We start from the raw sequence: 111764 nt of genomic DNA, 5'->3' as shown, positions 1-111764 counted from the left end.
GGCGTTGTCGGACGGCAGTGGCAGTACCAACATCTCAGCAGGGCGCGCGTTTAGCGCCAACAGCGGCGAAGTCCTCGCAAGTATGGCTGCCGACGGGGCGGGTGTCGCCATGCTGCCGAAGTTCCACGTAGCCGAGCAACTGCGCACCGGAAGGCTAGTCCACGTCCTGCAGAACTGGTCGCCGCCGGATTTGTGGCTGACGCTCTATTATCCGCCCTATCAAGCGCTGCCCCCGCGCATTGCATCGTTTTCGAAATTCTTCGAACAACAAGTACCGGCGTTTATGACGGCAATGGAATGACCTTCGCCGTGATGAAGTGGACTGCGCTGCTATTACAAAAGCCGTTTAAGACAATATTACAGCATCCTAGGCGCCAGGTTTTTGGATAGAGGTTTTAACCGCATCCGATCACGGGCCGTCAGTTCGATCCCTTTCAAGGCGAAGGACTGCCGCGGCCGATAGCTGCTGTCCACCGTCTCCGGAGCACCGGCGGCAAACCTGATGCAAACTCAGCCGCAGCTCGCGCTATGCCGAAGAGATCCTTAGCGTTTGATCTGCTCTTACCTTATCTACGACGAGTTTCTTCGCAATTCCCTCGACACGCGACTACGCCTCACAAGCAGCTGAAGAGCTCATCAACATCCGGCACTCTCTATTGCAAATACACAACGCGAGTGGAATGGGGGCCCTTCTAGAAAAAAGCATAACGAAGCTAAAGACCACTCGAGAGCGGGCGGTCGAAGTCCAAGCTCGAGCGCCCAGCAGGCATTCGAAAACATCACAAAGTTCGCGCGCGACACCATGGATGAGGAACGTCGCAGGCGTGCCAAGGAGACGGAGCGGTTACGGCAAGCTCGGCTGGCCCTGGAGAACAAGGAGACCCGATCTTGAACGCCAGCCGGATCCGGAACATGTCCGCGGCCGAGCGGCGCGGCGCCCTCGACGACCTGGCGTCCAACCTCGAACGATACGCCGGCTATGCTTGGGTAGAGGGGAACGAGGCTCTCGAGATGGTCATGAGATCGATAGGAACCGCGATAAGGTCTGCATCTTCGGACATTGCAGCGACAGACGTGTCCCTCGCGGAGGAGGTAGCGGCCAAGGCGGTCAGTCTCCTGGTCACATTCCACTGCTTTTATCCGGACGTTCGGAAGCAGACCGTCCACTAGGCGAGCGATTATCAAGCAAAAGAGTTGAGGTGTTTAACCCTGCAGACCGAGGATCTGGGAGGACATGATGGAATATCGAGAGGCGGCCCCTGAAAACGACGACGACATCGTAGCTCCACTACATGGCAATCTTGGATAGCTATGGAACCGACCCGGAGCACGATTCGCAGTTTCCTTCAAAAGGGGCGGCGAAGTAGGCAACTCGCGACCTTCATCGCCTTCGACGGAACCTTCCCGGCAGGATCTGTGTCCTGCCAGCTCCACTTGATCCCATATCCGGCAGTGCTGAAGCCCGAGCACATGTCGCAGGGCTACATCTGGAGCGTTTGGGTCGCTCCCACCTACCAGGAAACGCGGCATCTCGACGGAGCTCGCTCGATGGCTGTCGACTACCTGCGGGAAGCCGGCTGCACGGGCGTCGTGTTGCACGCATCGGAGGCGGGAGAGGGTGTCGATGAGATTTCAAGATGGCCCATGAGATGCACCTGAAGTTCTGACGGAGCCGGTCGAAGATCGGTTGCAGGTTGATATGCGCAAGACACTCCGACTAGCGTCTTGTGAGATACTCCTACGACGACGTAACGGGTGACAGAACGTCGGCGAGACCCCCAGCCTGGCCCACATTTCGCTGCACGCCGAACTACAGACTGATGTCCTTCGTGATCGCGGCAATCGAAGGCACTCTTTGTTTCGCGGCCATCAGCAGATCGAGTTCTATAGATGACGGACCGAAGCGCTGGAAAAGGTCTTCGGCAGTGTCCGGCGCGAGATGGTATTTGCTCTGGAATTCCTCAAGCGAGTAGGGCGCGCCCCGCGAACCGGCCGACGTCGCTCGAGCTTGATTTGGGTTGCCATTGTGAAAGCTCCTTTCTCGATGAGCGGCACAATGAGCAACTGAGAAATTGGTTCCTTTCCAATGCCGGGTCACCAGTACATGTCGATGCCGCACGCCTGGATCATCAAACTCTTCGAGCCGCAGGAATGCGCGAATTACTTCGCTGCTGCCGGATATGACCCCGATTAAAGTGGATGCACTCTAGATCACCAATCTTGCGGCCCACCCCCCACTTACGCTCCGCATCATTGTGCGGGTCGTTGAGCGATCACCACGGGCTGCGTTCGTGAATTTTGTTTGTGTAGAGAATGACTCACGTCAGCGGTAATCGCGTCGGTCAAATGGAACATAACCCAACGCTAAACGTTGAGTGACGTCGGAGTGTAGTTACGAGTAAATGCACCGTGCTAGGCACTCCTAGGAGACGTTATATGGATATCACCACGCTTCTCATCATAATTCTGATCGTTGTTCTGCTTGGCGGCGGCTGGTACGGCCGAGGACGCTGGTATTAAGCGACGCCGCGGAGACTTGTCCACGCAGGTACTCCCGAGATATTACTGGCAACTGTGGCCATCGGTAACGCCACTCCGCGCCGTCGTGAAAAAACACGCGGCAACGGCCCTATTCCGGAGTCACCGCCAGTAATGGCGCTTATCCTGGGGCTTTTTTGGACCCGAGTGCCGGAGTCGGGAGTGGGTGAACTGCTGTCCTCTGGTCCCTCACGGAAGAGGCCGTAGGCGACCGCATAATTCGCCCAAGAAAGGTCCATTGAAGTCAAAGGCGATGACGCCGCCAAGGAGCCGAAGAGGGCAGATGGTGGTCTTGCCGAGGACGTAGGGTCTGATGCTGCTGACGAGGAGCAAGCCCGACGCGGTACGAAGATATTCCACCAAACGGCTCGCAGGATTAAGAAAACCATAGCGCCCCTGGCCCACTTTAGACCATGCCGTCAATTCAAAAGTGATCATTGTCCGGCAACGGACCGACTGAAATCAATTGGATTTGACGCAGGGATTAAAAACGGACGGCATCCATCGCGCCTGGCCTGATCGAACGTTCTTCAACAAAATGTCGGGGTGTTGGGACTCGATAGAACAAGCTCGCAGCCACAATTCTGCTAGAATTCTCGGAAGCACCGGCCCAAAATCGCTCCTAGTCCAGCTTAGCTAGATCGACTTCGCTGCATTTACTGGGATGGGTCAGGCATGATCCTGGCGACGAAGTGGCTCGAGGCGGGCAAGTTTGGTCATCGCGCGCTTGAAGCAGGAGAGACATTGGGGCGCGTCGTATTACAAGTATAGGTCTGCAAAGGGAAAACATGCTGGAACAAGGGAGAGACGGTTCGATTCGGATCAAGGTGATGCAAATCGCCGGCCCGGACCGGATCGCTGTCGCGGATGGCTCAGGCAGAACGACCACTTCTTTCCGTGATTACCGGTATGTTGCTGCCGTCGAGGATTGTCCCCGTCGAAGTTCGATTGCCGCTCCTAGACCGGAAGATTCATCAACCCCAGCGAATGCGATAAACAGCGCATTGGTTGAGGCGCAGCGCGGCAGCTCAAGAATCTGAATGAGCCGTATACATGTCGCGCCCGAAATGAGGGGCCCGCGATTACTACGTGTTAGCTGATATTATCGGACAGACTTGAACGCTGCGCGCAACTCTTCCGCAAAGAGCCGGGGCTGTTCCCACGCAGCAAAGTGTCCACCTTTCGCTACCTGATTATAGTAGTACAAAGTCGGATACGCTTGCCTGCTCCAGCTCTCAGGTGCCTTGTAGATTTCCTTAGGGAAATACGGAAATGGCCACCGGTATTCTGATTTCTTTGGTCTTTTGCGCATCGGCGCTGAAGTTGTTGTTGTTGTTTTCCCAATAGAAACGAGAGGATGACGCTCCGGTGTTCGTGAGCCAGTACAAAGTGATGTCATCGAGCATCTCGTCCTTGGACAGGACACGCTCAGGGACGCCATCACTGTCGCTCCACTGGGCAAATTTTTCGTACATCCATGCGGCAAGACCCGCGGGCGAGTCTGACAGCGAGTAGCCAATGGTCTGCGGGCGGGTCACCATCATCGCACCGTACGCGGCATTGCGTCCAAAAAATGTGCTGAGCGACTGGAAGGCTTCGCGTTCTGGTGTCTTCAGGTCAGACGGAGCGGGGTCGCCGCTATTGATCGCTCTAATCAGTTCGCCTGGAACCGTCGCAGGCATATTGAGATGTATCGCACGCAAACCCTTTGGTCCCTGGCGAGCCAGCGCATCGGATACTACCGAGCCATGATCCCCACCCTGGGAAACGTAATGCTCATATCCGAGCCTTTTCATGAGGGTGTCCCAAGCCCGTGCAGTGCGATCAGGACCCCAGCCCAAATCCGTCGGCTTCCCAGAAAAGCCGTAGCCGGGGATGGAAGGGATGACAACATCAAATGCATCCTCGGCGCGGCCGCCGTAAGCTGTGGGATCGGTAAGAGGGCCGATGGACTTAATGAACTCGAATGTTGAACCCGGCCAGCCGTGAGTGAGAACCACGGGCAGGGCGTTGGGGTGACGGGAGCGAACATGGATGAACTGGATCTCGACCCCATCGATCGTTGTGATGAATTCCGGCAATGAATTGAGCTGCGCCTCGGCTTTACGCCAGTTGTAATCAGTGCCCCAATAGCGAACCAGTTCCTGAACTTGCGCCAGTTGAATACCTTGCGAGGAATCATCGACGGTTTCCTTGTCGGGCCAGCGTGTCTCGGAAATGCGCTTGCGTAAATCATCGAGTTGGGATTGTGGGACGTTAATATGGAACGGACGGATACTCTCATCCGAGCTTTTTGCCGACGTGGCCGAAATGGCATCGGCGGCGATCGCCGGCAGGACGTATCCCGCAGGAACGAGCATGAGGGAGCCAACCGCAACTGCGATCAGGCGGCCAGCGAAATGCACCCGAATAGAGGCGATTTCAGTTCTAGTCATAAGATACTCTCCGTTGTTTTGCCTGTTGGTGACGGAGAGCAGGCTAGAGGGCGGACGTATCCAGCATGTTTTGAAACGTGCCGGAAGTGTATCAGAGCGTAGCATCGCGATCGTGAGCCCGCTCCACGCATCGGTCGCAAAAGCCTTTTTGTATCAGGTTCTTGACAGTACGGTGAACACTGCGGCTCTCCCGGGGATCCGGATCACGCAACTGTAGGGCTAGGGATCGACTTGTTTGCTTGATCGAATGTGCTCGCGAAGCGGGTTAAGAGCGATACGGCATCGCTGAGGCAAATCTTGCCCTGTCGACCCAGACGTAATTTTTGGCGAAATGTGTTCTGGCAATGCCGAGCGGCGATAGCTGTCGTGTCTTGGACAGTGCCGACATGCGCAGGCAGCGCCACCGCTCCCTGCGCATGTTGACGGATTAGTCGTTATTTTGACGGTACGACCAGGGTCTGGCCTTTCTGGACGATATAGGTGGCAACCTCCGAGGCTTTGACAGTGCCTACATTTTGCGCCGAATGAGCAACGCCGGTCGGAATGAAGAGTGATTGACCTGCGGAAAGGGTGACCGGCTCGCGTCCGTCCAATTTATACTCGAGCGCCCCTTCGATCACATAGGCTATCTCTTCACCGGGGTGAGAATGCCTGGCGGCCAGAACACCGGGAGAAAATCGACACGGACTTGCACAACCTCCTGGGCGGGCACGTCGATATCGCTCTTGATGAGATCCGTGCGTAGCAGGGGTTCATCAGCGAACGCCTGCAACGGCGTCATTCCGCTGCTGAGAAACAGGAGGGCTGCGACAAATGCGTTGATCGGTTTCATGACTGTGTCCTTTCGGGATACTTGTGGAGTAGATCGTTGGTGCGGCACTAGGGGATGCGCCTACTTGCTCTTTGCACCAACTTGCCGCGCCGCTGTTTCGATGACGTCGGCAACGTTCTCGGCTTGCGACGCGAACACGGCGTGGCTTGCCTTGATCTCGGTCACCACGCTGCCCGCGCGCTTAGCCATTTCGCGTTCCAGTTCAGGATTGATTGAGCGGTCTTCGGAAGCAACAATTGACCAGCTCTGCTTTATCTTCCAAGCGGGATCCCCAACCTTGGCGGAAAAAGCTTCCTTCGAGGCGTAGACCTGCGATCTCGCCAGAAACGCTGCGTCGTCTTTCGGCAGGTCCGCGGCGAAGTCGTTCGCGAACGCGGCGGGGTCGAGATAGAGATATTTGCCATCCTTCGTTTCGCGAATATTCATGCCGCCGGCCGGCTTGGAGCTTGCGAGGCTGAGGAGGCTTTCGCCACGGTCCGGCTGAAAGGCTGCGACATACACGAGACCAGCGACAATGGGACTGTGGCCAGCTTCGGTGATCACCATGCCGCCATAGCTGTGACCGACGAGAAGCGTTGGGCCGTCCTGCAGGTCGAGCACCCGATTGGTTGCGGCGATATCGTCGGCAAGCGACGTGATCGGCTCCTGTACAATCGTGACATTGAAGCCTCGCTCGACGAGGATATCAGATGCCTTGCGCCAGCCCGAACCATCGGCGAGCGCACCATGGACGATAACGATGTTTTTCACGTCGGCGGCCTGTGCCGCGAAGGCAATCACGCTCGTGGCGAAGGCGAGTGCTAGGGTCGAGATGTAGTGGCGGTTCATAGGTTTGACTCCTGTCTGTTGTGGGTGGTTTTGGTAAGGGAGATGAAGTTTCAGCCGAAGGTGAAGGCGTAGGCTTCGACGCCTGGTTCGAGGAAACGGATTTCGAACGTCCGTTCCTCCACGTCGCCGGACTGGCGGACGAGTTGGTAGAGCTTGGTGGACATCACCGTGCCCTGGCCGTTGGCGTTAGTATCTGCGCCATGGTTGGGTCCGGGAGCCTTGCCGTCGATCGTCACCTGGAAGCGGACTGGCTTGCCGGCAGCACCGGGTCCGAGAACCAGATGCAGGTCGCGGGCGCTGAATCGGTAGACGATGCTACCATCCGGCCGGTTCAGGACGGCCTGCTCAGCGCCAACCGTCCAGGTTCCGGAGAGGCCCCATTCATTCAGGCCCGGTTCGTCGATAGAATACGCGTTGGCGCCGTCGGCACGGAGGTTTTCCGGAGAGGCGAAGCTGGTGGCGCGGTTGTATCCGAGATAGGTTTCGCCCGAACGGACGTTCTTGAGGTCCGGGCTGGCCTCGGCTCCTTTGGCGTCCGGCGTCACTGGCGCAGTCGAGGGCATCTGGCTGCCGGCTTCGCGCAGAAGGTCCTGGATCGCCTGCTCGGTCTGACGGTAGTTGCCTTCGCCGAAGTGGTGGTAGCGGATATTGCCCTTTGCATCGATCAGATAATGCGCCGGCCAGTAGCTGTTCTCGAAGGCGCGCCAGATCTTGTAGTCGTTGTCGATCGCAACCGGATAGCCGATTTTAAGATCCTCGACTGCCTTTTTGACGTTGTCGATCTTTTTCTCGAAAGCGAATTCGGGGGCGTGCACGCCGATCACGACCAGGCCCTGATCCTTATATTTTTCGGCCCAGGCGCGGACGTAAGGCACGGTGCGAATGCAGTTGATGCACGAGTAGGTCCAGAAATCGACGAGGACGACCTTGCCGCGCAGCTGTTCAGTCGTCAGCGGCGGCGAGTTCAGCCACTCGACGGCGCCATTTAAAGACGGCGAACCACCTTCGATAGGCAGGCTGCTGCGAAACGGTTGATTCCTATCAGCGAGGGCAGCCGTCGCGCCACGATCGGCAGCTTCTGAGGACGAGTTCGCCGCAGGCCTCTCGTGCAGTTGGTCAAGCACGGTCTGTTCGAAGGCGGCTGTGCTGGCATAGGAAAGCCGTGCCAGGAGGCCGGTATCGAGACCGAGCGCAATGACGGCAACGCCGGCCAGAATTGCGGCACCCAGCACCTGGCGAATACGCTCGCTTACGCCGAGCGACCGCTTCATGCCGGCAAAGATCTTGCCCCCGACAAGAAGGGCAATGGCAAGCGATGTCGCGGCACCAGCGGCATAGGCGACGAGCAGGAAAGTCGTCTGGAGATTGGCGCCTTGCAATGCCGCACCCGTCAGCAGGAGGCCAAGGATCGGCCCGGCGCAGGGCGCCCAGAGCAGACCGGTCGCAATGCCGAGGATGAAGGAGCTTGCGGCAGTCGGTACGGAGCCGGATTTGCCCGACGCATTCAGCAGCCTGTTGCCGAAGTCGACGACCGGCTGGGTGATGACGCTTGCAACGCGTGGCGAAAGAAGGCTTACCCCGAAGACCGCAAGCAACAGGATTGCGGCGAAACGCCCGTATTCATTGGCATGGATCGCCCAACTTCCGCCGACCGCTGCAAGCGTCGCGACAAGTGCGAAAGTACCACTCATGCCGATCAGCATGGGCAGCGTGCTTCGGATAAAGGGCTGTCCTGCGCGGGCAAAGACGAAGGGGAGAATGGGAAGGATGCACGGGCTGAGTATGGTCAGCGCTCCTCCGAGATAGGCAATGATGAGAAGTGTCATCGTCGTTTCCTTGAAACCGGTTGGTCGGGTTCTGGACGGCGATGGGGCACGACCAGCAACGGGGCCAATCTGGTCGGCGCGACGTATCCCGGATGTGTCCGGCTTCCATAAGAAATGTACCGCAGTGTAGGGAACCGCCGGGTGCACTATAGAGTGACACAAATCGTCGGCGGCCCGGGCTCGAAACGCAGGGCAGATTGTATCAGAACGTATCAAGGCGGCCGGATGCTACATCTGCATTCAATTGCGGGCTTGGCGGGACACATTGGGGATACATCCGGCCGGCTCTCTTCAGGTCACGATCAATCGAGATGGAGAGAACGATGTCCCCTGAATTCAACCACCAGCGCCGCCGCTTCTTGGGTGTCGCCGCCATGACCGTGGTCGCCGCCGAATTCGGCATGACCGCGATCGCAAACGCTCAGTCGTCCGCGGTATCCTTAGCAGCGGTCAAGGCGGGAGGGCATACTTCGTTCGGAGCGCTGAAGCAGATCAAGGCAGGTGTGCTCGATGTCGGATATGCAGAAGCCGGTCCGGCAGATGGTCCCGTCGTCCTGCTCGTTCACGGCTGGCCCTACGACATCTACAGCTATGTCGATGTCGCACCGATCCTGGCCGATGCAGGCTACCGCGTCATCATTCCCTATCTGCGCGGTTATGGCACGACGCGCTTCCTTTCGCAGGAGACACCGCGAAACGGCCAGCAGGCGGCACTGGCAACCGACATGATCGCCTTGATGGACGCACTCGGCATCGAAAAGGCGATCCTCGGCGGATATGACTGGGGTGCGCGCACCGTCAACATCATGGCGGCTCTCTGGCCGGAACGCTGCGAGGCAATGGTTTCCGTCAGTGGCTATCTCATCGGCAGCCAGGAAATCAACAAGAAGCCTTTGCCGCCGAAGGCGGAGCTGTCCTGGTGGTACCAGTTCTACTTCGCCACCGAGCGCGGCCGGCTGGGCTACGCCGCCAACACGCATGAGTTTGCACGGCTTATCTGGCAGACGGCCTCGCCCACCTGGGCCTTCGACGACGAGACCTTCAACCGTTCGGCAGGCGCGTTCGACAATCCAGACCATGTGGAAATTACCGTCCATAACTATCGCTGGCGGCTCGGTCTCGTAGAAGGCGAGGCGAAATACGATGCCTACGAGAAGCAGCTGGCGATGGGGCCGATGATCACGATCCCGACGATCACCATGGAAGGCGATGTCAACGCCGCGCCGCATCCGGAACCATCCTCCTATGCGAAGAGGTTCTCCGGAAAATACGAACATCGAAATGTAACGGGCGGTATCGGGCATAATCTGCCGCAGGAAGCGCCGCAGGCTTTTGCCCAGGCCATCCTTGATGTCGCCAAACCCTGACTGGTCAGGCTGCCGCGAAAAAACTCCTTTACTCGCGGCTGCCGACACGGACAAATAACGGCTGCAGAGCAGCCAACCGATATTGTTTGAAAGACAAAAGATGGAGCATGTCGACCACATCCTGATTGTCGATGATGATCGTGAAATTCGCGAACTGGTATCGAGCTACCTGAAAAAGAACGGCCTTCGGACCACGGTTGCCGCCGACGGCCGGCAGATGCGCAGTTTCCTCGAGACCAGCACGGTCGATCTGATCGTGCTGGATGTGATGATGCCGGGCGATGACGGGCTGGTCCTCTGCCGCGAGCTTCGCGCCGGCAAGCACAAGGCGACGCCGGTCGTCATGTTGACGGCACGCGACGACGAGATGGACCGCATCATCGGGCTCGAAATGGGCGCTGACGACTATCTTCCGAAGCCTTTCGCGGCGCGCGAGCTTCTTGCCCGCATCAAGGCGGTGCTGCGGCGCACGCGAATGTTGCCGCCCAACCTTCAGATCAGCGAGGCAGGACAGCTGCTGACTTTTGGCGAGTGGCGGCTCGACACGGTTGGCCGGCATCTTCTTGACAGGGACGGCACGGAGATCGCGCTAAGTGGTGCCGAATACCGGTTATTGCGGGTCTTCATCGATCATCCCCAACGCGTGCTCAACCGAGATCAGATCCTGAACCTGACGCAGGGCCGCGATGCCGAGCTCTTCGACCGATCGATCGACCTTCTGGTCAGCCGTCTGCGCCAGCGGCTCGGCGACGACGCACGCGAGCCGACCTACATCAAGACGGTGCGGGCTGAAGGCTATGTGTTCTCCGTACCGGTCGAGATTTCGGTGCCCAGGACATGAGTGAGGGCGGCAAGTCCCGTTTCGGCTGGTGGCCAAGCACGCTACGCTCGCGCCTCTTCCTGATCCTATTTGCCGGACTGGCGATCGCCTATAGCCTCTCGTTCAGCATCCTTTTTGCCGAGCGCTACATGTCGGCCAAGGCCGTCATGCTTGGTACGCTGGAAAGCGATCTAGCGACGTCGATCGCCGTGATCGACCGACTGCCCGCCAACGAGCGGGCCGAATGGCTGGACCGCCTGAGCCGTGGCAACTATCGCCTTGTTCTTGGGCCGGGTCTTCCCGGTGTGCCGGACATGTCGGGCCGCGGAGCGGAGATTGCAAAACGGATAGAGGAGGCGGCAGGCAACAGGTTTCCGCTCCGCGTCGAAGCCATTCCAGGTGACGGCAAGCGGCTCCAGGGACATCTGACGCTTTCAGACGGTGCACCGCTCACCATTGACGTGACGCCGCGCGGCGTCATGCCGTTGGCCGAATGGCTGCCATATGTCTTTGCCGCACAGATGGTGCTGCTGATCCTCTGCACCTGGTTTGCGGTGCGCCAGGCAGTTCGCCCGCTTGGCGATCTCGCGGCCGCCGCCGATGCACTCGATCCCAACAAGAAGGGGTCCCCATTGAGCGAGAGCGGGCCGAGCGAGGTCGCCAATGCGGCGCGCGCCTTCAACGCCATGCGCGACCGTATCGCCCATTACCTGGAAGAACGCGTGCAGATTCTCGCGGCGATCTCGCATGACCTGCAGACGCCGATCACGCGCATGCGCCTGCGCGCCGACTTGGCGGACGATACCCCGGAAAAGGACAAGCTGGTCAGCGACCTGCGGGAGATCGAGCGGTTGGTTCAGGACGGAATTGCCTATGCGCGCAGCTCTCACGGCAACGGCGAAACGACATCTCGCATTGATCTGTCTTCCTTTATCGACAGCATCGCCTACGACTACCAGGATACTGGAAAGGCGGTCACCGTTGCCGGCATCGTTCACGGCACGGCCGTGACGAAACCGCACGCGTTGCGGCGTATCCTGACCAACTTCATCGACAACGCCCTCAAGTTTGCGGGTGCTGCCGAGATCAGCGTCGAACGGAAGGGCGATGGAAATACCATCATTACGGTCACCGACCGTGGGCCAGGTATTCCGGACGACAAGCTGGAGGCCGCCATGCAACCGTTCTACCGGCTTGAGACTTCGCGCAACCGCGCCACCGGGGGTACAGGGCTTGGATTGGCCATCGCTCAGCAGCTTGCCGTCTCGGTTGGCGGCGCAGTGAGGATCTACAACCGCCTCGGCGGAGGCCTCGCCGCAGAGATATCGCTGCCCTGAAGAATGCCCGGTTTTGTTGTGCATTTTGTATGAAAAGTAGCCCCGCACGCGGCTTCTACGCTCTGATACATTTCCGCCTGTTCCAGAAACATGCCCGATACTTCGAGGCGGCAAAACGCTCCTGTCAACAATGTCGCCCTATGCGACAGAACGAAGGAGTGTTCCATGACGAAGATCGAGAAAGTTCTCTATACCGGTAAGACCCACGCTACCGGTGGGCGCGACGGCGCGGCAGACACGATATGACGATCCGATCGACATTTCCGGAAAACGTGTCGATGAAATGGAAAAATGGCGACATATCACCCTCAGCACTCATCAGTGCATGCCCTGTGAGCTTCCCTGCGCTGGCCGGGAAAATGGATGTGAGCGTTTCGGAATTTGCTACTGGCGCCCATGATGCTCCCGCTATCTCTCAAGCCAGTTTTCCAGATTGAGACCGCGAATGCGCTGAAACTCGCGGGTATTGTCCGTCACTAGTGTCAGGTCCAGCGCACAGGCCTGCGCCGCGATCAGTAGATCGTTGAGGCCAATGGTTTGTCCTGCCGCTTCCAGCTCCGCACGAATGCCGCCGTACTTAATGTCGGTGGGGATATCAAACGGCAAAATGGGGACCGTTTCGAGCACGCTTTCGACCTTGGCCAGTAGCTTGGCTGATCCCTTTTTTGCGCAGCCATACCGCAATTCGGCTGCGACGATGATGCTGGTGCAAATCTCTTTGGGATTGATCTCTCCGATGCGGCGCGCAGCCGGTCCGAGGGGATTGCGTATGATGTCGCTGATGATGTTGGTATCAAGCAGATAGCCGTTCAAAAAATGTTCTCCGGCTTGGCAGGCATATCCTCAATATCCGGGAACTGGTCTTCAGGCCCGAGCGGAGCTTCCTTCTTCCACTCGGCGATAAGCTCCACGATATTGACCGGCCTGGTTACAGGTTCGATGATGAGCTTATTCCCTTCGCGATGGATCAATACGCGATCCCCTGGCAACTCAAATTCCGCAGGGATGCGCACCGCCTGACTACGGTTGTTGCGGAACAGCTTCACTTCTTTCGGTCTTGATGAGCGCAATGAAATAGGCATCGTGAGCCTCCTTTGTATATGCCACAATGTATATGCCTTGTTGCGCCGATTCAAGTCCGACTGCTCGTTCAGGCGCATGAGGTCGCTCGGCACGCCCTTGTGGTAGGCCCAGATGAGGTGCTCCGGATTGCCGAATCAGCCATCGTGCTTTTGTCGCTTGATTTTTAGCAACAAACCGTCGTGATTGAGTTTGGCGATCTGCTTTCGCTTGGAGTCCGCTATCTCGTTTGGACTTCCGCCCTTGAGCTTCGCCATGACCCCGGCGACATCGCTTTTCACCGCGTCGAAATGGACGGGCGAAATCATATCCATTCTTCTAAGGTCGATAATCTTCCATATCAACGCCTCGGACAGGAAGTCGCTCATGGTCCGCCGAGCTCGGAGGCCTATGCACCGATTTTCTCCTTTGTCATGAGCATTCTGGAAACCAGACCAGACCGCCTTGTGATCGACCTCACCGGGTTGCAGTTTCTCAATTCGTCCGGGATCAATCTGCTCGCGAAGCTGACGACCCAAATCCGCAACAGGCCGAATGTCCAATTAACGGCGCGCGGAAGCTCGGAATATCCCTGGCAGTCGAAATCCCTTCCGAACCTGAAGAAGCTACATCCGGGCGTCGATCTCCGGCTCAGCTGAGAAACGGCCCTCAGCAAGCGGCATGCCGGATCAACCCATCAGGGCCAGCCAATCCCCGAACGTTTTTCCGTAACGCCGCGTGGAGCGGATGGCCGGAGCCGGCCGCTGTTGGGTTGCCACCGTCCTTCGGATTTCACGCGGGCTCAACCTGAATTCGTGGATGAAGGCGCGCGTAAAATTGGCGGCGACCTCGAAACCGGCGGCTTCTGCGATTTCTGAAATCGGCCTGTGGTCGGCCGAATTGCTGAGATCCGCATAGGCCTGCAGCAATCGCCGCTTGCGAATATAATTGAGCACGCCTCCGTTCGCCTCGAACAGCTGGTAAAGCCGCGTACGCGAAATCCCCAACGCGCGGCACATCATGTCCGGTGTCAAGTTTTCCGAATGGAGATTGACGTGAATGTAGCGGTGCGCCCGCTCCATCAGTCCCATGTTTGTCTGGTTTTGACCGGGATCCGTCCTTGTGGACGATGCGGCGCCCGCAACGACCATATCGCCGATGGTTTGGATGATCCGGGGCACTTCCTCTATCGTCAGATTGCCGAGGTTCGTTTCGAGGCCCGTGAGATAGCCCGTGAACAACTCGGCGAGGCTGCCCGAGAGAACCGTGTTGCCGGCGCTCTGGAGAAGGCTCGCATCGCGAGCCAGCAGCTCATACGGCAGGAACACGAGCAAAGCTTCGGTATCGGTCATCCGTCCGCGATAGGGGCTGCCGAGAGACATGAAAAATATCTCGCCGGAGCCGGTCTCGGTAACACGACGGTTGACCTCGGTCCAGGCTTGGCCGCTGCGCAGCAGGCCGACGTTCCAATGGTCGATGGGGCTCGATCGAAGCATGGCCTGATCGCGAATATATCTGTGGGCCTGCGCGCGCTGCTGGACGATGAGGATATCGCCGAGATGCCAGCCGATCTGCTCCCCGAGGAAGCCGTCTTCCGGTGATTTTCCCTCCGGCAGATGAACATCCACGAGCGGCGCCATATGTGCCCGCCAGGCCGGGAATTGTTCTTCCGGTGGCACGTCCTGCGTCGAGAATCGCAGCGGCACGAGGGCAGGGGAGGCATGGGGCGGGCGTTCCTTGCGCATGGCCGGTTCACGCGGCCAGCGCCGCCGCTCCATATGGGCCGGCCGTTCCTGTTCCGCAGCAGGATCATCGTCGGATTCAGACCCAGTAGCCATCCAATTCCTCCAGCGCATAACCCGACCCGAGCCATGGAATTGTGAAAAACAATTGTTTTTGCGGCTGAAATCTCCGCAGAACCCCATCTGGAAAGCGGAAGCGCCCGAAGAGCCACCTCCATAAGTTGTCTATCATATTCCTTTTCGCTCAGAAATGTACAGAGCGATAATTTTCAGGATGTGAGGATAACGACAATTGCCTCCCTTGGCTGTATCTAACTAAACAACGGTTATTCCAAAAGAAAAAACCGGATCGAATAAAATATTCGCCTGATAGAACGACGTAGTTCTGCGGGATGGCGAAGTAAAAATCGAAAATCTCATAGAAAAATCTGAAACCACGGGAGGTAGTCGTGAACTATCTTGGTAAAATTCCTGCGCACTCTGCGGAAACTTCGGCTCATGACGCAAGTTATTCATCGGGAAAATCTCGTACGCCCAAGAGAATTCTTGTCACCGGCGGTGCAGGTTTCCTCGGATCACATCTGTGCGAGACGCTTTTGGCCGCCGGACACCAGGTGATCTGCCTCGACAACTTTTACACCGGCATGAGGCGCAATATCGCCCATCTGAAGCGCGTCGATCGCTTCAATGTCGTCGCCCACGATATCATCCACCCGCTCGATCTGGAAGTCGACGAGATCTATAACCTCGCCTGCCCGGCATCGCCCCCGCATTATCAGGCCGATCCGGTCCATACGACAAAGACCTGCGTGCTGGGCTCCCTCAACCTTCTGGAGCTGGCCGCGCGCACCGGCGCACGCATCCTCCAGGCATCCACCTCCGAAGTCTACGGCGACCCGAGCGTCCACCCGCAAGTCGAAAGCTACTGGGGCAACGTCAATTCGTTCGGGCCGCGCTCCTGCTATGACGAGGGCAAGCGGTGCGCCGAGACGCTGTTCTTCGACTTCCACAACACGCACGGCGTCGAGATCAAGATCATCCGCATCTTCAACACCTACGGCCCGCGGATGCGTCCGGACGACGGCCGCGTCGTCTCGAATTTCATCGTTCAGGCCCTGACGGGGCAAGACATCACGATCTATGGCGACGGTTCGCAGACCCGCTCGTTCTGTTTCGTCGATGATCTCATCGGCGGCATCGTCCGCATGATGGCCTCGCCGTCGTCGCTGACGGGGCCTGTCAATCTCGGCAATCCGGGCGAGTTCACGATCCGGGAGCTGGCTGAGCAGGTGATCGGATTGACCGGCTCCCGGTCGCAAATCATCCATCGCCCTCTGCCGGTTGACGATCCCCATCAGCGTCGCCCCGATATTTCGCTTGCCATGCAGGAACTCGACTGGCGGCCAAAGATAGACTTGTCGAGCGGCCTGCGTCAGACGATCGACTATTTCGATGGCCTTCTCACCCGTCCGGCACGCGAACTGGAGGCGGTCTGATGGATGCGCCCCGGGTCCTTGTCACGGGCGGTGCCGGCTATATCGGCAGCCACACCGCGAAGCTCCTCCGCTCGGAGGGGATTGAGCCTGTCGTCTACGACAATCTCACGACCGGAAACCGTTCGTCCGTACGCTGGGGCCCCTTCGTCGAAGGTGACGTCCTCGACTCGCCATGCGTGATCGAGGTCATCGAGAAATATGCTCCTGATGCTGTCATCCACTTTGCCGCCTCGGCCTACGTGGGCGAGTCCGTGCAGAACCCGGCGAAATATTACAACAACAATGTCTGCGGTGCATTGTCGCTTATCGATGCCTGCCGGCAGACGGGGCTTCAGAACGTCATCTTCTCATCGAGTTGTGCCGTCTACGGTGTCCCCTTCGTGCAGCCGATCGATGAGACGATGCCGAAGGCTCCGATCAATCCCTACGGGACGACCAAGCTAATCGGCGAGTATATGCTCGCCGATTATGCGGCGGCCTTCGGCCTGCGTTATGTTGCCCTGCGTTACTTCAATGCCTGTGGAGCCGATCCGGACGGCGAGCTTGGCGAATGGCACGTTCCGGAAACCCATCTCATTCCGCGGGCGCTGCTGGCCGCGGCCGGCCGGATTCCGCACCTGGAGATATTCGGCGATGATTACGACACCCCTGACGGGACCTGCATAAGGGACTATATTCACGTCGCAGATCTCGCGCGCGCCCATGTTCAGGCCTTCACCCATCTCGCCAAAGGCGGAGCAAACCTTACTGTCAACCTCGGCACCGGGCGGGGTTTTTCCATCAAGGAAGTCCTGCGCGTGATCGAGGAAACGACCGGGTGCGAAGTCCCGGTCTTCATCCATCCACGCCGGCCGGGCGATCCGCCCAGCCTCTACGCCGACGCCAGCCTGGCCCGCGAGACGCTCTGCTTCCAGCCTCGATATTCCGACCTGGAAACCATCGTGCGGACGGCGGCTCCGTTCTTCGGACTGGAGGTGCGCGCGTGACCGAACTTGCGATCACCCAAGCGACGCATGCTCCGGAACCCTCCCAGGAGCCGCTTCTTGTCCCGGTTCTGACCGGATATCGGCGGACCGAATATCTGTTCTCGGCGGCCGTATGGGCCTGCGCCTTCGCCTATTTCTGGATCTGGTGGCTGGAGCCGCGCCATCACGTCGATGCTTTCGGCACAATTACGGTGAGCCTCGTTCTTGCCTGGGTTACCGCTCTGCCGGCCTATTTTATCGTCGTCTTCTATCGGGCGGCAAGACCGAACGGTCCCTTGCGCCTGCCGGCGGGCAGCCGAGTGGCCATGGTCGTGACCAAGGCGCCGCCGGAACCCTTTTCGGTCGTCAGTGAAACCCTGCTGGCAATGCTTGCCCAAGATGTGGAACACGACACCTGGCTTGCCGACGAAGACCCTTCCCCCGAGACTCTCGACTGGTGCTCCGGGCACGGGGTCTTCGTCTCGAGCCGCAAGGGGCGATCCGATTACCATCGGACGTCGTGGCCCAGACGCACGCGGTGCAAGGAAGGCAACCTCGCCTTCTTCTACGACCACTACGGCTACAGCCGCTACGATTTCGTGGCGCAACTCGATGCGGATCATGTTCCCGCGCCCGACTATCTCTTCCACATGCTGCGTCCGTTCGCCGATCCAAAGGTCGGCTATGTCTCGGCCCCCAGCATTTGCGACAAGAACGCTTCCGAAAGCTGGTCGGCACGTGGAAGGCTCTATGCCGAGGCCAGCATGCATGGCTCGCTCCAAGCCGGTTACAATGGCGGCCTGGCACCGCTGTGCATAGGGTCGCATTACGCGGTACGTACCGTCGCCCTCAAACAGATCGGCGGCCTCGGCCCGGAGTTGGCTGAAGATCATTCGACGACATTGGCGATGAATGCCGGCGGCTGGCGGGGTGTGCACGCGCTGGATGCCATCGCCCATGGTGACGGCCCCAGAACCTTCAGCGATCTCGTGACGCAGGAATTCCAGTGGTCGCGCAGCCTGGTCATGCTGCTGTTGCGGTACTCGCCGAGCCTCGTCGGGCGGCTGCCGCCCCGGCTCAAGTTCCAGTTCCTCTTTTCGCAACTCTGGTATCCGCTTTTTGCGTTCTTCATGTTGCTCATGTTTGCGATGCCGATCATCGCGCTCGTGCGCGGCCAGAACTTCGTGACGGTGACCTATCTCGATTTCCTGGCGCATTTCGCGCCGCTTTCGATCGCTCTCGTGGTGATGGCTTATCGCTGGCGCGCCAGCGGCTCGTTTCGCCCCTACGACGCCAAGATCCTGAGCTGGGAATGCATGCTCTTTCTCTTCGCGCGCTGGCCCTGGGCGCTCGCCGGCACCCTGGCTGCGGTGCACGATTTTCTGACCGGCTCCTTCGTCGATTTCCGCGTAACGCCGAAAGGGCGGTCCGAAGTCGATCTGCTGCCGGTGCGTGTCCTGATGCCCTATGCTGTGCTTGCGATCATGGCGGTATTGCCCGCCCTGGCGATCGGCCATGCCGGCGCCTCCAAGGGTGGCTACTTCTTTACCGTCCTGAACGCGGCAATCTACTGCGCGCTGCTGCTGGTCATCGTCGGGCGCCATTCAAAGGAAAATACGATTGCGGCGGTTCCGCGTTTCTACCGTCCGGCGATGGCGACCGTGCTTCTTGCGCTCGTCGCGCTGCCGGGGGTTGCAACCATCATGCGCGGAAAGGATGCGACCGAGGCACTCGCCTGGGGCAGCGGCCGCCTTCAGGTGTTCGAAGAGCGCTACGCCGTCTCCGGTGCAGGCCGGGGCGGAACCGCCCTGCGCACGATCTTCTTCAAACCACGATGGATTTCCCATCCGGAGGAAATCCAATTGAGAACCGATGCCGCTCACCCGGATTTGCGGCCGAGCCTGGAGGAAGTACATAATGTATAGCCCATCCAAAATAGCCCTGTTGTCGTTAACCGGCCTGTTGCTGTCGGGAGTCGCGGTCTTGCCGACCGCTCTGGGCAGCTTTGCCGAAGGGCAGCCGCCTGCAATGACGACATCGTCCATCGCGCCGCCGACCAAAATGCCGGTCGTCACGAAGGAGTCGATCACGTTCGGCGCCTATGATCCGCACGGAGATTTCGGCGCCTCGCCCGATTCGGAGATCGAACACCTCTTCCTGCCCTGGGAAGACGTCGATCTGCGCACGATCGCCCTCGCCGACGATTATGCGCAAGCGCGTGGCCGCACCCTGCTGATCTCGGTCGAGCCCTGGACCTGGTCACCCGATTTGCGCCAAACCTCGCAGGAACTGCTGCACAGCATCCTGGACGGTTCGCGCGATGCGAACATGGCCGCCGTCTGCTCGACTGCTGCCAAGCTGAAAAGTCCGGTCATCATTCGCTGGGGACAGGAAATGGACGAAACCGACAACCAGTTCTCCTGGTCGCATTGGCAGGGCGCCGTTTATGCCAAGGCCTATCGCCGGATGGTGGAGGTCTGCAAGGTCCACCTGAAGACGGCCAAATACATGTGGTCACCGAAGGGCAATGAGGGGCTTCAAGCCTTTTATCCCGGCAACGATGTCGTCGATCTCATCGGGCTCTCGGTCTTTGGCCTGCAGCAATACGACAGGGACAAGACCGGCCATGCCCAGACGTTTGCAGAGCACCTTGCGCCCGGATACGCCCGTGTCGCTGGTTACGGCAAGCCCATCATGGTTGCCGAACTCGGCTACGAAGGCGACGATTCATACGTGCGAAACTGGGCTGAGAGCGTAACGAAACGCTATCCGCAGTTCCCGGCCCTGAGCGCCGTTATCTACTTCAACGACCGTGAAGTCTATCCGTGGCCGGACGGCTATGGCCGCCCCGACTGGCGGGTCGTCCGCGAAAGCATCAATTGAACAAGAAGGAACCTGAACATGTCCATGCTTCAAAAAATGCTCCTGGCAGTGGCCCTGACCGGCGGTATCGCCACGGCCGCGTCCGCTGCGGGAACCAATGAGCCTGCGGGGATCGAGACCGCAAAGCCCATGAGCAGCGCGGAAATCTATCAGCTCTACAACCAGAATTCCTGGATGTGGAAAGCCGGCGCCGGCTACTTCTCCACAAAGGCGCGCCGCTTTACCGCCTGGTCGCGGGAAGCCGGCTCGCCGTCCTTCGGCATGGGCCGCTGGTTCATCACGAAGCCGGGTAAACTCTGCTTCAACGCCGACTGGCACGCCAAGACCGGAACGGCGACGGCAATCACCTGCTTCAGCCACCGCAAGAAGGGCGGCCTGATCTATCAGAAACGCGAACCGGACGGTCAATGGTACGTTTTCAAGAGCGCACCGACACGAGCCACCGACGAATTCGCAAAGCTTCGCCACGGCGACTACGTGAGCTCTCAATTGGGGAGAATTGAGGCGAGCGTCAGTAAGACCAAATAAAGGCGAAGCAAGGGTTGCGCCCGGCCGAGGCGCCATCTGTGTCCTTGCGTAGGAGCCGATGCCTGCGCGCAACCCTTTCATAAAAGATCGCGAAGCGCTTCGAAATCAAAGAGGCGGCGAACGGAGGGTCGGCGTCTCTTTTGTCGTGGCCGGACAATCGGGTGTCCCGTCGACTGTTCCGATTGATATCGCGACAGTGTTCAATTAAGAGAGCCATGGCACCGCAGGCAGAGTCTGGAAGGGCGCAACAGGTGCTCTGGAGCCTACATCTCTATTGACGGCTGCGCCGGCTGCTGGACCGGGTCGGGTATTTCGGTCATGGTCACCTCTGTCAGCAGCAATTTGCTGGCGACGGAGACGGCATTCTCCAGACGGAGCGCGCCATTTCTTTTCGATGAGGACGGAATTGGAACGCGGCCCAAGCGTAATGCGCACAGCCTGCTCGCGCCCTGGAGAACTTTGCCCCTGGCTTCCGCATGGAAGAGAACTTGCTTGTGCGGCATTCCCGCCTCCCGAAATAGTCATGAGATAGCCTGCCGATCGGCTATCACTGACATAAATCGCTCGCGGCGAATCTGACCGGTGTCAACAAACGCCGAATAGGAAAGCAGCGGGCAGGAAGGGGTTTAATCCTCCGCAATGTTGCGCGCATCGAGGGCGGCGGCTGGACCATCATCGCGCTCACGACGCGCTCGGTCCTTTGGGTCCACGGCAGTTTCGCCGATTGCCTGTCCGACCAAGACGGCATCATCAAGACCGATCTTTTGGGCGCCAATGCGTTGATGGGCAGGGCGCGTTGCGCCGGCTTGCTAAGACGAGTGGACTTTTCGGCAGAGAGACTTGAGTTGGAGATCACCGAGACATCGCTGCTGGAAGATCGCGGCGACGTCGCGCGCTCCACGACAATCTCCAGATTGTTTAGATGAGATGAAGGTAAATGCCACCTGCTGCCACCAGCACAACGACTATCCATGGCGGAGCTTTCCAGACCACCAGCAGGATGAAGCCTGTCAGCGCTAGCGCGAAATCGTAGGGGTTCACGATCGCGCTGGTCCAGACCGGGCTTAAAAGGGTGGCGCCGAGAATACCGACGACGGCGGCATTCGCGCCGCGCATCGCCGCCTGGGCAAGAGGCCGTTTCCGAAAGCTATTCCAGAAGGGCAGAGCGCCGACCAGGAGCAGGAAGCCGGGCAGAAAGATGGCGACAAGACAGATGGCTTACAGTCCCTGTGTGTCCCGAAACGACGTGGAAAAATATTCATCCAAACGGTTGACTAATGTTCGCCGATGATTATATTCAACCATACGGGTGAATAAATGAACGAAGACGCTCTGTCACATATTCTCAAGGCCGCTGGCGACACCACGCGGCGCAAGATTCTCACGCTCCTCGTTCAGGAGGGCGCGTTGAGGGTGACGACGCTTGCTGCTCATTTTGACATGTCCCTGAACTCCGTTTCCAAGCACATCAAGGTTCTGGAGGAGGCGGGGCTGGTCACTCGCCGGACTTTGGGCCGCGAGCATCTCATTGCTGCGGAACTTGAACCCCTGCGGTTGACGGAGGCCTGGTTCGGGGAACTGAAGTCCATCTGGGAGCTGCGCCTACAGGCGCTCGAAGACGTGCTAAATGCAAAGGATGAAGGACATGAGTGAGCTTGAATTGACTATCAACCGCAAGATCGCCGCGCCTCGCGAGAAGGTGTTCGCCGCATGGCTTTCGGCGGAAATGCTTGCCAAATTCATGCATACCCCGACGGGCAGCAATGGCCCGTCGAGGGTCAGCGCGGACGCCGTCAAGGGCGGTCGGTTTTCGATTGTCATGCTAACAAATGATCGCGAAATACCGCATGCAGGTACCTATCTAGAAATCGATCCCTATTCGCGCCTGTCCTTTACGTGGGAATCTCCTTATTCCCTTGACGACAGTGTCGTCACGATTGATCTCGCCGCCATCGACGCGAACACGACCGAGATTACCTTGAAGCAGGTCAAGTTCCGAAGCGAGGAAACGCGTCTCGCTCACATCGGCGGATGGAACGCGATCCTGAACAATCTCGAAGAAGCCATCGCTTGACGTTTCGCTGAAATGCCAATGCCCGCCCAGTTGCGCCGGCGGGCTCGCGGCTCCGTCGCTCAATGACCTCACTATAGTTTTGTTTGGCCGATGCGGCGCTTTGAGCAGCGTCGAACGGGCAGGAGGAGAGCTATGTCTTCAATCAAAGAAGCAAATACACGTAGAAATATAGGTAAAGCAATTGTTGTGGCCCTCGAACGCGCAGGCGACATCTTTATGGGAGCCACAAAACGACTGCTGGCCGTTGCCATCGCGCTCGGCATCAGCATCGCTCTACCGGGCAGGAGTCAGGCAAACGACACGGCCCTCGACAAAATGGCATCCGACCTCGAAATCCGGTACGCTCTCAGCGCGCTTCCCCCCGCTTTACGGGGCAAGGCTGCAGTCTACATTCTCGATCCCGCCAAGGGATACGCGCTGGCCAGAACGGGAAGCAACGGATTGGCCTGCCTGGTCGAGAGGACGGCGTGGGAACTTGCCGACTTTCGAAACGATATCTACATTCCGCTCTGCTACGATGCGGCCGGCACAAATGCTCACTTTAAGGTCATCATGGACGTGGCCGAACTCCGCGCTCAAGGAATGTCCCCGATGGCCCTGAAATCCGAAATCGAAAAGCGCTATGCGGACAAGACCTACGGCGTTCCCAAGAGACCGGGCCTCTCTTACATGGTATCCCCGATCATGCGCACCGTTGGGCCGCCGGACATGGAGGTTCATACCATGACAATGCCGCACTTCATGTTCTATGCCCCCAATGTCACGAATGAAGATATCGGTGCTCTGCCTGCCCTTGCGAACCCCGAAAGCCTCTTGAACCCGTTCATCGACAGACAGGGCAATGATCAGCAGAGCTACATCATCCAGCTCGTAGGCGAGGCGGAGAAGGCTAAAATCCTCGCCACCGAAAGGACGCTGATTAATGAGCTGTGCGCGTATCGCGAAATTCTATGCCTTGCGCACGCGAAACACTGAAACGACTTGGCTGTGTATGGCGGCAGCTGTCGTCAACGATCCTCGAAGACTTTATCGTCGCGTTGCGCGGCGACAATCACGCACCCTGGTGGCGATGCTGGCGAAGGCTCACAGCGACGGCTCGCCAGCAACTGCAGCATATCGGCCCAGCATTGCAATGGCTTGCTCAAGGCGAGTTGGTCACGACATTGCCGGCGACTTCGGTTACGAGAGCGTCGGTGCGTTCATCTCGATGTTCAGGCGGATGCTTGGCACAACGCCTACGGGCTACCTTGGTGGGGGATCGAGCGGCTTGGAGCGTAGCGATCGGAAGATGCTCGCGCGCGATCGGAATGAAGCGACAGAAGCCGATAACGGCGCCGCGAATGTCCGCGTAGGCGGTCGAGGATCAGCGTCGGGAGGTCGAAGTTCTGACGAGACGTCTGCAATTGGACAGGAGGGGTGTAGGCGCGAAGTGGCGCGCGATCTTGCGACTGACTTGCAGACGCTTTCGGTCAGTTCCTCGGCGAGCCCCGGCCTGTGCTGATTGCGCATGATTGCTGGCTATCGCGGCACATCAGCCGAGGCGGCTGGAGGGGAGGAAGTTCGATCAGTTCCTCGAGTTGGTTCACGTCGAAGCCTCCGAGGTAGTCGTCGCCGTTGATGTAGCCGGGGGGCGGCCCTGTCGAAACGCGTGGCCTGGCTGATCCCGCCTTCCGCCAGGACGATGGCGCTAAAGCTTAAGTTGGCGAAAGTCCGAGGCTCAAACCGGCCGCAACGTCTTGCCCGATCCCGCATCGAATAGATGGAGCTTTCCGGTACGAGGGGCTATCGTCACGACCTGCCCTGGCTCAAAATCGTGGCGTTCCGAAAATACCGCGACAAGCTCGCCCGGCCCGTAACGCAGGAACACCATCGTTTCATGGCCGGTGGGTTCGGTGACGTTGACAGTCGCCGTGAGGCCGCTTTCTGCCAGCGACAGATGTTCAGGCCGCACGCCCAGGAGGACAGACTGCCCGTCGGACGCTTCCGGGGTGAAGCCGAGCGCGATCTCGTCGCCGTTCTCCGTGACGAAGATTGCACCATCGGCCTGGTACCGGCCTTTGAGAAGATTCATCGACGGCGAGCCGATGAAGGTTGCCACGAATGTGTTGCTGGGACGGTCGTAAAGTTCCAGAGGCGTGCCGATCTGTTCGACCTTGCCGGTCTGCATCACCACGATCTTGTCGGCCATGGTCATCGCTTCGACCTGGTCATGAGTGACGTAGATGGTCGTGGTTTTCAGCCGCTGGTGCAGTTCCTTGATCTCCTTGCGCATCTGCACGCGCAGCTTGGCATCCAGGTTCGACAAAGGCTCGTCGAACAGGAATACTTGCGGCGACCTGACGATGGCTCGACCCATCGCCACACGCTGCCGCTGGCCGCCCGAAAGCTGGCGCGGATAACGGTCCAGATAGGGCACGAGATCGAGCGTTTCGGCCGCCGCCTGCAGGCGCTGTTTGATGACGTCCGCTGGCTGCTTCTGTAGGCGCAGCGCAAAGACCATGTTTTCGGCAACGGTTTTGTGCGGATAGAGCGCATAGCTCTGGAAGACCATCGCAATATCGCGGTCCTTGGGCGGCAGATTGTTGACGACCTTTCCGCCGATTGAGATGGTGCCGCCCGTGATGCTTTCGAGCCCTGCGACCATCCGCAACAGAGTCGACTTCCCGCAACCGGACGGGCCGACGAGCACCACAAACTCGCCGTCGCGGATTTCTATATCTACATTATGCAGGACATTTACGGCGCCGTAGGCCTTCTGCGCCCCCGAAATATTGACCTCAGCCATGTGCCTCCCACTCGCTTTCCGGCGACCCCCCGGGCAGCCCCAAGGGTTATGCATCTCTTGACAGGTACTCCAGGCATCCGGGCGCGCGAAACCGCCCTCTGCCCTACCCAAAAGTACCCGCCAGACCTCCTTCATGAAACGTTTCATTTTTCATTGACTTTTTCCGCCTGCCGTCTAATGCTCGTTGGCGAGACCGGGAGGAGCGGTTTCAAGCAAGATATGAAACGTTTCATATTCTTGTTTACCAGATAGTTCTGCACGAGGCCAGTCTTAAATGGGACTGGAGCCGGCCCGGCAACACCGGTTGGCGGCAGCACAACGAAACGTGGAGGAGGAAGACATGAAAATCGAAATATACGATGCATTAATGCGCCGTCAGGCAAGTCGCCGCGACGTTTTGCGCGGAACGGCAAGTGCCGCGGCTCTGCTCGGCTTGTCGGGCGCGATGGGCGGGATTGCCGGCACCGCGTTTGCCGCCGATGATTTGCGCGCTCAAATCCTGCAAATTCCGGGTGTCGGCAAGGGCTCGCCAACGGACGCAGACTGGCAGAAGGTGGGCGAGCTCTGCCTCGGTCCGACCAAGGCGAATGTCAAGCAGGGCGAGTTCGCCGGTGTCGAGCTGACCTTCATGGGGCTCAACAATCAGAATCTCCACAACTTCCTGTTCCGCGGTTTCCTGAAGCCGTGGGAAGCTTATACGGGAGCAAAGATCAACTGGATCGACCTTGCCCAAGCCGACTACAACGCCCGCCTTCAACAGTCGATCGCAACGGGCACGGTCGACTTCGACATCCTTGAAATGGGCGCACCCTTCGAAGGCGACACCGCCGGGCGCGGGCTTCTAGACGAGATGCCCGACTGGGTTGGAAAGCAGATCGAGGCCGACGACCTGGTGACCTACCTGAAGCCCCCGGTCGGCACCTGGGACGGCAAGACCTATCGCGTGACGATTGACGGCGACTGCCACACCTTCGCCTATCGCAAGGACTACTTCGGCGAAGGATCGATCAGCGGCATGGTCGAGCCGCCGAAGACCTGGCAGGAAGTGAACGAAGCTTCCAAGGCGCTGATCGGCAAGACCGATCCGCTGACCGGCCAGCCCGCCTACGGTTATCTCGACCCGCTCAAGGGCTGGGGCGGTTTCGGCTTCTATTTCATCGAGAACCGCGCGACGGCCTATGCCAAATATCCGGGCGATCCGGCTTGGCTGTTCGATCCTGAAAACATGAAGCCGCTGGTCAATAACCCCGCGTGGGTTCAGGCGATCCAGGACGTCTTGGATCTGATCGCGGCTAAGGCCTATCCGGCCGACCAGATCAATGCTGATCCTGGCACCACAGCCTTCTCGCAGTTCCTGGCAGGCACCGGCGCAATGCTGATGTGGTGGGGCGATGTCGGCTCCGGCGCGCGCACCTCGGACACCTCAGTTGTGGGCGACGTGGTCGGCTTCGGCATCAACCGCGGCTCCAACCGTGTCTTCAACCGCAAGACCGGGCAATGGGAAGACAAGTATAACGAAGCGCCGAACATGGCCTATATCGGCTGGGGCATCTACGTCACCAAACAAGTCTCCAGCGACGAGAAGAAGCGCAAGGCGGCTTGGTCTGCTGCTGCCCATCTCGGCGGCAAGGATCTGTCCCTATGGACGTCGGCCTATCCCTCCGGCTTCCAGCCCTACCGTCAATCCAACTTCAACTATGATGAATGGGAAAAGGCTGGTTACGACCGCGCCTATATCGAGGACTATCTGGGTTCGAACGCCGACAGCTACAACCACCCGAACGCGGCCATCGAACCGCGCATCCCCGGCATCTTCCAATATTACTCTGTCGCCGAGGACGAACTGGCGAAGGGTTTTGCCGGACAGTACAAGTCGGCACAGGAAACCGCGGATGCGATTGCAGGCGCCTGGGAGAAGATCACCGACCAGATCGGCCGCGATAGCCAGCTGAAACTCTATCGGTCGAGCCTCGGGCTCTGACCGCTTGACTAAACGCGCTGGCGGCGATTTCGCCAGCGCCCATTCTGTCCGGGCGAGGAATATCATGTCGACAGTCGAAGGCGACCTGCTCCACACGGTCGAAGCCGGCTCCATCTCCGCGAGCCGTCGTTTCTGGGGCCGCACAGTTCTGTGGCTGAGCGCTATATGGTTCGTAGCATCGTTTGTATTACAGGGTGCCCATGAGCTGGGCTGGACCGATTGGGGATTCGCGAACTGGCGCCCGGTTCTCTACGCCTATTTTCTCTGGGCCGCCGTTCTCTGCGTCACTCGCGTCGTCATTTACGGCGAAACAGGCAAGAAAGCGCTTTTTGTTCTGCCGGCAGCGCTTTTCGTTGTGTCGATGGTGGTATTCCCGCTGATCTTTGCGCTCTGGATCGGCTTTTCTGATTGGAACCTCGCCTCTTCAACCGGGCGCCGCTTCAACGGGCTCGACAATGTGCGCCGGATGATCGCGGATCCGTTCTATACCAACGCCTTGCTCAATATGATCCTTTATTGCCTGGCGATTGCGGTCGAATATGCAATCGCGTTCGGCCTGGCCTTGCTCCTCAACCAGGAAATCATCGCACGCAAGTTCTGGCGCGTAACCTTCCTGGTGCCCTTGATGCTGTCGCCGGTCGCGGTGAGTTGGATGGTCGGCAAGTCGATGCTGGAGACCCGTTTCGGCCCGGTCGCGCGGTTTGCCCGCTGGCTCGGCTTAGAAAATCCATCCTTCTTCGGCGACCCGGTGACAGCGCGGCTTTGGATCATGATCATGGACGCCTGGACCTTCATTCCCTTCATGATGATCATGCTGCTCGCCGGATTGCAGGCCTTGTCGCGGGAGGTGCTGGAGGCGGCCGAAGTCGATGGTGCCACCAAGTGGCAACGCTTTTGGAAGGTCATTTTCCCGCTCATGCTGCCGGTTTCGGTAACGGCGGTGATGATCCGCATCATCTTCAAGCTCAAGCTCGCCGACATCATCATCACGGTGACATCAGGAGGTCCCGGCGGGGCGACCGATTCCGTCACCAGTTTCATTTATCGCGAATACCGCGACCGTTCGAATGTCGGATACGGCACCCTTCTCGCACTCGTCTATCTGGTGATCATCGTCTTCGGTATGACGGTGCTGATGAAGTTTTCCGACCGCATTGTGAAGCGTATGACAGGAAGGCTCTGATGGTTCGGATCGATTTCGAAAAATACGCGCGTGGCCAGCGCATTCGCTGGTGGGCCATGCGTTTGGCCGTCTACGGCCTGCTCGTCATATGGGCATTTGTATGTGTCTTCCCGCTGTTCTGGACGGTCTCGACCTCGTTCAAGACTGCCGCCGATGTCATGCGGGGCAATCTGATCCCCTGGTTCAACTTTTCGCCCAGCTGGCTGGGCTGGCGCTCGCTCGGGCTTTCCCCGGATACGATTTTCCAGATATCGACGGTGCGCGACGAGTTCATGCGCAGGCTCTGGAACAGCGTCATCATCTCGGTCACGGCCTCTGCCCTTGCGGTCGTGCTCGGATCGCTCGCAGCCTATGGCCTCAGCCGCTTTTCCTATAAGTTCGGCCATATGCGCAACTCAGACATTTCCTTCTTCTTCTTGTCGCAGCTCATTATGCCGCCCGTCGTCCTCGCCCTGCCGTTCCTGGTTCTCTACAAGGAGTTGGCGCTGCTGGACACTTATGTGGGCATGATCGCCGTCTACACGCTGATGGTCCTGCCGATCGTCGTCTGGATCATGCGCGACCAGTTCGCCACGGTGCCAGTAGAGCTCGAGGAGGCCGCGCTCGTCGATGGGCTGTCGATCTGGGGTGCGTTTGCCCGCATCATCGTGCCGCTCGTGCTGCCGGGCATGGTTGCCGCCTTCCTCCTGGCGCTGATCCTGTGCTGGAACGAATATTTCTTCGCCGCACTGCTGACCTCCACCAATACCAACACCCTGCCGGTAATGATTGCCAGCCAGACGGGCAGCCAGGGCATCAACTGGTGGTCGATGGCCGCCCTTTCCACCGCCGGTATCCTTCCGCTGGTCATCGTTGGCGTCGTGCTGGAAAAGCACATCATCGCCGGGATGACCGCAGGAGCAGTAAAGTAGCTGCGGGACGTTCGAAAATGTCAAAGATGCCCACAGTCAAGGATGTCGCCGAACATGCGGGCGTATCCGTGGGCACCGTTTCGCGCGTGCTGTCGGGCGAAGCCGCGGTCAAGCCTATGCTGCGCGAAAAGGTCAACGGCGCGATTTCTGCGCTCGGTTACCGTCCGAACGTGACCGCGAGAGCGCTGCGCACCAGCAGGACCGATGTCATCGGCCTCGTCGTTCCCGACATCACCAATCCTTTCTTCGCGCAGCTTGCCGCAAGCGTCGAGCGTGCGGCACTCGAATGCGGGCATAGCCTCATGCTGGCGAGCTCGCATAACGATCGCGCGGCGGAGCAGAGCCACGTTTCTGCGTTTCTTGACCGGTCGGTGCGCGGCATCATCGTGGTGGCTTCGAGCGACGGTTCGGGGCTCCACCTCGAGGCAGCGGTTCCGATCATATCGCTGGACCGGCGCTTCGGCACCTTTCCCCTGGTGTCGACCAACCATGCGCAAGCGGCCGCGCTGATTGCGGACCATCTCTATGGGCTGGGGCACCGCCACATCGCCTATATCGCCGGGCCGCCCGACACGGAGGCGGGGCGCATGCGCGAGGAGGGCTTCGTCAGCCAAATCGACCGGTTCGGCAAGACCGGCGAACCTGTTGAACTCGAAATTGCCTACGGCAGATTCGACTACGAGTCCGGTGAAAGAATTGCCCGCGACCTGCTTTCGCGTCTGCCGCAGGACCGGCCAACGGCGGTTGCAGCTGCCAGCGACCAGCAGGCCATCGGCGCGCTGCGCGCTGCCCGCGACCTCAAGATCGACGTGCCGCGCAAGCTGTCAGTGACGGGTTTCGACGACATTTCGCTCGCCAATCTCGTCGTGCCGCGGCTGACAACCATACGCCAGCCGGCCGACACGCTGGCACGGCGCGCGGTCGGCCTTCTCCTTGAGGAGCACCCGGGCAGGGGAGACGAGATGGTTGACGGGTCGCTGATCGTGCGTGGTTCGAGCGGCCCGCCCGCGCAACCTAAGGCGGATATCGCTGGGCATAAAAATTGAAGCAAGGCCGGCACTGCGGCCATTAGAAAGGGATGGAAAGATCAATGCTCAAGGGAATCAGGGCCGAACTCAACGGCGACATTCTTCAAGCACTTTGCAACATGGGACACGGCGACTATCTCGTCATTTCCGACATGAACTTTCCGTCGGACTCGATAGCCCGCCAGACGCGTCTGGGTAAGCTTTTGACTATGGAAAACATCCCCGCGCCGCAGGCGATAGACGCGGTCCTTTCCGTCTTCCCGCTGGACACACCGATCCAGCCTTCAGTGGGCCGCATGGAAGTGATCGGCAAGCCCGATGAATTTCCGCCGATTCAACAGGAAGTCCAGGCCATTGTCGATCGCGCCGAAGGCAAGCCATCGCCGATGTATCCCGTCGAACGGATGGCGTTCTATGACATCGCCAGCAAGGCCTATTGTGTGATCGCAACCGGGGAACTGCGGTTCTACGGATGTTTCCTTCTGACCAAGGGTGTCATTCCGGCGGCGGAGGCCGTCAGATGAGCGAAAAAAGTGGGATCGTCATTCTGGGCATTTTTGCCGCCGACACCGCCTACAAGGCCAAGCGCCTGCCCCATCTTGCCGAGACGTTGATGGGGTCGGGCTTTACGCTTGGGCCGGGAGGCAAGGGCTCCAACCAGGCAATTGCCGCGGCAAAAGCCGGCGGTAAGGTGACCTTTATCTCCCGGGTCGGCAACGACCCGTTCGGCGAGATGGCGCTTGCGGCCTATGCGGCGGCGGGCATCAAAGCCAATGTGATGAAGATGGAAGGCGTATCCACAGGCGCGGCCTTCATCTTCGTCGACGAAGTGAGCGGCGACAATGCCATCATCGTCGCACCGGGTGCCGCAGGCCTCATCGGCATCGACGATGTCGACGCGAACCGGACGGAGATCGAAAACGCTGCCATTTTCATGACCCAACTCGAACAGCCGCTCGAAGCGGCCATACATGGCCTGTCGATGGCGAAAAGGGCAGGAGCGACGACGATCTTCAACCCCGCGCCTGCCCGCGCCATCCCGGACAGCATCTACGGCTTGTGCGATTTCATCGTCCCGAATGAAGTCGAGGCAGCGGAAATGGTGGGCCACCCGATCGAAACCGATGAACAGGCACGTGCGGCGGCCTGCAGCTTGCTTGATCGAGGGGCGCGAGCGGTGATCATCACGCTCGGCGCACGCGGCGCGTTTTATCACAGCACCGGGCAGAGCGAATTCGTACCCGCGTTCTCGGCAGGCAATGTCATCGACACAACCGGAGCCGGGGATGCCTTCCTTGGCGCCTTCGCGACGGCGATTTCCGAAGGATGTGCGCCGGTCGAGGCCGTCCGATTCGGTTGCGCGACCGCGGCAATCGCCGTGACGCGGCCGGGCACGGCCCCCGCCATGCCTTCGCGCGCCGAGATCAACGCCTTGCTGCGCTCATCATGATTGAACAGCGCAAGGGAAATCTAGATCACCCGGCTGTTGGATGCGCGGAGCGAGAGAAGGGCCGGTTTCTCATCGGCGTGACCTGGGAACGGCAACGTGCCGCTCGTTAGGCAACTCTCGCCGGCGAGTGCGACACGGAAAGTCTTAGCCGGGACGAGGGGCGTCGGCTCACGCCACGGTTTTTGGCCCGAACAGGTCGGCGCTCAGCTCGCCCGGGAAAGCCGGTCGAACAGCTTCTGGAGCGCGCGTTTACCCGAAGGTTGCGATCACTTTGCCCATCGAACAGAACTCTCTACGCGCCTCTAAGGAGAACTTGGCCTCAGCCGTCGTCGCCAAGATGGCGAAACACCCGGACCCAGAAGGCGAAGTCGCCTCTCCGCCCGTCACTGCGCGCGTGAATGGCGCACCAGGCGACAGCCGTTTTCGCGCAGGCGCCGTAGAGTGAGGCGGCGGCGGCCGCCGCCGCTTCGATTGTAGTACCAGCGCCCAGCGCCGCTTCAAAACAATGTTGTTGTTCCAAACCTTTGTCACGCATCCACTCGTCCCGTCACCGTCCGGCGCGGGTTGATCGAAAGACGATTGCCGGACGTCAATCCCTACGGGCCACGATCACGTGCCGTCCTTGGCAATCAGCCACGAGTGCTGGCGTTCAATTAATGCAGCTCACATTATGTTGTAACAAAAATAGAAGGTCAAGCCTTCATGAATCACGTAAAACGTGTTTAATATACGGAATTCTCGTGTTTACGCCTATTGGAGGTGGTTTTGCCGCTATCGTCCTTGTATGATGTAACATCAAATGTGGCTTTTCATCGCAGGACGCCCGCGAGGTACCAAATGACACCCCGTATCGCAATCCTATCAATGGATGCGGACTACTACCTGATGCTGTCCCACGTTCTCTTGGCCGCAGGCTATTCGACAGTTCTGGCCGATGGATCCGAGGCAGCACTGGCATTGATCGCCGAGAAAAAGATCGAAGTGCTGCTGATCGACTGCCAGCCGGCATCCTCCATCCTTTCAGATCTTTCCGACCGGCTGAAGGCATCAGGCCATTCAACAGACGTGCTGGTCGTCGCGCTCGTTGCCGAGGGAGTTCCCTATATCGACATTCTCAAGGCTGAGGTCGATGAGAGTTTCATCCGCCCGATGAAGCCCGAATGGCTGCTGTCTTACCTTCATGGCCGTCTTAAAGGAGGCACCGATGTCGCTGCCGGTCGCTCCGCCCCTTCCGGTCCAGACGATCTTCGGCTCGATGCCGGCGCAAGGCGGGCGCTTGCAAACGACAAGCCCGTAGGCCTCAGCCCGATCGAATTCCGGATACTCAGCACTTTGATGAGCACACCCGGGCGGGTGTTTGGCCGGGCCGAATTGATCGAGGCAGTCTGGCCAAAGGCGAATTTCGTAGACCCGCGAACCGTGGACGTGCATGTGGCGCGATTGCGCCGCTCCTTGCACGATGCTCTCGGGCGCGAGGTCATCCGGACCGTTCGCGGTGAGGGATATGCTGTCGATATGAAGGAATGAACGTCACGCAAGCCTTTCGGACCGTCACAGAATCTTAAGGAAAAATTCGGGCTGGCTTCGTTGTATGAAGGTGGGGCTCCTCCTTACGCTTAATGGATCAGAAGCGGGCGGGGAGGGTTCCATGCAGAACGAACAACAGCACAATGCGCCGATGCCTACGCGGCATCGCAACACCGCAAGTCTCATCCATACCTCGACGCCGCATTTTGCCGCGGCACATTCGAAGGGCCTTATGGCGCTCTATGCGAGGCCGCTCGCAGGGCGAAAGGCCGAGATACGATCGGCAAAAGGCAAGACGAGAATCGTCACCGATTTCGTGCGGTGTTCCTATCTCGGGCTCGACAACCATCCGGTGATCGCGGCCGGTGCGATGGCAGCAGTCCTGGACTACGGGACCCTTCACTGGTCCTGCGCGCGAACGCGCCTGAATTTTGCCGCTCTCGGTACCCTCGAGGAAGTCCTGTCGGACCTCTTCGGTGCGCGTGTCATTACATACACGACGGTGCTTGCCGCCAACATGAGTGCATTGCCGCTGATCGCCTCGGGCGCGCTGACAGAGGGTGTGAAGCCCGTCATGGTTTTCGATCGTCTGGCCCATGCAACGCTCGCCTTTAACAAACCGGTTATCGCCGAAGAGACAGACGTCCGCACGATTGCTCATAACGATCTTGCGGCGCTCGAAGAGCTCTGCGAGGCACATCCATGCGTCGCCTATATCTGCGACGGCGTCTATTCGATGGGTGGCAATGCGCCTATCGCCGAGCTTCTGGAACTCCAGCGGCGCTATGGATTATTCCTTTATATCGATGACGCGCATGGCGTTTCGATCTTCGGTGAGAAGGGCGCGGGTTTTGCCCGTTCGCAGATGCCAGGTGGCCTTGGCGACCGGACAATCATTGCAGCGTCCCTCGGCAAGGGCTTCGGTGCTTCTGGCGGCATCCTGATGCTCGGCACGGCGCCACAGGAGGAGATCTTTCGGCGTTTTGCCCTCGCCCATGCCTTTTCCGCTTCGATCAACGTTGCCGCAATCGGCGCTGCCATGGCATCTCAGAGGCTCCATCGCACGGATGAGCTCAGGCAACGGCAGCAGAGGCGTGCGGCAAACATCGCACTCTTCGACGAACTGGTGCCGACCGCCCAATCCGGATCGACACTCCCGATCCGCACCGTTCTCATCGGCGATGAACTGGCAGCGATCAACGCCGCAAGACGTGTTCTGGTCGCAGGCAGCTATGTGTCGGCCATCTTCTTTCCGACAGTTGCTTCCGGGCGGGCCGGCCTGCGGATCTGCCCGACTGCCGATCATACCGTCGACGAGATCAGGGCGCTCGCCGTGGCAATCGACAAGGCACTGGAGCTGTAGGGTAGGGGAGCCGGGTCTTTCGACCCGACACATCTTCAGCGTATCCAGGCGTTCCAGCGCTCCAGCAGCAAAGCGGCATTGGTGTTGATCCATGCGGCGTCCGGGATGACGATATGATCCCGGATGTCTTCCTCGCTCGGAAGCGCTGCACGGGCCGCCGGCGACATCGCCGTGATTGCCTTGCTGCTTGGCGGTGTGCACAGTAGCTCCTCGCAGACGCGCGCCTGCGCGTCCGGACTGTTCAGCCAGAAGGCGATCAGCTTCAGGGCATTTTCCTTATTCGGCGCTCCCTTGATGACGGTCAGACGATCGCCGACCAGGAAGGACGCTTGATTGGACCAGCCGATGGCGCGACCCTCGGCCTTCAACGCATTGGCTCGCGTCAGCCAGATCTGTCCAATGCTGTAGTCGCCGTTGCGGAAGCCTTGGACACTCTGGTCGCCGGTCTTCCACCAGACGGAGATGTCGCCGCGAATGGTCTCAAGCTTGGCGAGCGCCCGATCGATATCGAGCGGGAAGAGCTCCTCCCGCGCTACACCGTCGGCAAGCAGGGCAGCCGCCATAACCCGCCAGGGATCGTCGAAATTCGGAAAAGCCCGCCCGCCCGGAAAGCGCTTCGTGTCCCACATGTCCGCCCATGTCGTCGGTGCTCCATCGGGGAACGCGTCGAATTTATAGGCCATCAACGTTGCCGTCGAAAACAGCCTGGCGCCGGCACCGATGCAGGCGTCCTCAACGAGGTCCGGCCGGTCCTTGAACGCCTCGCAGAACACAGCGAGGTCTTCCGATGTCGCCTTGTGATTGTCGGAATCCGCCTGGATTTCTCCATCGGGATAAAGATCCCAGGTCACATTGCCGGTTTTGACCATGGCCGTTGCCTTGGCGCGCATCTCGGCATTGGTCGCAGCCACCGAAACGACTTTGATGCCGGTGCTCGCGGTGAATGGATCGAACCAGAACTTCCTCAACGCCGCGTCATAAGAGCCACCCGTCGTTGCCACGACAACGCGCTCCTCAGCAACTGCCGGCGAAACTACAGCGAACTGCAGGGCAGCCATGCAGGCTGCGATAAATGTCATTGACCTCTTCATGTCTTTCCTCACGTGATGAAAAATTCGACCGCCTACTCCTCCCGGCGGCCCTTCAGGAGTTCGACCGAGCCCATCAACAAAAGTGAGATCGCGACCATGAGGGTCGAGACCGCGGCGATGACGGGGGTCAGGTTGAAATCGATATCTTCGAACATCTTCCGGCTAATCGTCTTGCCTCCCGTATCCGAGATGAAGAAGGCGACCGTCGCCTCGTCGAAGGAGGCGAGGAAGGCGAAGACGGCGGCCACTGCCACGGCAGGCGCGATGTTCGGCAGGACCACGCTGAAAAACGCCCGTGTTCGCGAAGCGCCGCAGCTGAGCGCCGCACGTTCGAGCGCCGGATCGAAACGTTCAAGTGCTGCGCTGACGGTAATCACCACATAGGGGATCGACAGGACGCAATGGGCAATCAGAAAGCCGGTGAAGTTGCCGGTAAGCCCGATCGGCGAGAAGACGAGATAAAGCGCGACGCCGAAGACGACATGGGGAACGATCATCGGGGCCATCGCCAACGCCTTCAGAGCGTTCCGGCCGGGCAGGCTCCCGCGCACGATAGCAAGCGACGCCAGCGTGCCTGTCGCAGTCGCTGCGACAGCGGTCGAAAGCGCAATTTTCAGACTGAAGACGGTTGCTGCCCGCCAGTCCGGATCGGCCAGATAATCGAGGTACCAACGCAGCGTCAGCCCGCGGGGCGGCAACTCGATATAGGCCGTTCCGTTGAGCGACATTGGAACGATGAGAAGCGTGGGCATCAGCAGGAAGAACAGCACGGCGCCGATCCCGACACCGCCCGCGAGCCGAACGATTGTCGTGCGGAGCGGATTGCCAATGGTTCTTGCTGCAACGGATTGATCAGGCGACACTGTTTATTCCTTTGCTGATCGAAAGTGCGCGGCGGAAGGCGAGGACGACGAGCAGCGTTACCAGGAGCAGGACGCTCGAAAGAGCTGCTGCAAACGGCCAGTCGAGAACGACCGTGGTCTGCTGGGCGATAAGGGTCGCCATGGTCATGGCTTCCGGTCCGCCGACGAGTGCTGGAGTGATGTAAAAGCCGATCGCCAGGATGAAACACATGACGCAGCCGGCGAACACGCCCGGCAGCGAGAGCGGCAGGACGACGCGCAGGAAGGTCGCAAGCGAACCGGCGCCAAGGCTGCGGGCGGCGAGCGCATAGTCAGGGGAGATCGAGCGCAACGCATTGGCGATGGGCAGGATCATGAACGGCATCAGCACATGCGTCATGGCCAGAATGACCGCGCCGTCGGTATAAAGCAATTTCAGCGGCGCGGCGATGAAACCGCTCTCGACCAGAAATGCGTTGACGAGGCCGCTGCGCTGCAAGAGAACGATCCAGGCATAGGAACGCACGAGCACCGAGGTCCACAATGGAACGAGAACAGCCGCGGCAATGACGAGCGCCAGGCGTCCCCGCGCTTTGGACACCGCCAGAGCGACTGGATAGCCGAACATCAGGCTGAGCAGCGTGACGATAGCGGCAGTCGAGATCGTGCGCGACAAGACGCCAAGATAAAGCGGTGTCGTAAAGATGCGCCGGTATTGCTCGAGATCCGCTGCGGCCTCGCCGAAGCTCATAATCACGAGTCGCGCAATCGGATAGAGGAAGCCGATCGAAAACAGGACCATCAACGGCATCAGGAGAACGAGTGTCAATATTGGTCCGTAGCGCCCAGCCGGTATCGCTGCTCGAAGGCGCAGCGCCGGTCTGATGAGGCGTCCAGGTGTTGGTGCGGCCGACATATCCATGCTCACGACCCTTGCCTTTCGAACAGATGCAGACTGTCTTGGTGTGCCACGATGTCGACCTGCGCGCCGGCATTGAGACCGGCCGGTTTGGTATCGACGGACGTCTGGATCTGGATAAGCGGACGGCCATCGGTCTCGGCGCGCACCAGATGCAGGTCGCAGGCTCCGGTAAACACACTCGCTTCAAGCGTCCCGGGAATGACGTTCCTTCCGCCCTTGCCGCGTGCCGTCAGGCATAGCTTTTCTGGGCGCATGGCAAGCTTCAGCCGCGCGCCTGGACGGATCGTGCCGTTGACGCTGCTTGCCTTAAGCACGACGGTCTCGCCAAGCCTCACCGCATGAAAACCCTCATAAACGCCAAGATAGGTTCCCTCGGCAAAGCTCATTCGCCCGATGAAATCGGCAACGAATGCGGTTTGCGGCTGCCGGTAAAGCGATGCAGGGCTTCCCACTTGGACGATCTCGCCGGCTGCCATGACGGCGACCCGATCCGACATGGTGAGCGCCTCCTCCTGATCGTGCGTGACATAGATCACCGTCGCGCCAAGGCGTTGCTGAAGCTGCTTGATCTCCAACTGCATGGCCTCTCGCAGCTTCTTGTCGAGCGCGCCGAGCGGCTCGTCCATGAGGAGCACCGGTGGCTCGAAGACGATGGCACGGGCAACTGCGACGCGCTGCTGCTGGCCGCCCGACAGTTGATGGGGATAGCGGCGAGCGAGGTCACCGAGTTGCACGAGTTCGAGCGTCTCGGCCCCCTGCGTTCCCGTTCGTTTCGCGGCAGGCGGCGCATCTTCAGGGGAAAGGCGATGTTTTCGGCAACCGTCATGTGCGGAAACAGCGCATAGCGCTGGAACACCATGCCGATGTCGCGCCGGTTAGGCGCGAGTTGCGTGACGTCCCGCCCGCCGATGACGATGCGCCCGGCGCTTGGCGTCTCAAAGCCGGCAATCATGGTCAGGAGCGTCGTCTTTCCCGAGCCCGATGGCCCGAGGATCGAAACGAATTCGCCAGCTTCGACCTTAAGCGTCACGCTTCGAACCGCAGTATGGGCGCCATACTGCTTGCATGCGCCGTCGATGAGTATGGGGGCACCGATCAAGTTTTCTCCTCCTCCTGAATTCCGTCCGTGCGGTCTGAAGACATAGCTTTGCCGCTCCGGCGGCGGGTTCTTCCCAAAGCAACCGCGCCGCAATCTCCGCCCAGCGTTGCTAATATTCACAATCTCGTTATGCTGTTACATTAAACCGTAATATTCCTGTTACATGTGTTTTGTTGCAACAAAAAAGCGGCATGTCAATGCCAGGGGGAGAAAATATGGACGACAGTACAACTGCGAGTGCGTCTGGTGCGGAAGGCCACCAGGGGCGGCTTAGCGATTATGTCTATGAATCGCTCAAGGACCAGCTCACCCGCGGCGCTTACAGCCCCGGCAAAAAGCTGCCGATCCGCACTGTCGCAGAGACTTTGGGCGTCGGTTCTACTCCAGCGCGCGAGGCGATCAATCGACTGGTCTTCGAAGGCGCCTTGGTGATGTCGGGTCCGAAGACAGTCATCGTTCCCTATCTCGATCTTGCGGGGCTTTATGAGGTGACGCAGATGCGGCTTGCCCTCGAAGGGCTTGCGGCAGAGAAAGGTGCTGCCAACGCAACCGACGAAACCGTCGAAACTCTTTTGAAATTACAGGAGAAAATCAGTCTGTCCCTCGACGAGAAGCGATACCGGGATGCGCTACACGTCAATAAAGAGTTTCATTTTACCATCTACCGTCTTTGTGGCATGCCGCATCTTCTTTCGACGATCGAAGCTTTATGGCTGCGTGTCGGATCGTCCTTCCACGATCTCTATCCGGAATTTGCCGAGCAGCGATACGGCGTCCACAACCATATGGTCGCCATCGAGGCGCTGGCCGAGGGTGAGGCGTCTTTCGTGCGAGCGGCCATGGAAAATGACATTCGCGACGGCTACAGGCGCCTCAAGAAGGCGGCCCTGTCGCGCACTGGTCATCGCGCAGCGCCGTCCGGTTGATCTTTTTTGTTGCAACTTCTTCGCCATTGTGATTTTTGTTGTAACATAATTGCAATGTTCGGACGTACGGTGCGTCCCGGAGGAAGAAGATGCTTCATACACGTGACATTTCCGGGGACAGGCCGCTGTCGCGCGCCCGGTCCCATCATTTTTTTAACAGAGGGCGGAAAATCTTTCCCTCGGGCGTGACGCGGGTGACCGTCGAGCGTCAACCGGTACCGCTCTACATTGCCCGCGGCGAAGGGGCTTATGTGCTCGACGTCGACGGCAACCGGTTCTTGGATCTCAACAACAATTTCACGACGCTGATCCACGGCCATGGTTTCCTGCCGGTCGCCGACGCCGTTGCCGACCTCCTTCACCGCGGAACCTGCTTTTCCAATCCGACGGAACATGAAATCGCCCTTGCCGAACTCCTCGCCGAGCGCATTCCGGCTATCGAACACGTTCGCTTCGTCAACAGCGGGACGGAAGCCGTGATGTTTGCGATCAAGGCGGCGCGTGCCTTTACGGGCCGGACCGGCATCGTCCGCGTCGAGGGCGCCTATCATGGCGCCTATGACTGGGCCGAGGCCGGTCAGTCGAGTTCACCGACACATTGGGGGGACGGGTCGAGACCCGATGCGATTCCCGCCTATCGCGGGACGCCCCCGTCGGTCGCCGACGACGTTGCCGTCATTCGCTTCAATGATGTCGAGGGCGTCGAACGCAGAATGGCGGACGTTGGCGCAAGAACGGCCTGCGTCCTGATTGATCCCATGCCGAGCCGCGCGGGGCTGATCGAGCCGAAGGCGGATTTCCTGCAGGCGTTGCAGGCTGCCGCGCGCAAGCATGGCGTTCTCCTCGTCGCCGATGAAGTGCTCAATCTGCGGCAATCCTATCGCGGCGCCTCGGCCCGCTATGGCCTTGAACCGGATCTGATTGCCTGCGGCAAAATCATCGGCGGCGGCTTTCCAGTAGGCGCTGTCGGTGGACGGGCAAACGTCATGAGCGTTTTCGCCAACGACAAGGGAAAGCCGCTCCTGCCGCAGGGCGGAACATTTTCGGCAAACCCCGTGTCGATGGTGGCCGGCCGTGTTGCGATGGAGGCGATGACCGAGGAGGCCTTCCATGGCCTGGAGCGCCTTGGAGATCACGCCCGGTCCGGGTTGCAGGACGCAATCGATCGCACCGGCGCGCCCTTCAGCGTCAGCGGTGCCGCCTCCTTGTTTCGCATCCATCCGAAGAAGCAGCCGCCCAGCGACTATCGAAGCGGCTATCCGACACAGGCCGAAAACGACATCAACACCGCGCTTTCAGACTATTTCCTTCACCGCGGCATCCTGCTGCCGAACGGCGCCGCCGCCTGCCTGTCGACCGCAATGACGGCCTACGACGCCGATGCGGTCGTCACGACCTTCTCCGACTTCCTCTCGACCCCTGCCGCTCAAGAATTCGAGGCCTCCCGATGACGCATTCCCCTGACATGTTGACAGTCGCAGAGCGTATTGCGCTCAGCCTGAAGCGGCACGACGTTTCAATGATCTTTGCCCAAAGCCTTCCGTCCGCCGTCATTCTCGCAGCCGAAGCGATCGGCATCCGGCAGGTTGCCTACCGGCAGGAAAACATGGGCGGCACGATGGCCGATGGCTATGCGCGGCGATCGGGAAAGGTCGGGGTCGTCGCCGCCCAGAACGGTCCGGCGGCAACACTTCTCGTTCCACCGCTCGCCGAAGCCCTGAAGGCCTCCGTGCCGATCGTCGCCCTCGTTCAGGACGTCGAACGGGATCAGGCGGATCGCAACGCGTTCCAGGAACTCGACCATCTGGCGCTCTTCCAGTCCTGCACAAAATGGGTGAGAAAGGTGATCGTTCCCGAACGCATCGACGACTATGTCGACGCCGCGTTCACCGCCGCGGTATCGGGGCGGCCGGGGCCCGTCGCCCTGCTGCTTCCCGCCGACCTCCTGCGCGCCGAGATCGAGGCGCCGGTGCTGCGCCGGTCGGTGAGCTTGGGACGATGGCCGCTTGATCGCAACCGTCCGGCAGACGCAGATATCGCGCGGGCTGCGGCAATGATCGCCGCGGCACGGGCGCCCGTCGTCATCGCCGGCGGCGGCGTGCATGCGAGCCGCGCCGCTCAGTCGCTGGCAAAGCTCCAGGAGGAAGCATGCCTTCCCGTATTGACGACCAATATGGGTAAGGGGGCCGTCGACGAGCATCATCCATTATCGGCTGGTGTCCTGGGCGCGTTGGTCGGTCCAAGATCGCTCGGCCGCCATACGCTTGCCCTTGTCCAGGAGGCGGATATCGTTCTCCTCATCGGAACGAGAACCAATCAGAACGGCACCGACAGTTGGCGTCAGATTAACCCAGCCTCGGCCGTCATCCATATCGACGTCGACCCTTCGGAAATCGGACGCACCTATGAAGCCGTCAGGCTAGCAGGTGATGCGGCCGAGACCATTGATGCGTTACGGGCAGCCCTTGCGACGCGCGTTCTGTCGAAACGTCACGCTGCGCGTGCACAACTGGTCGAACGCATCGCCAATTGCTGGGCCATGTTTGACGCCGAACGGCAAGGCGTCAGTCATTCAGGTGCAACTCCGATCCGGCCGGAACGGATCATGCGCGAGCTGCAATCGCAATTGACAGCAGATACGACGGTCGTCGCAGACGCGAGCTACTCCTCAATGTGGGTTGCAGGACAGCTCCGGTCGCTTTCAGCCGGGATGCGTTTTTTGACGCCGCGCGGTCTTGCGGGCCTCGGTTGGGGATTGCCGCTTGCGCTGGGCGCAAAGCTTGCCGATCCGGACAAGCCCGTTGTCGTCCTCGTCGGCGACGGCGGTTTTGCCCACAGCTGGGCGGAGCTCGAGACCATGGTCCGAAGCAACATCCCCGTGCTGATCATCGTTCTCAACAACGGTATCCTCGGGTTTCAGCGCGATGCAGAGACCGTAAAGTTCGGACGCTTCACCAGCGCCTGCCATTTTGTCGATGTCGATCACAGCCAAATCGCTGCAGCGTGCGGATGCCCGGCTGTCCGTGTCAGCGTCGCCGCCGGGCTTGCCGAACATATCCGCACGGGGCTAACCGGCAATAAACCCTTGATGATCGAGGTCTTGACCGATCCCGAGGCCCATCCGCCGCTGTCACTTTTTGCCGCAATGGACGAGGCGGCATGAGCACCGGCGGGACGGGACGGGTTGCCGTCATCAGCGGCGGGACCACTGGCATCGGCCTTGCAACTGCCAGTCGGTTCCTGAGGGATGGCTATCGCGTCGGCGTTTTCGGGCACAGCGCCGAGAGCGTCGAGCAAGCCGGCGCCAGTCTTGCCGCGAGCATCGAAGCGGGTCGCGCAGTCGCCTCGCAGGTCGACCTTCGGAAGCCCGAAGCCATTCAGAGCTTCTTCGATGACATCCGTGCTCGCTTTGGTGCGCCGTCGGTTCTGGTCTGCTGCGCCGGGGTCTCACCGAAAGGCAACAATGGCCCGTCACTGGTCGCTACCATTCCGCGCGGGGAATGGGATGACGTGCTTTCCATCAATCTGACAGGTGCCATGCTGTGCTGCCAGTACGCTTTGCCCGATATGCAGAACAACCGGTTCGGGCGCATCATCTTCGTAGGATCGCTCGCTGGCCGGACGCGACCATTGATTGCCGGGCCGGCCTATGCGGTCTCGAAGGCAGCCCTTGCCGGATTGTCACGTTCGCTTGTAACCCAATACGGACGCTTCGGTATCACCGCCAATGTTGTTGCGCCCGGCCGAATTCTGACCGGAATGACGGGTCCGGCTTCAAGCGATGTCAATCGTGAGGCAATTACGCGAATTCCGGCCGGCCGCTTGGGGACAGCCGACGAGGTCTCGGCCGCCATCGTGTTTCTCGCGTCCGACGAGGCAGGCTTCGTCAATGGCGCGATATTCGACGTCAATGGCGGCGAGTTTACGCCAAGCTGAAGGAGGGGTGCGATGGAAAATCGGGTGTTGATCTGCACAGAGGATCCGGAGCTCTATCTTCTCCTACACTACATCCTGGCTGTTGAGGGTTTTCCGAGCCAGCTCGCCGACGGTGACGCCGATGTCGAATCTTGTCTGCAGAAAGGCGGCCTGCTTGCCGTCATCTTCGATGGTGTTGCCTGGCACGGCGATATCGTCGCCCTTTGCAGCCTGTCAAAACAGGCTGGACTTGCCGTCGGCGCGTTGATCGCCGGCGACATGCGAACCATGCATCTGCAGATGATCAAGGCCGGGCTTGATGACGGCATCATGCGACCGCTTGACCCCGAACGCCTGCTTGCCTTTCTCCGGCACGCACGTCGTGCGGCCGGTAATCCGTCTGCCTTTGGTGAAGTCCCGCCGTCAGCTTTGCCCACCCATATATCGGTTTCGTCCGATTCACGGCGCGTCACCATCAGTGGAAGGCATCTGGCATTGACCTCCATCGAAAGTCGAATCCTTGAAACACTCGTTCGCCACGGCAACAGGGCCTGCTCCCGGGACGATTTGCTGACTGCCGTCTGGCGAGAGCCGCACGACGTTGGCGCCCGCACCGTGGATGTCCATATCGCTCGCCTTCGAAAGGCTCTGTCTGCCTGTCATGACGTCCGGATCAAGACAGTCTATGGCGAAGGATATGCGCTTGTTTCAACGAGAAAGGGTGAGGAGTTAAGCGTCGCGGCGAGACGATAATGTCGTTATCAGCCATAAGAAGTCCAGTAAATCAATGGCTCAGGTTGGCCGAGGATCCTCGGCAAGATCACAGATGTAGTCGTCGGTGTTCGGTCGTTCTAGTCTCTCAGCGCCGTGTGCAACTTTGTGCCAGTTTCCCCGAGAATTTAGGGATTTGCCTCGGATTTCTTTATGGCAAGGTTGGTGTTTGGAGCGATCGTCGAAGAATAGGAATCAGTGGCATGTCGACCAGTACCGAAAGCTGGCGTGCACTCTTCAAATGAGAGGTATTGATCATCGAAAAGCTTCTGTCCCAGGATTTTTCCGGATGCCATGAGCTGCGGATGCAATTGCTTTCGGCCCGCGTCAGTCCGATTGATCGTAAGGGAAGCTGCAGTTTCGCGTCGTTGGACCTGCTGCACTGGTCGAGACCCGCGTTCCAACCGAAGCATATTATTTTGATGGACCCAACAGAGAAAGCGGACCAGCTGTCCATCTGCTCATTCACGTTGTCGAAGGCAAGCTGCATGAACTCGAAGTCTAAAAGACGACGGCACTGCAATTACCGTGCTTCCTGCCGATATTGACCTAACAAAACTGCATCTTTTTTAATCTGCCAATTTTTTGGTCCTGCCATCTTTATCACTCAAATCGTCAACGGGAGGCGAGCACATCATGAAAATCGATCCAGTTTATGCGTTCGAGCTGATTGCCGGAAGCGACGAACTCCTCGGATATGAGGCGACCGAAGAGGATGCGCACAAAGCTGCCCTGGCGCATCTCCGCGAACTGCGGGTGAGGGATAGAGTGAAAATCAAGGTCCCGACGGCGATCTACAAGGTTTGGCTGAACCCAATCGACACGTCCCTGCTTCTCGAAATCATGAATTTCCCGGACGAACGTGCGGATTGGCGGCTCGTAGAACGCAAGGAGCGCATTGCGGCCGTAACGGAATGATGGCAAACGATCTTCAGCATACTGCTTGTCGCGACACCTTACCGCTTTTTTGGCACGCCAGAGCCCTCTCGTATTGATGAGTCTGCCTGAACGGCGGATGAGGCAATCCAATCTACCTGAAAGCCGACAAACGACGGGCCGGTACTGGAATTGCGATGTCTCGGATTGTTCTCGTTCGTCATCTGCCAAGCCGTTTCGCCTAATGCTAAGCGCTGGGCTGAAGCAGTTTGTGGAGTTGCCTCGGGGATGGGGCGCTTTCTCTGAGCTTGGCTTTTCGAGTGGGAACCGCATGCGCTAATGATGTCCGTGGCGCATTGGACGAGTGCACGCGTCCGGCGTTCGTCCGGCACAGCCCTCGGTTCTGCTGCGGCCTCTATTCAAACAAAGCGGAGCTCCAGTAGAAGAGAGCCGAGATGAGGGCCGCGGCCGGAAGCGTGATAACCCAGGCAATGACGATGTTTCCGGCCAGCCCCCAGCGCACCGCCGAAACCCGTCTTGCCGCACCGACACCGATGATCGCGCCGGTGATCGTATGCGTGGTCGAGACGGGAATACCGAGCCATGTGGCGCCGAAAAGCGTCAGCGCGCCACCCGTTTCGGCGCAAAATCCCTGCATCGGATTGAGGCGAGTAATCTTGGAGCCCATCGTATGGACGATGCGCCAGCCGCCGAAAAGCGTTCCGAGCGCCATTGCCGCCTGGCAGGAGAGCACCACCCAAAACGGCACATGAAAACTTTGGCCGAGATAACCCTGCGAATAAAGCAGGACTGCAATGATGCCCATCGTCTTCTGCGCATCATTGCCTCCGTGGCCAAGCGAATAGAGCGAGGCCGAGACAAATTGCATGACGCGAAAAGTACGATCGACGGCAAAGGGCGTCTGACGTACAAAAATCCACGAGACGACCAGGACCAGAACAAGCGCGAGGAAAAAGCCAATCATAGGCGACATGACGATGGCCCCCGCAGTCTTGAGCAGACCGCTCCAGACGATCGAGCTTAAGCCTGTCTTGGCAAGTCCCGCGCCAACCAGCCCGCCGACCAGGGCGTGAGAGGAGCTGGAGGGAATGCCGAGCATCCATGTGACAATGTTCCAGATGATCGCGCCCATCAGCGCCGCAAAGATCACCTGCGGCGTGACAATGTCCGGATTGATGATGCCGGTTCCAAGGGTCTCTGCGACATGCAGCCCGAAAAAAAGGAATGCTATGAAATTGAAGAAAGCTGCCCAAAAGACAGCATAGTGCGGTCGCAGCACGCGGGTCGAAACGATGGTTGCGATCGAATTGGCGGCATCGTGCAGGCCGTTCAGAAAATCAAAGAACAGCGCGATCCCGATGAGGCCCACAAGCAGGGGGAAGGCAAGTGTAACCTCCATCAGACGTTCTCGATCACGATACCGCTGATCTCGTTGGCGACGTCCTCGAAGCGATCGACGACCTTCTCCAGCTCACCATAGATCTCGCTGCCAATGATATAAGCCATTGGATTCGAAGCGCCGTAGCGGCTGAAGAGATCCTTGAGACCCCGGTCATGCAGATCATCCGAATGACCTTCAACCCGAGTGACCTCCTCGGCGATGGCGATAAGCCGAGGCGCATTGGATCCTATTCGATCCAGTAGCGGAATAGCTTCCGCTATCAGATGCGCCGCCTGGACGATTGCCGCACCCATCTCCTGCATGCCCGGATCGAACGAAGTCTGCTGAAACAGACGGATGGTCTTGACCGTCTGTTGCATCATGTCGATCGCGTCATCCATCGATTGGATGAGATCCTTGATGTCGCCGCGATCGAAGGGGGTGATGAAGCTTCTCCTGATGGCAAGCAGCACCTCTCGCGTTATTTCATCAGCTTCATTCTCAAGACGAACGATCGTCTCGCAATGGCGCTCGATCTCGCTGCCAGCTAACAACTGGTTCAAGGCTTCGGCAGCTCCGACAACGGTGCGCGAATGTTGAGCGAAGAGATCAAAGAAACGATCTTCACGCGGCATGAGTCTACGAAACCAGCTGATCATCGACATCCCATTTGATTGTCACAAATCTGTCATAATGGAGCGATGCCGCGGTGAAAAGCACCCGGCAGCCTTGTTTCGCCGATAGTCGCAAACGGGTTACACATCAGTTTCATTGCGTTGGCGTAAGCCTGCGCAAGTACCTCGACGATGGATCATCGAAATCGACCAATGCGGCGCAGGGACGATCCGCCCATCCCTCAGCGATTTCGTTCGCCGCCGTTCTGACCGACATTTACATCGAAATTTTCGACAGTTTGCCCACTTCGAGACACTCGTACCTCTGAAAATCCGCAGTCCATTCGCGATACCCATCCATGATCGACCCTGCGAGCAGCGTATCAGAGGGCAACCAACTTCAGGCGTCGCTGCTCAGATCGCGATTTTGTTTCTCAACATGCTGAGGGATTGACGGTTCGTTTCTCATCGAGGCCGACAGTTGGATCTTCGACATCACGGACGTGGTCGGCGGAGGTGCTGGGGGATTGCTGCGGATATGTTCTAGCGCGTCGGGAATTTCCGCCCTCTCGACGCCAATTAAGGTCTCCATTGCTTGGCGGGCGGCATTGGGATTGCGCAATTCGAATTGCGTCGAGGACGTCACAATGCTTCTGAATTGCTTGCTCATGCGAATGGCTCGCTCGATTGGTATGGCGAAAACTTTGCAGAGCAGCGCCGCGCGGATCGCAGTCGGGAATTGCCTGAGCATTGTCGTCGAGGAAAGCAGCGCGGCGGCAGACAGCCCGGTGAAGCCGTAAGACTTTAACGATCTGAATGGGCAGTGTGATGCCGCAAACCGGATTTTTGCCTTTGCCTTGCATTCAGAAGCGTCTATTTATGTCGCCGCAAGTTCCGATTTGCCGCACCAGGGTGCGGCAGGATTAAATGATCAAAGGAAGACGCTATGGCGACGGGTACCGTGAAGTGGTTCAATGCAACAAAAGGGTTTGGCTTCATCCAGCCCGATGACGGCAGCGGCGATGTCTTCGTTCACATTTCCGCGGTGGAGCGGGCCGGCCTGCGTGGCCTCAACGACGGCCAGAAGATTACCTATGAGCTGGTCAAGGATCGCAAGTCCGGCAAGATGTCGGCGGACAACCTGCAGGCCTGACGCCGATTGATCCGACAGTACGAAGGCCGGGTTCGCCCGGCCTTTTCCGCTTGCAGAAGTTTCGGATGTCGAAGCAGCTCTGTTACCGCGCGTTTGGACGGCAACCTCAAAACGCAGACGCGATTTTCGACCGTGTTAAGCGCCTGACGCGGGGCCGGGAAGGGAATTCTTGTCGGCTCGCTCTGTGCGCACTAGCTCTTCATCAAAAGATTCCTCACGCACAGATCGTGGGAGATCTGCTCACCAGGCCGAGATGGATGGCGCTCGTTAGGTCTGCCGATCCCGTCTGAGAAGGGCGGCGCGGATCTGCTCAGTTTTGCTCGGGGGAGCAGCGGTGGGTGGCTCGACGTGAGAGTCGCTATTCTCGTCGTTGCCTCGTTTCAGGCTGAGAAAGCGTCGCTGCGCAACAAGTCGGTCTTCGGTCGAAAGTGGTTCCACGGGCTTGCCATCGATATCATGGCGCATCGAGCCAGGTTGGGCGCTCGCGAAATAGTACCGTTTTGAGTGGACAAAGGAGCCAACGGCTCGGCGCAATGCCGTCGCTTTGACATCAGGCTTTGCCAGCGCGCGGATATCGTTGAAGAGGCCGAGCGCGAAGGGACGAATCGGATCGCCTGGCTTGTTGGGGAGAATGCCGACCGGACGCATCAGCAATACGTTGATCGCCTCTGCCTTTTGAACATCGAACTCTGTTGCTATGATCGGTCCGTGGCTGACGGTCCAAGGTTTGTCCATGAGCTCCTACCTTGCGCTTCCTTTCACTACGGATCGATTGTGAAGAGAGGTTGACAGCAGGTCTAATTCTAGATTTCCGCTGGCGGCGCTTTATCTAAACGTACATGAGCACTTCGCAATAGCCCTGGCGCCCCTTAAGCGGTCACCCCGCCCTTGAAGTGGGAAGGAGATGAAGATGAAGATGAAGAAGACGGGGAGCAAGTCATGTGCCGAAACATAAGATCGCTGTTCAATTTCGATCCCCCGGCGACGGACGAGGAAATCCATGACGCTGCCCTGCAGTTCGTGCGAAAGCTGAGCGGAACCACCAAACCGTCGAAACGCAATGAGGCGGCGTTCGACCGCGCGGTCGGTTCGATCGCGGCATGTGCCCGCGAACTGCTCGATTCGCTCGAAACTTCGCAACACCCACGCAACCGCGAGGAAGAAGCCGCAAAAGCGCGCGTGAGAAGTCTGACCCGGTTTGCGTGATTGTACCGACTGTCCGGCGTGCCGCCGCAACCTCGGTTCGAGCCTTTCGGGCGGAGAGAGGCAGGCCCTCCCAAGCGCGGTCCGGCCCGCATGACACGTCGACTTCCGCCTAAAAGGTGAGGAGGCACCTCGGTGCTTTCCGCGGACAGCTTGCCGCGCGCAGTCGGTGAAAAATTCCAGTTCCAAATGGCCTGATTTAACGGGGGCACGTCTCCGCACCGATCGCCAAGGCATGCAGGATCGCTAACCTGGACAATTCCCCAGCGTCCTATCATCGGCGTCCTCGCATCACCGAAGGACGGAGGCATGTCAAACGTCTGCGGCCTTCCTAGGGCCCTGCGTACTGAACCCGGTTGCTGGCTGTCGTGCAATAAAAATATCCATTGATCGCCGCGGCCGGCGCGGCAGCTTTGCGACGGTTTTGCACCAAAATGGACAGCTTGATCTGCCCAACCGCGCCTTTGAGCTGAAGTCGGTGCGGGGAATCGACTTCAAGATCGGGCGTGGGTTGCCTGGAAAGATCCACCGCATCGCACGACGACATCATCGACATCCGCACGGTCATGGGCACGACCGGGGCGCTGACGAGGTCACCGCGACGTTCTTACCAGCACGATCTTGCGAGGTCGTTCTTCGAGCCATCGGATTTGGCAGGGTGTTTGGCCCAGCCGTCGAACAATCCTGCGGTGCTGCGACCATCGCTTCCTGCCCCGGCTTTAGGTCCTGTCGGGCCCGCGCCGCCCCGCAACGGCTTTCCCGTCCTCCACGTCCGTTCCGGCCCTATCGGGTGCTGGGCTGCGCTTGAAGCCCGACATTCGGACCGCCGTAGCAGGTCGCGATGGTCGCGGCCTCAAAACGGAGGTTTCGACATGAGCAGGCAACAAACTCACCAACGATCCGACATCTACAGCCGCATCACCGACAAGATCATCGCCGAGCTCGAACAGGGGGTGCGGCCCTGGATTAAGCCCTGGAGGTCAGCACATGCGAACGACCGGATCACCCGGCCCTTGCGCCACAACGGCCAACCCTATTCGGGCATCAACGTCCTGCTTCTGTGGTCAGAGGCGATCGCCCGCGGCTTCACCTCGCCGACCTGGATGACGTTTCGCCAGGCCCGCGAACTGGGAGCTGCGGTCCGCAAGGGCGAGACCGGCACGTTGATCGTCTTCGCCAGTTCCTTCATCCTTACCGAAACCAACGACATGGGCGAAGACGTTGAGCGCAATATCCCGTTTCTGAAGCCGTACACGGTCTTCAATGTCGATCAGATTGCCGGACTGGATGCGGGCTTCCATCAGGTCACATCGGTTCAGGATCCAATTGTCCGTATCGGACATGCCGATCGCTTCTTTGCAAACACCGGCGCACTGATCCGGCACGGCGGATCGGCGGCATACTATGCCCCAGCCCGTGATTACATCCAGATGCCAGCCTTCGAAGCCTTCCGCGACGCTGCGTCCTATGTTGCGATCCTCAGTCACGAACTGACCCACTGGACGGCGGCACCGCATCGACTGGATCGCGATCTCAGCCGCTATGCCAAGGATCAAAGCGAACGCGCCCGCGAGGAACTGATCGCCGAGCTCGGCAGTTGCTTCCTTTGCGCTGATCTCGGCATCGTTCCCGAACTCGAGCCGCGGCCCGATCATGCGAGCTATCTTGACTCCTGGGTCAAGGTTCTCGCCAGCGACAAGCGTGCAATTTTTGTCGCGGCCGGTCATGCGCAGCGCGCTGTCAGCTACCTGCACCACTTGCAACCAGATCAGATAGACGAAGGGGAGGCGGTGTAAGTCGCCTTTCCCACTCCGTCCGACCGCCGATGCTTGCCGTGCGCAGTTTGCGCGCGGCGCTCCGATGATCGTCGACGCCGAAGACCTGCAGAGGCACGAGTTCCGCCAGAACGTAATTGCACGCAACCTATGGCATGCACATCCGCCAGGCGCTACGCCCGGTCCTCGCTGCCCATCGCGGACGGATCGACCGCACTCGATGATGACGCGGGGATATCCTCGCCTTGCGGCGGGCCGGAGCCGTATCGGCTTTGTCCGTCGCCATGATCAGATGAGGTGGTTTCCGCAGATTGCGACCGGGCCGTAAAGGCAGGATCGGAGGAGGTTGAGGTTGCCGAATGTGACGAGAGGATCTCGAACTTCCGCCCCGAGGCTCTTTCATACCGGCTACGACATGGCCGCTGGAGGAACACGACAAGCGGCAGCATCGGCAAAGGCCTCGACCGAAATGACGGACACGCTCCTTGGTGTGCCGAAAACGCCGCCCTACGTTGCCTGCGCAGGCTGTTGAACGACGATGCGCCGGTCCGGTCCCCTCCTCTTGTACATGCGCGCACCGACGCAGACCTCGATGAGGCTGGTGTGACCGACGGACGACTGCGTCTCGATCAGCTGACCGCAACGGGCGTCTCGGCTTTTTTCCGCCGCCTTCGGCTTTGCATCGCGAAACAAAAAAGCCGAGCCCGCCCGCCTTCCACTACGTTCCAGCCCTTGTCCACCCCGATGCGCAGGCGCAACGGGGCCCCGGAGGGTGCGTTGGCGATCGCCCCCGGTCCTTCCACCGCCATCGAGGCCGCGATGGGCGCAGCTCGAGCAACGGAAAGGAACTTGATCATGGCAGTCATCGGCGAATTCACCACCAACGGGAACGTCATCCAGGGCAACGTCCGCACTCTGACGGTTAACATGAAGGTCCGCCTGCACTCAATCGAGCGCGTCTCGCGCGACGCCCCGGACTTCCGAGCCGTATCCAACGGCGCCGAAGTCGGAGCCGGCTGGAAGGCGGTCTCGGGCAGCGGCGAGCCCTATATCTCGCTCAAGCTCGACGACCCGAGCTTCAACGCTCCGATCAGTGCGGCACTGTGGCCGGCCGAAGCCGACGGCGACTATGTCCTCGTCTGGTCTCGTCCGAACCGTGAAGCAGCCTGATCCGGGCACCGAAGGCCCTGCCGAAAGGCGGGACCTTCCCCGCATGGTGAAGCCGAAAGCAGGCATCGAGCCCCGCTTCCGGCTTTTCGGGTACCACAGGGAACTGAAATGTCTGCTCAGTCCGTCCAAGTGTGCCATGGCGGAATGAAGGCCTCAAGGACGAGCGGTTCCCCCAAATTTCGGGCCCGGTCCTGCGGCCCGAACCAGAAATTCGGCTCCCCCGCTCGCCGGCGCCGCCGGTCGCGTTCCGCGCTCCTTGACCCCTCCATCCCGCGATGACCGGGGCCGTCGTCTTTCACAAACGTCAAGGAGACGACAATGACGAACGAACTCGACCGCACCATCGAAGAACTCAAGGCCGAACTGCGGAACGCCGATGCAGCCGAACGCCGCCAGATCCACGCCGAACTGGAACTGGCGCTCGCCGAACGCGAGGTCATGGTAGCCGAACAGGAAGGCCGCATCAGCGCTGAGCCTCCGTTCTGACGGAGGCTTTCGCCATGCCGGCCGCCGGCTCGCCGGATCGATCGGCGCGTCGGGTTCGAAGCTCCAGGCTGGCAATCAAGGTCCCCTTTTGTCGAGATCGAAATAGCCTTCGAGAAACTGATTGGGTTAACCCCGATGAGGCGTCTTCGAGGCCCGCTCTTTCGGGCTTCATGTCGACAACCAGGGGCAGGGGAGTTGGTCGGCGCCGATTGATTCACGACAGTGATGAGTAAGGCGGCTTTGGTGATCGATTTAGCTTGGTTCCCCGGGCAGTGATGGCATTTCGCCGTCAGAGACTCGCCAAACCCATGCCCCCAAGTCGGGCCGCGCCTCGATCATCTCGGCGAGAGCCGCCTCGAACTCGGCATCGGCGTTCGGCGGAACGATATAGAGCGCCATCGGCTGAGGGCGCAGTTCCGGGAGAACCGCATTCGCGAACGGCTGGCTGCGGGCGAGATGAAGCGCAATCCCTTTACCGTTTTGCCGCGGAGCCGCGCGAGCTTTTCGAGGAGCCGTTCCTCATGGGCATCCTCGATCGGCAGCCAATGCTCGGTCACGGTCATCAGCGCGATCTCATTGATCGATACGAAGCCCGCCGCGGCACCCTCGATCGTTGCGATCGCAACCAGATGGGAATTCTCGTTGTGTCTCCATAATGCAAGTTCGACCTCGAAGCGCCGCTGCAGGCGCCGCCACGCTGCCTCCTCGAGATGTAAGCGGAAACCCGGCATGTGCTTGATGACGAGTTGTTGGCCGCTTCTGGCCGAGGTGAACTCTTTTATCTCCCCAGCCAGCAGCATCATCTTTTTGCCTCCGGCATCCGAGCGAAACAGCCTGCTCATCGCCTGCGCGCGTCGTTGCTCGATCGCAATCTTGCCGTCGGCTCGAAACGGCTCCGGCACAAACAAGCGCTCCGCCAGGATTTCTCCTCGCACCGACAGGGTGCCGGCGGCCTCGCAAAGATGATGATAGACCTGCCACCAATGCCGCTTGCCAGCCCAATGCACCGTCCACTCCGTCAGGCCGCTTTCATGCCAGAGAAGGTGGAGCAGCGCTCGTAGCGACAATCTCCTGCTGTCGTTCGTCACACTGTCGGCTTGCGTGCCGCCCGCGCCTGTACCCGTCGACGGTCCGCGTTTGGAAAGCGAGAAATCGAGCTTGAGGGCGGCGGTTCCAGCTGCGGCATCCGGCTTGATCGCGCTGCCGATCAGAGCGCCCAGCCCGGTCAGTTCATAGGGCGGCTCATAGGAGGGGCAGGCCGGGTCATGATCGCCGCCAGAAAGCGGCATTCTCTTGATCACAAGCTGATTGCCGATGTTGGCGATATACATTGCGACGCCCGGTTCTCTGCAAAGGCACAGCGGCCGAAGTTTGTCGCGATAGGACCGGGTCACGCACTCCTGGAAACTCTCGGCATCTTCTGTTTGTATTTCGCCGCCGATCAGGAACTGTCGCATGATTTGAACTCCATTCGCCGCGCTGTTCGCAAGCGGAGCTGCTGCCTTCAATAGCCGTTTTCCTTGAGATAGAAGTCGATCGCGGCCTTCATGACAGCGGCCATCTTGAGATCGTTCTCATCGGCCGCCCGTTTCAGGCGTGCTTTCGTCGCCTGATCCAGCGCAACGTTGACATAGAACTTGATCTCCCGCTGCTTGGCTCGCTTGAGGTACTTGAGGCTGGAGCGCGCATCCTCTTGTGTCGCGGCCCGGTCTCTCGCACGTTTCTCTTGCTCGGCCAGAGTGCGCTTCGTCAGCATTGCCAGCGATGCTTTCAAGGCAAAGTTATCGATCGGAAGGCAAGGGTCCCTAACTACCAAGACGCAGGATACCGTTTCTTTAAAGGGAAAGCCTAACAGTGACCAGCGCGCGCTAGAGCGATTTTGCAAAGGTGGCCAAAGTTAGAACAGCCAACGCGATACAGTAAAAAATTGATAACCCCCACACCACTCGGTGGCGAGATGTCGTCCTATCGTCTGGTGTCTTATTGCAAACAATGTAACCAACCGCACGTTCCATCAATTCTGCGTCCCTTCGATGCATCATGGATAGCGTTTGTTGCTTCCAAAGTTGATGAGTGCAGAGCGATTAGCTTTCCTATTCGACGCCCTTTCACCCGCCTCTGTAACTAACATATCAATTCGCATAAGGCTTCCCGAACAACGCTCGTGTCGGGTTTGTCTAAGAACTCTACTGCTTCGCGTTTATGAAGATTCTGCCAATCGTGTTGAGCAGCAGCTGGGCCGCCAAGATGGCCGTCGAGCCTGTATGGTCGTAATCCGGCGCCACTTCGACGAGATCGACGCCGATGATCGTGCCACGTTTGGCAAGCCCGGCGATCAGTTCCAGGACCTCATAGTAGATGAAGCCGCCATGGCTCGGGGTCCCAGTGCCCGGCGCGATCGACGGATCGAAGCCGTCGATATCGATCGTCAGGTAATAGCGTTTCCCAGCCGGAATACGCTCCAGAACGGCATCGACACCAAGCTTGCGGATCTGGCGGACCGAGAGGATATCTGAGCCCTGCGCCCGGGCATAATCATAACCTTCCTTGGCGGTGGAGGAGACATTGCGGATGCCGAGCTGGGTCATGCCGGTGACCCAGGGTTTTTCCGAGGCGCGGCGCAGCGGGCTGCCATGGCCGAAGCGAACGCCGTGGCGCTCGTCGACGAAATCGAGATGCGCATCAAACTGCACGACATGGATCGGCTCCTGCTCGCTGAAGGCGTTGATGCAGGGAATGTTGATCGAATGGTCGCCGCCGAGCACGACCGGAAGCGCGCCGGCGGCCAGGATCTTTCGCACGCCATATTCGATATTGGCATGGCTCTTTATCGTGTCGGTATGGACGATATCGGCGTCGCCGAGATCGACGATGCGTAGGCCTTCCAGGTAGGCGACATCGTCCTCGTGATCATAGGCGCCGGCATGGCCGAAGGCGAAAAGTGTCGACGCCTCGCGAATGCCTCGCGGCCCGAAGCGCGCGCCGGAACGCCACTGCGTACCGAAATCGAAGGGAGCCCCGAGTATCGCCACATCTGCGGCAATCTGATCCCAATTTTCCAGATAGGGGCTCTTGGCGAAGGTCGAAATGCCGACGAAAGGCAGGTTGAGTCGTCCGTTGTCATAGCCGTGGGCAGTCATGGTGATTCCTTTTCAGGCACTAGAGCGCGCGTTCGCGCCAGGTTTGCAGAAACTGGGAGAGTCGTTCGCTTTTCGGGGTGTTGAAAAGCGCTTGTGGGGCGCCCTCTTCGACGATCTGGCCGCCATCCATGAAGACAACCCGATTGGCCGCATGGGCGGCAAAGCCCATTTCGTGGGTAACGATGACCATGGTCATCCCCTCCGCCCCCAGCGCCTTCATGACCGAGAGAACTTCGCCGACGAGTTCCGGGTCGAGCGCCGAGGTGGGTTCGTCGAAGAGCATGACCTTGGGTTTGATTGCCAAGGCTCTGGCGATCGCCACGCGCTGCTTCTGTCCGCCGGAAAGGCTTTCCGGCCAACGGTCCGCGAACGCCGCAAGGCCGACCTTGCCGAGCATTTCGCGACCGGTTTCCCCGGCTCGAGCCCGCGAAGAGCCATGCACCAGCCGAAGCGCCAGGGTGACATTGTCCAGCACGCTCATATGTGGCCAGAGATGGAAATGCTGGAAGACCATCCCGATCGGGCTGCGGGCTTCGGTCAGCTCCCTGATGCCGGCCCGCTCGCGGCCAAGCGGCGTATCCCGCCATCCCAGCATCTTGCTGAAGATGCGGACCTCGCCTGCGTCATAGGCGTCAAGGAAGGCAAGCGAGCGCAACAATGTGCTCTTGCCGGAACCGGAAGGCCCGATGATGCAGGTCACATCGCCGCTGTGAATATCGAGATCGATGCCGCGCAACACGGTCTTGTCGCCAAAACGTTTTTCAAGTCCGCGAACGGAGATCGCCGCCGGTTGCGTCATGTCAGGAGCCTTTCACGGCGAAGCGACGCTCAAGAACGCGCCCGAGCCTCGACAGAATTTCAACGAGTGCCCAGTAGAGGAGGGCGATGGTGAGGTAGGGAGTGACGACGGCGAAGGTGATCGAGCTGATCGTACCGGCTACTTTCGTCAGTTCGCCAAGCGTGATCACGGAAAGAACGGCGGATTCCTTTAGGAGCGCGATCGCCTGTCCCATACAGGGCGGCAGGGTGAGGCGCAGCGCCTGCGGCAGTTCGACGTGAAGCAAGCATTGTCCCCGTGTCAGGCCCAGCATATCGGCTGCCTCGCGCTCTCCCTTCGGGACGGCGTTGAGCCCTGCGCGGAAAATCTCGGCGAAGGGGCCGGCGCCATAGACACCGAGGCCAACGATACCCGCCACATAGGGGCTGAGGAGAAGCCCAAATTGCGGGCCGCCGTAGTAGAGAAGGAACAGCACGAGTGCGAGTGGTGCACCTCTGGCAAATTCCACATAGGCTCTGACCACAAGCGAGGTCGGCCTTACGCAGCTGCGTAGTGCCGCGGCAAGTACGATTCCGAGAAGGATGGCGATGGCTATGCCGCTGACCGACACGGTGATGGTGGTTACAAGTCCGGCGAGATAGAGCGGAGCGTCGTCCATGAAGCCGGTCATTGGCCTTCGCTCCGATGCGAGAGACGTCGTTCGATCAACAGGCCCACTCCTGCGAGAAGCATCCCGACCGCGACATAGAGAATGAGAGCGGAGGCATAGGCATCCAGAGGGCGAAAGGTGGAGGCGGCCACCTGCTGGGCGCGGCGTGTGAGATCGGTGACGGCAATCACCGAGACGAGTGAGGAGTTCTTCACCAGAGCCTGCATTTCGCCAACGAGTGCCGGCAGCATGGTTCGGAAAGCCTGAGGCGCCTCGATATGCAGGAAGATCGTGCGGGTAGAAAGGCCAAGCATTCTCGCTGCCTCGATCTCGCCTTTCGGAATGGCCTGGAGGCCCGCCCGGTAGATTTCGGACTGGAAGGCTGCGGTATTCAGCGCCAAGGCCACAATCGCCGCCACGATCGGGTCCAGTTCAAGCCCGAGAAACGGGAGAATATAGAAGATGATCAACAGCTGGACGAGGATCGGCGTCCCGCGCCAGAAGGAGAGATAGATCCCGGCCAGCGCCCGGATCCCTCGTCCGCCACGTCCGGCTGTCGCCAGCAGGAGGGCCAGCGGCGCGCCGAGAAGAAGCGCCGCCAGACTGATCGTCATTGTTGTGGTCAGGCCATCGAGAAGTGCCGGCCAAATGTGTGCGACTGTCTTTTCCATGACTGCCTGTCCCTGCGCATCTTATTCGGCGGCGGGGAGAGCTTCCGGAAGTTCCATAGGAGCGCCGAACCACTTCTTCTGAAGCTCGGCGAGCTTGCCGGACTTGTTCAGCTTGACCAGTTCCCCATCGATCAGCGCATCGAGTGTAGCGCTGTCCGGATCATTGCGGCCGGCCCATGCGAAATAGGTCTTCGGGCCAAAGGTCGGTAGAACCACTTCAAACGCATCGGGACGCTGGCGCGCTGCTTCCAGGAGGTTCGGAAGCGAGTTGACGACAGCCTGGATACGGCCGGCACCGAGATCCGCATAGGCCTCCGAGAAGTCGGTATAGGTGGAGACCGTCACAGACGGCTTGCCGCCGTCCTTGAGCTTTCCGGCAAAGGTCTCAAGTGCTGCAAGCTGGGCCGAGCCTGCCTGCGAACCGACCGCCTTGCCAGCGATGTCTTCTGGCTTGGTGATCGCCGTATCGTCCTTGCGCTTGAGAATGGCCATGGTCGCATCTGCGATCGGTGCGGAGAGGTGATAGGCCTTCATGCGCTCCGGGGTGACGGTGACGGACGTGACGACATAGTCGAAGCGGCCTGCCGCGAGACCCGGCAGAATGCCCTGCCAGGGCAGGTCGAGCCGCTTTAACGTTACATTCGGCAATGCCTTCATGACTTCTGCCATGATGTCGGCCGAGTAACCGACGATCTTGCCGTCTTCGACGAACTCGAACGGAGCAAAGCGCGCTTCGGTGGCGACAGTAAATACGTTGTCTGACTTTATTTTCCCCAGAACGTCTGCGGCCTGCGCAGTGAAGGTCGTCAACGCGGCCACGAGCGCTGCGCCAATGAGAAGAGCGTTTATTGTCGATAGACGCTTCATATTTCGTTCCCCGTTATCAGCGATACTGGATACAGGAAACCATGGACAACAGCGCAGAAAAATAGGAAAAATATGAAGTTCACATCAGAAAGTATGATGTAAGGGATTGCCGATGCTGCTGGCTCAGTCCGACCTTCGCTCATTGACGGTGTTTCGTGCCGTGGTGGAGCATAAGAGCTTCCTCGGTGCACAGATCACGCTTGGCCTTAGCCAATCGGCCGTGAGCTTTCATATCAAGGCGCTGGAAGACAGGCTGGGCTTCAAGCTTTGTCGTCGCGGCCGCGGAGGCTTCGAGCTGACCGATCGGGGCGCGATCGTGCATGAGCAGTCGAAGTCGCTGTTTCTGGCGCTCAATGCCTTCGAAAGCGATCTCGGCAGTCTGAAGAACCGGATCACGGGAACGCTGAGGCTTGGGCTTGTGGACAATACGATCACAGACACCGACCTTCCCATCCACCGTATCATCGCCCGGATAAGCGATAGGGCGCCGGAGGCCCGACTGGAATTGGTCATCGATTCTCCGGGTGCACTCTTGTCCGAAATCGCAAATGGCGGCCTCGATATCGCCATCCTGCCGGAAACCGAACCTTACCAGGGGCTGAAGCTGTCGCGCCTGCGAGACGAAACCCACTCTCTATATTGCGCAAAGGGCCATCCGCTTTTCTCATCGCCGGATGATGAGATTTTGGTGGAGCGGGTAGAGGGATTCGATTTTGTTGTCAGGCCCTATGCCAATATGCGGGAGTTGCAACATTTTCCGAAAGCGCGGGTGCGGGCGTCTGCCTCGAACATGGAAGCGCAGGCGATGTTCGTTATGTCGGGTCGCTACCTCGGATACCTGCCGGACCATTACGCAGCGGACTGGGTGCAGAAAGACATTTTCCGATCGGTGCTTGCAGAGGAGACGCGGATCAAGTCACCTTTCATCATCGCCACCCGCCTTGGGGAAAAGCCGTCCACCATCCTCGACTTCTTTATTCGTGAACTCGCCGGATTTGCCTCCGAGGTTCTCCACAGAAGACCCCTTTTGGTGAACGACTGATTCAGATTTCTACCCTGCTCATCCACGAGGGTCTCGCGCGCATCCTCAAGGAAAACGATACGAGCCATTATCATATCCTCAATGAGAGGTTTCATGCGGCGATCTATATAGGCAGCCACAATGCCCATCCATCTGGTGGAGATCACCCTCGCAACACGGCGGCGGCTGTCGCCGTTCCGCCGGGCGCAGTTCTTGGCCGCTGGTCGTCTGGCGAACTCCCACAAGGAACACGACCTCATCCTCGTCGCGATCTTGCATGTCTTGCCCCGTGGCCACGTCTCCCCAGATCGGCTCCGCTCCCCGGCAAACTCCACCTCGTCGAACGGCTCATTCAGGAGCGCCCGGAATTTGTTGAATGCGACAAGATCACTGGCGACGATTCTTTCCTTGCTCGCCTCGTAGTCCATACGATCGAGCAGATGGACGACGTCCTTGAAGCGCTCTCGGAACACGCCGTCACCAGCACCGCCGTTATCAAGGGAGTGTCCGTCAAACGACGCTTGCCGCCGCTGTAGCAAAAATCAGGATTTCTGCGAAAGCCGGGCGGACGTCATTCCACCCGGCTTCGGGGATCGGCCTTAGATCACCTGGCCTACATCGATACGATTCCCGTCCGGGTCCTCGAATACAAATGCTCGTAGGCCGTAGTCTTTATCCTGAAGGCTTTTGATAATCCTTGCCCCATGTCGCTGGCAAATAGCGTGCAGAGCATCAATGTCATCTACCATCAGGTGGGCAACATTGAAATCCGCAGCTTTGTGGGCCCGCTGCAACGTCAGGTGTAATTCAGCCTGATCGCGTTTCAGGATCATGAAACCGACCGGATTGCCGTTCTCGAAAATTTTCTGAAAGCCGAGAATCTTGGTATAAAAGTCATGGGACTTGCCCATATCCCTGACGGGGAGCGTGGCAGCAATTCGCCCAAAACGGACAGCGTGACCGGTGATATCGTTCATCGCAGAGCCTCTGATTGCAAAGTCGCAATCCCATCTCCAGACGGTGCTGGTCGATTTGGTGCGCTTTGTTGTTTGAATCAGCAGAACGGTGCCTACAAAGGCTATTTAACTTGCCTCGGTCTCTAGCGGAATAGGGAATCTTTCGCAGAACAGCGAAAGCCGCGTCTTGACCGTAATGGTCGGAAAATCAGCACAGGATCGATATTGCATTGCAGCAAGTGCATGGCTGCACTGTGATCTGAGCGCTGGCGGTCGGGGCAGCCTCTGATATCTTGAAGTCAACGAAGCAATGCACCTCCTCCCGCAAAGCTTCGTGTTTCAGGCGACCCAATCCTCCTCCCAGAGGGCGCCTGACGGAACAGCGGCACTCCTCCTCTTGAGCCGTTGTTCAATCTTTTGGAAAAGCCTGCCGCACCTCCTCCCGCGGCAGGCTTTTTTGTTTTCGATACAAGCCCGGAATTCAGGCGTCAAAGCAGACTGCCCTGTTCCACCAGCTCTCCGGATTTCGAGACGATCGTGGATCCGTACGGTTCGCGGGACGAGATGATCAGCGCGCCATTCGGTAATGGGCGGGCCAGTTCCTTGGCCTCTTCCCATGGCGCATGCATCCATATGTCGGTCTCTTCCTTCGTCAACAGCAAGACCGGCATGGCCTTCTCATGGATCGGCTTCACCAGGTCGTTGGGATCGGTGGTTAAAAAGCCATTTCCATGCTTCCTCCAACTTCCAATCTCAGCCGCGGCTGCCGGGCTGGACCACATCTATGCCGGCGCTTCAGCGACGGAAGCGCGCTCGATGACTTCCGTTTGAAGAACGACACGCCGGGTCTTGACGTCCTCTCCATTCAGCCGCTCGACAAGCAGCCTCGCAGCCGTTTCGCCTAGCTGATAGACGGGTTGCCGCACTACCGTCACAGGCGGAGAAGTAACCGACGTCCAGTCTGCATCATGGAACGAGACGAGCGACAGGTCGCCTGGAATTGCAAGGCCGATCGTGCGGCTGGCCTTGAACACTTCAAGGCCGATCACGCTGTCCGAGGCGATGATCGCGGTTGGGTGTTCGTCCGCCTGCAACATCGTCGTGACGATGCGGCGTGTATCATCAGGCGTGACCGCACCCACATGCACCCAGCGTTCCATTTCCTTCAACCCTCCCTGACGGCAGACGCCGAGAAAGCCTTCGATGCGCCGGCGCACCGATCCGGTATTGATGTCGGCCGGTGTGTGGAAGAGGTGGTCCGGCGTGTCGCACGCAGTCAGATAGGCGATGCGGCGGTGGCCGAGCGAGAGCAGCCGCCGTGTGACACCTTCGGCGGCGTATCTGTCATCGGCAATCACTGTGTCGACGTCGAGCGCCTCGCTGCCGCGGTCGAGCAGTGCGAGCGGCCGGCCGGAGCGGGCGGCTTCCTGCAGGTGTTCGACATCGCTCTCCTTGGAGGGCGAAACGATCAGACCATCGACACGCTTGGCCAGGAGCGTGCGGACCGCGGCCTTCTCGGAGGCAACGTCCTCGCCCGAATTGATGAGGATGACCGTGAACCCTGCCTGCCGGGCGACGTCGGTGATCCCCCGCACGGCGAGGCTGAAGAACGGGTTCTCGATGTCGCCCACCACCACGCCGATTGTGCCGGATCGGCCCGTCGTCATGCTGCGGGCAAGTTCGTTGGGCCGGTAGTCGAGGGCGCGGGCGGCAGCGGTCACTGCCTCGCGCACCCGGTCGCTGACGGTGCCATATCCGCCCAGAACACGCGCGGCGGTCGCCTTCGAGACGCCTGCTTTAAGCGCGACGTCGGCGACGGTGACGGAGGAGAATCGGGGCGGCGGCTGGTCCATGAACGCTAGCCTTACAAGAGATATTGACGACTGGCAAATGCGAAGATAACTATTGACAGAAATCAAAGAGACCGGTCTCATTCATTAAGATACCGGTCTCAAATTCAAGAAAAATGCTCTATCTCCGTCATCCGGGATGGGATCTCTACGTCTTGAAGCATCGCAACTAAACCACCAGAGGAGACCAAAAAAATGAAATTTTCCGAAGTTGTAAGTTTCCCCTTCGTCATACTGCGCACCGCTCTCGTCGCGGCCGCTCTCGGCCTTGCGGCAGGTGCGACAGCACCCGCCGTCGCCGAAGACAATCCCTATGGCTTGATTGACCCGACCGTCATCAGCGTCGGCACGATGGGCGACGCCAAGCCCTATGCCTTCACCACCTCCGACGGAAATTTCACGGGCTTCGACATTGAACTGTTCCTCAATGTGGCCGAGCGGATCGGTTTCAAGAAAGAGCAGGTGATCTTCACCGGCCAGGAGTTCTCCGCCCTCATGCCCTCGGTCGCCAACAGCCGATTCGACGTTGCTGCGGCCGCAATCGGGACGACGGAGAAGCGCAAGGAGACGGTCGATTTCTCCGACGGATATCTGGCAGGCTATCTCACTGTGCTTACGCCGGATGCTGGCATCACCGACGCTGCCGGCCTCAAGGGCAAGCGGCTCGGTGTCGTGCAGGGCACGCTCCAGGAAATCTATGCCGAGAAGAACTTCACCGACGCCGATCTCGTCAAATTCCCGGACAACAACTCTGCCGTTGCAGCGCTCAACAACGGCAGCATCGACGCGCATTTTCTCGATTACGAGGCGGCGAAGGACTATTCAGGCCGTTATCCGGAGATGAAGGTGGCGGTCAATATTCCAAGCTTCGATGCGCCGGCCGGATTCGTCCTGCGCAAGGGCAACGACGCGCTGCGCGAGGCATTGAACAAGGGCCTTGGCGCCGCCATGCAGGACGGCACCTGGAAAACGCTCCATGAAAAGTGGTTCCCTGGCACGCCGATGCCGGCCGCATACCTTCCCAAGCCTTGATTTCGCTTTCCGGTCCGGCTGCTGCCCGTCGGACCGGCTTCTCGTTTAAGGGACCGCCTGATGAACTGGCTTGAAAACCTGCGCCGCAGCTTCCTTGACTGGAACGCCATGGCCGAAGTGCTGCCGACCATGATTACTGTCGGTCTCAAGAACACGCTGATCCTTGCGGCAGCCTCGACGGTGCTTGGCGTCATCATCGGCATGGTGCTCGCCATCATGGGCATTTCCCGTTCGCCTTGGCTGCGCATCCCGGCCCGCATCTATACGGACGCCTTCCGCGGCTTGCCGGCCATCGTCACCATTCTCCTGATCGGTCAAGGTTTTGCGCGGCTTGGCCGGGAGCTCTTCGGTCCGTCGCCCTATCCGCTCGGCATCCTCGCGCTCAGCCTAATCGCCGGCGCCTACATCGGCGAAATCTTCCGCTCAGGCATCCAGAGCGTCGATCGCGGCCAGATGGAAGCCTGCCGGGCGCTCAGCATGAGCTATGGTCAGGGCATGCGGCTCATCGTCGTGCCGCAGGGGGTGCGACGCGTGCTGCCGGCGCTGGTCAATCAGTTCATCGGCAACGTCAAGGATTCGAGCCTCGTCTATTTCCTCGGCCTGCTCGCCTCCGAACGCGAGATCTTCCGCGTTGGCCAGGATCAGGCCGTTGTAACCGGCAATCTTTCGCCTCTGCTTCTGGCGGGCGTCTTCTACCTCGTTGTCACCGTGCCGCTCACCCATGTTGTCAATGCCATCGACAACCGCTTGCGGCTCGGCAAGCAGCGCCCGGCGATCGTCATGAGCGGGCTGGAGGAAGTTAGCGAACTCGACGGTGCCAATCGCGGTGCTCTCGCGGCGGATCAAGCCTCGTTCAAGGGTGGCAGTCTCGACGTGAGCAGCCTTGGTATGGCCTATGGCGAATTGGAAGTGCTCAAAGGCGTCGATCTTTCGGTAAAGGCGGGCAGCGTCACCTGCATCATCGGCCCCTCCGGATCCGGTAAGTCGACCCTGCTACGCTGTCTCAACCGTCTCGTCGAACCGAGGCGCGGCGACATCCTTCTCGATGGCGAGAGCATTCTCGCCATGAAGCCGGAAAAGCTGCGCCGCCGTGTTGGCATGGTCTTCCAGCATTTCAATCTTTTCCCGGATCACACAGCGCTCGAGAACGTCATGCTGTCGCTGACGAAAATCAAGGGCCTGGCGACGGCCGAAGCCGAGCGCATCGCCAAGGCGCGGCTCGCTGATGTCGGGCTCGCCGGCCGCCAGCATCACCGGCCGGGTGGTCTTTCGGGCGGCCAGCAGCAGCGTGTCGCCATCGCCCGCGCGCTCGCCATGGAGCCGGAGGTCATTCTGTTCGACGAGGTGACGAGCGCACTCGACCCCGAACTGGTCAAGGGGGTGCTGAACCTCATGGCCGATCTCGGGAGTCGCGGCATGACCATGGTGGTCGTCACGCACGAAATGGGCTTCGCCCGGCGCGTCGCCGATCAGGTCGTGTTCATGGACGAGGGACGCGTCATGGAAGCGGGCACGCCTGATGCGATCTTCGACAATCCGCAGAGCCCGCGCCTGCAACGCTTTCTTGCGGAAGTTCTCTGACCCCGACCAAGGGAGATCACAATGACACAAATGATAAGATGGGGCGTGCTTGGCTGCGCCGGGATCGCGATCAAGGCGGTCATCCCCGCGATCCAGTCTAGCCGATCCGGACGGGTTGCGGCGATCGCCTCGCGCGACCTGAAGAGGGCGGAGGAAACGGCGGCGGCGTTCGGCATTGCCAAGGCCTATGGCAACTACGAAAGCCTGCTTGCCGACGCCGAGATCGACGCGATTTATAACCCGCTGCCCAATCACCTGCATGTGCCGCTGACGATCAAGGCGCTGGAACAGGGAAAGCCGGTGCTGTGCGAAAAGCCGATCGCCCTGAGCGCCGGCGAGGCCATGACACTGGCGGCCGCGCAGAAGGCGGCAAACCTACCGGTCGCCGAAGCCTTCATGATACGCCACCATCCGCAGTGGAAGAAGGCGCGGACGCTGGTCGCCGAAGGGCGGATCGGCGAGGCTCGAGTCATCCAGACGATCTTCTCCTACTATCTCGACGATCCGCGGAACGTGCGAAACCAGGCCGATATCGGCGGCGGCGGACTGTTCGACGTCGGATGCTACGCCGTCAACACGGCGCGCTTCCTGTTCGATGCCGAACCCTTGCGGGCGATCGCGTTGATGGAACGCGACCCGGCCTTCGGCACGGACCGCCTCGCAAGCGGACTGCTGGAGTTTCCCGAGGGACGGCAGCTCGTCTTCACCTGCTCGACGCAGCTTGCCCGCACGCAGAAGGTGACGGTTCTCGGAGCGCGCGGGCGTCTGGAGATCCCCATTCCCATCAACGCGGCGGCCGACGAGCCGACCGTACTCATCCTCGACGACGGCCGCGACCTTGCCGGCGGCGGGCGGGAGGAGATCGCCATCGCGCCGGTCGACCAATACCGCGAACAAGCCGACGCTTTCGCCGAAGCCGTTCTCTCCGGCAAACCGCTCGAAACGGGACTGGATGATGCGATCGCCAACATGAAGGCGATCGAAGCACTGTTCCGCTCCGCAGTCACCGGCCGCTGGGAAGAGCCCTGACCCGTTCCATTCACCTGCATGACCAAGCGATTGAAAGAAATTCCATGACAGACAACACCATATCTTCGGCAATCATCATCGGCGCCGGCATCTTCGGCGTCTCCACGGGCGTCCAGCTCGTCCGCCGCGGCATCCGCGTTACTATCCTCAATGACGGTCCGCCGGCCAACGGCGCCTCTGGCCGCTCGCTCTCCTGGTTGAACTCGGCGCGCATGCGCTCGGAACCCTATCACCGCCTACGCATGGCCGGCATCGATCGCTACCGCACGCTCTCAGTGCGGTATCCCGATGCCGGCTGGCTTCGCTTCGACGGCGGCCTGACCTGGGATGGCGACGATGAACGCAACGAGATCGCCGCCGCCTATCGCCATGAGGTATCACTTGCCTATGACGCGCAGTGGCTTTCTGCAGACGACGTCGCCGGCGTCACGCCCGGCCTCGATGCACGCGCGATCACGCCGCAGGGAGCGATCTTCAATCCGGGCGAGGGATGGGTTGACCTGCCGACCCTGATCGGCGTGCTTCTGGAGGAGTTTTCCGCGCGCGGGGGCACGCTGGTGACAGACCAGGGGGCGGCACGGGTGCTAGTCGAGGGTGGCCGCGCCCTCGGCGCCGAGACAACGACGGGCGGCCGCTTCCGGGCCGATGCCGTCGTGCTTGCGACGGGTCCCGCCGTACCGAATATGGTAGCGGAAAGCGGCCAGACGATCGATGATGGAACCCCGGTTGCGCTGCTGGTGCAGACCAAACCGCTCGCTCATCCCCTGCGCGCCGTTCTCAACACGCCACGCGTCGCCGTGCGTCCGGCGCCGGGCGGCACCTTCTCGCTGGATGGCGATTGGGCCGCCGACGAAGGCGTGAAGGTGCGTCCTGATGGCGGGTATGACATCGATGAGACTGTGGTGAATGCCCTGCTGTCCGAGGCAGCCAAGGTAATGGAGGACAATCCGAAGCTTGAAGTCGCGTCCATCGGAGTCGGTGGCAAGCCGATCCCCGGCGATGGCGAACCGGTGATCGGTGCCCTCAAGGCCATTCCCGGCTACTACGTCGCCTTCAGCCACAGCGGGGCAACGCTCGGCCCAATCGTGGGTGAGTTGCTCGCCTACGAGGTCGCGACGGGCGCTGAGCATCCCATGCTCGCCACGTTCCGCCCCGAGCGCTTCCTGTCGCAGTAACGCCGTGGGGAACCAGGGAATGATTCCCCCGACGTGCAGTACGAGGCCTCGGGAAACAAGAGCTCCCCTCGCGTTGCGGGCTGAAAGTCCTCAAACCTTGCGGGGTTCTCTTCCAGCTTGGCCTCGGCTGCGATGTCTAGATCCCGTAGAACATGGTGTCCCCAAAAGCTCGAAACAAAGGGTGTCGCTTGGCAGTTAAATATGAGACTGCGGCTGTTTCGACTGGTTTGGCATTTAAAGCGGGTCTTCCTCAATTTGTGTGGTCACTCAGCGTTAGACATGATGCCGCTATGGGCGGGCATGCAAACCAAATCGAAATGGTCGCCCGGTCCAGGGGCAAAAGTTCTGGTTGTCGCGCTCACTGATGATGACAGTTGGGTTGTTTCCGCTGCCGGACTAGCTTTCGGCATTTGCCCTGATTGCGGACGGCGGACCCGAAATCGGCACGGTTGGTCCAACCGAAGCCTTCAAGATCTGCCGGTCCAGGGCAAGACCGTCACGGTGAAGCTTCGGTTGAGCCGCTGGCGGTGCGCACATCAGAACTGTGAACGCAACGCCATCGAATTGCCCTGGAGCAACGGCCAGGCGGAAGGCCAGATCAACCGCCTGAAGACGATCAAACGTGCGATGTATGGCAGAGCAGGCACGGAGCTCCTCAGAGCACCACACAAATTGAGGAAGACCCAATTAAATGGCAATTCTCAATTTATGTGCGTAACTAACTATTATTGCAACCAGAGTCTGGCAATTAAATGGAAAGCGACACGGCTTGGCAAGCATAAGGCTGCTGCATGACATTTGAATCGCAGGGCGCGGAGACCAAACAAAAAGAATGAAGAAGTCCCACATACCCATCGAACAGCTTACGCGCCTTCGCCGGATACGCGGACTGGCGCGGCTGATGGATACGGCGCTCCGAATTCCCGGTACACGCATGTCGCTCGGGGCAGACTCGGTCCTTGGCCTGATCCCCGGCGTCGGCGATTTTGCGGCCGCCGCCGTCAGTCTCATCATCGTCAACGAGGCTCGGCGTCTCGGCGTGCCGAACGACAAGCTCGTCAAGATGCTGGTCAATGTCGGTTTTGACACGGTTGCGGGAAGTGTGCCGGTGCTTGGCGATGTCTTCGACGTCTATTTCAAATCCAATCGCCGCAATCTTCAGCTTGTTCTGGATCACTTCGGCCTCGACCATGCCGACCTCGACCGGTAACGCCGGTCAGCTGCGATTGCCGAGCGTGGCGATATCGAACACCGCGGCATTGTCCTGGATTTCGCGTAGGTCCTTAACATAAGCTTCGAAGACTCTTAACCAACGTAATAACCAAGGGATCGGAGGCTTAGGTATAGCGGGCGACGCCGCCGACGGTTCGATTCCCTTCAAGGTGTACAAGTTCGCAGGATGCGAAGGCAGCATGCAGGCTTTCGCTATTCGACCAGTCGCGACGCGAACCCTCTGTTCCAGTAACAAACTCGTGCCTTCATCGGGAAGGACGACGCTTAGCTGCCGGCAGGATTCGGATTGGCAGCGCCGTCCAAAAGATGTCGTTCACGCCTAACAAGGCTCGGATCAGCGATGGATCGGATCAATCCAACGGACCTCTTCCGGCCTTTCGACCGGTTCGATATCGAGATTGACGACGACCGGTTCCTGGCCCGAGCGCACCAGGACGCATTCGAGCGTTTCATCGCGGCTGGCATTGATCTCCTGATGCGGAACGTAAGGCGGTACATATATGAAATCACCCGGACCGGCTTCGGCGGTGTATTCCAGGTTTTCGCCCCAGCGCATGCGGGCCTTGCCCTTGACAACGTAGATGATGCTTTCGAGGTCACCATGGTGATGGGCGCCGGTCTTGGCATTGGCGTGGATCGTGACGGTGCCGGCCCAGATCTTCTCGGCGCCGGCCCGCGCCTTGCTGATGGCGGTCGCCCGGTTCATGCCAGGCGTCTGGGCCGTGTTGGGATCGAGCGAATTGCCGGGGATCACCTTTACGCCATTGTCGCGCCAATGGTCGGTATGATGGTTGTGGTCGTGAGGGCTGTGGTGGTCCTGAGTCACTTTAATTCTCGTTTGCTTGAGGCGTCTTTGGGTTCGGGTCAGGCTGCGGCGCGCGCGGTGAGCTTGCGGACCGCGTCGATGATGTCGCCGGGTTCGGTGCGGGCCAGCCAGTCGGGGCTGACATCGGCAAAGCGCACATGGCCGGTCTGATCAATCACGATCGCCGCCGGCATCGGCAGTTCCCATGTGCCCGTGCCCGTCACTTCGCCGATCGGCGAACCGCTGGCGATCGACGATTGCTTCGATGGCTCGTCGAATGTGTAGAGGATGCCGAAGCGGCGCCCAAGCGCATTGTTTTGGTCGCTGGCAATCAGGAAGTCGAGCTTGTGGCGCTCCTTGATCTCGACCAGTCGTTCCGGCACCTGCGGGCTGATGCCGACCAGCGTTGCACCTAGCTTTTCCAGTTCCGGGGCCAGATGCTTGTTGTAATAGGGCAGGGCGATATTGCATGCCGGGCATCCGGCAAAGCGGAGGAACACCACGACGAGCGGGCCTTTCTCCAGAAGAGCATCGCGCGTCAGCCGTTCGCCGCCGACCTCGACAAGATCAAAGGGCTCGACCGCATCGCCGACCTTGATGAAGCCGTCGCGGTTGCTCGTCTCCACCAGCAGGCGGCGCTGATCCACGTTGATCTTCAGTTTGTCGGGTGCCATCGTCTCCGCCCGTTTTGCCTGAAAATCCGCGAGTGTGCTGTTCAGGGAATTGATTGCCGTCACTTCGTTTCTCCTTCGCATGGTTGCCACAATCGGCTGAAGTGTAACCTTCGCCAAAGCCCCATCGCCAGCGATACGGTTTCGAAGCACCCCTCCAAAACAGCAGTATTTTTCGCCAAACACCGCCAATACGACGCGCCTTTTCCTTTAGTCTATAAAATCGGTAGATAATATTATTTAAGGAGCAGATCGCGACGCCTCTGCTCCGCTCTAAATCGACAAGGGGAATTTCATGTCTCGTCCAAAGCTGGTTGGTCTGGCTGGAAGCTTTAGCCGTCCCTCGCGATCGCGTGTTCTTGTCGAGGCCACCGCGGCGCTTGCTGCCGAGCGTTACGGTTTTCGACAGCGCATCTACGATCTGCATGATGCCGGTCCTTCGCTCGGCAATGCGTTGCGCTTCGACGATCTGGACCCGAATGCCAGGCAGCTCATAGAGGACGTCACGGCGGCCGATATCCTCATCATCGGATCGCCGACATACAAGGGCAGTTATCCCGGCCTCTTCAAGCATCTGATCGACCTCATCGATCCGCTGGCGCTCCGCGGCAAGCCGGTGATTGTGACCGCGACGGGCGGCGGAGATCGGCATGCGCTGATGGTCGAGCATCAGCTTCGTCCGCTTTTCGGTTTCTTCACGTCGCACACGCTGCCGACTGCCATCTATGCGGCCGATCGCGATTTTGTGGATTACCGCGTAAGCGCCGAGCCGCTACGTCGGCGCATCGAGCAGACGGTGGAGGAAATCGCGGCTTTCTTTCCCGCCTTGACGGGATTGCCCGCAGTTGCTGCCGAGTGAGCGGACCATTCAAGAGGAAGATGATAGGCATGACGGCGCAGAATCTTCGGCAGAAACCGGTCACTGAAGCGCTCGATCCATTGCGGAGCGCCGCGGTACTAGCGGGCCGCTTCTCCGAGAGCGCTGCCATCTATGACGAAAGCGCCGCCTTTCCCTTCGAAAACATACGGCTGCTGCATGAAGCGGGTCTTGTCGCGCTGACAGCGCCCGCCGAATTCGGCGGAGGCGGGGCGGGCCTTGCGGAAGCCGCGGATGTGATCCGGACGATTGCGCGTGGCGAGCCTTCGACAGCGCTGATCATGATCATGCAATATATCAACCTCGCGACGATCCCGACAGGCCGCTGGCCGGAGCATCTGGTCCGCAAGGTGTTGTCCGATGCGGTCGAGAACGGCGCGCTGATCAATGCCTTCCGCGTAGAGCCCGAACTCGGCACGCCGGTGCGCGGCGGCCTGCCGGCGACGACGGCGAGGCGGACGGAAAACGGCTGGTCGCTCAGCGGCCGCAAGATCTATTCGACCGGTGCGGAGGGTCTGACCTACGCGATCGTCTGGGCGCGGACGGATGAAGAACAGCCGCGCGTCGGTGGCTTCCTGGTGCCGCTGAAAACACCGGGCGTCACCATAGAAAAGACCTGGAATCCGCTTGGCATGCGCGCAACCGGCAGCCATGACGCCGTGTTCGACAATGCGGAAGTGCTGCTGGACCATGCCGTCGATATCCGCCTGCCGGAGGAATGGGGAAGCCGCGGCGAGGGGCAGGCGGCCTGGTTCGGCATCCTTCCCGGCGCGCTCTACACCGGCATTGCCGAAGCGGCGCGAGACTGGCTGGTGAGCTTCCTCAAAAACCGCGTGCCGACAAATCTCGGCGCACCGCTCGCCTCGGTGCCACGCATTCAGCAGGCCGTCGGCGAGATCGAGGAACTGCTTGCCGTCAATCGCCGTCTCATCGCTTCGGCGACACGCGACGTCGATGAAGGGACGCCCTTTAGTCAGTCGGAAGCCGGCCTCATCAAGGTCGTCACTACGGAAAATGCCATCGCCGCCGTGGAAAAGGCTCTCAAGCTGACCGGCAATCACGGGGTCTCCCGCAACAACCCGCTCGAGCGCCATCATCGTGATGTGCTCTGCGGTCGCATCCACAGTCCGCAGGAAGATACGGTCCGCCTTGGCGCAGGCCGTCTTGCCCTCGGCGTATGACAACCGAACGGAGGTTAGCATGCCCGTCGAATTCATCGGTTATATCGGAAACCACAACGCATCCGAGACGATCGCGCGCAAGGGACCGATCATCAATCCCGATCATATCGCAGCAGCGGCTGCGATCCACGAAAACGGCGGTTTCGACCGCGTGCTTTTCGCTTTCAACTCGACCTCGCCGGAGAGTATCCTGATCGCCCAGCATGTCGCGAACCGAACGCACAAGCTGAAGCTGATGATCGCCCACCGGCCCGGCTTTACCGCGCCGACGCTGGCGGCTCGCCAGCTTGCCACGCTCGATCATCTGACCGGCGGCCGTGTCGCGGTTCATATCATCACCGGCGGCAACGACCAGGAACTGGCGCAGGACGGCGATCATTTGACGAAGGACGAGCGTTATGTCCGCACCAGCGAATATCTCGACATCGTCCGCCAGGAATGGACGAGCGACAAGCCCTTCGACTATGCCGGCAAATACTACCGTGTCGAACAGGCCTTCGCCAATGTGAAGCCACAGAGACCGGACGGCATCCCAATCTACTTCGGTGGTTCCTCGGAAGCGGCCTTCTCGGTTGCCGGCAAACACGCCGATATCTACGCCCTCTGGGGCGAGACTTACGAGCAGGTGTCCGAGACCATTCATAAGGTACGCGCGATTGCCGCCCAATACGGTCGCTCGCCGCGCTTCAGCCTCTCGCTTCGTCCAATCCTTGCCGAAACAGAAGAGGCGGCCTGGGAAAAGGCGGCCGGCTTCCTCGAACGCGCCAAGGCGCTGCGCAACCATCCGGGTGCCGAAAAGCTGATCGATATCCGTCGCCGTGCCGGCAACAATCCGCCGAACGAAGGATCGAAGCGCCTGTTGGCTGCCGCTGCCCGCGGCGCGCGTCTCGACAAGCGCCTGTGGACCGAGATGGCGGCACTGACGGGGGCAAGCGGCAACTCGACCTCGCTGGTCGGCACGCCGGACCAGGTCGCCGAAGCGCTGCTCGACTATTACGATCTCGGCATCACCACCTTCCTCATCCGTGGCTTCGATCCGCTGGAGGATGCCTTCCACTACGGCCGCGATCTCATTCCGCGCGTCCGGGCACTGATTGCCGAGCGGGATGCGCAAGGCACCATCCAGGCAGCCGAGTAAGAATTTTCGTCGATCTGCGGAGCGCCGGGGCATCTCCGTATGTTTTCACCATCAGAACAATAGGAGCTGGGACAATGGTTTGGAATGCAAAGACATTATTTGGGGCAGGCAACGGAGTCTCCAGCATCGACCGCCGCTCTTTCCTGCGAGCGGCAGGCGCGATCGGCGTTGCAGCGCCGCTCGGCGCACTCTCGCTCGGAAGCATCGCGGCACGCGCTGCCGCACCGGCGGTTCTCACCGGTGGTGGAGCACTGAAGCAGCTGAAATTCGCGACCAATGCGACCGCCATCTGCCTGGCGCCGGGCTATCTCGCCAAGGAGCAGGGAATCTTCGAGAAATACGGTCTCGACGTCGAGCTCATCAATTTCGGCGGCTCCACAGACGCGCTCCTCGAAGCGATCGCGACCGGCAAGGCCGACGGCGGCATCGGGATGGCGCTGCGCTGGCTGAAGGCGCTGGAGCAGGGCTTCGACGTCAAGATCACCGCCGGCACGCATGGTGGCTGCTCGCGTCTCGTCGCGCTGAAGTCCACCGGTATTACCAAGCTGTCGGATCTGAAGGGTAAGGCGATCGGCATTTCCGACCTCGCAAGCCCCGGCAAGAACTTCTTCTCGATCCTCTTGCAGAAGGAAGGGATCGATCCGGTCGCCGATGTCGAATGGCGCCAGTATCCGGGCGAATTGCTGCAGCTTGCCGCCGAGAAGGGCGAGATCTCGGCGATCGCCGACGGCGACCCGAAGGCCTATTTCTGGCTGCAGGACCCGAAATACGTCCAGGTCGCGTCGAACCTCGACCACGGTTTCGAAAACCGCGTCTGCTGCATCGTCGGCCTGCGCGGCAGCCTCATCCGCGACGACCTGCCGACGGCGGCCGCGCTCACCCGCGCGCTTCTCGAAGCGCAGGACTGGGCGGTCGCCAAGCCGGAAGATGCCGCCAAGGCCTTCCTGCCCAACGCTCCGAAGGACAAGTCGGTCGAGGATCTGGTCGGTGTGCTGAAGAGCCAGACGCATAACCACAATCCCGTCGGCGGCGATCTCAAGACGGAAATCGCTCTCTATGCGCAGGAGCTTCGCGACGTACAGGTCTTCAAACGCTCGACCGATCCGAAGGAATTCGCCGATCGCGTTTATGCCGACGTCCTGGCCGCATAAGGAGGTGACATGAAAGAGGCCGCCTTCACCGATAGAACGGATCACTGAGATGCAGGTGATGGTCGAGGGACAGTCACGCTTCGAGCCTTTCGGCTTACCTTGTTGGGGTTCGCAAGATCTCAATAAAGGAGTTGGAAGCATGACTGCCTCTTATAATTACCATATCGGCGTCGACTACCACAAATCCTATAGCCACCTGGTGGTGCAGGACAGCAATGGCAAGACGCTGAGATCCGGCCGGGTGAAGAACGACCGCCAGTCTCTGGGTGGGTTTCTGGAACGCTACCGGGAGAATTCGCATGCGGTTGTCGAGGCCACCCGCAACTGGATGGTGATCTACGATTGGCTCGACGACATTTGTGATGATGTCGTTCTCGCCCATCCCTGGAAGGTCAAGGCGATCGCCGACGCCAAGATCAAGACCGACAAGATCGATGCGACGGTGCTGGCGCATCTGCTCAGAGCCGACCTGGTGCCGGAGGCCTGGGCTCCTGGAGAGCGAGCCCGCGAGCTGCGCGTCGCCCTTCGTGAGCGGATGTTTTACGTGCGGCTGCGGACGATGACGAAGAACCGTATCGTCACGGTGTTTGATCGCTATCCGGAGCAGACGGCACAGTTGAAGAAGCTCGGCGACCTGTTCGGCAAGGCCGGCCGCATTCAGCTGGCGCAGGTGAAGGTCTCGGAGATCGACCGCATCCAGATCGACCGTGGCCTCGACTTCATCGGCGACATCGACGTGCGGATCAAGCAGTCGGAAGCAACGATCCGGGCAATGACCAAGGCCAATACCAATGTGAGGCTGTTGAAGACGATCCCTGGCATTGGCGAGTTCTTCGCCCGGCTGATCGACGCCGAGATCGACGACCTAGCGCGGTTTCGCAACCCGAAGAAGCTTGCCGCCTATGCCGGACTGGTGCCGTCGACCTATTCCTCCGGCGGCAAGACCTTTCACGGCAAGATCATCAAGCAGGGCAACAAGTGGCTACGCTGGGCTTTCGTCGAGGCGGTCGCCCCGGCCATCGCCAGCGATGCGCAGCTGCGCGCCCAGTATGAGCAATTGAAGTTCAGAGGAGTGAACAAGGCGCGTGTTGCCATCGCGCGCAAGCTTTTGACGATCGCCTTCCAGATTCTGCGTGACCAGCGCGCTTACGAGCGGCGCGGTGACAGCCCCATGGAAAGCGCGTCGACGATATCCCGGTTGTCCTGATGGCCGTTTAGCGAGCCCGGCAGGACTGGGCTGCGCTCCTGAAGGAGAATGGGAAACCGGGAGCCGAACGTCACTCTGTGACCGAAGCTAACGCATTAGGTCACGCATTGGAGATTGGTACGAGAACCGACGGACGGCAATACTCTGTCCAGCGGAAGGAAGAGACTTAGCCGATCGGCGAAGAAAGCCGGTCAAAACCTAACCGAACCCAAGGAAAGCCGCCAGTTGAAGGCTTTTTGCCCCTTGTGTTCTTTCATTGGAGAAACGGTCATGAGCTCTCTCGATCCGGCGCTGGCCGACAGCGCTGAAGCCTCGGTGGACAAGGAACTCCGACGTGAGGGCCGGACGCCTTCGTTGACCGGAATTCTGGCGGCTCTCGGCTGGGCCGGTGCGGCAGCGCTCGTCGAGTACTGGCCGGAGATCATTCCCCAGCCATACGGGCGGGCGCTGGCGCTGATCGCCGTGGCTGTCGCCACGGTCACGGCGACCGTCGCCGTGACCGGCACGGTGCTCGGCCGGATCGCCGCCACCGTCCGCTATTACGGGCCCTGGCTGCTGGCCGCTGCCGTCATCCTCGCCGCTTGGGAAGTCCTGACGGCGAAGACGGGCATTCTGCCGGTGCCGTTCTTCTCCTCGCCGCAGAGCATTCTCGAAGTCTTTCTCGACGATTACGAGCGTCTCGGCGTCAGCGTCGGCTACTCGCTTCTACTTCTGGTCAAGGGCTATTTCTTTGGTGCGGTGACGGGCTTCCTGATCGGAACCACGATCGGCTGGTCGCGCAATGCAAGCTATTGGGTGCACCCGATCCTGCGGCTGATCGGCCCGCTGCCGGCAACGGCCTGGCTGCCACTCGCCTTCTTCATCTTCCCGACCAGCGGCTCGGCGAGCGTGTTCCTGATTGCGCTCGCGACCGCGTTTCCAGTTACGATCCTCACCTGGTCGGGCATTGCCAGCGTCAACCGCGATTATTATGACATTGCCCGCACGCTGGGCGCCAAGCCTTCCTTCCTCATTCTCAAGGTGGCGATACCGGCGGCCCTGCCGCACGTTTTCGTCGGCCTGTTCATGGGGCTCGGAACCTCCTTCGCCGTGCTCGTCGTGGCCGAGATGCTCGGCGTCAAGGCCGGCCTCGGCTGGTATCTGCAATGGGCGCAGGGCTGGGCGGCTTACAACAACATGTATGCCGCATTGCTCGTCATGGCCCTGATGTGCTCCGGCCTCATCACCATCCTCTTCCGCGTTCGCGACTGGACGCTTTCCTGGCAGAAAGGCCTCGTCAGATGGTAGCCGCAACTGCATTAAAGCAGGTCGGGCCGGAGATTACCGGCCAGCCGATCGGCATCCGCAACATCTCGCACCAGTTCGAACTCGAGGGAGCGCCGTTGCCTGTCCTCGACAATGTCAGCTTCTCCGTGGAGCCGGGCGAGTTCGTCGCCCTGCTCGGACCGTCGGGTTGCGGGAAGTCGACGTTATTGCGCCTCCTCGCTGGCCTCGATCATCCGACCAGGGGCGAGCTGACGGTCGGTGCAGAGAGGGTCGGCGAACCGGATCCCTCGCGCATCCTCGTATTCCAGGATCCGACGCTGTTTCCCTGGCGAACCGTCTGGGACAATGTCGCGCTTGGCCTGGAGGCTCAGGGCATCCTCAAGACTGCCCGGCATCGCGTCGACGCCGCAATCGAACTCGTCGGGCTTAAGGGTTTCGACAAAGCCTATCCGCACCAGCTTTCCGGCGGCATGGCGCAGCGCGTGGCGCTTGCCCGCGCCCTGGTCAACGAGCCGCGTCTGCTCCTGCTCGACGAACCGCTCGGGAAACTGGACTCGTTGACGCGTCTCGCCATGCAGACGGAGCTCGTCTCGCTTTGGCAGCGAGCGGGGCTGACGGCAGTGCTCGTCACCCATGACATCGAGGAAGCGATCTTCCTCGCTCAGCGCGTCATCATCTTCGGACCGCGTCCGGCAAGGATCGTCGCCGATCTCAATGTAGATCTTCCCTATCCTCGTCATCGCGGCGATCCGCGTCTTGCCGATCTCAGGCAGCAGGCACTCGGCCATCTCGGCCTTGCGGCGAGCTGGTGATCCCCATGCGAAAGAACGGAACAATGCAAAGTGTCTCCCGCGGTCTCGCCCTGACGGCTGTCGCAGCCGTTTCCTTCGGCCTGCCGGCAAGCGCCCACATCATCTTCGAAAACAGGGAGGTGAAGCCGGGGGCGGCGGTGAAGTTCGTGCTTCGCGTTCCGCATGGCTGCGAGGGTTCGGCGACGACAGGCGTGCGGATCGCGCTGCCGGAAAGCCTCACGGAGGCGAAGCCGCAGCCGAAGCCCGGCTGGACACTTTCGATCGTCGCCGACGATGTCCACAACGCGGCCGCGGCGTCCGGTCATGGCCATGGTGGGGCCGGCGGTGTCAAGGAGATCGGTTGGACGGGCGGCAGGCTCGAAGACACCCATTACGACGAGTTCGTCTTCCGCGCGACGGTCGGAAAAGCGGCGAGCGGCCGGATATTCGTGCCCGTCGTGCAGCAATGCGAAGGCGGCACCGATCGCTGGATCGAAATCCCGACCGACGGCGGTTCTTCCGACGATCTGAAACATCCTGCGCCTTCCGTACGTGTGGAACCGTGACGCCAATCTCGAAAGCAGTCCGCCGCAGTTTTTGGGCGGCGGTCATCTGTATCCTCTATCTCGGGCCGCTCGCGGCGGCGGCTTTCGCCCATGCCAGCCTGATTGCGTCTCAGCCCGCCGATGCCGCCGTGCTTCCCGATGAGCCGAAGGCGATCACCCTGCAATTCTCCGAGCCGGTGACGCCGCTGGTGGCACGCCTTATCCGTCCAAGCGGTAAGACGGAAATCCTGAAGGATGACGGCGGCAAGGGCACGTCGGTAACGTATGCGCTGCCACCGGACCTGGAGCGCGGCACGCATATCCTCTCCTGGCGGGTAACCTCTTCCGACGGGCATCCCGTCGGCGGCGGGCAGGTCTTTTCCATCGGCGCGCCGAGTGCGGCCGGCGCCTCCGTCGGCGAAACGTCCGATCTTGCGGTGCGATCCGGTCTGTGGGTGGCGCGGCTGCTGCTGATGCTCGGCCTGATCTTCGGCGCCGGCAGCGTCGCTTTCGCCGCTTTTGCGAGGATCGATCTGCGGCCGGCGGCCCGCCACACGGTATCGGCACTCGTCATTCTCAGCCTCTTGGCTGCTCCTGTTCTCATCGGCTTTCAGGGCCTTGATGCGCTCGGCGAGACCTTCCCCGCATTGAGCCGCGTGGATGTCTGGTCGGCCGGCCTGTGGTCGACCGCCTATGGCCGCGCGACGCTGCTTGCCGCCGCCGCGCTGCTTCTGGCATTGGTCGCCCATCATTCGCGCCTGCGGTTTCGATTGTGGTTTGCTGCGGTAATGCTGATAGTCGTCGGTCTCGCTTTCGCCGGCGCCGGCCACGCATCCACGGCGCCGCCGCGTTATCTGATGATGCCGGCCGTTTTCCTGCATGCCTTGTCCGTTGCGGCCTGGATCGGCGCTCTGATCCCGCTTGCCGATGTGCTTGGCCGCAATGACGGCGCAGCAGGGGATGCGCTCAGACGGTTTTCCACGGCGATCACAGCCGTCGTCTTCGTGCTGGCCGTCAGCGGCATCTTCCTTGCAACCGTCCAGGTCGGCCACGTCTCGACTCTCTGGACGACCTCGTACGGCCTCGTTCTGCTGAAGAAGCTTGCGCTCGTCGTACTGCTTCTCGGGCTTGCCGCGATCAACCGCTATCGGCTGACCGAGGGCGCGCTTGCCGGCGAAGGGGGTGCCAGACGATATCTGAAGCGCAGCATTGCTACGGAAATGGCGATCTCGTTCGCCATTCTCGGCGTGCTCGGCCTATGGCGCTTCACGCCGCCGCCGCGAGCCATCCTCGAGGCGGCACCGCCTGTTCAGTCGATAGCGGTGGCGAAGGACGGCCTGACGGCGCGGCTGACCCTGCGTCCGGCGCTGGTCGGTCCGGTCACAGTCGAGATCGACGAGCTGCGGCTCGACGGCAAATCCTTCGAGCCGATGTCGATCAGCCTCGATCTGGGAAAGCCGGCTTATGGCATTGGCCCCTTCACGCGTGGGGCAGTCAGGATCGGAAGCGGGCGCTATACCATAAGAGGTAACTTCCTGCCGATCGACGGTTTCTGGGTCGTGCAAGCGACCGTGCTCGTCGACGACTTCCGTTCGATCATCGTCACCGACCTTTTCGATGTGCGCAAGCCGGCAATGAATGGAAATCCTTTCTCATCTGCGGACGGCAATTTGCAATAAAATATCTATTACATAGATTTCATGGATAATAATCTGACGAATATCAAAAAACCACGCCGCAATTCTCGCGGCAGTTCTTCGACGGGGGATTGGATGACCGGAAAACGGCAGTTGAAACTCGGCTTCATGCTCCACGGCGTCGGCATGGGATGGGGCGATTGGCGCCATCCGGATGCCGATCCGACGGCAAGCACCAATTTTGCCTATTACAAGCGCCAGGCGCAGCTTGCCGAAGCGGCGAAATTCGATTTTCTCTTTGTCGCCGACAGCGTCTTCGTCACCGAGAAGTCTAGCCCGCATTATCTCAACCGCTTCGAGCCGCTGACGATCCTGTCTGCCCTTGCCGGCGCCACGTCGCATATCGGCCTCGTCGGCACGCTGACGGTAAGCTACAGCGAGCCGTTCAACGTCGCCCGCCAGTTCGCCTCGCTCGATCATATCAGCGGGGGCCGTGCCGGCTGGAACGTCGTTACCTCCTGGCTTGAGGGCAGCGCTTCCAATTTCAGCAAACAGGCGCATCTCGCCCATGACGTGCGATACAGGCTCGCCGACGAATATCTCGATGTCGTCCAAGGCTTGTGGGATTCGTGGGAAGACGATGCGCTTGTCCACGACAAGGCGAGCGGCATCTTCTTTGACCCGAAGAAGCTGCATACGCTGAATCACAAGGGCGAGTTCTTCCAGATCAGGGGACCGCTCAACATCGCTCGCTCACCGCAAGGCCAGCCCGTGATCTTCCAGGCGGGCGCTTCGGAAGATGGCCGAAATTACGCAGCCAGGCGCGCCGACGCGATCTTCGTCCATCATGACAGCCTCGAAGAGGGCAGCGCCTATTACCGTGACCTGAAGCAGCGTGCCGCAGGCTTCGGCCGCGACCCGGACAAGCTCTTCATCCTGCCCGGCATCCGTCCGGTCGTCGGCTTCACGGAAGAGGAGGTCGAGCGGAAATACCGGGAATTCGCAAATCTCACTTCGATCGAGAACGCGCTCTCCATGCTCGGCCGGCCGTTCAACGACTATGACTTCCTGCAGCACGATCTCGATGCGCCGTTCCCGGATGTCGCCGCCCATGGCGCCAATTCCAACCAGAGCCAGTCGAACCGGATCATCGAAGTCGCCCGCAAGGGCAATCTGACGCTGCGTGAGGTGGCGTTGCGCTTCGCCACGCCCCGCACCGATTTCATCGGCACACCGGAGCAGGTGGCCGATGCCTTCGAGCGCTGGCTCGTCGAGCGCGGTTCGGACGGCTTCGTCGTCAACGTCTCGTTGCCGAAGGAGCTTGAGGTGCTGGTCGAGACAGTGATCCCGATCCTGCAGAAGCGCGGCATTTTCCGCGAGGAATACGAATCCGAAACATTCCGCGGCAATCTCGGCATTCCCGTGCCGCGCAACCGCTATGCGGCAAGCGACGTTCCTGTCGCCGCCGAATAATCCTCCCAAGAGAAGCCCGACCGGAACCGAGGTAAATCCATGATCATTCTTTCCAGACGCTCATTCAGTTTCCTTGCCGGCGGTTTGGCCGCACTTTTCCTCGCCACGCCCCTTTCGGCAGCTTTCGCTCAGGATCTGTCGGGCGTCACGCTTCGCATCGGCGATCAGACGGGTGCGACGCGCGCCAAGCTGGAGGCTGCGGGCCTGCTCAAGGATGTGCCCTACAAAATCGAATGGTCGGTCTATGCGGCAGCCGTCAATCTGCACGAGGCGTTGAAGGCCGATGCCGTCGATATCGGTTCTGCAGCCGATAGCCCGACCGTCAGCGCCGTTGCCGGCGGTTCCAAGATCAAGGTGGTCGCCGCCTTCTCCAACGGCGGACGCGGCACAGCATTGCTCGTTCCGGAAAACAGCCCGATCAAGACCATCGAGGACCTGAAGGACAAGACGATCTCGCCAACGACGCGCGGCAGCGTCGCGCATTACCTGACGGTCGGCGTCCTGAAGAAGGCGGGTCTCAAGGAAAGTGACGACAAGTTGGCCTTCTTGACGCCGGCGGACGCCAGCGCGGCCTTCCAGACAGGCAGCATCGATGCCTGGGGCACATGGGGCGTCTATCTCGCCCGCACGGTCGGGACTCAGAAGGCGCGCGTGCTGATCGACGGCCAGGGCATCAATACCGGTAATGGCGTGCTCAGCGCCACCGACAGCGCGCTTGCCGATCCAGGCAAGGTAGCGGCGATCGCCGACTTTGCCGTCCGGATCGAACGCGGTTACAAATGGTCGTCCGAAAACAAGGATGCCTATATCGATTTCTATGCGGCCTTCTCCAAGCAGGACAGGTCGATCGTCGCTGAAACCTATGACGACGAAGCGGCGTTCAAACGCGTGCCGCTGGACGATGCCTTCGCCGTTTCGCTGCAGAACGTCTTCAGGACCTGGAAGGAAGCCGGGGTGCTTTCCGGCGACCTCGACCTTTCGAAATACGTCTATCGCGACCTGCCGACCAACTGATCCATGGGAACGGGCCGATGAACAGCATTGTGACCATCAGGATAGAATCTGTCGAGAAGCTGAATGATGCTGCGCCTGACGACCGCCGCCAGGCGCCATCGCCGGGTGTCGCACTGAAACGCATCGAGCCGCTGTCGGCGGCCGGCCGCGGCGTGCCGCGCTGGCTCAGGCGTGGACTGGGGCCGGTGCTTCTTGTTCTTCTCTGGCACCTGGCCTCCGTCACCGGCCTGTTGCCGGAGGAGGTGCTGGCCGGACCTTCCGTGGTGCTCAGCAGTGCGGCGAAGCTCATCGAGACCGGTGAATTGCAGCAGGCGATGTGGGTCTCGCTCGGGCGGGCGCTGACGGGACTGGCGATCGGCGGCACGGTCGGCGTCTTGCTCGCGGTGCTTTCCGGTCTTTTCCGGCTCGGCGAGGATCTGATCGACGCCACCGTACAGATGTTGCGCACCGTCCCCAATGTCGCGCTGATCCCGTTGCTGATCATCTGGTTCGGCATCGGCGAGGCGCCGAAGGTGGCGCTGATCGCGCTCGGGACGGCCTTTCCGCTTTATCTCAACGTCTATGCGGGCATCCGCAACGTGGATGCCTCGCTGATCGAAGCGGGCAGGACGCTCGATCTCTCCCGCCTGGCGATGATCCGTCACATCATCCTGCCCGGCGCACTGCCCTCGGCGCTGGTCGGGCTGCGCTACTCGCTCGGCATTGCATGGCTGGCTCTCGTTTTCGGCGAGCAGATCAATGCGACGGCCGGCATCGGCTATCTCATGGCCAATGCCCGCGAGTTCTTCCAGACCGACGTCATCGTCGTCTGCCTGGCGGTCTACGCCTTCCTCGGCCTTGCGGTCGACTTCATCGTCAGAACGCTCGAAAGGATATTCCTGTCATGGCGACCGGCATTCAGCGGAACCTGACGGCCGTCAGGCCGGCCGCGACCCCTTTCGTCGTGAACGTGCGCGGCCTTACCCGGCGCTTCGGCGAGCGCGAGGTTCTCAAGGACCTCGATCTCGAGATCGCAGCCGGCGAGTTCGTGGCACTGCTCGGCGCGAGCGGCTGCGGCAAGAGCACCCTGTTGCGCATCCTTGCCGATCTCGACCAGGAAATTTCCGGCGAGGTCGAGGTACCGCTGCGCCGATCCGTCGCCTTCCAGGCGCCGCGTCTGATGCCGTGGAAGCGGGTCTGGCGGAATGTGGTTCTTGGCCTTCCTGGCTCGCCGGACAGGAAGCGGGCGATTGCAGCGCTCGATGAAGTCGGCATCGGTCATCGCGCGGACCAATGGCCGAAGGTGCTGTCCGGCGGCGAGGCGCAGCGGGTGTCGCTCGCTCGCGCGCTGGTGCGCCAGCCTGATCTGTTGCTGCTCGACGAACCCTTTGCCGCGCTTGATGCGCTGACGCGGATCAAAGCGCAGGAACTGGTGGGCGAACTCTGGGAGCGCCATGGCTGCGCCGTGCTGCTCGTCACGCACGACGTCGAGGAGGCGCTGCTGCTTTCCGACCGCGTGCTCGTCATGAAGGATGGCATCATTGCGCATGAAGAGCGGATCGCGCTGGAAAGGCCACGCGATGTCGCCGATCCGGAATTCGCGGCCCTTCGCGGCCGGCTTCTGAGCTGGCTCGGTGTGCGGCACGGCCATCAGCAAGAGGCGGCGTAAGGAAGAACCATGTCGCTGCAGCACGATTTAGTGGAATTGAACGCCGATGTGCTGGTCATTGGCGGCGGTTTGGCGGGGAACTGGGCCGCCGCTGCGGCGCGGCGTGCGGGCGCTTCGGTCATCCTTGTCGACAACGGCTATTGTGGCACGAGCGGCGTCACGGCAACCGCCGGGCATGGTCACTGGTGGATACCGCCCGATCCGGCGGATCTGCGCGAAACAGCGATCGCTGCCCGGCGCAAGAGCGGCTTCGGCCTGAATGACCCGAATGGATGGCGCGGACCCTTGCCAGGACCTGGGAAAGCCTGCCGACGCTGGAAGGGCTCTACAAATTCTCGAAGGACGAAAAGGGGGTGGCCGACCCGGCGAGCGCTTGATGCGGCGGCTCGGGATCCCGGTAAGCGACGACACGATCCTGCGGCAGCTGAAGCGGGCGGAGCGCAAGTCTCAATTTGACTGTAGAGTCTTCGCAGTTGCGAAAACCGCTTGCAAACTTCTTTCGAGACAATAACATACCGATATATCGGGTCTGTCCTGTCTCTTGCCGGATCACGGGAGTTTTGTCCTTGACCACTACCCCCTACATGCTTCTGACCGGTGCCAGCCGCGGAATCGGACATGCAACAGTCAAGCTTTTCATGGAGCATGGCTGGCGAATCCTGACCGTTTCCCGCCAACCGTTTTCCGAGGAATGCCGTTGGCCGTCGGCCCGCGAGAGCCATATCCAGGCTGACCTTGCCGATCTGTCGAGCATTGACGGGCTTGCCGATACGGTGCGCCAGCGTCTGCTCGACGGCAAGCTGGCGGCGCTTGTGAACAATGCGGGCATTTCCCCGAAAGGACCGGGCGGCGGCCGTCTGGGTGTAGCGGAAACGGATGCCGAGACCTGGATGAAGGTGCTGAACGTCAACCTTGTATCAACCGCACTCCTGGCTCGCGCCTTGCTTCCGGAACTTGAGGCTGCCCAAGGGTCGATCGTCAATGTCACTTCGATTGCCGGTTCGCGCGTACATCCGTTTGCAGGCGTCGCCTACGCTGCTTCAAAGGCTGGTCTTGCGGCGTTGACACGCGAATTGGCGCATGAATTCGGCCCACGCGGCATTCGCGCCAATGCGATTGCGCCGGGCGAGATCGCCACATCGATCCTGTCGGCCGGAACCGACGAGCTGGTTCAGGCAGAGGTGCCTTTGGGCAGGCTCGGAACGACCACCGAGGTCGCAAGGACCATCTATTTCCTCTGCACCGACCAGTCGTCCTACATCAACGGTGCGGAAATCCATATCAACGGCGGACAACACGTCTGACGCCGGGCATCGAAAGACAGACGCGGGCGAACCGCGCATTTTGCTGGAGGAAACGAGAGGATCAGTCGCAACTTCAGGGCTCAGGATAACGGTCCGGGCTAATCAGGGGAACAAAATGAAAAATCTCTTCAAGACCGCGGCCATCGCTGTTCTGGCGCTCGCCTCCACCGCGCTCGTTTCGGGGCAGGCCAAAGCGCGGGACCTCACCATCGTCGGTTGGGGTGGCGTCGCCCAAGCCGCGCAGAGCGACGTCTATTTCAAGCCGTTTTCGCAAAAGTCTGGCAAACCTTTTATCGAAGAGAGCTGGGATGGCGGTTATGGCGTATTGCAGGCCAAGATGAAAGCCGGCGCACCGAACTGGGACGTGGTGCAGGTCGAAGCCGAAGAGCTGGCGCTTGGTTGTGCCGACGGCCTTTATGAGAAGCTCGATTGGGACAAGATCGGCGTCAAGGACGAATTTTTGCCCGAAGCCGTCAACGAGTGTGGCGCAGGGGTTTATTACTGGTCTCTCACCATGGGCTATGACGGCGACAAGATTAAGGAGGGGCCGGAGAGCTGGATCGACTTCTGGGATACGAGTAAGTTTCCCGGCAAGCGTACCCTGCGCAAGGGCGCAAAGTACAATCTTGAATTCGCGCTTCTCGCCGACGGTGTAAAGCCGGAGGAGCTTTACGACGTCCTGTCGACAGATGAAGGCGTGGACCGTGCTTTCAAGAAACTCGACGAGCTGAAACCGAATATCGTCTGGTGGGAAGCCGGTGCCCAGCCGGTGCAGTATCTCGCGTCTGGCGAAGTAAGTCTGGCGGCGGTGTATAACGGTCGCGTCACCGGCATCAACAAGGCGGAAGGCAAGAACTTCAAACTGGTCTGGCCGCAAAGCATGTATGCGATCGACAGCTGGGTTATCCTCAAGGGCGCCGAGAACAAGGACGCTGCGATGGACTTCATTGCGTTCGCAAGCCAGGCCGAGAACCAGGCGAAACTGCCGCTGAAGGTGGATTACGGCATGCCGAACAAGAAAGCTGCTGCTACTATCCCGCCGGAGATCGATGCCAATCTGCCGACCCATCCGGACAATCTGAAGCAGGCGATCCCGCTCAATGTCGATTTCTGGATCGACAATTCCGAGGCGCTGACCGCGCGCTTCAACGCCTGGCTGGCTCAGTAAGAAGCCAAGTCTCCCAGCAATCGGGAGGCTGCAGAGATGCAGCGTCTTCCAAGCCGACATAAACGAGAGATACGTGCCGCTTCGCCCAAGCGACCGGTGGAGCAACCTATCCAGCGACAAGAAGAAGGGGAATGGCGTGGCCGAATTCCGCATTCGCTTCGATGCCGTCAGCAAATATTACGGACAACAGTGCGTCGTCGACAAGCTGCGGCTGGATATTGAGAAGGGTGAATTCGTCAGCCTTCTCGGGCCGTCGGGATCGGGCAAGACGACGCTGCTCATGATGCTTGCCGGTTTCGAGACGGCGACAGAAGGGCAGATCCTTGTCGATGGTTACAAGGTCAATGACGTCCCATCGCATAAGCGCGACATGGGTGTCGTATTCCAGAATTACGCGCTCTTCCCGCATATGACCGTGGGCGCCAATGTTGCCTTTCCGCTGCAGATGCGCGGTGTTTCAAAGACTAAAATCGCCGATCGCGTGAAAAAGGCGCTGGATATGGTGCAGCTCGGCGCATTTTCAGAACGCAAGCCCACCCAGTTGTCGGGCGGTCAGCAGCAACGCGTGGCGCTGGCACGTGCACTCGTATTCGAACCGCGGGTGGTGCTGATGGATGAACCGCTCGGCGCGCTCGACAAGAACCTGCGCGAGCAGATGCAGCTCGATATCCGCGCGCTTCATCAAAGGCTCGGCCTGACCATCGTCTTCGTCACCCATGACCAGAGCGAAGCACTGACAATGTCGGACCGCATCGCCGTCTTCAACAAGGGCAAGATCGAACAGATCGGAACGCCGCGGGAGGTCTATGACGAGCCGGCGACGCGGTTCGTCGCGGAATTCATTGGCGAGACGAACCTTATCGAGGGAAGTGTGGAGGCGGTGGATGCAGCTTCGGCCGCGATCCGGCTAAGGAGCGGCGATTTGGTGCGGGTTGCGGGGTCAGGCGGCCTGGCCGCAGGGCAGGATGTCTCGGTGTCGCTTCGGCCGGAACGCCTGTCGCTGATCGAAGATGTGAGTGCGATGGGGCAGAGCAATGCGATTTCGGCCACAGTGGCGGACTGCGTCTATCAAGGCGATCATCTGCGGGTACAACTCGCCGGGCTCAGTGACGTATCCTATGTCGCGCGCCTCGACCGCAAATCGCCGGAGCCGCATCGCGGTGCTCGGGTCACCGCGTTGTTCAGCCCCGAAGACTGCAAGGTGATCGCGTCATGAGCGGCAAGACCTTCTTGTGGAGAAGCGGGCCGTACCTGCTCGTGGCACCGCTCTTCCTGTTCATCTGTCTGTTCTTCGTCTGGCCGCTTGCGACCGTGCTGACCCAATCCGTTTCGGACGATGCCGTGGCGCGCCTTCTGCCGGAGACGGCGAAGGTCGCGTCCTCCTGGGATGGGGAGAGTGTGCCGGATACTGAGCTTCAGGCGGCATTCGTCGTCGATCTACGCAATGCGACCGACGAGCAGGCGGTCGGCGACATGGTTCGCCGTCTCAACAGCGCGCAATCCGGCTTCCGTACGCTGATGAGCAAGACGCTCAAGGCCGTGCGGGAACAGCCAGCAGAGCCGATCGATCTCGTCAAGCTCGACAAGAAATGGAGCCAGCCGCAATACTGGAAGGCGATCACCGATGCGCTGTCTCCGACGACGGATCGCTATCTGCTCGCCGCAGTCGATCTGATGCGTGACGACGCGGGCGAGATCGTCTCGCAGCCGCCGGAGCACACGATCAACATGGCGATCTTCAAGCGGACCTTTTGGATTTCGGCCACGGTCACGATCGTCTGCGTGCTTCTGGGCTACCCCTACGCCCTGCTGATCGCGGTTGCGACCGGCTGGAAGAAACAGGTGCTGCTGGCAGCCGTGCTGCTGCCGCTGTGGACCTCGCTCCTCGTTCGAACTGCCGCATGGTTCATCCTGCTGCAGGAGCAGGGCCTGATCAATTCGGCGCTTGCCGAGCTTCACCTCATCTCGAACCCGCTACCCCTGATCTTCAACCGCACCGGGGTGCTCATCGCGATGACCCATGTGCAGCTTCCGCTTATGGTGCTGCCGATCTACAGCGTGCTTCTCACCATTCCGAAAAACCTGATGCCGGCGGCTGCCTCGCTTGGGGCCCATCCGCTGCGGGCCTTCGTTCGGATTCTGCTTCCGCTCAGCTTCAGCGGCATTGCCGCCGGTTCGCTGCTCGTCTTCATGTCGGCGATCGGCTATTACATCACGCCGGCGCTGATCGGCGGTGCCGGCGACCAGATGATCAGCTCGTTTATCGCCTTCCACGCGCAGAGTTCAGGCAACTGGGGCATGGCGAGCGCCCTCGGCATTGTGCTCCTCGTTATCACCATCGTCCTTTATGCCGTCTATGACCGGCTCGCGACCCAGCGGGAAAGGAGCGCCTGATGCCGGCTAAAACCATCCAATGGACCTTTGGCGTGCTGATGGCAGCCTTCCTGATCATTCCGCTCGTGATCATGATGCCGCTTGCCTTCACATCGAGCCAGTTGCTCATCTATCCGGTTCCCTCCTTTTCGTTCCGCTGGTTCGTTGAGCTGTTCACAGCACCCGCCTGGCAGCGGGCAATCGTCAACAGCCTGATCGTCGGCATAGGCACGACCATATTGTCGACAGTGCTCGGCGTCCTGGCATCGCTCGGCCTGAGGCGGCGATTGCCGGCGATCGGAGGGCTCATTCGTATGCTTTTCATGCTGCCCATGGTGGTGCCCGCGGTCGTACTCGGTATCGGGATGCAGATCCTGCTTGCGCGGATTGGTCTGTCGAACACCTATCTGGCGGTGATCATTGCGCACACGGTCGTGGCCGTGCCGTTCGTAATCGTCAGTGTCTCCGGATCGCTGGCCGGTATCGACCGGAGGGTGGAGCTGGCGGCTGCCAGCCTCGGCGCCTCACCCGCGCGCGTCTTTGGCAGGGTGACCTTGCCGCTTGCCATGCCGGGCATCCTGAGCGGAGCCGTGCTGGCGTTTGCGACCTCGCTCGACGAGGTCGTGCTGACGCTCTTTGTTGCCGGCCCGAACCAGCGGACGCTGGCGCGCCAGATGTTCTCGACGATCCGAGACAATATCAGCCCGGCGATCGCGGCGGCTGCCTTCCTGTTCATTTTCGGAACCCTGCTGATCGCAGCCATGGTGCTGTTGGTGCGCCGGAAGCGGGGGCCAGCCTCCGCATAATGGTGACGATCCGTCACGGCCGATAGAGGCAGGCGGTGCTTCCCAGTGCTTTCGCGGGGCAGGACGACCCGCGGAGGCCGGGTCTGCCTGTGATAAAGGCGATATCTTCTTGCAAACGACGCCGAAGTGGCTAGGGACATAGCCGCGATATATCGGTATAGTGGCTCCGGGCGCGTAGAGCGAGGAGGCGGACGAGGATGAACAACAGTTTGAGGCGGTCTGATTTTCTGCCCGATAGCGGTGCCGCGAGCGGTGCGGGGCAGCCGAAGGCACTGGCGGCCTACAATTTCATCCGTCATGCGATTATCACCATGCGGATGGAGCCGGGTGCGACGATCAGCGAGAAGGAAACCTGCGCGAAGCTCGGCGTCTCACGCACGCCGATGCGGGAGGCCGTACTGCGTCTGGCGCAGGAGGGCTTGGTCAAGGTTGTGCCGAGCGGCGGCACATTCGTCAACGGCATTTCGCTCAGGGGTGTGATCGAGGGGCATCTGATCCGCTCCAGCCTTGAATTGCGCATAGCCCGGCTTGCGGCACAGGTCTATGATCCGGTTCACGACCGGGACTTCGATCTCCTGATGTTTCTTCAGGGTGATGCCGCCAAGCGGCAGGACTACGACCAGTCGCTGGCAGTCGACAATGACTTTCACCGGTTCCTCTGCACGCTGGCCAGCTTTCCGGATGTCTGGCAGACCATTCACAATGCCACGGGACAGTTGGACCGGGTCCGGCGCCGGGCCATTCCACGATCAGGCTTTTTCGACGAGGTCCAGCAGGAGCACCGTGCGATCTATGAGGCGATACGCGCCCGTGATGCCGATGCCGCTCATGATCTGATGCGGCGGCATCTCGACGATACGGCCAAGGTCGTCGAATACGTGATCGCAGAAGAACCGGGCCTCATCGTGCAGGAGCCGGGTTTCGATCTGAAGAATATCGGCGTCATGCTGGCGCCCAAGGTCTAGAGCAATTTAAGCAAAAGTGGGAACCGGTTTTGCGTCCGGAATTGCGTAAAAACAAATAGATAGAGGGCTTCCGACGATCCCGTTTTCACCGGAAATGCTCTAGTCTAGTAGCCGCTTTCACGGTCGCCAGCGTTGAGCGGTTTCACGCCGTTCAGTACCCGTGTTGCATTTTTGAAAATCTGCGCGGCCACGTCTTTCGGATTGGGCATGGAGGCGATGTGTGGGGTCACGAAAACCCTCGGGTGATCCCATAGCGGGCTGTCGTCCGGCAGGGGCTCTTTGTGGAAGACGTCAAGAACCGCGCCGCGCAGGTGCCCGCTGTCGATGGCCGCCAGAAGATCGGCTTCAACGAGATGCTCGCCGCGCCCCATGTTAACCAAAGCGGCACCTTTGGGCATTTGCGCAAAAAGGTCGGCATTCAATATGCCGCGTGTAGCCGCGGTTAGCGGGAGGAGGCAGATGAGGAGATTACAGCCGGACAAGAATTCCGCCAGTTGCTCCGGGCCGGAATAGGTCGCGATGCCCGCTTCTTCCTTTGCCGAACGTGCCCAACCGCGGACGTTGTAATTCATGGCGCGCAAGCCGCGGCCGACGGTCCGGCCAATGGCGCCGAAGCCCAGAATGCCGACCGTATAGTCCTTGGCAGCAAACTGGTCGGGGCGCTCCCAGCGCCGTTCTGCAGCGTTCTGCAGGTGGCGATCCATCTCGCGGTGAAACAGAAGCGTGGACCAGATGGCATATTCCGCCATGCCGAGCGCGTGTTCCGTGTCCACGACCCGGCAAACCGGAACATCGGGCAGTTGCGGATCGGCGAATATGTTGTCCAGTCCGGCTGCTATGCTGTGTACCAGTTTCAGATTGGGCATCGAAGCCAGCACGCCGTGCGGCGGGTTCCAGACGACGGCCACATCCGCGGTTTCAAAGCCGGCGTTGGGATAGATGCTCAGACGGGCATTCAGGCCTGATTTCTCGAATGCGGACCTGAGAAAGGTGAGATCCAGGGTGCCGCTGACCAGCGCGATGTGTGGTGTCTTCCCCGGTCTGTTCGACCTGAATTCCATGCGCCGTTCGCCTCCGTCTTTTCATTTCGCTGCTAACCGATCACGGCCGAGAGTCTCGTTTCCCGCATCTGTTCATTTTTTGTGCGAACCGTGTTGTCGTTCAATTATTATGCAGAAAATCGTCTGTCTTGCTTGACAGGCGCAAAGGGTCGGAGTCAAGATGATGCATCGATATATCGGTATATTGTCTCTTCCAGCGATCCAAAAAGACGTCCGCACGCAAGCGAAAAATCCATAAGGGGAACTTCATGCGACGACTGATTTCTGCATCTTTTGCGCTTTTTCTCACGACGACCGCGGCCTTTGCCCAGGCTGTTCCGGGTGGCAAGCTGAACCTGATCGTTCAGCCCGAACCGCCGAGCATCATGATCGGCACCACCACGAACGGCCCGGCTCTGCTTGTCGGCGGCAACATCTACGAAAGCCTGCTGCGCTACGACGAGAACCTCAAGCCCGAGCCATCGCTCGCCAAATCGTGGACGGTCTCCGACGATGGCCTGACCTATACGTTCGCGCTGCAGGATGGCGTGAAGTGGCATGACGGCAAACCGATGACATCGGCCGATGTGCTGTTTTCCGCCAACGACTATCTCATGAAGATGCAGCCGCGCCATCGCAACCTGATGGCCCATGTGGAAAGCGTTACCGCACCGGACGACAAGACCGTCGTGTTCAAACTGAAGGAGCCCTTCGAGGCCTTCATCCGCGGCCTGGCCTTCTACACGATGCCGGTCCTGCCCAAGCATATCTACGAAGGCACCGACTACGCCACGAACCCGGCCAACGAGAAGCCGATCGGTACCGGCCCGTTCAGGTTCGAGGAATGGAAGCGCGGCAGCTACATCCATCTCGTCAAGAACCCCGACTATTATGTGAAGGGCAAGCCTTATCTGGACGAGTTGTATTATCAGGTCATTCCGGATGGCGCGTCGCGCTCGGTCGCCTTCGAGACCGGGAATGTCGACGTATTGCCGGGCGGTTCGGTCGAGAATTTTGACATTCCACGGCTGAGAGATTTGCCGAATACCTGCTCGACGGAAAAGGGATGGGAATATTTCGCGCCGCTTTCCTGGCTGTGGCTCAACAACCGCAAGCCGCCGATGGACAATGTGAAATTCCGCCAGGCGGTGATGTATGCGCTCGACCGCGAATTCGCCAAGGACGTCCTGTGGAACGGCTACGGCAAGGTGGCGACCGGTCCGCTTTCGTCGAAGATTCCCTTCTACAAGGATGTCGAGCCGAAATACGCGCATGATCCCGATAAGGCCAAGGCCCTGCTCGAGGAAATCGGCTATGACGGCGAGCCTCTGAAGCTCCTGCCGCTTCCCTATGGCGAGACCTGGCAGCGCTGGGCGGAAGCCGTCAAGCAGAACCTTGACGAGGTCGGCATTCCCGTAGAGATCGAGGCGGCGGATGTCGCCGGCTGGAACCAGCGCACGTCCAACTGGGACTACGACATAGCCTTCACCTATCTCTACCAGAACGGTGACCCGGCGATTGGCGTCGACCGCAACTACAAGACCTCGCAGATCGCCAAGGGCAATCCGTTCAACAACGTTGAGGGCTACTCGAATCCCGAGCTTGATAGGCTGTTCGACGAGGCTGCCGTCGCTTATCCGGCCGAGAAACGTCAGGAACTTTACGATCAGGCTCAGAAGAAGCTCCAGGAGGACGTTCCGGTCGCCTGGTTGCTCGAGCTCGGCTTCCCGACGATCTACAACTGCAAGGTCCAGGATCTGGTGACCACCGCGTCCGGCCTGCCGGAATCCATGCGCGATGCCTGGATCAAGAAGTAAGCCGATATCAGGCGGAGATCCGTCTCCGCCTGGCTCATCCTGCACCTGAAAAAATCTAGTCGGGGCTATGCTCATGCTGAGATTCATCTCGGGGCGACTGCTGAAGGCGGTCGTGATCCTGATCTGCATCACTGTGCTCAATTTCTTCCTCATTCATGCGGCGCCAGGCGACCCGGCGGCAGTGATGGCGGGGGAAGCGGGGGACGCCGATCCTGCCTTCCTGCAACAGCTCAGAGAGCGCTTCGGCCTCGACAAGCCCCTCTATGTGCAATTGTGGATCTACGTTTCCTCCGTGGTCCAACTCGATCTAGGTTATTCCTATCGCCAGCAACTACCGGTTCTCCAGCTTATCAGCGAGCGACTGCCGGCGACCCTGCTCCTTTCCCTTTCGGCCTTCGTCATTTCACTTGGTCTCGGCGTGGCGGCAGGCGCCTTTGCGTCGGCTCGGCAGGGCAAGTGGGCCGACACGACCATCTCGTTGGTCGCCCTGATCTTCTATGCGACGCCTCTGTTCTGGCTGGCGCTGATGGGCGTGCTCTTGTTCTCCGTCCAGCTCGGCTGGCTGCCCGGCTTCGGCTATGAGACCGTGGGAGCGAACTATACAGGCTTCCGTCGCGCGCTTGATATTTTCCTGCACCTCATCCTTCCGGCGATGACGCTCGGGCTGTTCTTCATGGCGGTCTATGCCCGCATGACCCGCGCCTCTATGCTTGAGGTCAGCCGACTCGATTTCGTCAAGACGGCAAAGGCCAAGGGCTTGCGCCCCGGCGTCATCCAGCGCCGCCACGTGCTGCGCAATGCGCTTCTGCCGGTCGTCACGCTTGCCGGCCTGCAGGCGGGGCAGTTGGTCGGCGGCGCAGTGTTGATCGAGACCGTGTTCGCGTGGCCCGGCATCGGCCGGCTGATGTTCGATGCCCTTTCGCAGCGTGACTACAATCTGCTGCTCGGTGTCTTCGTCGTCTCCGCCGCGATGGTTCTGCTCTTCAACCTCATCACCGACGTGCTTTACTGCCTCATCGATCCGCGCATCAAGGTGGCGTCATGAAGGATTTCTGGAAACGCTTTTCGCAGAACCGCGGCGCGGTCGTCGGCCTCGTCATTCTGCTTCTCGTCGTCGTTCTTTCGATCGTCGCTCCGTTCATCTACACCAAATCGCCGTGGTCGATGGTGCAGCGGCCGTTCATTCCGCCCTTCACCATGGACGCCTTCGTGCTCGGCACCGATCCGATGGGGCGCGACCTTGCCGCAGGCCTCGCACATGGGGCGCGGGTTTCGCTGCTGGTCGGCCTCGTCTCGACCGTCGTGTCGCTCCTGATCGGCATTCCGATCGGCGCCATTGCCGGTTACTTCGGCGGCTGGGTCGACGATCTGCTGATGCGGTTCACCGAATTTTTCCAGAGCGTGCCGAGCTTCGCGCTCGCCGTGGTTCTCGTGGCTATCTTCCAGCCCAATATCTATTCGATCGTCATCTCTATTGCCGTGGTTTCCTGGCCGCCGGTCGCGCGCCTCCTGCGCGGCGAGGTGATGTCGCTCAGGTCGCGCGAATTCGTCGAGGCTGCCGTACTTTCCGGGCAGACGCATTCGACGATCATCTGGCGACAGATCCTGCCGAACACGCTCTCTCCGATCATCGTGCTTGCCTCGATGATGGTGGCGGCGGCGATCCTGATCGAAAGCTCGCTGTCCTTCCTAGGCCTTGGTGACCGCAACATCATGTCCTGGGGCTATATCATAGGCGCCGGTCGCACGGTGATCCGGCAGGCCTGGTGGGTCAGTTTCTTTCCTGGTCTCGCGATCCTTCTGACCGTACTCGCTCTCAATCTCGTCGGCGAAGGGCTGAACGATGCCCTCAATCCGCGCCTCGCGCGTAAGGGGAGGTAATCATGCTGGCTGAAACAATGCGCATGGAAACCTCCGCCGATGCCGTTATTCATCCCGGTGCACTGAAGGAAGAAGGGCGCGGCGAACCGGTCGTGCATATCGACAAGCTCAGCATCGCGCTTCCGGACGGCGCAGACCGGCCCTATGCGGTCGATCGTGTCAGCTTCAAGCTGTTTCCCGGCGAAATGCTCTGCATGGTCGGCGAAAGCGGCTCGGGCAAATCCATGTCGGCGAATGCGCTGATGGGGCTTTTGCCGGATACGGTGCAGGTCGTGCAGGGCCGAATCCTGCTCGCCGGCAAGGATCTCATCACCATGTCCTCGGATGCGCTCTATGGCATCCGCGGGCGTCGCGTGGCGATGATCTTCCAGGAGCCGATGTCGGCGCTCAACCCGCTGATGAAAGTGTCTGCGCAGATCGAGGAGGTGTTCGAGGCACATGGCCTCCTGACGCCGAAGGCGCGCAAGGAAAAGGCCATGTCCCTGTTGACGGAAGTCGGCCTGCCCGATCCGCCGCGGGCTGCCGACAGCTATCCGTTCCAGCTTTCCGGCGGTCAGCGCCAGCGCGTGATGATCGCCATGGCGCTTGCTCTGGAGCCGGAAGTGCTCATTGCCGACGAGCCGACAACCGCGCTCGACGTGACGACACAGGCGCAGATCCTCAAGCTCATCGCCAAGCTCCAGAGGGAGCGCAACATGGCGGTGATGTTCATCACCCACGATTTCGGTGTCGTAGCCGAGATCGCCGACCATGTGACGGTGATGCAGCTCGGGAGGATTGTGGAACAGGGGACGGCCGAAGAGGTGCTGTTTTCGCCTCAGCATCCCTATACGAAGAAACTGATCGCGGCGATCCCGCGTCCCGGCGAAGGGGTGGCCAGCGTCGACGCCCGTGAGCCATTGCTTGCGGTGGAGAAGCTTTCGAAAATCTATCGTATGGGCGGCGGATTGTTCTCCAAGGCCCGCGAGGTTCATGCGGTCAAGGAGGTTTCCTTTACGCTCGGCCGTGGCGAGACGCTCGGCATCGTCGGGGAAAGCGGATCGGGGAAGTCTTCGGTCGGGCGCTGTCTTGTGCGGCTACAGGATCCCGATGGCGGCCGCGTGCTGCTCGGTGGTCAGGATATGGCGCATCTGAAAGGCGCGGACCTCCGGGCCATGCGCCGACGCATACAGATGATCTTTCAGGATCCCTATTCATCCCTCAATCCGCGCGAAAAGATCGGTCGCATCATAGCATCCGGGCCGATCGCCTATGGCGAGGACGAGAAGAAGGCGCTGGCGCGCGCCGCCGAGTTGATGGAGATGGTCGGGCTCGATCCGAAGGCGACCAACCGCTTTCCGCATGAGTTTTCCGGCGGTCAGCGGCAGCGTATTGGCATTGCCCGGGCGCTTGCACTAGAGCCGGAAATCATCATCGCGGACGAGGCGGTTTCGGCGCTCGACGTGTCGATCCAGGCCCAGGTCCTCGAACTGCTGGGCCAACTGAAAAAAGATCTCAATCTCTCCCTCGTCTTCATTACCCATGACCTGCGCGTCGCCGCCAAGATCTGCGACCGCGTGATGGTTATGCAGAAGGGTGAGGCCGTCGAACTCGGTACGGGGAGCGAGATATTCGACACGCCCCGGCACCCCTACACAAAGAGCCTGATCGAGGCCATTCCCGGTCGGGCAAAGGAAGCTCTGATGACGGCGTGAGCCGTCGGACGTCAACATCAAGTGGGCCGGTGCAAAGCCCGAACCAATCAATGGAGAGAGACTGATGACGATCATGCTGAATTCGCTTGAAGGCCGCGATATGGCCTATCAGATGCATCCCATGGTCAATCTCCGGAACTACGAAAAATCCGGTGGCCTCGTAATCGAATCCGGTGACGGCATCTATGTGACCGACAATACCGGCAAGCGCTATATCGAGGGGCTCGCCGGCCTCTGGTCGGTGGCGCTCGGCTTCGGCGAGAAGCGCCTGGCCGAAGTCGCCAAGGCGCAGATGGAAAAGCTGCCCTATTACCACACCTTCTCCTACAAGACGCATGGTCCGTCGGTCGATCTGGCCGAGATGCTGATCAAGATCGCACCGGTGCCGATGTCGAAGGTGCATTTCACCTCCTCCGGCTCGGAAGCCAACGATCTTGCCTGCAAGATGGTCTGGTACCGCTCCAACGCGCTCGGCAAAAAGGACAAGAAGAAGATCATCGGCCGCATCAAGGGCTATCATGGCGTAACGATCGCTGCCGGTTCGATCACCGGCCTGCCGCGTAACCATGAAAGCTTCGATCTGCCGCTCGACCGTATGATCCATACCTCATGTCCGTCCTACGTCCATTTCGGTCTGGAAGGCGAAAGCGAAGCGGATTTCACCGCGCGCATGCTGAAGGAGCTGGAAGAGCTGATCCTTAGCGAAGGCCCGGAAACGATCGCCGCCTTCTGGGGCGAGCCGGTCATGGGGGCCGGTGGCGTGCTTGTCCCGCCGGATGGCTACTGGGCCGGCGTGCAGGAAATCCTGAAGAAATACGACATTCTTCTCGTCGCCGACGAAGTCATCTGCGGCTTCGGCCGTACCGGCAAGATGTTCGCCTGCGAGACGCTCGGCATCGAGCCGGACGTGCTCGTCGTGTCAAAGCAGATCTCGTCGTCCTACATGCCGCTTTCGGCGATCATCATGAACGACCATTTCTATCAGCCGATCGCCGATGAGTCCGACCGTATCGGCGTATTCGGCCACGGATTTACCGCCTCCGGTCATCCGGTTGCGACCGCGGTCGGTCTCGAAAACCTGAAGATCATTCAGGAGCGTGATCTCGTAGGCAATGCCGCACGTCTGGAAGAGAAATTCCTCGGCGGACTGGCCGAACTCGCCAAACATCCGCTGGCGCACTCCTCGCGCGGTGTCGGCCTGCTCGGTGCGCTGGAAATCAAGCCTTGGGCGGATGCCAATGCCGGTGATGCCGCCGCAACCGTCGCTGCCGCCTGCCAGGACGAAGGCCTGATCATCCGCAATATCGGTGAAGCCATCTGCTTCTGCCCGCCGCTGATCATCACCGCCGAACAGATCGACGACATGTTCGGCGCCGTCCGCCGTGCGCTGGATACGGTTCAGGCCGCACACGCCTAAAGCATCAATGATTGAGATCATGAACATGATGGAAAAGACCGATCTTGGCGAAATGACCGCGGCACAGCTTTCCGAGCTGTTCGCCTCGGGCAAGGCCTCTCCGGTCGAAGCCGCGAAAGCCTCGCTCGCGCGGATCGAGAAGTTCAACCCGGGCGTCAACGCCTTCGCCTATGTGGTGCCGGAACTGGCGTTGGCGGAAGCCAAGGCATCCGAAGCGCGCTGGAAGAAGGGCGAACCGCTTTCACCCATCGACGGTGCGCCGACGACGATCAAGGAACTGACGCCGGTCAAGGGTATTCCGTGGCGGCGCGGTTCGGCGCTTGGCGCCACGGTCCCTTCCGAGAAGGAATTCCTGATCATGGAACGCCTTCGGGCGGCAGGTGTCACGATCCTTGGCACGACCACATCGCCAGAGTTCGGATGGAAGGGTGTCACCCATGGGCCTGCCTTCGGCAATACGCTCAACCCCTGGCGTACGGACCGCGCGTCGGGTGGATCCTCCGGCGGCGCTGCTGTCGCCGCAGCGCTTAATATGGGCGTGCTGCATGAAGGGTCCGATGGTGCGGGTTCTATCCGCATCCCGGCTTCCTTCTCCGGCACGTTCGGCATCAAGCCGACCTATGGCTGGATCCCGTCCGACACACCGACGGCATTGTTTGAACTCGCCCATCGCGGCCCGCTGGCCCGCACGGTCGAAGATGCAGCACTCTTCATGAATGCAACGACCGGGCCGACACCGAAGGCCATGTATGGCTATTGCCCGACGCCGGTACCGAATTGGCTTGAGGGGATCAAGGCTGCGAGCGTCAAGGGTCTGAAGATCGGCTACAGCCGCAATCTCGGCTACGCCGAAGTGCAGCCGGATGTGGCTGCCGCCGTCGAGCGGGCTGCCAAGCGGCTGGCGGATATGGGCGCAATCATTGAGGAGGTCGATCCCGGCTTCTCCAATCCGCAGGATGCTCTGCTGGCACTGTGGTACGCCGCCGAAGCGCGCACCGTCGAGATGGTCAACCCGACGGAAGAGCAGAAGAAGCTGATGGATCCGGGCCTGATCCGCATCTACGAAAAAGGCTGCGCCTATACCGCCCGCGACTATGTTGCGGCCGAGCAGGTACGTGCCGATCTCAAGGTGACGATGGCGCTTTTCCATGAGAAATACGATGCGCTGATGCTGCCGACGATGCCGACGACTGCAATTGAGGCCGGCGTCGATTTCCCGGGCGGGATCGAAGGCAAGGACTGGTCCGACTGGTCGCCCTTCACCTATCCGTTCAACATGACCGGGCAACCGGCCGTGTCGGTTCCTTGCGGCTTCGATGCCGGCGGGCTGCCGGTTGGCCTGCAGTTCGTCGGTCCGCGCTATCGCGACGATATCGTACTGGCGCTGGCAGCCGCTTATCAGGCTGCCTATCCGGAAGAGGTTCTCAGCGCACCGCGGGTTGCCTGAACCATAAGAGAGGTGCGGAAGCTTCGGTTTCCGCACCAGAACAAACAACAGCAGAATGGGATGGGAACATGGCCTCCACGGCAAGCCAAGGGGCGGCAAGCGGGCTTGGCGCTGAGCTGAAGACGGACGCGACTGCCGTGCCCCCGGATCAGGCCGAGCGCATAGCGCTGGAAAAGTACGGGTTGAAGGCTTGCGCCGAATGGCTCTGGGGCGAGAAGGACAGCAATTATCGGCTGACACTCGACGACGGAACGGAATATCTCTTCAAGGTGCTGAACCCGGCCGAAAATCCGGCGATGACGAGCATGCACAGCCAGGCGCTCCTGCATGTGGAAGCCGCCGATCCCAGCATTCCGATCCAGAGGATCATCCGCACGCTCGATGGCGAAGCGGACTTCCGCATGACCGATGATGAAGGCGGTACCCGCGGCGTGCGTATGGTTACCTTCGTTCCCGGCATTTCGCAGAAATCGCAGCCGCATTCGGCGATCCAGCGTTATCGCGTCGGCGTGTTGCTGGGCCGCATGCAGAAGGCGCTGGAAGGCTTCACCCATGAGGCCGCGAGCCATCGCATCACCTGGGACATGAAACATGCCGCCGGTATCCGCGATCTCTTGTCGGCTTTCGATGACGCGGTGCAGCGTGCCCGGCTCGAACGTGCCATGGACGATTTTGAGGGCCTGGTCGTGCCGCGCATGGCGGAGCTGCCGGCGCAGGTAATCCATAACGACTTCAACATGGAAAACATCCTCGTCAGCGAGGAGGATCCGGACACGATCAGCGGCATCATCGATTTTGGCGACATGGTACATGCGCCGCTGCTGTTCGACGTTGCTGTGGGCGCCGCCTACCAGATGGGCGATGCCGCCGATCCGGTCGAAGCCATGTGCGAATTCCTCAAGGGTTACAGGACAGAAAAGACGCTGTCCAACGAAGAAATCGAGCTGCTCTATACTGCGGTGACGACCCGCATGCTGATGCGGCTGGCGATCCCCGAATGGCGCGCCAAGCTGTTTCCCGAACATCGGGACCTCTACACACGCAACAGTCCGACGGTCTGGGCGCAGTTCGCCCGGCTCGATGCAATTTCAAGAGACGATGCCATCGCACGTCTTGCGGCCGCGTGCCGTGCATAACGCTTCTGAGGGAGAGAGAGATGAACAAGCCCGCCACCACGATGATCAACGGCTTCGATGCGTCGCGCCTCGGCAGCCTGCCGGAGCGGGAGCGTTCGATGATCGAACGGCGCCAGGCGATGCTCGGGCCGTCCTACCGGCTATTCTACGAAAACCCGCTGCATCTGGTGCGCGGCGAAGGCGTCTGGCTCTACGATCCGGATGGCAACGCCTATCTCGACACCTATAACAACGTGCCCTCGGTCGGCCATTGCCATCCGCGCGTGGTGGCGGCGATCACTGAGCAGGCGGCTATCCTCAACACCCATACCCGCTATCTCGACGAAAAGATCCTCGATTATTCCGAGAAGCTGCTCGCGACCTTTCCGGACGACCTGAACCGGGTGATGTATTGCTGCACCGGCAGCGAAGCGGTCGATCTCGCCATGCGGCTCGCCTGCTACTATACCGGCGGAACCGGCATAATCATCACCGAAAACGCCTATCACGGCACGACGGCCGCCGCTGCCGCCATCTCGCCGTCACTCGGACCGAACATGCCGCTCGGCATGCACGTGATGACTGTGCCGGCGCCCGATGCCTATCGTGCCGATGGCAAGGACGTGAGCGAGACGTTTGCCGAAGAGGTTTCCAAGGCGATCGCCTTCATGCTGCGCCATGGCATCAAGCCGGCCGCCTTCATCGCCGACAGTATCTTCTCGACAGACGGAATCTTTTCCGAGCCGGCCGGTTTCCTGAAGAAGACGCTGGAGGTCGTGCATGAGGTCGGCGCGCTCTACATTGCCGACGAGGTTCAGCCGGGCTTCGGCCGTACCGGATCGCATATGTGGGGCTTCATGCGCCATGGCATCGTTCCGGATCTCACCGTGATGGGCAAGCCGATGGGCAATGGCGTGCCGATTGCCGCCGCGGTGATGAAGGGCGAGGTGCAGGAGCGTTTCGGCCGTGACATCCGCTATTTCAACACGTTCGGCGCCAACCATGTGTCGACCGCTGCTGCCAATGCTGTGCTCGACGTTATCCGCGACGAGGACTTGATGGGCAATGCGCTATCGACCGGCAATTACATGCTGGAGGGCATGCGCAAGCTGCAGCAGACATTCGACTGCATCGGCGACGTGCGCGGCGCCGGCCTCTTCCTCGGTCTCGAATTCGTCAAGGATCGTGCGAGCCACGAGCCGGATGGCGCGCGGTCGTTTGCCGTCGTCAACCGCATGCGCGAGCGCCGGGTGCTGATCAGTGCTGCTGGTATTCACGGCAACACGCTGAAGATCCGCCCGCCGCTGCCTTTCGGCAAGGACCATGCCGATATCTTCCTGAACACACTCGAAGAGGTGCTGCACGAGACGAACTGATCGTACGCCCGCCTTCCCCCTGATTGCCAAAGGACAAGACCATGACTGCATCGCCGGAGATCAACGCCGAACGCCTGTGGGCCGATATCATGACCATGGGGGCGATCGGGGGAACGGAAGGTGGTGGCAGTTTTCGGCCGGCGCTCTCTGACGCCGACCGGGAAGGGCGCAACCTGTTCCGCTACTGGGCTGAAGAGGCGGGGTTGACGGTGACGGTCGATGCGATCGGCAACATGTTCGCTAGGCGGGAGGGGACTGATCCATCCTTGCCGCCGCTGATGATCGGTAGCCATCTCGACACGCAGATGCCGGGCGGCAAGTTCGACGGCGTTCTCGGCGTGCTTGCCGGGGTCGCGGTGGTGCGGGCGCTGAATGCCGCCGGCGTCACGACAAAGCGGGCAATCGAGATCGCCAATTTCACCAATGAAGAAGGCGCTCGTTTCCAACCCGGCGTGATGGGATCAGGCATATTCGCCGGCTTGCTGCCGCTCGACGGGGCATTGTCGCGCAAGGACGATGACGGCGAGATCCTTCGCGAGGAACTCGCCCGCATCGGCTATGCCGGTCCGCTGCCGGTCGGTGGCCGGCCGGTGCATAAATATCTAGAACTGCATATCGAACAGGGGCCGGAAATGGAGAAGGCGGGGGCGATGATCGCGGCCGTTTCCAACAGTTCGTGGGGATGCAGCGGCTTCATCGATATCTGTGGTGAGAACGGCCATTCGCAGACGGCGGCCATGTCGAAGCGGCGCAATTCACTGGTTGCCGCGGCGAAACTTATCCTCGAGATCGAGGGTATCGGGGCGGAAAATGAGCCGGACGGCATGGTCAGCGCCACCGTCATCCGCAACTGGCCGAACAACCGCGTCAACATTCCGCATCTGACGAAGCTCTCCTATGTCGCGGTTCATGCCACCGAGGATGGCCGTGCGAGGATCATCGAGCGGATAGGGACTGCGGCGAAACGGATCGCCGAAGAGACTGGTCTTGTCATCGACGCTACCACCTCGCACTATCGGCAGCGGCTTGACCTGTCTCAAGAGCTTTCGGAGCAGGTCATCGCGGTGACGAAGCGGCTGGGCTACAAGTCGATGATGCTGCCGACGCTGACCTCGCATGATGCGCTGTCGATGACCCATCTTTGCCCGTCAGCCATCATTTTCGTGCCCTGCAAGGACGGCATCTCCCATAGCGAAAAGGAATGGTGCGACCCGGATCAGGTGGCGGCGGGTGCCAAGGTGCTGCTGAACACGACGGTCATAGTTGCCAACGAAAGCTGATGGATAATCCTATCCTTGTCTTTGCGGCGCAGATAGTGCGATGTGATAGGATGTTCGAATACGTTCGACAGTGAAAACGAGGGCTTGGGTGAATTCACACGCGAAACTGGGACTGGATGACATGGGGGCCGGCCAGCCCAAGGCGCTGTGGGCCTATAATGTCATTCGCGACGCCATCATCACCATGAAGCTCGCGCCCGGCGAAACGCTGAACGAGAAGGAAACCTGCGCCGAGCTTGGCATTTCCCGCACGCCGATGCGCGAGGCCGTGTTGCGCCTGGCCCAGGAGGGTCTCGTCAATATCGTCCCGAGCGGCGGCACATTCGTCAACAAGATCGTCATGCGCAAGGTGATCGAGGGGCATCTAGTGCGCTCCAGCCTCGAAATGCGGACGGTCCGGCTTGCCGCGCGCAATTTCGATCCGGTCTACGAGCGCGACCTCGACCTTCTGATATTCCGCCAGCAGGATGCGGCCAAGCGGCGTGACATCGACGAGGCGTTCAAAGTCGACAACGAATTCCACCGGCTTCTGTGCCGGATTGCCGGTTTTCCGAATGTCTGGCAGACGATCCACAACGCGACGGGACAGCTCGATCGCGTGCGCCGCCAGGCCTTTCCCAAGATCGGTTATTTCGAGGAAGTGATCGAGGAGCATGCGGCGCTTTATGCCGCTATCAAGGCGCATGACGAAGACGAGGCCGCAAGGCTCCTGAAGATCCATCTTGGCGGCATTTTCGCCGTCGTCGAATTTGTCGTGCAGGCTGATGCCAGCATCATCACCGGCAAGGATGATACCGACTTGCTAAATGCTCTTGCCGACGTGTGACGTTGCGGGTCGGAGCTGCTATACACGAGAGCCCCGCCGGAGGTAACCTTGTTGCATATCCATTCGTGCCACTGAAAAATTGCTCACCCCGATCGCCCTGATCTTGCGCTCCCGGCGCAAGGAGCAGCCGGGAGAGATCGAGCACGGCGAGATCGGCCTTCATGCAAGGGTCGAGCCGCCCGATTCCTGTAAAGGCGAGCATAAGAAGCACGAAGGGCGTGGCGCCACGGATTACATCGATGATCGAACCTTGCCCGCGCACGCCTTGTACTACATAGAGATTCATGCCGATGGGCGGACTGATGAGGCCGATCTCCATCATAAGCACCAGGAATATGCCGAACCAGACCGGATCGATCCCCATATGCAGGATGAGTGGAAAGACGACCGGTAGCGTCGCGATCATCATGGATAGCGTCTCCATGAAGCAACCAAGGATTAGGTAGAACACGATCAGGAGCAGCAGGATCCCCAAAGGTCTCGCGCCGAACTGCGAGACAAAGGCGGTAAGTGCCTGCGGGATGCCGAGTCCGGAGAAGTTGCCGGTTTCGACACCTCAATGCACTGCCGCCAAATGGGAGGCAGCCGAATATCCCCTTTAAACATGCACAGACTATTCAAAGATCTTTCCTGGGCTGAACAAATTATTTGGATCAACTGCATCCTTGATGAGGCCCATTAACGCCAGCTTGCAGGAATCCGCAGTTGCCTTCAGGGCGGGCACGCGCTTCGAACCGACTCCATGTTCCGCTGAAAACGACCCTCCGACTGAACCGAGGCCTTGGTAGAGGATACTTTCCACGGCCTCGCGCCTCTCCTCGGTCAGCCACACACCCGGTCGATCGAGAACAATATGCAGGTTACCGTCGGCGAGATGCCCGAAAATGAAGGGATCGGGACCGTCGTCTATCCGCGCGATCGCAGACATCGCCCGTCGCAAGAAAGGATCGATGTGACCCAGAGGTACGGAGATATCGTATGAGGGGGCGCCCGGATACTGCCGGTAGATCAATCCGGTATCCTCGCGAAGCCGCCATATCTCGGCCTCCTGCCCAACGGAAGATGCGAGGACGGCGGTGGTTTCCCCGTGTGTTTGAAGGGCGGTTTCGTATAGACCGATCATCGCACCCTGAGCGCCTGTTTCGTTCGCTCCGGTTAGGCTCACGATCAGATGCAGGGGGCTGACCCCATTGTATCCGGAGGGATTCCAGCCGTAGTGCCCCGACGCATAGCGGAAATAACGGGACCACATGACTTCGGCTGCCCTCAGTGAACCTGTTGCCCTGGCGAGCCGCACCAGTTCGAGGGCCGCATCGATCGTCGGCAGTCCGAAGATGGCGCTGGCCGTGCCGGTCGGAACGGGCTCCAGCCTTAAGACCGCCCGCGTCACGATGCCGAGCGTTCCTTCCGCGCCGATGAATAGGTGCTTCAAATCGTAACCCGCTGCATTTTTGATGACGCGGGTCATGTCGCTGTACACCCTTCCATCCGGGAGGACTGCCTCGACGCGGAGAACCCGGTGCCGCATCACGCCATTGCGAAACGCCATCATGCCTTCCGCGTTCGTCGAGATCATTCCCCCGATCGTTGCCGAACCGCGTGAGGCGAGGTCGATGCCGGGTTCCAGGCCGTGGCCCAGCGCAGCGGCTTGCAACGACTGAAGCGTAGCGCCGGCCTGCACCACTGCAACGCCTTCGATTGGATTGATCTCTTCGATCTGACGCATATTTTGAAGAGAAACGACGAGTTCGTGCCTGTTGCTGATGCCGCCGCCGGCTAGCCCGGTGCGCCCGCCGTGAGCCACGATCGGAATTTTGTACCTTCCGCATATGCGAACGATTGCCGCGACATCCGCCGTCGATGTCGGGGAGACGACAGCGAAGGTTCCTAAATTATCAGGGTCTTCGCCGGGATTGAGATCGGCTATGGCTGTTCCCGTCCGCAGCTTATTCCCGCCGATGGCGTTGGCTATATCGGCCACGGCCGATGAAAGGTGTTCATCAGTATCGATCAAGGTCATAAGAACTCATCTCTGTGTGCGAACCGCCGATGATGTTTGCGACCGAAGCCAGGAAGCGATCGTTTTCCGCCGGTGTCCCACGGTAACTCGCGACCAGTCGGTGTATCCAGCCTCTCGCCAAGGCTTGACGACGATGCCCTCCTTAAGAAGGCTCTCCGCAAGAGTAGTGCCTGGCATCGCGGTCCGGAAGAAGAGGAAGTTCGTCTGCGAGTCCGCAACGCGGAGCCCCAGGGCAGACAAGCGGGAGGCGAGCCTGCCGCGTTCAGCGACAACACGGGTGACGGCTGATTTCATCCATTCCTGGTCGGAGAGCGCCGCAATCGCTGCCATTTGTGCCGCTGCGTTCACGTTAAACGGGGGCTTCGCCTTTGCGACCACGCGTGCGATTGCCCTGTCTGAACATATTGCATAGCCTACCCGGAGTCCTGCCAAGCCATAGGCCTTTGAGAAAGTACGAAGGAGCACGCAATTGAAATTCGGACGACCGAGCAGCGACAGGCCGTCGGGATAACCGTCAGCGACGAATTCGATATAGGCCTGATCGAGCACGAAAAGTGTTTGGGGCCGGGTCGCCCGGACGAGGCGGGCCATCTCTTCCGATGTCAATGCGGGTCCGACAGGATTGGAGGGGGACGGCAGGAAGAAAAGCGCAGGGGCCGCAGCGAGTTCCGCCTCCGGTGCGTCAACGTCGAACGACATCTGCGACGTCATGGGAACCTTGGCGACGACCCCGCCGGCTGCCAGCGGATCAATCTCGTGAAGACCAAAGCTCGGCGCAACGGTGGTAGACTTGGCACCCTCAACGAGGAACCCTCGCGAAATCGCCGCGATAAGTTCCTCTGAACCGTTTCCCGCAACAATCAGCTCTTCCGGCACACCCAGAGATGCGGACAACGCACTGCGAAGTGCCGTGCAGTTCGGGTCAGAGTAGCGTGACGGATCGAAACGGCGAGAGCCGAGCATTTCCAGGACCAACGGTGAGCAGCCATAAGGGTTCTCATTGCTCGCCAGCGCCGCGACCGTTTCGCAGCCGCTGAGCAGTCGGGCCTGCTCCAGGTTAAGACCCGCATTGTAATCCGGTAAGGAGGCAATGCGCTCGTTCGGCCGGAGCTTTGTTCTCATGCTTATGTTTTTCCGCGGTTGACCGGCATTCTCGTTCAGTTTTCTGGATGCAGGGCCGATGCGATCTGCAGGCGGCGATAGCCGCCGCGCCAGTACAGGAGCGGCTCCGCGCTCTGCCGAAGTGTTATTGCACGAACCCGGCCGATCAGGATTGCATGGGAGTAATGCGGGATCGCTGTCTCGAGTTCGCAATCGAGAACAGTCAGTGCGTCTTTCAGTGCCGCCGTACCGGTCGCCAACTTGTGCCACTGGGCACCTGCATAGCGCTCGACACCTCGACGCCCTCCAACCCCTGCAAATGACTGCGCGACATGCTCCTGGTCGCAAGCAAGGACATTGATGCAGAAGCGACAATACTTTTCGAGGACCGGCCAGGACGACGATGTGCGGTTCACGCTGACGATCACCGATGGAACATCGGCAGAAAGGGAAGAAACCGATGTCGCGGTAAATCCCGTTCGCTCCTCTTCGTCGCCAACCGTGATGACACTGACGGCGCCGGCAAGATGCCTCATCGACATCTTAAAGTCGGATTGGCTGATGGCATCGTCCTTTTCATTTAAAAGAGCCATGTCCATTGCCTCATTCCTGAACTCGGGATTTCGCCGCGGTGAACCTGTTGGCGGGCATCGAAAGGCCGAGATTTTCACGAAGCGTGGAGCCTTCGTACTCTTCCCTGAACAGCCCGCGACGGCGTAACTCCGGAAGGACCAATTTGACAAAATCATCGAGGCTGGACGGCAGCGTCGGGAACATCAAGATGAAGCCGTCCGCCGCCCGTGTTTCGAACCACTCCTCCATGAAGTCGGCAATCTGGCTCGGCGTTCCCGTTATGCCGTTGCCGGTGTGCTTCTCCGCATAGTGGCGAATGAGTTCGCCAACGGTATGGCCGTTCTTGACGAAGGCGACGAGCTCCTCGAAGAGCGCGCGCGAGCCTTTCGGGGCTGCAGGCAGCCGATCCATCGGGAACGGCTCGTTGAGCGGGACGCCCCGCAGATCCGCTTCGAGAAATTCCGAAAGCATCAGCCGGCCCACATCCGGATGGAGCTTGTCGATCAGATAGTTGACCTTCGCCTTTGCCGCCGCTTCCGTTTCTCCCACATTGATGACGACGCCCGGCATGATCTTCAGGTCGTTCGGATCCCGGCCATAGGCGGGCATGCGGCTCTTTACGTTTTCGTAGAAAGCCCGGTTCCGTTCGATACTGGAGGCGAGGCTGAATACGATCTCCGAAGTCCGCGCCGCCATGTCCATGCCCGCTTCGGATCCACCCGCCTGCGCAATCACCGGGCGCCCCTGCGGTGTGCGCGCGATATTCAACGGTCCGCGCACCTGGAAATGCTTGCCCTTGTGATTGAGGGTGTGATGTTTCGTCTTGTCGTAGTAGACGCCGCTTTCCCGGTCGAGGAGCAGAGCGCCTTCCTCGAAACTGTCCCATAGACCGAAAACCACGTCGACGAACTCGTTGCCGCGCTCATATCGAAGAGCGTGAGGATCCAGTCCCTCCCGGTTGAAATTGTAGCCGGTCTCGTCGTGATCAGATGTGACGACATTCCAGCAGACGCGCCCGCCACTCAGGTGATCGATGGAGGAAAAGATGCGCGCGACATTGAAAGGCTCGTAGTAACTCGTCGAAACAGTCGCCACGAGCCCCAGCTTTTCTGTTGTCACCGAAAGCGCCGACAACAGCGACAGAGGCTCGAAGCGGTTCATTTTCGTGGGGCTTCTCGACAGAGCATCCGGGTCGCCTACGGCTGCGGCCGGAGAGTCCGCCATGAACATGAAATCGAATTTCGCCGCCTCCGAACGCTTGGCGACGTCACGCAGATGGCGGAAATCATTCGCTCCGTTCACGGCGCTCGCGGGATGAAGCCAAGATGCCGGGTGAAATCCGAAGGTATAAACAAATGTACCGAGCTTCATCTTGTCCGTACGTGCCATGCGCTTCTCCTTTGTCGGAATCCAGCAGCGACGATCATCGCTTCCAGTCTCAAGAGGAGGTCATGCATAAATTATCGCCGTGGGGATTTTTTGAGCAATGGCGTGCCGCTTCGATATATTTTAGTTTTTCTAAAGCTTAGGCGCTCGCCTCCGAGAGGCGCGGATTGCGCAGCCTGTTGTCTTGCGATCCTGACGATCCAGTCGCGGAATTCCCGTCCGAATGGTTTCTGCAAAGCCGAACGGTCCCATGCCAGAAAATAGCTTTCAAGAAGCGGAATTCTGACGTCCAACGGGATGATGAGCGTTCCAGCCGCCAACTCATCCGCAATCATCGACAGTTGAGCAAGAACGATGCCGCGCTTGTTGACCGCCGCATCGATCGCGCTGCTCGACAGGGTGAACGAAAGGCCGGGCGAAAGCTCCTTGAATTCGACGCCGACGTTCAGCGCGAAATCCGCCCAGCTCGGGTAAGGTGTGAAGTGCTTTTCCCACTCGACGTGCAGGAGAGGGAAGCGGAACAGGTCGCCCGCAGCAACTGTTCGCCGGTTCAAAAGACTAGGCGAGCAAGCAGGAACCACCCAATCGCGGTACAGTTCGGTGTAATGTTCGTGTTGAAGGACGTCCGATCCATAGCTGACCCGGAAATCGACATCGTCGAACCCCATTTGCGGTTCCTTGTCCCGGCCGATAATCTTGATGTGAGCACCGGGATGCAGTGCCTGCCAGTCAAATATGCGACGGCCGATCCACTTGTTCACGACCGATGACAGCGCGCTTAGAACGAGTACACTCTCGTTGCGCGCTCTTTCGAGCACCTGACGCGCCACCGCGAACTGTGCGAAGCCTTTGGATATTTCACGATGATAGAGGCGTCCCCATGTCGTCAGCTCTGCGGTGCGACCGCTACGCTCCAGTAGGGTAACACCAAGAAACTTTTCGACTTTTCGGATCTGCTGACTGATTGCCCCCGGCGAGACGTTCAGTTCGATAGCCGCCGCAGTGACGCTTCCACATCGTCCGACTGCCTCAAAAGCCTGAAGCCCCTTGAGCGGCATTGCCTTGGATTGTTGCTCATCGTTCAAAACACGTTCCTGCCAGGCATGTGTGGATCGTCAGGCAACATTCAAAGAACTCATTTCGCCGACGGATGGAAGACGCCCGCGAACTGAAAGCGGTCACCCGGATGGCTGATCTCGACATAGGTGACCGTGTGACCATTCTGCCAGGTTTGCCGGATGAGACTGAGGCATGGTTCACCGCGCTCCATCTGCAGGACGCGGGCTGTCGATGCGTCGGCAGAAACGGCGCGAATGACATGCTTGGCCTTTGACCACGGAACCTGCTCCAGCAGCCAGCGGTCGGGAGGCGAAGAAGCGAATGTCTCGTCTCTGGCCAGGGGAACCGCGTCGAGCAAAATGATGCGCCGTTCGATCGCATTTGGTCTGTCATCCACGAAGTGGAGACATTGAAGTTTCAATATCTCGACGCCTGCAGGTTCGTTCAACTGCGCGGCTTCGACCATTCCAAGCTTTTCGATCCGGCGCGAAAGAATGGCATGACTGTACCGATGGCCCGAGAGACGT

At 60.0% G+C, this 111764-nt stretch carries 103 protein-coding genes and 12 pseudogenes (2 of these 115 cut by a window edge); 75 read left to right on the top strand and 40 right to left on the bottom strand.

From position 1 onward, the window contains the following. The 4 genes and pseudogenes from ACZ9DP_RS01980 to tnpB all read left to right on the top strand — a co-directional run. Positions 1–301: the 3' portion of a LysR family transcriptional regulator gene (locus ACZ9DP_RS01980; RefSeq protein ID WP_476199993.1), read on the top strand. The gene continues 599 nt to the left of window position 1, outside the view; the window shows 301 of its 900 coding nt (coding positions 600–900); its start codon lies beyond the left edge, outside the window; it ends in the stop codon at positions 299–301. Positions 302–888: 587 nt separating this feature from the next. Next, positions 889–1170 (top strand): hypothetical protein, encoded by a 282-nt coding sequence (locus tag ACZ9DP_RS01975; protein WP_476199992.1) that lies wholly within the window; start codon positions 889–891, stop codon positions 1168–1170. Between the two features lie 141 nt (positions 1171–1311). Further along, positions 1312–1659 carry a GNAT family N-acetyltransferase gene (locus ACZ9DP_RS01970; RefSeq protein ID WP_476199991.1) on the top strand — a complete coding sequence of 116 codons (348 nt, stop codon included), beginning with the start codon at positions 1312–1314 and terminating at the stop codon, positions 1657–1659. A gap of 1515 nt (positions 1660–3174) precedes the next feature. Next, positions 3175–3252 (top strand): annotated as a pseudogene (gene tnpB / locus ACZ9DP_RS01965) (IS66 family insertion sequence element accessory protein TnpB); the annotation flags it as partial. A gap of 388 nt (positions 3253–3640) precedes the next feature. Here tnpB and ACZ9DP_RS01960 read toward each other — a convergent pair. The 4 genes and pseudogenes from ACZ9DP_RS01960 to ACZ9DP_RS01945 form a co-directional block, all read right to left on the bottom strand. Next, positions 3641–4973, bottom strand: a pseudogene (locus ACZ9DP_RS01960) (epoxide hydrolase family protein). Positions 4974–5407: 434 nt separating this feature from the next. Beyond that, positions 5408–5805 (bottom strand): annotated as a pseudogene (locus ACZ9DP_RS01955) (cupin domain-containing protein). A gap of 60 nt (positions 5806–5865) precedes the next feature. Then, complete coding sequence (locus ACZ9DP_RS01950; RefSeq protein ID WP_476199990.1) at positions 5866–6633, bottom strand: alpha/beta hydrolase; 768 nt, start codon at positions 6631–6633, stop codon at positions 5866–5868. A gap of 50 nt (positions 6634–6683) precedes the next feature. After that, positions 6684–8459 carry a cytochrome c biogenesis protein DipZ gene (locus tag ACZ9DP_RS01945; RefSeq protein WP_476199988.1) on the bottom strand — a complete coding sequence of 592 codons (1776 nt, stop codon included), beginning with the start codon at positions 8457–8459 and terminating at the stop codon, positions 6684–6686. 323 nt (positions 8460–8782) lie between these two features. Here ACZ9DP_RS01945 and ACZ9DP_RS01940 point away from each other — a divergent pair, with 323 nt between their 5' ends. The 4 genes and pseudogenes from ACZ9DP_RS01940 to ACZ9DP_RS01925 form a co-directional block, all read left to right on the top strand. Then, the gene (locus ACZ9DP_RS01940) at positions 8783–9826 is read left to right on the top strand and encodes an alpha/beta hydrolase (RefSeq protein WP_476199986.1); all 1044 of its coding nucleotides are present in this window, start codon (positions 8783–8785) and stop codon (positions 9824–9826) included. Positions 9827–9926: 100 nt separating this feature from the next. Beyond that, a complete protein-coding gene (locus tag ACZ9DP_RS01935) occupies positions 9927–10667 on the top strand; it encodes a response regulator (protein WP_040114546.1) in 741 nt (246 codons plus the stop codon). Beyond that, entirely contained in the window at positions 10664–11983 is a 1320-nt protein-coding gene (locus tag ACZ9DP_RS01930; protein WP_476199984.1) for a sensor histidine kinase, read from the top strand. Before ACZ9DP_RS01935 ends, ACZ9DP_RS01930 begins: the two co-directional genes overlap by 4 nt. Before the next feature lie 165 nt (positions 11984–12148). Then, a pseudogene (locus ACZ9DP_RS01925) lies at positions 12149–12217 on the top strand (peroxiredoxin); the annotation flags it as partial. A 174-nt stretch (positions 12218–12391) separates the two neighbouring features. Here ACZ9DP_RS01925 and ACZ9DP_RS01920 read toward each other — a convergent pair. The 3 genes from ACZ9DP_RS01920 to ACZ9DP_RS01910 all read right to left on the bottom strand — a co-directional run bounded on the left by ACZ9DP_RS01920 (position 12392) and on the right by ACZ9DP_RS01910 (position 13431). Next, positions 12392–12796, bottom strand: coding sequence for a PIN domain-containing protein (locus ACZ9DP_RS01920; RefSeq protein ID WP_476199983.1), 405 nt, complete (start codon positions 12794–12796; stop codon positions 12392–12394). Then, positions 12793–13065, bottom strand: coding sequence for an antitoxin (locus ACZ9DP_RS01915; protein WP_476199982.1), 273 nt, complete (start codon positions 13063–13065; stop codon positions 12793–12795). The genes ACZ9DP_RS01920 and ACZ9DP_RS01915 overlap by 4 nt, the downstream gene beginning before the upstream one ends. Positions 13066–13200: 135 nt before the next feature. Continuing rightward, on the bottom strand, positions 13201–13431 hold the full coding sequence (locus tag ACZ9DP_RS01910; RefSeq protein ID WP_476202285.1) for a hypothetical protein: 231 nt from the start codon (positions 13429–13431) through the stop codon (positions 13201–13203). 6 nt (positions 13432–13437) lie between these two features. Here ACZ9DP_RS01910 and ACZ9DP_RS01905 point away from each other — a divergent pair. Continuing rightward, positions 13438–13701 (top strand): annotated as a pseudogene (locus ACZ9DP_RS01905) (STAS domain-containing protein); the annotation flags it as partial. A gap of 30 nt (positions 13702–13731) precedes the next feature. Here ACZ9DP_RS01905 and ACZ9DP_RS01900 read toward each other — a convergent pair. Further along, entirely contained in the window at positions 13732–14880 is a 1149-nt protein-coding gene (locus ACZ9DP_RS01900; RefSeq protein ID WP_476199981.1) for a helix-turn-helix domain-containing protein, read from the bottom strand. Positions 14881–15233: 353 nt separating this feature from the next. Here ACZ9DP_RS01900 and ACZ9DP_RS01895 point away from each other — a divergent pair, with 353 nt between their 5' ends. From ACZ9DP_RS01895 to ACZ9DP_RS01875, 5 genes are read left to right on the top strand one after another with little or no spacing between them, the layout of a single operon-like run. Next, entirely contained in the window at positions 15234–16280 is a 1047-nt protein-coding gene (locus ACZ9DP_RS01895) for a UDP-glucuronic acid decarboxylase family protein (RefSeq protein ID WP_476199980.1), read from the top strand. Beyond that, complete coding sequence (gene galE / locus ACZ9DP_RS01890) at positions 16280–17266, top strand: UDP-glucose 4-epimerase GalE (protein WP_476199979.1); 987 nt, start codon at positions 16280–16282, stop codon at positions 17264–17266. Before ACZ9DP_RS01895 ends, galE begins: the two co-directional genes overlap by 1 nt. Then, entirely contained in the window at positions 17263–19170 is a 1908-nt protein-coding gene (locus tag ACZ9DP_RS01885; protein WP_476199978.1) for a glycosyltransferase family 2 protein, read from the top strand. The genes galE and ACZ9DP_RS01885 overlap by 4 nt, the downstream gene beginning before the upstream one ends. Then, the gene (locus tag ACZ9DP_RS01880) at positions 19163–20128 is read left to right on the top strand and encodes a glycoside hydrolase family 26 protein (protein WP_476199977.1); all 966 of its coding nucleotides are present in this window, start codon (positions 19163–19165) and stop codon (positions 20126–20128) included. The genes ACZ9DP_RS01885 and ACZ9DP_RS01880 overlap by 8 nt, the downstream gene beginning before the upstream one ends. Before the next feature lie 18 nt (positions 20129–20146). Next, complete coding sequence (locus tag ACZ9DP_RS01875) at positions 20147–20656, top strand: DUF995 domain-containing protein (RefSeq protein ID WP_476199976.1); 510 nt, start codon at positions 20147–20149, stop codon at positions 20654–20656. A gap of 918 nt (positions 20657–21574) precedes the next feature. Here the strand turns inward: ACZ9DP_RS01875 and ACZ9DP_RS01870 are convergent. Continuing rightward, a pseudogene (locus tag ACZ9DP_RS01870) lies at positions 21575–21874 on the bottom strand (chromate transporter); the annotation flags it as partial. A 99-nt stretch (positions 21875–21973) separates the two neighbouring features. Here ACZ9DP_RS01870 and ACZ9DP_RS01865 point away from each other — a divergent pair. The 3 genes from ACZ9DP_RS01865 (at position 21974) to ACZ9DP_RS01855 (ending at position 23705) form a co-directional block, all read left to right on the top strand. Further along, entirely contained in the window at positions 21974–22309 is a 336-nt protein-coding gene (locus ACZ9DP_RS01865; protein ID WP_239602289.1) for an ArsR/SmtB family transcription factor, read from the top strand. Further along, complete coding sequence (locus ACZ9DP_RS01860; RefSeq protein ID WP_476199974.1) at positions 22302–22730, top strand: SRPBCC family protein; 429 nt, start codon at positions 22302–22304, stop codon at positions 22728–22730. Before ACZ9DP_RS01865 ends, ACZ9DP_RS01860 begins: the two co-directional genes overlap by 8 nt. Before the next feature lie 132 nt (positions 22731–22862). Beyond that, the gene (locus ACZ9DP_RS01855; protein WP_476199972.1) at positions 22863–23705 is read left to right on the top strand and encodes a hypothetical protein; all 843 of its coding nucleotides are present in this window, start codon (positions 22863–22865) and stop codon (positions 23703–23705) included. A gap of 742 nt (positions 23706–24447) precedes the next feature. Here the strand turns inward: ACZ9DP_RS01855 and ACZ9DP_RS01850 are convergent. Further along, on the bottom strand, positions 24448–25515 hold the full coding sequence (locus ACZ9DP_RS01850; RefSeq protein ID WP_476199970.1) for an ABC transporter ATP-binding protein: 1068 nt from the start codon (positions 25513–25515) through the stop codon (positions 24448–24450). Positions 25516–25855: 340 nt separating this feature from the next. On the opposite strand from ACZ9DP_RS01850, the gene ACZ9DP_RS01845 reads away from it, so the two are divergent. The 6 genes from ACZ9DP_RS01845 to rbsK all read left to right on the top strand — a co-directional run bounded on the left by ACZ9DP_RS01845 (position 25856) and on the right by rbsK (position 32068). Beyond that, positions 25856–27496 (top strand): extracellular solute-binding protein, encoded by a 1641-nt coding sequence (locus ACZ9DP_RS01845; protein ID WP_476199968.1) that lies wholly within the window; start codon positions 25856–25858, stop codon positions 27494–27496. A 64-nt stretch (positions 27497–27560) separates the two neighbouring features. Continuing rightward, complete coding sequence (locus ACZ9DP_RS01840) at positions 27561–28679, top strand: carbohydrate ABC transporter permease (RefSeq protein ID WP_476199966.1); 1119 nt, start codon at positions 27561–27563, stop codon at positions 28677–28679. Next, complete coding sequence (locus tag ACZ9DP_RS01835) at positions 28679–29590, top strand: carbohydrate ABC transporter permease (RefSeq protein WP_194730344.1); 912 nt, start codon at positions 28679–28681, stop codon at positions 29588–29590. Before ACZ9DP_RS01840 ends, ACZ9DP_RS01835 begins: the two co-directional genes overlap by 1 nt. A 17-nt stretch (positions 29591–29607) precedes the next feature. Beyond that, positions 29608–30636, top strand: coding sequence for a LacI family DNA-binding transcriptional regulator (locus ACZ9DP_RS01830; protein WP_476199963.1), 1029 nt, complete (start codon positions 29608–29610; stop codon positions 30634–30636). A gap of 44 nt (positions 30637–30680) precedes the next feature. Then, positions 30681–31142 (top strand): RbsD/FucU family protein, encoded by a 462-nt coding sequence (locus ACZ9DP_RS01825; protein WP_476199961.1) that lies wholly within the window; start codon positions 30681–30683, stop codon positions 31140–31142. After that, positions 31139–32068: a ribokinase gene (rbsK, locus tag ACZ9DP_RS01820; RefSeq protein WP_476199959.1), complete on the top strand. Its 930-nt coding sequence runs from the start codon at positions 31139–31141 to the stop codon at positions 32066–32068. Before ACZ9DP_RS01825 ends, rbsK begins: the two co-directional genes overlap by 4 nt. A 319-nt stretch (positions 32069–32387) precedes the next feature. On the opposite strand, the gene ACZ9DP_RS01815 is transcribed toward rbsK, so the two are convergent. Continuing rightward, positions 32388–32603: a hypothetical protein gene (locus ACZ9DP_RS01815; RefSeq protein ID WP_476199957.1), complete on the bottom strand. Its 216-nt coding sequence runs from the start codon at positions 32601–32603 to the stop codon at positions 32388–32390. A 302-nt stretch (positions 32604–32905) separates the two neighbouring features. Here ACZ9DP_RS01815 and ACZ9DP_RS01810 point away from each other — a divergent pair, with 302 nt between their 5' ends. Both ACZ9DP_RS01810 and ACZ9DP_RS01805 read left to right on the top strand, forming a co-directional pair. Continuing rightward, positions 32906–33595 (top strand): winged helix-turn-helix transcriptional regulator, encoded by a 690-nt coding sequence (locus ACZ9DP_RS01810; RefSeq protein ID WP_476199955.1) that lies wholly within the window; start codon positions 32906–32908, stop codon positions 33593–33595. A 121-nt stretch (positions 33596–33716) separates the two neighbouring features. Next, the gene (locus ACZ9DP_RS01805; RefSeq protein ID WP_476199953.1) at positions 33717–34958 is read left to right on the top strand and encodes an 8-amino-7-oxononanoate synthase family protein; all 1242 of its coding nucleotides are present in this window, start codon (positions 33717–33719) and stop codon (positions 34956–34958) included. A 35-nt stretch (positions 34959–34993) separates the two neighbouring features. Here the strand turns inward: ACZ9DP_RS01805 and ACZ9DP_RS01800 are convergent, their stop codons facing one another. The 4 genes and pseudogenes from ACZ9DP_RS01800 to ACZ9DP_RS01785 all read right to left on the bottom strand — a co-directional run bounded on the left by ACZ9DP_RS01800 (position 34994) and on the right by ACZ9DP_RS01785 (position 38912). Further along, a complete protein-coding gene (locus ACZ9DP_RS01800; protein ID WP_476199951.1) occupies positions 34994–36037 on the bottom strand; it encodes an extracellular solute-binding protein in 1044 nt (347 codons plus the stop codon). Between the two features lie 44 nt (positions 36038–36081). Then, positions 36082–36801: an ABC transporter permease gene (locus ACZ9DP_RS01795; protein WP_476202150.1), complete on the bottom strand. Its 720-nt coding sequence runs from the start codon at positions 36799–36801 to the stop codon at positions 36082–36084. A 100-nt stretch (positions 36802–36901) separates the two neighbouring features. Beyond that, positions 36902–37807, bottom strand: coding sequence for an ABC transporter permease (locus ACZ9DP_RS01790; RefSeq protein ID WP_476202149.1), 906 nt, complete (start codon positions 37805–37807; stop codon positions 36902–36904). 8 nt (positions 37808–37815) lie between these two features. After that, positions 37816–38912 (bottom strand): annotated as a pseudogene (locus ACZ9DP_RS01785) (ABC transporter ATP-binding protein). Between the two features lie 215 nt (positions 38913–39127). On the opposite strand from ACZ9DP_RS01785, the gene ACZ9DP_RS01780 reads away from it, so the two are divergent. From ACZ9DP_RS01780 to ACZ9DP_RS01755, 6 genes are all read left to right on the top strand, one after another. Next, positions 39128–39838 carry a GntR family transcriptional regulator gene (locus ACZ9DP_RS01780; protein ID WP_476199949.1) on the top strand — a complete coding sequence of 237 codons (711 nt, stop codon included), beginning with the start codon at positions 39128–39130 and terminating at the stop codon, positions 39836–39838. 89 nt (positions 39839–39927) lie between these two features. Beyond that, positions 39928–41289 carry an aspartate aminotransferase family protein gene (locus tag ACZ9DP_RS01775; protein WP_476199947.1) on the top strand — a complete coding sequence of 454 codons (1362 nt, stop codon included), beginning with the start codon at positions 39928–39930 and terminating at the stop codon, positions 41287–41289. Continuing rightward, positions 41286–43001 carry an acetolactate synthase catalytic subunit gene (locus ACZ9DP_RS01770; RefSeq protein ID WP_476199946.1) on the top strand — a complete coding sequence of 572 codons (1716 nt, stop codon included), beginning with the start codon at positions 41286–41288 and terminating at the stop codon, positions 42999–43001. The genes ACZ9DP_RS01775 and ACZ9DP_RS01770 overlap by 4 nt, the downstream gene beginning before the upstream one ends. Beyond that, on the top strand, positions 42998–43774 hold the full coding sequence (locus ACZ9DP_RS01765; RefSeq protein WP_476199944.1) for an SDR family NAD(P)-dependent oxidoreductase: 777 nt from the start codon (positions 42998–43000) through the stop codon (positions 43772–43774). Before ACZ9DP_RS01770 ends, ACZ9DP_RS01765 begins: the two co-directional genes overlap by 4 nt. Before the next feature lie 12 nt (positions 43775–43786). Then, a complete protein-coding gene (locus ACZ9DP_RS01760) occupies positions 43787–44506 on the top strand; it encodes a winged helix-turn-helix transcriptional regulator (protein ID WP_476199943.1) in 720 nt (239 codons plus the stop codon). A 654-nt stretch (positions 44507–45160) separates the two neighbouring features. Further along, a complete protein-coding gene (locus ACZ9DP_RS01755; protein ID WP_476199941.1) occupies positions 45161–45442 on the top strand; it encodes a hypothetical protein in 282 nt (93 codons plus the stop codon). 373 nt (positions 45443–45815) lie between these two features. Here ACZ9DP_RS01755 and ACZ9DP_RS01750 read toward each other — a convergent pair whose 3' ends face one another. From ACZ9DP_RS01750 to ACZ9DP_RS01740, 3 genes are all read right to left on the bottom strand, one after another. Continuing rightward, positions 45816–46820, bottom strand: a complete 1005-nt coding sequence (locus ACZ9DP_RS01750) for an inorganic phosphate transporter (protein WP_476199939.1) — start codon at positions 46818–46820, stop codon at positions 45816–45818. Next, positions 46820–47461 (bottom strand): DUF47 domain-containing protein, encoded by a 642-nt coding sequence (locus tag ACZ9DP_RS01745; protein ID WP_476199938.1) that lies wholly within the window; start codon positions 47459–47461, stop codon positions 46820–46822. The genes ACZ9DP_RS01750 and ACZ9DP_RS01745 overlap by 1 nt, the downstream gene beginning before the upstream one ends. A gap of 355 nt (positions 47462–47816) precedes the next feature. Next, positions 47817–48086: a hypothetical protein gene (locus ACZ9DP_RS01740; protein ID WP_476199936.1), complete on the bottom strand. Its 270-nt coding sequence runs from the start codon at positions 48084–48086 to the stop codon at positions 47817–47819. A gap of 276 nt (positions 48087–48362) precedes the next feature. Here ACZ9DP_RS01740 and ACZ9DP_RS01735 point away from each other — a divergent pair, with 276 nt between their 5' ends. After that, a complete protein-coding gene (locus tag ACZ9DP_RS01735; protein WP_022713126.1) occupies positions 48363–48569 on the top strand; it encodes a cold-shock protein in 207 nt (68 codons plus the stop codon). Between the two features lie 267 nt (positions 48570–48836). Here ACZ9DP_RS01735 and ACZ9DP_RS01730 read toward each other — a convergent pair whose 3' ends face one another. Next, entirely contained in the window at positions 48837–49304 is a 468-nt protein-coding gene (locus tag ACZ9DP_RS01730) for a ProQ/FINO family protein (RefSeq protein WP_476199934.1), read from the bottom strand. Positions 49305–49508: 204 nt separating this feature from the next. Here ACZ9DP_RS01730 and ACZ9DP_RS01725 point away from each other — a divergent pair, with 204 nt between their 5' ends. The 3 genes and pseudogenes from ACZ9DP_RS01725 to ACZ9DP_RS01715 all read left to right on the top strand — a co-directional run bounded on the left by ACZ9DP_RS01725 (position 49509) and on the right by ACZ9DP_RS01715 (position 51568). Continuing rightward, the gene (locus ACZ9DP_RS01725) at positions 49509–49775 is read left to right on the top strand and encodes a DUF2277 domain-containing protein (protein WP_476199932.1); all 267 of its coding nucleotides are present in this window, start codon (positions 49509–49511) and stop codon (positions 49773–49775) included. Between the two features lie 417 nt (positions 49776–50192). Continuing rightward, positions 50193–50360: pseudogene (locus ACZ9DP_RS01720) on the top strand (LysR family transcriptional regulator); the annotation flags it as partial. A gap of 284 nt (positions 50361–50644) precedes the next feature. Continuing rightward, positions 50645–51568 (top strand): ArdC family protein, encoded by a 924-nt coding sequence (locus ACZ9DP_RS01715; protein ID WP_476199930.1) that lies wholly within the window; start codon positions 50645–50647, stop codon positions 51566–51568. 608 nt (positions 51569–52176) lie between these two features. Here ACZ9DP_RS01715 and ACZ9DP_RS01710 read toward each other — a convergent pair. After that, positions 52177–52404, bottom strand: a complete 228-nt coding sequence (locus ACZ9DP_RS01710; RefSeq protein WP_476199927.1) for a hypothetical protein — start codon at positions 52402–52404, stop codon at positions 52177–52179. On the opposite strand from ACZ9DP_RS01710, the gene ACZ9DP_RS01705 reads away from it, so the two are divergent. Together ACZ9DP_RS01705 and ACZ9DP_RS01700 are read left to right on the top strand one after the other, a co-directional pair. Continuing rightward, complete coding sequence (locus ACZ9DP_RS01705; protein WP_476199925.1) at positions 52403–52717, top strand: DUF736 domain-containing protein; 315 nt, start codon at positions 52403–52405, stop codon at positions 52715–52717. The genes ACZ9DP_RS01710 and ACZ9DP_RS01705 overlap by 2 nt on opposite strands. A gap of 318 nt (positions 52718–53035) precedes the next feature. Next, complete coding sequence (locus ACZ9DP_RS01700) at positions 53036–53203, top strand: hypothetical protein (protein ID WP_167377969.1); 168 nt, start codon at positions 53036–53038, stop codon at positions 53201–53203. 252 nt (positions 53204–53455) lie between these two features. Here ACZ9DP_RS01700 and ACZ9DP_RS01695 read toward each other — a convergent pair. From ACZ9DP_RS01695 to ACZ9DP_RS01665, 7 genes and pseudogenes are all read right to left on the bottom strand, one after another. Next, positions 53456–54597: pseudogene (locus ACZ9DP_RS01695) on the bottom strand (DUF1173 family protein). Positions 54598–54707: 110 nt separating this feature from the next. Continuing rightward, on the bottom strand, positions 54708–54977 hold the full coding sequence (locus ACZ9DP_RS01690; RefSeq protein WP_476199923.1) for a hypothetical protein: 270 nt from the start codon (positions 54975–54977) through the stop codon (positions 54708–54710). A 412-nt stretch (positions 54978–55389) separates the two neighbouring features. Next, positions 55390–56343: an agmatinase gene (speB, locus tag ACZ9DP_RS01685; RefSeq protein WP_476199921.1), complete on the bottom strand. Its 954-nt coding sequence runs from the start codon at positions 56341–56343 to the stop codon at positions 55390–55392. A gap of 19 nt (positions 56344–56362) precedes the next feature. Further along, positions 56363–57142 carry an amino acid ABC transporter ATP-binding protein gene (locus ACZ9DP_RS01680; RefSeq protein WP_476199919.1) on the bottom strand — a complete coding sequence of 260 codons (780 nt, stop codon included), beginning with the start codon at positions 57140–57142 and terminating at the stop codon, positions 56363–56365. Between the two features lies 1 nt (position 57143). Beyond that, positions 57144–57791 (bottom strand): amino acid ABC transporter permease, encoded by a 648-nt coding sequence (locus ACZ9DP_RS01675; protein ID WP_476199917.1) that lies wholly within the window; start codon positions 57789–57791, stop codon positions 57144–57146. After that, positions 57788–58441, bottom strand: a complete 654-nt coding sequence (locus ACZ9DP_RS01670) for an amino acid ABC transporter permease (RefSeq protein ID WP_476199915.1) — start codon at positions 58439–58441, stop codon at positions 57788–57790. Before ACZ9DP_RS01670 ends, ACZ9DP_RS01675 begins: the two co-directional genes overlap by 4 nt. Positions 58442–58462: 21 nt before the next feature. After that, on the bottom strand, positions 58463–59308 hold the full coding sequence (locus ACZ9DP_RS01665) for a transporter substrate-binding domain-containing protein (RefSeq protein ID WP_476199914.1): 846 nt from the start codon (positions 59306–59308) through the stop codon (positions 58463–58465). 112 nt (positions 59309–59420) lie between these two features. Here ACZ9DP_RS01665 and ACZ9DP_RS01660 point away from each other — a divergent pair, with 112 nt between their 5' ends. Both ACZ9DP_RS01660 and ACZ9DP_RS01655 read left to right on the top strand, forming a co-directional pair. After that, positions 59421–60350, top strand: coding sequence for a LysR family transcriptional regulator (locus ACZ9DP_RS01660; protein ID WP_476199912.1), 930 nt, complete (start codon positions 59421–59423; stop codon positions 60348–60350). Continuing rightward, complete coding sequence (locus ACZ9DP_RS01655) at positions 60302–60865, top strand: Lrp/AsnC ligand binding domain-containing protein (RefSeq protein ID WP_476202147.1); 564 nt, start codon at positions 60302–60304, stop codon at positions 60863–60865. Before ACZ9DP_RS01660 ends, ACZ9DP_RS01655 begins: the two co-directional genes overlap by 49 nt. 63 nt (positions 60866–60928) lie before the next feature. Here ACZ9DP_RS01655 and ACZ9DP_RS01650 read toward each other — a convergent pair whose 3' ends face one another. The 3 genes and pseudogenes from ACZ9DP_RS01650 to ACZ9DP_RS01640 form a co-directional block, all read right to left on the bottom strand. Then, positions 60929–61306, bottom strand: coding sequence for a VOC family protein (locus ACZ9DP_RS01650; protein ID WP_476199910.1), 378 nt, complete (start codon positions 61304–61306; stop codon positions 60929–60931). A gap of 467 nt (positions 61307–61773) precedes the next feature. Beyond that, a pseudogene (locus ACZ9DP_RS01645) lies at positions 61774–62010 on the bottom strand (SOS response-associated peptidase); the annotation flags it as partial. Positions 62011–62067: 57 nt separating this feature from the next. Next, the gene (locus ACZ9DP_RS01640) at positions 62068–63138 is read right to left on the bottom strand and encodes a LacI family DNA-binding transcriptional regulator (RefSeq protein WP_476199908.1); all 1071 of its coding nucleotides are present in this window, start codon (positions 63136–63138) and stop codon (positions 62068–62070) included. A 192-nt stretch (positions 63139–63330) separates the two neighbouring features. Between ACZ9DP_RS01640 and ACZ9DP_RS01635 the strand changes: the two genes are divergently transcribed. The 6 genes from ACZ9DP_RS01635 to ACZ9DP_RS01610 all read left to right on the top strand — a co-directional run bounded on the left by ACZ9DP_RS01635 (position 63331) and on the right by ACZ9DP_RS01610 (position 69162). Further along, positions 63331–64167 (top strand): ABC transporter substrate-binding protein, encoded by an 837-nt coding sequence (locus tag ACZ9DP_RS01635; RefSeq protein ID WP_476199907.1) that lies wholly within the window; start codon positions 63331–63333, stop codon positions 64165–64167. A 60-nt stretch (positions 64168–64227) separates the two neighbouring features. Continuing rightward, positions 64228–65748, top strand: a complete 1521-nt coding sequence (locus tag ACZ9DP_RS01630) for an amino acid ABC transporter permease/ATP-binding protein (protein WP_476199905.1) — start codon at positions 64228–64230, stop codon at positions 65746–65748. 21 nt (positions 65749–65769) lie between these two features. Continuing rightward, positions 65770–66777 (top strand): Gfo/Idh/MocA family protein, encoded by a 1008-nt coding sequence (locus tag ACZ9DP_RS01625; RefSeq protein WP_476199902.1) that lies wholly within the window; start codon positions 65770–65772, stop codon positions 66775–66777. Positions 66778–66821: 44 nt separating this feature from the next. After that, positions 66822–67952 (top strand): NAD(P)/FAD-dependent oxidoreductase, encoded by a 1131-nt coding sequence (locus ACZ9DP_RS01620; protein ID WP_476199901.1) that lies wholly within the window; start codon positions 66822–66824, stop codon positions 67950–67952. A gap of 300 nt (positions 67953–68252) precedes the next feature. After that, positions 68253–68747, top strand: coding sequence for a transposase family protein (locus ACZ9DP_RS01615; RefSeq protein ID WP_476202145.1), 495 nt, complete (start codon positions 68253–68255; stop codon positions 68745–68747). A gap of 37 nt (positions 68748–68784) precedes the next feature. Next, the gene (locus ACZ9DP_RS01610) at positions 68785–69162 is read left to right on the top strand and encodes a DUF4112 domain-containing protein (RefSeq protein ID WP_476199900.1); all 378 of its coding nucleotides are present in this window, start codon (positions 68785–68787) and stop codon (positions 69160–69162) included. A 357-nt stretch (positions 69163–69519) separates the two neighbouring features. On the opposite strand, the gene ACZ9DP_RS01605 is transcribed toward ACZ9DP_RS01610, so the two are convergent. Together ACZ9DP_RS01605 and ACZ9DP_RS01600 are read right to left on the bottom strand one after the other, a co-directional pair. Beyond that, a complete protein-coding gene (locus ACZ9DP_RS01605) occupies positions 69520–70011 on the bottom strand; it encodes a cupin domain-containing protein (protein ID WP_476199899.1) in 492 nt (163 codons plus the stop codon). A 38-nt stretch (positions 70012–70049) separates the two neighbouring features. Then, positions 70050–70727, bottom strand: coding sequence for a peroxiredoxin-like family protein (locus ACZ9DP_RS01600; RefSeq protein WP_476199898.1), 678 nt, complete (start codon positions 70725–70727; stop codon positions 70050–70052). A 229-nt stretch (positions 70728–70956) separates the two neighbouring features. Here ACZ9DP_RS01600 and msuE point away from each other — a divergent pair, with 229 nt between their 5' ends. The 20 genes and pseudogenes from msuE (at position 70957) to ACZ9DP_RS01500 (ending at position 91205) form a co-directional block, all read left to right on the top strand. After that, positions 70957–71520, top strand: a complete 564-nt coding sequence (msuE, locus tag ACZ9DP_RS01595) for an FMN reductase (protein WP_476199896.1) — start codon at positions 70957–70959, stop codon at positions 71518–71520. A 29-nt stretch (positions 71521–71549) separates the two neighbouring features. After that, a complete protein-coding gene (locus tag ACZ9DP_RS01590) occupies positions 71550–72719 on the top strand; it encodes an acyl-CoA dehydrogenase family protein (protein ID WP_476199894.1) in 1170 nt (389 codons plus the stop codon). Positions 72720–72738: 19 nt separating this feature from the next. After that, complete coding sequence (locus tag ACZ9DP_RS01585) at positions 72739–73857, top strand: LLM class flavin-dependent oxidoreductase (RefSeq protein ID WP_476199893.1); 1119 nt, start codon at positions 72739–72741, stop codon at positions 73855–73857. A 74-nt stretch (positions 73858–73931) separates the two neighbouring features. After that, positions 73932–75008: an ABC transporter substrate-binding protein gene (locus tag ACZ9DP_RS01580; protein WP_476199892.1), complete on the top strand. Its 1077-nt coding sequence runs from the start codon at positions 73932–73934 to the stop codon at positions 75006–75008. Positions 75009–75147: 139 nt separating this feature from the next. Further along, a complete protein-coding gene (locus tag ACZ9DP_RS01575) occupies positions 75148–76215 on the top strand; it encodes an IS110 family RNA-guided transposase (protein WP_476199890.1) in 1068 nt (355 codons plus the stop codon). A 270-nt stretch (positions 76216–76485) separates the two neighbouring features. Beyond that, positions 76486–77502 (top strand): ABC transporter permease, encoded by a 1017-nt coding sequence (locus ACZ9DP_RS01570; RefSeq protein ID WP_476199889.1) that lies wholly within the window; start codon positions 76486–76488, stop codon positions 77500–77502. Next, positions 77496–78293, top strand: coding sequence for an ABC transporter ATP-binding protein (locus ACZ9DP_RS01565; RefSeq protein WP_476199888.1), 798 nt, complete (start codon positions 77496–77498; stop codon positions 78291–78293). The genes ACZ9DP_RS01570 and ACZ9DP_RS01565 overlap by 7 nt, the downstream gene beginning before the upstream one ends. A gap of 23 nt (positions 78294–78316) precedes the next feature. Beyond that, positions 78317–78838 carry a YcnI family copper-binding membrane protein gene (locus tag ACZ9DP_RS01560; protein WP_476199887.1) on the top strand — a complete coding sequence of 174 codons (522 nt, stop codon included), beginning with the start codon at positions 78317–78319 and terminating at the stop codon, positions 78836–78838. After that, the gene (locus ACZ9DP_RS01555; protein WP_476199885.1) at positions 78835–80496 is read left to right on the top strand and encodes a copper resistance CopC/CopD family protein; all 1662 of its coding nucleotides are present in this window, start codon (positions 78835–78837) and stop codon (positions 80494–80496) included. The genes ACZ9DP_RS01560 and ACZ9DP_RS01555 overlap by 4 nt, the downstream gene beginning before the upstream one ends. A 93-nt stretch (positions 80497–80589) precedes the next feature. Then, positions 80590–81927 (top strand): LLM class flavin-dependent oxidoreductase, encoded by a 1338-nt coding sequence (locus ACZ9DP_RS01550; protein WP_476199884.1) that lies wholly within the window; start codon positions 80590–80592, stop codon positions 81925–81927. A gap of 39 nt (positions 81928–81966) precedes the next feature. Further along, the gene (locus tag ACZ9DP_RS01545) at positions 81967–82941 is read left to right on the top strand and encodes an ABC transporter substrate-binding protein (RefSeq protein ID WP_476199883.1); all 975 of its coding nucleotides are present in this window, start codon (positions 81967–81969) and stop codon (positions 82939–82941) included. A gap of 17 nt (positions 82942–82958) precedes the next feature. Then, positions 82959–83852, top strand: a complete 894-nt coding sequence (locus tag ACZ9DP_RS01540) for an ABC transporter permease subunit (protein ID WP_476199882.1) — start codon at positions 82959–82961, stop codon at positions 83850–83852. Next, positions 83825–84589, top strand: coding sequence for an ABC transporter ATP-binding protein (locus tag ACZ9DP_RS01535; protein ID WP_476199880.1), 765 nt, complete (start codon positions 83825–83827; stop codon positions 84587–84589). The genes ACZ9DP_RS01540 and ACZ9DP_RS01535 overlap by 28 nt, the downstream gene beginning before the upstream one ends. Positions 84590–84598: 9 nt before the next feature. Beyond that, positions 84599–84928 (top strand): annotated as a pseudogene (locus ACZ9DP_RS01530) (FAD-dependent oxidoreductase); the annotation flags it as partial. 245 nt (positions 84929–85173) lie between these two features. Then, positions 85174–85893, top strand: a complete 720-nt coding sequence (locus tag ACZ9DP_RS01525; protein ID WP_476202143.1) for an SDR family NAD(P)-dependent oxidoreductase — start codon at positions 85174–85176, stop codon at positions 85891–85893. A 115-nt stretch (positions 85894–86008) separates the two neighbouring features. Continuing rightward, positions 86009–87061, top strand: a complete 1053-nt coding sequence (locus tag ACZ9DP_RS01520; protein WP_476199879.1) for an ABC transporter substrate-binding protein — start codon at positions 86009–86011, stop codon at positions 87059–87061. Between the two features lie 136 nt (positions 87062–87197). After that, positions 87198–88277, top strand: a complete 1080-nt coding sequence (locus ACZ9DP_RS01515) for an ABC transporter ATP-binding protein (protein WP_476202141.1) — start codon at positions 87198–87200, stop codon at positions 88275–88277. After that, positions 88274–89455, top strand: coding sequence for an ABC transporter permease (locus ACZ9DP_RS01510; protein WP_476199878.1), 1182 nt, complete (start codon positions 88274–88276; stop codon positions 89453–89455). Before ACZ9DP_RS01515 ends, ACZ9DP_RS01510 begins: the two co-directional genes overlap by 4 nt. Next, positions 89455–90240, top strand: a complete 786-nt coding sequence (locus ACZ9DP_RS01505; protein ID WP_476199876.1) for an ABC transporter permease — start codon at positions 89455–89457, stop codon at positions 90238–90240. The genes ACZ9DP_RS01510 and ACZ9DP_RS01505 overlap by 1 nt, the downstream gene beginning before the upstream one ends. 197 nt (positions 90241–90437) lie before the next feature. Continuing rightward, positions 90438–91205 (top strand): GntR family transcriptional regulator, encoded by a 768-nt coding sequence (locus tag ACZ9DP_RS01500; RefSeq protein WP_476199875.1) that lies wholly within the window; start codon positions 90438–90440, stop codon positions 91203–91205. A 104-nt stretch (positions 91206–91309) separates the two neighbouring features. On the opposite strand, the gene ACZ9DP_RS01495 is transcribed toward ACZ9DP_RS01500, so the two are convergent. Then, positions 91310–92266 carry a 2-hydroxyacid dehydrogenase gene (locus ACZ9DP_RS01495; protein WP_476199873.1) on the bottom strand — a complete coding sequence of 319 codons (957 nt, stop codon included), beginning with the start codon at positions 92264–92266 and terminating at the stop codon, positions 91310–91312. 248 nt (positions 92267–92514) lie between these two features. Between ACZ9DP_RS01495 and ACZ9DP_RS01490 the strand changes: the two genes are divergently transcribed. The 10 genes from ACZ9DP_RS01490 (at position 92515) to ACZ9DP_RS01445 (ending at position 105098) form a co-directional block, all read left to right on the top strand. Continuing rightward, the gene (locus ACZ9DP_RS01490) at positions 92515–94062 is read left to right on the top strand and encodes an ABC transporter substrate-binding protein (protein WP_476199871.1); all 1548 of its coding nucleotides are present in this window, start codon (positions 92515–92517) and stop codon (positions 94060–94062) included. Positions 94063–94135: 73 nt separating this feature from the next. Next, positions 94136–95107, top strand: a complete 972-nt coding sequence (locus tag ACZ9DP_RS01485) for an ABC transporter permease (RefSeq protein ID WP_476199870.1) — start codon at positions 94136–94138, stop codon at positions 95105–95107. Next, positions 95104–95943, top strand: coding sequence for an ABC transporter permease (locus tag ACZ9DP_RS01480; RefSeq protein WP_476199868.1), 840 nt, complete (start codon positions 95104–95106; stop codon positions 95941–95943). The genes ACZ9DP_RS01485 and ACZ9DP_RS01480 overlap by 4 nt, the downstream gene beginning before the upstream one ends. A gap of 2 nt (positions 95944–95945) precedes the next feature. Beyond that, positions 95946–97637, top strand: a complete 1692-nt coding sequence (locus ACZ9DP_RS01475; protein WP_476199867.1) for an ABC transporter ATP-binding protein — start codon at positions 95946–95948, stop codon at positions 97635–97637. A gap of 64 nt (positions 97638–97701) precedes the next feature. Then, the gene (locus tag ACZ9DP_RS01470) at positions 97702–99054 is read left to right on the top strand and encodes an aspartate aminotransferase family protein (RefSeq protein ID WP_476199865.1); all 1353 of its coding nucleotides are present in this window, start codon (positions 97702–97704) and stop codon (positions 99052–99054) included. A 19-nt stretch (positions 99055–99073) separates the two neighbouring features. Continuing rightward, positions 99074–100501 carry an amidase gene (locus tag ACZ9DP_RS01465; protein WP_476199863.1) on the top strand — a complete coding sequence of 476 codons (1428 nt, stop codon included), beginning with the start codon at positions 99074–99076 and terminating at the stop codon, positions 100499–100501. Between the two features lie 68 nt (positions 100502–100569). Next, positions 100570–101637 carry a phosphotransferase gene (locus tag ACZ9DP_RS01460; RefSeq protein ID WP_476199861.1) on the top strand — a complete coding sequence of 356 codons (1068 nt, stop codon included), beginning with the start codon at positions 100570–100572 and terminating at the stop codon, positions 101635–101637. A 20-nt stretch (positions 101638–101657) separates the two neighbouring features. After that, positions 101658–102992 (top strand): aspartate aminotransferase family protein, encoded by a 1335-nt coding sequence (locus tag ACZ9DP_RS01455; RefSeq protein WP_476199860.1) that lies wholly within the window; start codon positions 101658–101660, stop codon positions 102990–102992. Positions 102993–103033: 41 nt separating this feature from the next. Next, positions 103034–104272, top strand: a complete 1239-nt coding sequence (locus ACZ9DP_RS01450; RefSeq protein ID WP_476199858.1) for a hydantoinase/carbamoylase family amidase — start codon at positions 103034–103036, stop codon at positions 104270–104272. 88 nt (positions 104273–104360) lie between these two features. Then, positions 104361–105098, top strand: a complete 738-nt coding sequence (locus ACZ9DP_RS01445) for a GntR family transcriptional regulator (protein ID WP_476199857.1) — start codon at positions 104361–104363, stop codon at positions 105096–105098. Here the strand turns inward: ACZ9DP_RS01445 and ACZ9DP_RS01440 are convergent. From ACZ9DP_RS01440 to ACZ9DP_RS01410, 7 genes and pseudogenes are all read right to left on the bottom strand, one after another. Next, a pseudogene (locus ACZ9DP_RS01440) lies at positions 105049–105627 on the bottom strand (TRAP transporter large permease subunit); the annotation flags it as partial. The gene ACZ9DP_RS01445 and the pseudogene ACZ9DP_RS01440 overlap by 50 nt on opposite strands. A gap of 84 nt (positions 105628–105711) precedes the next feature. Continuing rightward, on the bottom strand, positions 105712–107118 hold the full coding sequence (locus tag ACZ9DP_RS01435; protein ID WP_476199856.1) for an FAD-binding oxidoreductase: 1407 nt from the start codon (positions 107116–107118) through the stop codon (positions 105712–105714). A gap of 6 nt (positions 107119–107124) precedes the next feature. After that, positions 107125–108240 (bottom strand): aminotransferase class I/II-fold pyridoxal phosphate-dependent enzyme, encoded by a 1116-nt coding sequence (locus tag ACZ9DP_RS01430; RefSeq protein ID WP_476199855.1) that lies wholly within the window; start codon positions 108238–108240, stop codon positions 107125–107127. A gap of 35 nt (positions 108241–108275) precedes the next feature. Beyond that, positions 108276–108812 carry a flavin reductase family protein gene (locus ACZ9DP_RS01425; protein ID WP_239601856.1) on the bottom strand — a complete coding sequence of 179 codons (537 nt, stop codon included), beginning with the start codon at positions 108810–108812 and terminating at the stop codon, positions 108276–108278. Between the two features lie 10 nt (positions 108813–108822). Next, a complete protein-coding gene (locus tag ACZ9DP_RS01420) occupies positions 108823–110181 on the bottom strand; it encodes an LLM class flavin-dependent oxidoreductase (protein WP_476199854.1) in 1359 nt (452 codons plus the stop codon). 71 nt (positions 110182–110252) lie between these two features. Beyond that, entirely contained in the window at positions 110253–111236 is a 984-nt protein-coding gene (locus tag ACZ9DP_RS01415; RefSeq protein WP_476199853.1) for a LysR family transcriptional regulator, read from the bottom strand. Positions 111237–111313: 77 nt separating this feature from the next. Further along, positions 111314–111764 carry the 3' portion of a UTRA domain-containing protein gene (locus tag ACZ9DP_RS01410; RefSeq protein WP_476199851.1) on the bottom strand. It continues 257 nt past the right edge of the window, so only the last 451 of its 708 coding nucleotides appear in the window; its start codon lies off the right edge, out of view; its stop codon occupies positions 111314–111316.

The sequence above is a fragment of the Rhizobium sp. USDA 4016 genome (genome assembly GCF_056279705.1).
The sequence above is the reverse complement of the archived record's forward strand: the minus strand, read 5'-3'. Positions and strand labels throughout refer to the sequence as shown.

What these genes read in the sequence shown, in the direction of transcription:
- ACZ9DP_RS01970 (WP_476199991.1), top strand. Translation starts at nt 1,312, where the DNA reads ATGGAACCGACCCGGAGCACGATTCGCAGTTTCCTTCAAAAGGGGCGG.
- ACZ9DP_RS01950 (WP_476199990.1), bottom strand. Translation starts at nt 6,633, where the DNA reads ATGAACCGCCACTACATCTCGACCCTAGCACTCGCCTTCGCCACGAGC.
- ACZ9DP_RS01945 (WP_476199988.1), bottom strand. Translation starts at nt 8,459, where the DNA reads ATGACACTTCTCATCATTGCCTATCTCGGAGGAGCGCTGACCATACTC.
- ACZ9DP_RS01940 (WP_476199986.1), top strand. Translation starts at nt 8,783, where the DNA reads ATGTCCCCTGAATTCAACCACCAGCGCCGCCGCTTCTTGGGTGTCGCC.
- ACZ9DP_RS01935 (WP_040114546.1), top strand. Translation starts at nt 9,927, where the DNA reads ATGGAGCATGTCGACCACATCCTGATTGTCGATGATGATCGTGAAATT.
- ACZ9DP_RS01930 (WP_476199984.1), top strand. Translation starts at nt 10,664, where the DNA reads ATGAGTGAGGGCGGCAAGTCCCGTTTCGGCTGGTGGCCAAGCACGCTA.
- ACZ9DP_RS01915 (WP_476199982.1), bottom strand. Translation starts at nt 13,065, where the DNA reads ATGCCTATTTCATTGCGCTCATCAAGACCGAAAGAAGTGAAGCTGTTC.
- ACZ9DP_RS01910 (WP_476202285.1), bottom strand. Translation starts at nt 13,431, where the DNA reads ATGAGCGACTTCCTGTCCGAGGCGTTGATATGGAAGATTATCGACCTT.
- ACZ9DP_RS01900 (WP_476199981.1), bottom strand. Translation starts at nt 14,880, where the DNA reads ATGGCTACTGGGTCTGAATCCGACGATGATCCTGCTGCGGAACAGGAA.
- galE (WP_476199979.1), top strand. Translation starts at nt 16,280, where the DNA reads ATGGATGCGCCCCGGGTCCTTGTCACGGGCGGTGCCGGCTATATCGGC.
- ACZ9DP_RS01880 (WP_476199977.1), top strand. Translation starts at nt 19,163, where the DNA reads ATGTATAGCCCATCCAAAATAGCCCTGTTGTCGTTAACCGGCCTGTTG.
- ACZ9DP_RS01875 (WP_476199976.1), top strand. Translation starts at nt 20,147, where the DNA reads ATGTCCATGCTTCAAAAAATGCTCCTGGCAGTGGCCCTGACCGGCGGT.
- ACZ9DP_RS01865 (WP_239602289.1), top strand. Translation starts at nt 21,974, where the DNA reads ATGAACGAAGACGCTCTGTCACATATTCTCAAGGCCGCTGGCGACACC.
- ACZ9DP_RS01860 (WP_476199974.1), top strand. Translation starts at nt 22,302, where the DNA reads ATGAGTGAGCTTGAATTGACTATCAACCGCAAGATCGCCGCGCCTCGC.
- ACZ9DP_RS01855 (WP_476199972.1), top strand. Translation starts at nt 22,863, where the DNA reads ATGTCTTCAATCAAAGAAGCAAATACACGTAGAAATATAGGTAAAGCA.
- ACZ9DP_RS01850 (WP_476199970.1), bottom strand. Translation starts at nt 25,515, where the DNA reads ATGGCTGAGGTCAATATTTCGGGGGCGCAGAAGGCCTACGGCGCCGTA.
- ACZ9DP_RS01845 (WP_476199968.1), top strand. Translation starts at nt 25,856, where the DNA reads ATGAAAATCGAAATATACGATGCATTAATGCGCCGTCAGGCAAGTCGC.
- ACZ9DP_RS01840 (WP_476199966.1), top strand. Translation starts at nt 27,561, where the DNA reads ATGTCGACAGTCGAAGGCGACCTGCTCCACACGGTCGAAGCCGGCTCC.
- ACZ9DP_RS01835 (WP_194730344.1), top strand. Translation starts at nt 28,679, where the DNA reads ATGGTTCGGATCGATTTCGAAAAATACGCGCGTGGCCAGCGCATTCGC.
- ACZ9DP_RS01830 (WP_476199963.1), top strand. Translation starts at nt 29,608, where the DNA reads ATGTCAAAGATGCCCACAGTCAAGGATGTCGCCGAACATGCGGGCGTA.
- ACZ9DP_RS01825 (WP_476199961.1), top strand. Translation starts at nt 30,681, where the DNA reads ATGCTCAAGGGAATCAGGGCCGAACTCAACGGCGACATTCTTCAAGCA.
- rbsK (WP_476199959.1), top strand. Translation starts at nt 31,139, where the DNA reads ATGAGCGAAAAAAGTGGGATCGTCATTCTGGGCATTTTTGCCGCCGAC.
- ACZ9DP_RS01815 (WP_476199957.1), bottom strand. Translation starts at nt 32,603, where the DNA reads ATGCGTGACAAAGGTTTGGAACAACAACATTGTTTTGAAGCGGCGCTG.
- ACZ9DP_RS01810 (WP_476199955.1), top strand. Translation starts at nt 32,906, where the DNA reads ATGACACCCCGTATCGCAATCCTATCAATGGATGCGGACTACTACCTG.
- ACZ9DP_RS01805 (WP_476199953.1), top strand. Translation starts at nt 33,717, where the DNA reads ATGCAGAACGAACAACAGCACAATGCGCCGATGCCTACGCGGCATCGC.
- ACZ9DP_RS01800 (WP_476199951.1), bottom strand. Translation starts at nt 36,037, where the DNA reads ATGACATTTATCGCAGCCTGCATGGCTGCCCTGCAGTTCGCTGTAGTT.
- ACZ9DP_RS01795 (WP_476202150.1), bottom strand. Translation starts at nt 36,801, where the DNA reads ATGCCCACGCTTCTCATCGTTCCAATGTCGCTCAACGGAACGGCCTAT.
- ACZ9DP_RS01790 (WP_476202149.1), bottom strand. Translation starts at nt 37,807, where the DNA reads ATGTCGGCCGCACCAACACCTGGACGCCTCATCAGACCGGCGCTGCGC.
- ACZ9DP_RS01780 (WP_476199949.1), top strand. Translation starts at nt 39,128, where the DNA reads ATGGACGACAGTACAACTGCGAGTGCGTCTGGTGCGGAAGGCCACCAG.
- ACZ9DP_RS01775 (WP_476199947.1), top strand. Translation starts at nt 39,928, where the DNA reads ATGCTTCATACACGTGACATTTCCGGGGACAGGCCGCTGTCGCGCGCC.
- ACZ9DP_RS01770 (WP_476199946.1), top strand. Translation starts at nt 41,286, where the DNA reads ATGACGCATTCCCCTGACATGTTGACAGTCGCAGAGCGTATTGCGCTC.
- ACZ9DP_RS01765 (WP_476199944.1), top strand. Translation starts at nt 42,998, where the DNA reads ATGAGCACCGGCGGGACGGGACGGGTTGCCGTCATCAGCGGCGGGACC.
- ACZ9DP_RS01760 (WP_476199943.1), top strand. Translation starts at nt 43,787, where the DNA reads ATGGAAAATCGGGTGTTGATCTGCACAGAGGATCCGGAGCTCTATCTT.
- ACZ9DP_RS01755 (WP_476199941.1), top strand. Translation starts at nt 45,161, where the DNA reads ATGAAAATCGATCCAGTTTATGCGTTCGAGCTGATTGCCGGAAGCGAC.
- ACZ9DP_RS01750 (WP_476199939.1), bottom strand. Translation starts at nt 46,820, where the DNA reads ATGGAGGTTACACTTGCCTTCCCCCTGCTTGTGGGCCTCATCGGGATC.
- ACZ9DP_RS01745 (WP_476199938.1), bottom strand. Translation starts at nt 47,461, where the DNA reads ATGATCAGCTGGTTTCGTAGACTCATGCCGCGTGAAGATCGTTTCTTT.
- ACZ9DP_RS01740 (WP_476199936.1), bottom strand. Translation starts at nt 48,086, where the DNA reads ATGAGCAAGCAATTCAGAAGCATTGTGACGTCCTCGACGCAATTCGAA.
- ACZ9DP_RS01735 (WP_022713126.1), top strand. Translation starts at nt 48,363, where the DNA reads ATGGCGACGGGTACCGTGAAGTGGTTCAATGCAACAAAAGGGTTTGGC.
- ACZ9DP_RS01730 (WP_476199934.1), bottom strand. Translation starts at nt 49,304, where the DNA reads ATGGACAAACCTTGGACCGTCAGCCACGGACCGATCATAGCAACAGAG.
- ACZ9DP_RS01725 (WP_476199932.1), top strand. Translation starts at nt 49,509, where the DNA reads ATGTGCCGAAACATAAGATCGCTGTTCAATTTCGATCCCCCGGCGACG.
- ACZ9DP_RS01715 (WP_476199930.1), top strand. Translation starts at nt 50,645, where the DNA reads ATGAGCAGGCAACAAACTCACCAACGATCCGACATCTACAGCCGCATC.
- ACZ9DP_RS01705 (WP_476199925.1), top strand. Translation starts at nt 52,403, where the DNA reads ATGGCAGTCATCGGCGAATTCACCACCAACGGGAACGTCATCCAGGGC.
- ACZ9DP_RS01710 (WP_476199927.1), bottom strand. Translation starts at nt 52,404, where the DNA reads ATGATCAAGTTCCTTTCCGTTGCTCGAGCTGCGCCCATCGCGGCCTCG.
- ACZ9DP_RS01700 (WP_167377969.1), top strand. Translation starts at nt 53,036, where the DNA reads ATGACGAACGAACTCGACCGCACCATCGAAGAACTCAAGGCCGAACTG.
- speB (WP_476199921.1), bottom strand. Translation starts at nt 56,343, where the DNA reads ATGACTGCCCACGGCTATGACAACGGACGACTCAACCTGCCTTTCGTC.
- ACZ9DP_RS01680 (WP_476199919.1), bottom strand. Translation starts at nt 57,142, where the DNA reads ATGACGCAACCGGCGGCGATCTCCGTTCGCGGACTTGAAAAACGTTTT.
- ACZ9DP_RS01675 (WP_476199917.1), bottom strand. Translation starts at nt 57,791, where the DNA reads ATGACCGGCTTCATGGACGACGCTCCGCTCTATCTCGCCGGACTTGTA.
- ACZ9DP_RS01670 (WP_476199915.1), bottom strand. Translation starts at nt 58,441, where the DNA reads ATGGAAAAGACAGTCGCACACATTTGGCCGGCACTTCTCGATGGCCTG.
- ACZ9DP_RS01665 (WP_476199914.1), bottom strand. Translation starts at nt 59,308, where the DNA reads ATGAAGCGTCTATCGACAATAAACGCTCTTCTCATTGGCGCAGCGCTC.
- ACZ9DP_RS01660 (WP_476199912.1), top strand. Translation starts at nt 59,421, where the DNA reads ATGCTGCTGGCTCAGTCCGACCTTCGCTCATTGACGGTGTTTCGTGCC.
- ACZ9DP_RS01650 (WP_476199910.1), bottom strand. Translation starts at nt 61,306, where the DNA reads ATGAACGATATCACCGGTCACGCTGTCCGTTTTGGGCGAATTGCTGCC.
- ACZ9DP_RS01640 (WP_476199908.1), bottom strand. Translation starts at nt 63,138, where the DNA reads ATGGACCAGCCGCCGCCCCGATTCTCCTCCGTCACCGTCGCCGACGTC.
- ACZ9DP_RS01635 (WP_476199907.1), top strand. Translation starts at nt 63,331, where the DNA reads ATGAAATTTTCCGAAGTTGTAAGTTTCCCCTTCGTCATACTGCGCACC.
- ACZ9DP_RS01630 (WP_476199905.1), top strand. Translation starts at nt 64,228, where the DNA reads ATGAACTGGCTTGAAAACCTGCGCCGCAGCTTCCTTGACTGGAACGCC.
- ACZ9DP_RS01625 (WP_476199902.1), top strand. Translation starts at nt 65,770, where the DNA reads ATGACACAAATGATAAGATGGGGCGTGCTTGGCTGCGCCGGGATCGCG.
- ACZ9DP_RS01620 (WP_476199901.1), top strand. Translation starts at nt 66,822, where the DNA reads ATGACAGACAACACCATATCTTCGGCAATCATCATCGGCGCCGGCATC.
- ACZ9DP_RS01615 (WP_476202145.1), top strand. Translation starts at nt 68,253, where the DNA reads ATGCAAACCAAATCGAAATGGTCGCCCGGTCCAGGGGCAAAAGTTCTG.
- ACZ9DP_RS01610 (WP_476199900.1), top strand. Translation starts at nt 68,785, where the DNA reads ATGAAGAAGTCCCACATACCCATCGAACAGCTTACGCGCCTTCGCCGG.
- msuE (WP_476199896.1), top strand. Translation starts at nt 70,957, where the DNA reads ATGTCTCGTCCAAAGCTGGTTGGTCTGGCTGGAAGCTTTAGCCGTCCC.
- ACZ9DP_RS01590 (WP_476199894.1), top strand. Translation starts at nt 71,550, where the DNA reads ATGACGGCGCAGAATCTTCGGCAGAAACCGGTCACTGAAGCGCTCGAT.
- ACZ9DP_RS01585 (WP_476199893.1), top strand. Translation starts at nt 72,739, where the DNA reads ATGCCCGTCGAATTCATCGGTTATATCGGAAACCACAACGCATCCGAG.
- ACZ9DP_RS01580 (WP_476199892.1), top strand. Translation starts at nt 73,932, where the DNA reads ATGGTTTGGAATGCAAAGACATTATTTGGGGCAGGCAACGGAGTCTCC.
- ACZ9DP_RS01575 (WP_476199890.1), top strand. Translation starts at nt 75,148, where the DNA reads ATGACTGCCTCTTATAATTACCATATCGGCGTCGACTACCACAAATCC.
- ACZ9DP_RS01570 (WP_476199889.1), top strand. Translation starts at nt 76,486, where the DNA reads ATGAGCTCTCTCGATCCGGCGCTGGCCGACAGCGCTGAAGCCTCGGTG.
- ACZ9DP_RS01565 (WP_476199888.1), top strand. Translation starts at nt 77,496, where the DNA reads ATGGTAGCCGCAACTGCATTAAAGCAGGTCGGGCCGGAGATTACCGGC.
- ACZ9DP_RS01560 (WP_476199887.1), top strand. Translation starts at nt 78,317, where the DNA reads ATGCAAAGTGTCTCCCGCGGTCTCGCCCTGACGGCTGTCGCAGCCGTT.
- ACZ9DP_RS01550 (WP_476199884.1), top strand. Translation starts at nt 80,590, where the DNA reads ATGACCGGAAAACGGCAGTTGAAACTCGGCTTCATGCTCCACGGCGTC.
- ACZ9DP_RS01545 (WP_476199883.1), top strand. Translation starts at nt 81,967, where the DNA reads ATGATCATTCTTTCCAGACGCTCATTCAGTTTCCTTGCCGGCGGTTTG.
- ACZ9DP_RS01540 (WP_476199882.1), top strand. Translation starts at nt 82,959, where the DNA reads ATGAACAGCATTGTGACCATCAGGATAGAATCTGTCGAGAAGCTGAAT.
- ACZ9DP_RS01535 (WP_476199880.1), top strand. Translation starts at nt 83,825, where the DNA reads ATGGCGACCGGCATTCAGCGGAACCTGACGGCCGTCAGGCCGGCCGCG.
- ACZ9DP_RS01525 (WP_476202143.1), top strand. Translation starts at nt 85,174, where the DNA reads ATGCTTCTGACCGGTGCCAGCCGCGGAATCGGACATGCAACAGTCAAG.
- ACZ9DP_RS01520 (WP_476199879.1), top strand. Translation starts at nt 86,009, where the DNA reads ATGAAAAATCTCTTCAAGACCGCGGCCATCGCTGTTCTGGCGCTCGCC.
- ACZ9DP_RS01510 (WP_476199878.1), top strand. Translation starts at nt 88,274, where the DNA reads ATGAGCGGCAAGACCTTCTTGTGGAGAAGCGGGCCGTACCTGCTCGTG.
- ACZ9DP_RS01505 (WP_476199876.1), top strand. Translation starts at nt 89,455, where the DNA reads ATGCCGGCTAAAACCATCCAATGGACCTTTGGCGTGCTGATGGCAGCC.
- ACZ9DP_RS01500 (WP_476199875.1), top strand. Translation starts at nt 90,438, where the DNA reads ATGAACAACAGTTTGAGGCGGTCTGATTTTCTGCCCGATAGCGGTGCC.
- ACZ9DP_RS01495 (WP_476199873.1), bottom strand. Translation starts at nt 92,266, where the DNA reads ATGGAATTCAGGTCGAACAGACCGGGGAAGACACCACACATCGCGCTG.
- ACZ9DP_RS01490 (WP_476199871.1), top strand. Translation starts at nt 92,515, where the DNA reads ATGCGACGACTGATTTCTGCATCTTTTGCGCTTTTTCTCACGACGACC.
- ACZ9DP_RS01485 (WP_476199870.1), top strand. Translation starts at nt 94,136, where the DNA reads ATGCTGAGATTCATCTCGGGGCGACTGCTGAAGGCGGTCGTGATCCTG.
- ACZ9DP_RS01480 (WP_476199868.1), top strand. Translation starts at nt 95,104, where the DNA reads ATGAAGGATTTCTGGAAACGCTTTTCGCAGAACCGCGGCGCGGTCGTC.
- ACZ9DP_RS01475 (WP_476199867.1), top strand. Translation starts at nt 95,946, where the DNA reads ATGCTGGCTGAAACAATGCGCATGGAAACCTCCGCCGATGCCGTTATT.
- ACZ9DP_RS01470 (WP_476199865.1), top strand. Translation starts at nt 97,702, where the DNA reads ATGACGATCATGCTGAATTCGCTTGAAGGCCGCGATATGGCCTATCAG.
- ACZ9DP_RS01465 (WP_476199863.1), top strand. Translation starts at nt 99,074, where the DNA reads ATGAACATGATGGAAAAGACCGATCTTGGCGAAATGACCGCGGCACAG.
- ACZ9DP_RS01460 (WP_476199861.1), top strand. Translation starts at nt 100,570, where the DNA reads ATGGCCTCCACGGCAAGCCAAGGGGCGGCAAGCGGGCTTGGCGCTGAG.
- ACZ9DP_RS01455 (WP_476199860.1), top strand. Translation starts at nt 101,658, where the DNA reads ATGAACAAGCCCGCCACCACGATGATCAACGGCTTCGATGCGTCGCGC.
- ACZ9DP_RS01450 (WP_476199858.1), top strand. Translation starts at nt 103,034, where the DNA reads ATGACTGCATCGCCGGAGATCAACGCCGAACGCCTGTGGGCCGATATC.
- ACZ9DP_RS01435 (WP_476199856.1), bottom strand. Translation starts at nt 107,118, where the DNA reads ATGACCTTGATCGATACTGATGAACACCTTTCATCGGCCGTGGCCGAT.
- ACZ9DP_RS01430 (WP_476199855.1), bottom strand. Translation starts at nt 108,240, where the DNA reads ATGAGAACAAAGCTCCGGCCGAACGAGCGCATTGCCTCCTTACCGGAT.
- ACZ9DP_RS01425 (WP_239601856.1), bottom strand. Translation starts at nt 108,812, where the DNA reads ATGGCTCTTTTAAATGAAAAGGACGATGCCATCAGCCAATCCGACTTT.
- ACZ9DP_RS01420 (WP_476199854.1), bottom strand. Translation starts at nt 110,181, where the DNA reads ATGGCACGTACGGACAAGATGAAGCTCGGTACATTTGTTTATACCTTC.
- ACZ9DP_RS01415 (WP_476199853.1), bottom strand. Translation starts at nt 111,236, where the DNA reads ATGCCGCTCAAGGGGCTTCAGGCTTTTGAGGCAGTCGGACGATGTGGA.